The sequence below is a fragment of the Thioclava indica genome (genome assembly GCF_000714545.1).
Lineage (GTDB): Bacteria > Pseudomonadota > Alphaproteobacteria > Rhodobacterales > Rhodobacteraceae > Thioclava > Thioclava indica.
On sequence record NZ_AUNB01000018.1, the window covers coordinates 111,929 to 224,823 of the forward strand.

Genomic DNA, 112,895 nt, shown 5'->3' on the forward strand with positions numbered 1-112,895 from the left:
TCTGACGCCGCCATATCCCCCGCCATCGCCGGAACGGCCATGACCCGCGCGGCCGCCTCTTCTAGCGGTGACACATCGAAGGTCGGCATTGGCCCTGATGGCGCATTCGGATCAGGCGGCGGCCCGACCGGTTCGCTTTGGGTTTCCCCGCTGGCAATATGCGCTGCGGCAATGCCGCGAAACAGCCGCGCGGTTTGCGCATGATCTTGCGCCGTTTGCGTATCCGTTCCCGCACTTTTCCCGCCATTCGTGTCGGCGGATGTCGCCGCCGGTTCCACCGTTGTTGCAGGCGCATTTTTAGGTGTCGCCGGGCTTAACAGCGGCGACCAACCCGTTTGAGGCATCAGCCCCGATATCCGGTCCATCCCCATTTCCTCGCATAAACATCCCCACAGGGTGAGTCTGCGCGCAAGAAGTTTCGCAAAGGTAAAAACGCGGCCGCAGTTTCGCCATAGGGTTAACTGCGCAGGCAGAGGGGGCGATCAGGGGGCGAGCAAGCGCCCGAATAGCATGTCCAGAAACTGCCCTGCGCCCTCAAACGGGTCGGTGTCGGGGCCAAGAACCGCGCGCACCTGCACCTCGAAATCGGCGTAATGCTGCGTCAGTGCCCAGATCGAGAAAATCAGGTGATGGGGATCAACCGGGGCCAGCTTACCGGCGTCGATCCAGCCGCGAATAACCTGCGCGTTGGCATCCACCAACGTCTTGAGGTCGTGGCCCAGCTCATCTTCCATCCGGGGCGCGCCTTGCAGCATCTCATTCGCGAAAAGCCTGCTTTCGCGGGGCATTTCGCGGCTCATCTCAAGCTTGCGGCGCATATAGGACATGATTTCAGCGCGCGGTTCTCCGTCAGGTTTCATCGCGCGCAGCGGTGCCAGCCAAATGTCAAGAAGCCCTGCCATCAACTCGGCATGGATCGCCTCTTTGGAGGGAAAATAATACAGCAGATTGGGTTTGCTCAAACCAGCTTCGGACGCGATCTGATCCAGCGTCGAGCCGCGAAACCCATGCGCGGAAAACACCTCAAGCGCAGCCTCTAGGATCTTGCTCCGGTTCAGCTTCTGAATGCGTGTCAGCGGCTTATCTGCGTCTTGGCCTTGCGCAAAGCGCGCCTGATTTCCGGTATCATTCAATGCATTTCTCCCGATCACGCTAAAGTAACCGAAAAGCGGCGCGCGGATCAACGTAGCGTTGCCTTTACGCCAGGGCAAGTCGCGTCGCAATGCAGCGCTTAACTGACCTCTTGGCTGTGGTAGCGTTCACTCTGACCGACTGGTCAAATCGCTATTGTCGGCCCGTGGCGCGGCCCCCGGCCGCCCGACCGGAGAAATCTCATGGCCCTTGATCGCAAGCCCCCCAATGACCTGAACGCCTTTTGGATGCCCTTCACCGCGAACCGCCAGTTCAAGAAGACCCCGCGCATGTTCGAACGCGCTACAGACTTTGCACCCTATTGGCAGGAGGCGCTGCAATCGCTGCGAGGCACGCGCCATGTCATCGACATTCGCCCGCTCCGCCCCTTGTGCCATTGCCAGCGCTGCCTATTTTACGCGCAGCCCCGGAGGTTTCCCCATGCTGCGCCTCGCGTTTCTTTGCGCCCTTCTGTTGCCCGCCACGCCTGCGTTTGCCGAACTGGTTTCGTGCAAAACCTCGATTCGCGGCGAGACTTATGATTTCCGCTATGATCCCGACAATGCGGCGCTCAAAGACAGCCGCAGTCTGCGCGAAAAGGTGTTGGGGGAGAGGGGCGATGTGACCTGCCCGGCGCTCGTGACCCTGCGCGCGTTGACGCCTGAGTTGGATGATGCCGGGCGCGCACCGTTCTGTTTGCAATGGGATCGCAAGGCCAAGACCTATCTAGGCTATGACGAGGGCGCGCGCGATGCCTATGGGATGTGCCGCAAGCCCTCGAAAAGCTTCTGCCAGCGGTTGGTGGGCACGACACAGGCCGTGCAGGGCCTTGGGACCGGTGCCGAAGGTCTTGCGGCGGATGCGGCGGGCGCGGTTGTTGGCGATCAGCTGGGCACAAAGATCGTGCGCGATCAGTCGAGTCGCTTGCGCGATAAGCTGTTGCAAGCCGGGATTGGCGTTTTGGCGGCCTCATCGCCGCCTGCATTGGCCGCGACGGCGGTGATCGTTGGCGGCACGGTCTATGTTTGCTCGGATAGAGGCGCTGAGGGGGCCGCGATGCAGGCCGCGCCCGAGCCCGACCTCAAAAGCGGGGCCGAGATTGCAGAAGGGGCCGAGTTGTTGGGGGCAAAACTGCCCAAGACGCATTTGCCCGAAGGGGTCGAGGGGGCGCCCAATGCCCCCGTCGAAGTTGCGCCGCTGGGCCAGCCGGATGCCCCTGATGCCCCTGATGCGCCGGATACTCCGGCGGCGCAGTAGCCGCTCAGAGCACCCCGATCCCGCGCAGCACGATCCCCTTCACGCTGGCTTTCGTGGCCTCCCACTGTTCATCCGATAGCGGTTTGCCACCGTTCAGCGTCTCGATCTGATGACCGAAATCGGCGTAATGCTGGGTCGTCGCCCACAGCATATATAGAAGGTGATGCGGGTCGACATCGGCCATCTGGCCCTGCGCGATCCAGCGCCGGATGATCTTGGCGCGCCCCTCGGTCCAGTCTCGCAGCGTCGTTTCCAAGTAGTCCTGAATGACCGGCGCGCCGTGCATCACCTCGCTGGCCCAAACCTTGGAGCCATTGGGGTGACTGCGCGAAATCTCCATCTTGGCATCGATATAGGCACCGATCCCCTCGGCCGGGCCGACCGCCTCGTCGAACACGTCGGCCGCCTCCAGCCAGGTCGTGAAGATCCGTTCGACCACGCGGCGATATAGCGCCTCTTTGGTGGCGAAATAGTAATGCAGGTTCGCCTTGGGTAAGCCTGCCATATCCGCGATCAACTGCATCGTGGCGCCGCCGAAGCCGGCCTCGGCAAAGACGGTTTCGGCGGCTTTGAGGATGGCTTCCTCGGTGGCGCGGCGCGCTTCTGCCCGGCTTCCCGACCCGCTGCGCCCATTTTTTGAGCGTTTGCCGCTCTCGTCATCTCTCATCCGCGATCCGTCCGATTTTTTGTTGACCGAATAGTCAGAACATGGCCCACTCAACTTGACCATACGGTCAGAACAAGATTCGTCGCAAGAGGGCAAAGCCCCACCAGCCGACAGGGAGTTTCAAAATGTCTGCACCCGGAGAGAACCTTCGTATCAACCCCGACCGCCTTTGGGACAGCCTGATGGAGATGGCCAAGATCGGCCCCGGCGTCGCGGGTGGCAATAATCGCCAGACCCTGACCGATGCCGACGCCGAGGGCCGCGCGCTGTTCCAGTCATGGTGCGAAGCGGCGGGCATGAGCATGGGCGTCGATAGCATGGGCAATATGTTTGCCACGCGCCCCGGTGAAGATCCCGACGCGTTGCCGGTTTATATGGGCAGCCACCTTGATACCCAACCCACCGGCGGGAAATATGACGGCGTTCTGGGCGTGCTTGGCGCGCTCGAGGCCGTGCGCTCGATGAATGATTTGGGGATCAAGACCAAGCACCCGATCGTGGTGACCAACTGGACCAACGAGGAGGGAACGCGGTTTGCGCCTGCGATGCTGGCCTCGGGGGTGTTTGCGGGGCTGCACACGCAAGACTGGGCCTATGATCAGGTCGACGCAGAGGGCAAAAGCTTTGGCGATGAGTTGAAACGCATCGGCTGGGTCGGTGACGAAGAGGTCGGCGCGCGCAAGATGCATGCGATGTTCGAATTGCATATCGAGCAGGGCCCGATCCTTGAGGCCGAGGGCAAAGATATCGGCGTTGTCACCCACGGGCAGGGGCTTAGCTGGACGCAGGTGACGATCACCGGCAAGGACAGCCATACCGGTTCCACCCCGATGCCGATGCGCAAGAACGCAGGGCTTGGCATGGCGCGTGTGCTGGAACTGGTCGATGAGATCGCCTGGTCGCATGCCCCCGATGCGGTCGGGGCGGCAGGCCATATCGACGTCTATCCCAATTCGCGCAACGTGATCCCCGGCAAGGTGGTGTTCACCGTCGATTTCCGCTCGCCCGATCTGGCGGTGATCGAGGATATGGAAAAGCGCCTGCGCGAAGGGGCGCAGAAGATTTGCGACGATATGGGGTTGGGCGTCGAATTCGAAAAATCCGGCGGCTTTGATCCGGTGACCTTTGATCCGACCTGCGTGTCAGCTGTGCGCAGCGCCGCCGAGCGTCTAGGCTATAGCCACCGCGATATCATCTCGGGGGCAGGCCATGATGCCTGCTGGATCAACAAGGTCGCGCCCACGGCGATGATCATGTGTCCCTGCGTGGATGGCCTTAGCCATAACGAGGCCGAGGAGATTTCCAAGGAATGGGCGGGCGCGGGCGCGGATGTGCTGTTGCATGCGGTGCTCGAAACAGCCGAAATCGTAAGCTGAGACGGGCGCGTGCCGGGGGCTCTGCCCCCGGACCCCCGGGATACTTGGATCAAGAGGAAGGCAGCGCCCTTCCGAGGAGGACCCCAATGACCACAGTCATCAAGAACGGAACCATCGTCACCGCAGATCTGACCTATAAGGCAGATGTGCTGATTGAGGGCGGGCAGATCATTGAGATCGGGCCGGACCTGAAGGGCGACGAAAGTCTCGACGCGACCGGCTGCTATGTGATGCCGGGCGGCATCGACCCGCATACCCATCTGGAAATGCCCTTCATGGGCACCTATTCCACCGATGATTTCGAATCCGGCACGCGGGCGGCCTTGGCGGGCGGCACCACCATGGTGGTCGATTTCGCGCTGCCGGCTCCGGGGGAGGGGCTGCTGGATGCGCTCAAGAAATGGGACAACAAATCGACCCGCGCGCATTGCGATTACTCGTTTCACATGGCGATCACATGGTGGGACAAGCAGGTCTTTGACGAGATGAAGGCCGTGACCGAGCGCGGCATCAACACCTTCAAGCATTTCATGGCCTATAAGGGCGCTTTGATGGTCAATGATGACGAGTTGTATTCAAGCTTCAAGCGCTGTGCAGAATTGGGCGCGATCCCGCTGGTGCATGCCGAGAATGGCGATGTGGTGGCGGAATTATCGGCGAAATTGCTCGCTGAGGGCAATAACGGCCCCGAAGGTCACGCTTATTCGCGCCCGCCCCAGGTCGAGGGTGAGGCCACCAACCGCGCCATTATGATCGCCGATATGGCGGGGGTGCCGCTGTATGTCGTGCATACCTCGTGCGAGGAAAGCCACGAGGCGATCCGACGTGCGAAGATGAATGGCAAGCGCGTCTGGGGCGAGCCGCTGATCCAGCACCTGACGCTCGATGAATCTGAGTATTTCGACAAGGATTGGGATCACGCCGCGCGTCGCGTGATGAGCCCGCCGTTCCGCAACAAGCAGCATCAGGACAGCCTGTGGGCGGGCTTGCAATCGGGCACGCTGTCATGTGTGGCGACCGACCACTGTGCCTTTTCGACCGAGCAGAAACGCTATGGCGTCGGCGATTTCACCAAGATCCCCAATGGCACGGGCGGGTTGGAAGACCGCTTGCCGATGCTGTGGACCTATGGCGTTGGCACCGGGCGGCTGACGCCCAATGAGTTCGTCGCCGTGACCTCGACCAATATCGCCAAGATCCTCAACGTCTATCCCAAAAAGGGCGCGGTGCTGGTGGGCTCGGATGCTGATCTGGTGGTCTGGGACCCCAAGGCGAGCAAGACGATTTCGGCCAAGACGCAGCAATCTGCTATTGATTACAATGTGTTCGAGGGCAAAGAGGTGACCGGTCTGCCGCGCTATACGTTGTCGCGCGGCGTGGTCGCTTGGGCCGATGGTGAGATCAAGACCAAGGAGGGCCACGGCCAGTTCGTCGCGCGCGATCCCGGCATGCCGGTGACCAAGGCGCTGTCGACCTGGAAAGACCTCACCGCGCCGCGCCCCGTGCAGCGCAGTGGTATTCCGGCGAGCGGCGTGTAGAGTCGCCATGGGAGCTCCGGGCCATAGCGGCGTTTTAGAAGCGGCGGTCTATGTCAGCGATCTTGACACGACCGAACGTTTTTACAGCGGCGTGCTTGGCCTAGAGCGCATCGCGCGCGTCGAGGGGCGGCATGTGTTCTTTCGCTGCGGGCCAAGCGTGATCCTGGCTTTTATCGCCAAGGCCACACGCCAGCCCCCCGCCGCTGACGCAAAACTGCCAGTGCCCCCGCATGGCGCGACCGGGGCAGGGCATGTCTGCATAGGCAGCACGGGAGAGCTGCTAGATGAATGGGAAAAGCACTTGAAAGACAATAATGTAGTGATCGAGGCTGACTTTCGTTGGCCAAACGGAGCGCGCTCGATCTACCTGCGCGATCCAGCGGGAAACAGCGTCGAGATTGCCGATCAAACCCTGTGGAGGCGCACATGACGGCAGCCCCGGTTATTTCCGCCCGCGGGCTGGACCTGACATTTGAAACCAATGACGGGCCGGTCCATGCGCTCAAGGATATCAACCTTGATATCGAGCGCGGCGAGTTCGTCAGCTTCATCGGCCCTTCGGGCTGTGGCAAGACCACGTTCCTGCGCTGTATCGCGGCGCTCGAGACGCCCACGGGCGGCACCTTGCGCGTCAATGGCATGAGCGCCGAGGACGCGCGCAAGGAGCGATCTTACGGCTATGTGTTTCAGGCCGCGGGACTGTATCCTTGGCGCACAATTGCAGGAAATGTGAAGCTTCCGCTGGAAATTATGGGCTATCCCAAGGCAGATCAGGCCAAGCGCGTTGAAAAAGTGCTATCGCTGGTTGATCTTGAGGGCTTTGGCAAGAAGTTCCCTTGGCAGTTGTCGGGCGGGATGCAGCAACGCGCCAGCATCGCGCGCGCGCTGGCCTTTGACGCCGATATCCTGCTGATGGACGAGCCCTTTGGCGCGCTCGATGAGATCGTGCGCGACAAGCTGAATGAAGAGCTGCTCAAGCTGTGGGAGCGCACGCAGAAGACCATCGGTTTCGTCACCCACTCGATCCCCGAGGCGGTCTATCTGAGCACCAAGATCGTCGTGATGTCGCCCCGTCCGGGTCAGATTTACGAGGTGATCGACAGCCCGTTGCCGCGCTCTGCGCGCCCGCTGGATATTCGCGACAGCGAGGAATTCCTGCAAGTCGCGCATCGGGTGCGCGAAGGTTTGCGTGCGGGGCATGCGTATGATGAGTGAGCTCTGCGACATCCGCGCCGGGGCGGGGGGGCTGTCTGCCCCCCTCTGGCTGCGCCATTCACCCCCCGAGGATATTTCGGTCAAGAGGAAGGGAGGCAGGGCATGAAGATGATTGCGCCAATCCTTACCGTTCTCGCCGCGATTGTGCTGCTTTGGTATGCAGGCTCGGTCGCGTTGAATGCGAAATGGACCTATGATCAAGCCGCGCGGGCGGGCGAGGACGTGACGATCTCGCAGCTTCTCAGCGATACGATGAGCCAGAAACGTCCCGTTTTGCCTGCGCCCCATCAGGTGGCGCAAGGGCTGTGGCAGGGGCTTGCGGGGCAAGCGATTACCTCCAAGCGCAGTCTTGTTTATCACGGCTGGATCACGCTTTCCGCGACGTTGCTGGGCTTTGCGCTGGGCACGGGGCTTGGGATCGTGCTTGCGGTGGGGATCACGCATAGCCGCGCGATGGATCTGTCGGTGATGCCTTGGGCGATTGCCAGCCAGACCGTGCCGATTTTGGCGATTGCGCCGATGGTGATCGTGGTGCTGGCGAGCCTTGGCGTGACCGGATTGCTGCCAAAGGCGCTGATCGCGGCTTATCTGAGCTTTTTCCCAGTGCTTGTGGGCATGGTGAAGGGGCTGCGCGCGCCTGACAGTATGCAACTGGATCTGCTCAAGACGTATAATGCCAGTCAGGGCGAGACGCTGGCAAAGCTGCGGATGCCCTCGTCGATGCCCTATCTCTTTGCCTCGCTCAAGGTCGGGGTCGCGGCCAGTCTTGTGGGTACGATCGTGGCCGAACTGCCCGCAGGGGCCACGCGCGGCCTTGGCGCGCGGCTGCTTTCGGGCAGCTATTACGGGCAGACGGTGCAAATCTGGTCGGCGCTGTTTACGGCGGCCGCACTGGCGGCGATCCTTGTCGGGATCGTAGGCGTGATCGAACGGATCACCCTCAAACGGATGGGGATGGCGTGATGGGTTGGGCGATTTTCGCGATAGTTTTCTGGCTGTGTGCGTGGGGCGCAAATGCGTGGATGGCGCGGCGATACGGGCATCAGCGCTGGGCGCAATTTGCCATCCCCGCCTTGTTTGGCATCACGGTGCTGCTGCTTTGGGAGGGCTTGGTGCTGGGCTTTGGTATCAGCCCGGTGATCCTGCCCGCGCCGAGCCAGATCGCGCAGACCTTTGCGCAATCCGGCCCGATCCTGCGTGAGGATTTCGTGCAGACGATCCTTAAGGGCGCGCTGTCGGGCTATGTGATAGGCTGTGGCGCGGCGATTGTTGTGGCTGTGCTGATCGACCGCTCGCCCTTTTTGCAACGCGGGTTGTTGCCGATCGGTAATTTCGTGGCCGCCTTGCCGATCGTGGGCGTCGCGCCGATCCTTGTGATGTGGTTCGGGTTTGACTGGCAATCCAAGGCGGCGGTCGTGGTGGTGATGGTGTTCTTTCCGGTGCTGGTGAACATGGTCGCCGGGCTGGCCGCGACCGATCATTTGCAACGCGATCTGATGGCGACCTATTCGGCAAGCTATTGGCAGGGGCTGATCAAACTGCGCCTGCCTGCCGCAATGCCGTTCCTGTTCAACGGTCTGAAAATCGCGACCACGTTGGCGCTGATCGGGGCGATTGTTGCTGAATTTTTCGGCAGTCCAACCCGCGGGATGGGCTTTCGGATATCTACCGCCGTGGGGCAGCTTGATTTGCCGCTCGTGTGGTCGGAGATTACCGTTGCAGCGCTTGCGGGCTCGGGCTTTTATGGGGCGGTGGCGCTTCTCGAAAAGCTGGTGACGTTCTGGCATCCGTCGCAGCGGGCCCGAGCTTAGGCAAAGCGCCTGAGAATTATAAAAATCCCGGACGCAAGATCCGGGGGCAACAGTGGAGAGATATGATGAAAAAACTGATCGCGGGGGTAAGTGCAAGCCTTATCATGGCAAGCGCGGCCTATGCCAATGAGGACGTGACGCTGCAACTCAAATGGGTGACGCAAGCGCAGTTCGCGGGCTATTATGTGGCTCAGGATAAAGGGTTTTACAAAGACGCGGGGCTTGATGTCACGATCAAGGCGGGGGGGCCGGACATCGGCCCCGAGCAGGTAATCGCAGGCGGTGGTGCCGATGTGATCGTTGACTGGATGCCTGCTGCCTTGGCGGCGCGCGAAAAGGGTTTGCCGCTGGTCAATATTGCCCAGCCTTACAAGAAATCGGGCATGATGCTGACCTGCCTGAAGGAAAGCGGCATCAAGACGCCCGCCGATTTCCCCGGCCATACTTTGGGCGTTTGGTTCTTTGGCAATGAATACCCGTTCCTGAGCTGGATGTCGCATCTGGGCATCCCGACCGATGGCGGCGACAAAGGCGTGACGGTGCTCAAGCAGGGCTTTAACGTCGACCCGCTGCTGCAAAAACAGGCGGCGTGTATCTCGACGATGACCTATAACGAGTATCTTCAGGTGCTTGATGCGGGGATCGCGCCCGATCAGCTCGTAACCTTCAAATACGAGGATGAAGGCGTCGCAACGCTCGAAGACGGGCTGTATGTGATGGAAGACAGCCTCAAGGATCCGGCCTTTGTCGAGAGGATGGCGAAATTCGTCAAAGCCTCGATGGAGGGCTGGAAATACGCCGAAGAGCACCCCGACGAAGCTGCGCAGATCGTGCTGGATAACGACGAAACCGGCGCGCAGACGCTTCATCATCAGGAAGGCATGATGAAAGAGGTCGCCAAGCTGACTGAAGGCACCGATGGCATGCTGGACCCGGCGGATTATGAGCGCACAGTGAAAGTGCTGCTTGAAGGTGGCTCTGATCCGGTGATCACCAAGCAGCCCGAAGGCGCTTGGACCCATGCGGTGACGGATGCTGCCGGTCTTAAATAAGCTATCGCCACGCTTTTGTGCGGCGAATTCGCCCTCCGGAGTAATCCGGGGGGCTTTTTGCTGCGCGATTGCACGGGTTGTTAAGGCTTGTGTGCTGTAACGGGGCGTGGAGTGGAACAAGGCGCTGGCAGATGGTGGTTCAGGCACGAACTCAGGCGAAGGCACGGGCACGCGTGAAAACACAGGCGAAGGCACAGGCAACGGCACGGGCAAGGCGACACGGCAGGCCCCGGCTGTCTCATCTGTTCCTGGGCGTTCTGGGATGTGGCATGCTTGCTGTGCTGTTCTGGCTGACGTGGAAAAGCGACATTGCAGCTCCGCCCTCGCATACCTTTGAAACCCCCTCGCAAGAGGTCGAGGCGGCCTATTGTCTTGCCGTAGTGCGCCAGATCGCGCCCGGTGGTCGATTTGGTGGCTATTTGGGAGAGGCGCAGGATTTCTGGCTAAAACAGCTGATGACCTATGGCGGCGATATGGCGGGAAATCTCACGCAGGGTGAGACACTTTTGGGCCGCCACCTCGCCACGTTTCCGGGGCCGGATCGGGTGTGGCTGATGGATGCGATGGACGTCTGTTCCAATCGCGCGCTGGCCTATGGGTTTCGCTTTCGCGCGTTTCAATGAGGCTGGATCACGCCTGTTCCCCCTTGCCGTTGCAAAAACGTAAGGTCACACTCATCTTTGGCGTCGATATTTATTGATCGAAGTCAAAGCTTGACGCACAATATTGAACTACATAGTTCACTTGACGGGCCAAGAGACATTCGCCCGACTGACAGGAGACAGATGATGCAAAAGACGTTCAAAACGACACCGGTTCTGGCACTGCTCGCAGTAATGACGCTTGGCGCGCTGGCCGGCTGCGCTGAAACCAAGGTCGCGAAGGATTGCAAGCAAACGCAAGGCACCACAGGCGATGAATTCTCGTGTGACGTGCCCAACATGCGCGCGACCATCGAAAACCCGATGTAAAGACGCGGCGTGTAAACGCCTTGTAAAATGCTTTGTATCTCCTGCGTCTAGCTGTAAATCTGGACGCAGGAGGACGATATGGCCAAATCTGCACTCACCGGCACGCGCATCCGCGAACGCCGGACATCGCTTGGCATGAAACAAGCAGATTTGGCGCGCGCTGCGGGTATCTCTGCGGCCTATCTCAATCTTATCGAACATAACCGCCGCCGGGTCAGCGACGCCTTGGTCTTGCGGATCTCACGCGCGATGGGGGTTGATCCCGTGGCGCTGTCAGAGGGCGCAGATAGCGCGTTGTTTGATGGTCTGCGCGAGGCTGCGGCGGGGTTTGAGGCCGAAGGTGCAGGCCCGTTTTCCGCCCCCGATCTTGAGCGTATCGAAGAATTCGTTGGCCGTTTCCCCGGTTGGGCGGCGCTGCTGGCGCGTTCGCAGGCGCGTGTGACAAGTCTGGAGCGCCTGCTGGAAGGCTACGCCGAACGCATGGCGCAAGATCCGTTTCTGGCGACCTCGCTGCATGAGGTGTTGTCGGCGGTGACGGGGCTGCGTTCAAGCGCTGCGATTTTGGTTGAAACTGAGGATATCGAACCCGAATGGCAGGCGCGTTTTCTGGCAACGATCCAGACCGAAAGCCTGCGCTTGTCGGGCGCGGCCGAGGCCTTGGTTGGCTATCTTGACGAGATGGAAGATTCCGAAACCGGGCTATCCTCACCCCAGGAACAGTTCGAGGCTTGGCTCGAGGCACGCGACTGGCATTTTCCTGAAATCGAGGCGGGCGAGCGCAATCTCGCGGGGCTGATCGCGGGCGTTCCGGAACTCGCCTCGTCGGCGGCGCGCGCGCTGGCACTGGCGCATCTTGAGCGCGTAGCAAGCGATGCGCGCGCCCTGCCGCTGGATCTGATCACGCGCGATCTGGCCGAACTGGGCGCTGATCCCGGCGCGATTGCGCAGGCGCGCGCGGTCGCGATCAGTGTTGTGCTGCGCCGTCTTGCTTCCCTGCCTGCGGGGATGGCGGGGCTTGCGCCGCCGGGGCTGGTGATTTGCGATGGCTCTGGCACCCTGACCTTTCGCCGCTCGGCGCCCGGTTTTGCGCTGCCCCGTTTCGGCGCTGCCTGTCCGCTTTGGCCCCTTTATGAGGCGCTGGCCCAGCCGATGCACCCGATACGCACGCTGGTTGATGTGGCGGGGCGGGTGCCGCAACGCTTTGTCACCTACGCGATTTGCGAGACCCGCGCGGTGGGCTTTGACGCGCCGATGCTGCGTGAGGCGACGATGCTGATCCTGCCTGCGCCAGACGAGGCCGCGTCGCAGCCTGCGCGCGCCATCGGGGCGTCGTGCCGGATTTGCCCGCTGGCGCAATGTCCGGGGCGGCGCGAGCCCTCGATCGTGGCGCTTGGCTAAACGCTTGCCTCGGGTCCGCGCGCGCGGCACTCTCGTGATGATCCCAATCGGAGCCTTCCCATGTCCGCCACTCCCCCCCGCGTCAGCCTTTGGGCGGTCGAGGTTTTTACCGCCACCGCCGAGGAGGGCGCGATTACCGCCGCCGCACGTCGCCTTGGTGTTTCGGCCCCCACGGTCAGCCAGCAACTTGCCGCGCTTGAGGCTGCCTTGGGCGCGGAACTGGTGGATCGCTCGGCGCGCCCCTTTGCGCTGACCGTTGCAGGGCGCGGGTTTCTACCCCATGCCGAAGCGATGCTGGATGCGTTGGCGCGTGGTCGCGCGGGCGTGTCGCTGGCCGATCCTGCCGGTCTGACCAGTTTCCGTCTGGGCATGATCGAGGATTTCGAGGCCGAAGTGACGCCATTGTTGCTGGCAGGCATGGCCAGCGATCTGCGCCAGTGCCGCTTTGAGCTGGAAACCGGCCCAAGCCATCGCCTTTTAGCCAAGCTGGAGGCGCGCGGGCTGGATGTGGCAGTTGCGGCCCAACCCGAAGGCCCGCCGCCCGAGGCCAGCGAGGTGCATCCGCTGTTGCACGAGCCATTCATCGCGGTGCGCCCGGCAGGTGGGGGCACGGACCTGCCGCTGATCCATTATTCGCAGCGCACCTTGATGGGCCGTCAGATCGCGGCGCATCTGGCACGCGAAGGTCTGGGCGGCGGGCATCGGCTGGAACTTGACAGCTATCCGGCGATTTTGGCGCTGGTCGCGGCGGGGCAGGGCTGGACGATCCTGACGCCCTCGGCGGTGCGTCACGCGGGGCGTTCGGGGCTGGAACTGGCCCCGTTGCCCGGCGCGCCGCTGTCGCGCTTGATCACCTTAACCGCGCGCGAGGGCGTTCTGGGCGAGTGGCCCGCGCAAGTCGCCGCTCGTCTGCGCGCGCTTTTGGCGGATCGCGTGGTTGCGCCTGCTCTACGAGAGGCACCGTGGCTGCAAGACGCGTTGCGCATCGAGCCGGGCTGACGCGCAGGCCTTTACGGCGCGCTCACCCCCAACGCCTGCAATACCGCGCCCAGATTTTCGCGCGGCAGCATCAATAGCGCGGCTCCCTCTAACGTGATCTCGACGCGCCCAAGTGCCTCATTCGAGGTGCCCACGCGGCTATCGGGCGCAAAGGCGATGCCATCCAGCGGCCAGCGCAGCCCCGTCGAGCGCGCCGTAACCGGCCCGAATGGAAACAATGACACCCGCGTTCCGGCGGGCAGATCCAGCGCGATGTGCGTCGGACAGCGGATGATCACCTCGCGCTCGGCCAGCATCATCACGAGGGCAGGGCTGCGGATCAAATCGGTCATCGCCGCCAAAGTATGATCGAGCCGCAACCCGGTGAACCCAAGCGCCATTACGAACGGAGCCTTGATTGCGCGCAAGCATTTGGCAAAATCCGTGCTGTCCTGCTCTGTGATTCGGTGCACACGCGCGCCCAATTGCTCGTGGGCAGACTTGGACAGGCTGTCGAGATCGCCAATCACCGCCTCGGGATGTAGTCCCAAGGCCAGCGCATGATCGCCCCCGCCATCCGCAGCCACAAGAAAGGGTGCGATTGTCAACGATTCGTCAACATCTTGCGGGTTTACTGTGCCTGCGCCCAGTAGGGTGACACCGCACGTTGAGTTTACAATCAGGTGGAACATGGCATGATTGATGACGAATAAGGCACGAGAACACAATCGAGACCTATAAAATTCCTTTCAAATGCCCTTTTTCGTCCATGGGAAAGCACCAGTTTGGGGGGATGGTGGCAACAATGAGGTCCAAATGAAAGCGAGTGGTCCATGATTGGTGCAAACAAGATCCTGACCGTCTCCTACGGCACGTTCTCGTGTACCCTTGAGGGGTTCGATGAACCGTTCAACACGATGAAGGCGATTGCAGAGTATTTCCGCGATCTGGCCGCAGATGATCGGTATTTCGGCGCAGAACCCCCGCAACCCGACGCAGAGATGCTGCACCGGATTGCTGAACGCGAAATCAATCGTCGGGTTGAGGCAAAGATCCACGAAAACGGCGTTGTTTTGCGTCAGCAAGACGATGAAACCGCCTCGCAAGATGATGCAGCTGCGCAGGCTGAACCCAGTGAGGGGACGCAGGAAGCTGCGCCCGCGCAGGTTCATGTTGCGCCGCTGGTGTTGGAGGATAGCTCGAAAGACGCACCCGCGCCCGAGGTTCAACCCGAGCCCAAGCCTGAACTTGAAGCCGCGCCCGAACCAGAAGTGGCGTTTGAGGAACCCGAATCGGTGGCCGCCAAGCTGCAACGTATTCGTGCCGCCGTGGCGCGTGCGCGTTCCGTTGGTCCCGGCGCCTATGAAGAGGACGAGCAGGCCGATGTCGTCCCGCAGGCCCTGCTTGCGGATGCCGACATCGCGCCCAGTGCCGATGCGGATGATTTCGGCTTTGATCTCGATATTTCCGGCCCGCTCGCGGCAGAAGATATCGACAGCGATGATGCGATTGTCGCCCCCGCTGAGCAGGCATCCCTCGAAGACGCCGCGGCTGAACCCGCCGAAGCGATCATCGAAGATCGCGCGCCCGAAGAGGACGTGAGCGTTGAAGATAGCGTCACCGCCGCGCTGGCCGAAGCGCTGCAACCCGAGCAAGATATGCCCGCCGAGCTTGAGGCGCTCGACGCTGCCGCTGACCCGATTGAAGAAGACTCGGTCGCGGTGAGTGCTGAGACTGACGATGTTGCGGTGCAGGATAGCCTTGAGGACGAAGCGGCCCCGCAAGAAGAGACGCAAGATGCGGCTTTGGATGCCGAAGATGACGCGGCAGAGACTGCAAACGACTCTGTCGATACCGACCAAGACGTAATGGACCGTCGTGCCGCCCGCCGTGCGCGCCGCGCCGCCAAACGCGCGCGCCGCGCGCAAGCCTTGCAAGCCACCGTCGCGGCACAGCTCGCAACGCCCGACGCGCCTGAGCAGAGTGAGGCCGAGCAAGTTGAGGCCGAGCAAGAGACGCCGCAACAAGACGTTGAGGGTGATATTGCGGTCGCCGAGGCGACGCCGGTTGAGGAAATCGCGCAAGTCGAAGAGGACGCAACGCCCCAAGAGGTCGCTCAAGACGATGATGCGGTTGCGCAGGAAGATGTCGTTCAGGACGAGGCTGGCGTTGAAGACGACGCTTCGCCCGAGGAGGCAGCTGATACTGCTCCTGCTTCGATGGTTCAGCGCGTGCGGGCTCGTGTGATCAAGGTGCGCCGCCCCGATCACAATGCACCCCCGATCATCACGCGTGAGGACAGCGATGCGCCCCTCGCACAAAATGAGGTGGCGCAGGCCGAGCAGTCGCTGGCCGATGCGCAAGACAACGATGTGTCCGAAAATGACGATCTGGCCGCGCGGATTGCTGCAGAGCTGGGTGAAAGCGCGCCTGAAACGGCTGCTGAAACGCCCGCTGAGACGCCCAGCAGCGCGTTGTCGGAAGACGATGAAGCCGATCTGATGCGCGAATTGGCGATGCTGAGTGGCGATGATGAGGGCGATGCCGAGCAAATCGCGCAGCAAGACATTGCCGAGGAAGACGCAGCCGAGGACATCGTGCAAGAGGACGCGCCTGAAGTGCACGTATCCGAAGATGCGGTGGCCGAAGATGCAGAGATCGTCGCTGAGCGTGACGAAGATGCGCCCGTCGCCGAATTGGCTGAACCTGAAACGGTCGCCGAGGATGACGATGCCGCATTTGAGGCCGCTCTGAGCGCGCTCTACGAGGCTCCCGAAGCCGAAGCCGAAGCCGAGCCGGAGATGGCTGAAGTCGAGGCGCTCGAAATCGAAGCCGATGACGTTGAAACGGTAGATGTCGAAGCTGACGCCGCTGAAATCGACGATGTTGAGACGGTTGAGCAAGACGCCGAACAGGCAGAGATCGCCGAAGACGACGCCCAGATCCAAGATGCTGCCGAGAGCAACGAGCAGGACGCTGCAGAGGCTGAGGCCGACGACGCGGAACTGGCCGAGGCGGATGACGCCGAAGCGGATGATGCCGAGGCAGAGGCCCCGGCAGAACCGCCCGTTGCCGCCGCCGCTTTTGATAGCCGCGAAGAAGAAATGGCGCGCCTGATGCAAGAGGCTGACAAACAGTCGGAGGTTGTGGAAACGCGCCGTCGCTTCTCGGCGATTGCCCATCTCAAAGCCGCAGTGGCTGCGACCGTGGCCGATCGTATCACGAAGGGGCAGGACACCGCGCGCGGCAGCATTGAGGATCCGCAGGCCGCCGAAGCTTACCGCGAGGATCTGACGCAGGCCGTGCGCCCGCGTCGCCCCGTCGGCGGTGGCAATGAGCGCGCGATGCGACGCCCCGAGACGCTGCGCCCGGCTCCGCTGATGCTGGTGTCAGAACAGCGCATCGACACGCTTGATCCCGCCACGCAAGACCCTGCCGCCGCGGCGCGCACGCCCACGACGCATGTGATCCGCCCGCGCCGCATTTCTAGCGCGCAACTGGCGGAGGCGTTTGACGACGAGGCCGAAGCAATGGCCCCCAATCAAGCCACGAGCTTTGCCGAGTTCGCCGAAACACTTGGCACGCAGGGTCTGTCGGATCTGCTTGAGGCGGCTGCGGCCTATACCTCGGCTGTTGAGGGACGTCCGCATTTCTCGCCGCCCCAAATCATGCGCAAGCTGACCGCAATGAGCGAGACCGCGGAAGTGCCGCGCGAAGAGCGGATGCGCGTCTTTGGGCGCCTGTTGCGTCAGGGCAAAATCGCCAAGGTCAAGCGCGGCCAATATGCGATCACCACCGCATCGCGCTATTACGACGAAGCAAAAGTGGCGTCGGGTCAATAAGTTAGACCTAAACGCGGGGACGTTAAGATTGCGAATGAAACGGGCGGTCCTGAGGGGCGGCCCGTTTTCTATTTCGCCTTACACGCGTCGAAAAACCTGGCGCGCCGCCTCACCCAAAATCACGCCACCCGCAGTCGCGATAATGCCAGCGGCCAGGCGGTTGAGGCGCACAAGTGCTGCGGGGCGAGCCATCATTGCGCGCGCGCGATTGGCCAAGACGGCGTAAGGGGTAAGCACCGCGAACAAGATTAGCACCGTCAGGATCGAAAGTGCGGCCCATTCCGCAGCATCGACACGCCCCAAGTCTAACACGCTTGGCAGCAATGCCAGATAGAACACGATGGTTTTGGGATTGCTGAGTGTGATCGCATATCCGGACGCGAAGGCGCGAAACCTGCTGCGCTCGCGCGTGCTTTGCACCTTGGCCAAACCTGCGCGGCTCGTCCCGAAACTATAGGCGATATAAAGCAGATAGAGGCCCGACAGGCATTTGATGACGATAAACACGCTCGCAAACAGCTTTGCAATCACGGCCAATCCGGCCACTGCGACGCAGAGGTAGGAGACATCGCCCAAGGCAAGCCCGGTCAAAAAGGCAAATGCGCTGCGCGAATTGCCGCCCAGCGACTAGCCCACCAGCGTCGCAACACCGGGGCCGGGAATGACGGCGGCAATCGCGAGGGCCGCACTATAAGTTAAAAGCGGGGCGAGCATGTCCATCGCGCGGCCAAATCACGGGATTTGGTGTGATTTCGGGGCAAAGCGATGTGCAAGCGCTATTACTATGGCGCGTCGGGATCTTCTTTGCCCACGCCGCGAAAGATCGGTTTAAGCGGCACAACCCAGATCACACCCAGCACGATATAGACCAGCACCGCCCCCCACCACGGCATCATGCCCCAGCGCCCTTCGACCCAGTTCACGATGCTGACCGCCACCACGATATAGGCGGGCAGCCCGATCACGAGGGCCAGCATCGAGAGGCGGCGGCGGGCTTTGTAGCTAAGCGCCATCCGCTCAATCCGCGAAAGGATCGGTGACGAGGATCGTGTCGTCGCGCTCGGGGCTGGTCGAGAGCATCGCAACCGGACAGTCGATCAGCTCTTCGATGCGGCGGACATATTTAATCGCGGCAGCAGGCAGATCGGCCCAGCTACGCGCGCCCTCAGACGAGGCATTCCAGCCCTCGATCTCCTCATAAACGGGCACGCAACGCGCCTGCTGATCCGCCGCCGTGGGCAGGTAGTCCAGCGTCTTGCCGTCCAACTCATAGCCCACGCAGATTTTCAGCGTCTCAAACCCGTCCAGCACATCCAGCTTGGTCAGAGCGATGCCCGACACGCCTGAAACCGCGCAGGTCTGACGCACCAGCGCCGCATCGAACCAGCCACAACGCCGCTTGCGCCCGGTCACGGTGCCGAACTCGCGGCCCCGCTCGCCCAGCCGTTGACCGTCTGCATCATCAAGCTCGGTCGGGAAGGGGCCTTCGCCGACGCGGGTGGTATAGGCTTTGACAATGCCAAGGACGAAATCGATCGCGCCCGGCCCCATGCCCGTGCCCGCCGCCGCCTGACCCGCCACCACGTTGGATGAGGTCACAAACGGATAGGTGCCAAAGTCGATATCGAGAAGCGAGCCCTGCGCACCCTCAAACAAGATGCGCTTGCCAGCCTTGCGGTTCTCGGAGAGCACTTTCCAGACGGGGGCGGCATATTTCAGGATTTCCGGAGCGATCTCTAGAAGTTGCGCGATCAGCGCGTCGCGATCCACGGCCTCGATGCCCAGACCTTTGCGCAGCGGATCATGGTGCTGCAACGCGCGATCAACACGCGCGATCAGCGTCGCCTCATCGGCCAGATCGGCCACCCGCACCGAGCGCCGTCCGACCTTGTCCTCGTAAGCCGGGCCAATGCCGCGCCCGGTCGTGCCGATCTTGGTGCCTTTCGAGGCCGCCTCTTCGCGCGCGCGATCCAGCTCACCATGAATGGGCAGGATCAGCGGCGTGTTTTCCGCAACCATCAGCGTTTCAGGGGTAATCGTGACGCCTTGCTCGCGAATTTTCGCGATCTCGGTAACCAGATGCCAAGGATCCAGCACCACACCATTGCCGATCACCGAAAGCTTATTGCCCCGCACCACGCCCGAAGGCAGCGCGTTCAGCTTATAAACCTTGCCATCGATCACCAGCGTATGGCCTGCGTTATGACCGCCCTGAAAGCGCGCGATAATATCGGCACGCTCGCTTAGCCAGTCCACGATCTTGCCTTTCCCCTCGTCACCCCATTGGGCACCGACGACGACGACATTGGCCATTGCTCTCTCCTTGGCAGGTATGAAACCGCGCGAGATATAGCGGTTGAACGGGCGTAGTGAAAGACCGGATTTGGGGTTTGCGTAAGGCGGGCGCGCAACTTTTGGCGGCGCGCGCGGGGGGATGTCAGAGCTTCCGGCGCGGATATTTGGCGAATTTGGACGCGGGCAGGCGGGGGGCAAACGCCCGCGCGGGTATATTTGACCACGTCAGAGGCACAAAATGATCACGGTGGCCTTGCGACTTTTGCCGCATCCGCCTAGATAGGCGCGTCGAACTAGGAAGGCCCGGACCCGTTCAATGGAAAACGTCGTTCTCTCAATCCACTTGATCCTTGCACTGCTGCTGATTGGCGTGGTGTTGCTGCAACGCTCTGAGGGCGGTGGGCTTGGAATGGGTAGCTCCAGTTCCAGCGGTGTCGGCGGTGTCATGACAGGGCGTCAGGCCGCCAATGCGCTGACCCGGCTGACGTGGCTGCTGGCCGCCGGTTTCCTTGTGACCTCGGTGACGCTGACAGTTCTGGCCGCGCAAAAGGCCAAAGACGAATCGGTGCTGGATCGCGCGCCGACGGAACAAACGGCACCTGCTGCGGATACCACAGCACCGGCTGCGCCTGCCGATGATGGCTCGTTGGGTGTGGTCATGCCCCCCGCGCCAAGCGATTCCGCAGTCTCGACGGGCGGTACATCTGGCGAAAGCACGACCGATAGCTCGACGGGCCCGGTCACGCCACCGCCTGCGAATTAATTCTATCCTTGCGCCACTACCTCTTGGGGGGTGGCGGGATTTCAACCCAATAAGTTGCGGTTCGGTTGCGGGCGGATTGCGAATCGTGTAAGCATCAAATCCCGTGATCCTGTGCCCTTTGGGGGCCGGGAAACAGCTTTGAATTTTGCAGATCACGGGGGTCTCCATGGCACGTTATGTCTTCATCACCGGCGGCGTTGTTTCGTCGCTCGGCAAGGGGTTGGCATCGGCCGCTTTGGGGGCACTGCTGCAAGCGCGCGGCTTCTCGGTGCGCCTGCGCAAGCTCGACCCCTATCTCAACGTCGATCCCGGCACGATGAGCCCATTCGAGCACGGTGAAGTGTTCGTCACCGATGACGGGGCCGAGACCGATCTGGATCTGGGCCATTACGAGCGTTTCACCGGCGTCAGCGCGCGCAACACCGATTCCGTGTCGTCGGGGCGGATCTATTCCAACGTGTTGGAGAAGGAACGGCGCGGCGAATATCTGGGTAAGACGATTCAGGTGATCCCGCATGTCACCAACGAAATCAAAGACTTCTTGGATGTCGGCGATGATGAGGTCGACTTCATGCTGTGCGAGATCGGCGGCACGGTCGGCGATATCGAAGGCTTGCCGTTTTTCGAGGCGATCCGCCAGTTTTCCCAAGATCGCCCGCGCGGCCAGTGTATTTTCATGCACCTGACCTTGCTGCCCTATCTTGCGGCCTCAGGCGAGTTGAAAACCAAGCCGACGCAGCACTCGGTCAAGGAATTGCGCTCGATCGGCTTGCAGCCCGACGTGCTGGTGTGTCGCTCGGAGCATCCGATCCCGGAAAAGGAACGCGCCAAGATTGCGCTGTTCTGTAACGTGCGCCCCGATTCCGTCATTCCCGCCTATGATCTGAAATCCATCTACGAGGCGCCGCTGGCCTATCACCGGATGGGGCTGGATCAGGCCGTGCTGGATGCGTTTGGCATCTCGCCCGCGCCCAAGCCCGACCTGACGCGTTGGGAAGACGTGATGGACCGTCTCAACAATGCCGAGGGCGAAGTGCGCGTAGCCATCGTGGGCAAATATGTCCAGCTTGAGGATGCGTATAAATCCATCGCCGAGGCGCTGACCCATGGCGGCATGGCCAACCGGGTGCGCGTCAAAGCCGAATGGATCGACGCCGAGATTTTCGAGACCGAAGACCCGGCGCCCTATCTGGAAGATTACGACGCGATCCTGGTGCCCGGCGGCTTTGGCGAGCGCGGCACCGAAGGCAAAATCCGCGCCGCACAATTCGCGCGTGAGAAAGGCGTGCCCTATCTGGGCATCTGTCTGGGCATGCAGATGGCGGTGATCGAAGCCGCGCGCAATCTGGCCGGAGTTGCCGATGCCGGGTCCGAGGAGTTCGATCACGAAGCAGGCAAAAAGCGTTTCACGCCCGTGGTTTATCACCTCAAGGAATGGGTGCAGGGCAACCACCGGGTCGAGCGCAAGCTTGATGATGATAAGGGCGGCACGATGCGTCTGGGTGCCTATACGGCGGCCTTGCATGCTGGCTCGAAAGTGGCCGAAGTTTACGGCGCGACCGAGATCGAAGAGCGTCACCGCCACCGCTACGAGGTCGATATCAAATATCGCGAACCGCTGGAAAGCTGCGGGTTGGAATTTTCCGGCATGTCGCCTGATGGTCGCCTGCCCGAGATCGTCGAGCACAAGGATCACCCGTGGTTTATCGGCGTGCAGTTCCACCCCGAACTGAAATCCAAACCCTTCGCGCCCCATCCGCTGTTCGCTGGGTTTATCAAGGCGGCGCTGGAGCAAAGCCGCCTCGTGTGATCAATGCTTTGCGGGGCCTTGCGGCCCCGCCCGTTTTGGGGGCGCTGCCCCCCTTCGCCTGCGGCGAATTCCCCCCGGGATATTTCAAACACTTGGAAGGCCGGTAAGGGAATCTTAACCGGAATCGGTCCAACCTTGGAGCGCGGGACAGGCGGGGACGCCGATGGCCGTACACTTGGAAGCGCCCGGCTTGCCCGCCCCTCTGCGGATCGAGTCGGGCGTTATTGCATCCAAGTGTTTGAAATATCCCGGGGGGCGGGCGTAGCCAGCGGGGGCAGCGCCCCCTCAGACCTTTCAGATCACAGCGCGCGCCAGCCGATATCACGGCGCACAAAGCCTTCGGGCCAGTCAATCGCATCAACCATTGCGTAAGCGCGGTCGCGGGCCTCTTGCAAGGTTGCGCCGCGTGCGGTGACGTTGAGAACCCGCCCGCCATTGGCCAGAATCTGCCCGTCTTTGCTGTTGGTGCCAGCATGGAAGATCATGTGATGGCTGTCGCCGGGCAAGGCGTCGAGACCGCCGATTTCCGAGCCCTTCTGATACGCGCCAGGATAACCTTTTGCTGCCATCACCACCGTGATCGCGTGATCGGGGGCCCATTGCGCACGCATCTCGCTCAAGCGCCCTTCGGCGCAGGCCAGCAGCAGATCAAGCGCCTGCGCGCCAAGGCGCAGCATCAGCACCTGACATTCCGGATCGCCAAAGCGCACGTTATATTCCACGAGCCGGGGCTGACCGTCCTTGATCATTAGCCCGGCATAAAGCACACCCTGAAACGGCGTGCCGCGCCGCGCCATTTCGGCCACGGTGGGGAGCACGATTTCGGCCAGTGCCTTTTCCTCGATCTCGGGCGTCAACACGGGGGCGGGGGAGTAGGCGCCCATACCGCCGGTATTGGGGCCGGTATCACCTTCTCCGACGCGTTTGTGGTCTTGCGCGCCGCCAACAGGCAGGATGTTGGTGCCATCGCAGAGGATGAACAGCGAGGCCTCCTCGCCCTCCATGAATTCTTCGATCACGACCTCGGTGCCTGCATCCCCGAACGCGCCGCCGAATATCTCGTCGATACCGTCCAGCGCCTCCGTCAGCGTCATGCCCATGATCACGCCTTTGCCAGCGGCCAGACCATCGGCCTTGATCACAATCGGCGCGCCTTGCTGGCGTACATAATCCTTGGCGGCCTGCGCATCGCTAAAGCGGGCATACCCCGCCGTGGGTGCGTTGCAGGCATCGCAGATTTCCTTGGTGAAGGCCTTGGATGTCTCAAGTCGGGCGGCGTCTGCCGAGGGACCAAAGGTTAGATAGCCCTGATCGCGTAATGCATCGGCCACGCCAGCGGCCAGCGGGGCTTCGGGGCCGATCACGACGAAGTCGACTGCATTGGCCTCACACAGTTCTAGAACAGCCGCCGCGTCACTTGGATCAATCGCCGCGCAGTCGGCGATCTGCGCGATGCCCGCATTGCCCGGCGCGACGATCAGCCGGTCGCATTTCGGGTTTTGTTTGATCGCCCAAGCCAGCGCATGTTCGCGCCCGCCGCCGCCCAGAACCAAAATGTTCATCACACGCCCCCTTGGCCTTGCCGTTTGGGCCTTCTAAGCTGGGCGCAACACTGAGGCAAGGCAGGCTGATGGACCTTTTGGACGACGAGAGCGGCTCGAACGCGCATGATTACACCGTTTCCGAGATTTCGGGGGCGGTCAAACGCGTGATTGAGGGCGAGTTTGGCCGTGTGCGGGTGCGCGGTGAAGTCGGGCGCGTCTCGACGCCGCGCTCGGGGCATATGTATTTCGACCTCAAGGATGATCGCTCGGTGATGGCGGCCGTGTCGTGGAAAGGTCAGGTCGCCAAGATGGAGGTCCGCCCCGAAGAGGGGATGGAGGTGATCGCGACCGGCAAGTTGACCACATTTCCGGGCCAGTCGAAATATCAGCTGATCGTGGACACGGTCGAACCCGCAGGCGCGGGCGCGCTGATGGCGATGCTGGAGGCGCGGCGCAAGCAACTGGCAGGCGAGGGGCTGTTTGATACTGCCCACAAGCGCGCGATCCCGTGGTTGCCCAATGTGATTGGCGTGGTGACCTCGCCCTCGGGTGCGGTGATCCGCGATATTTTGCACCGGTTGCGCGACCGCTTTCCGCGCCATGTGCTGATCTGGCCAGTGGCGGTGCAGGGGCAGGCCTGTGCGCCCGAAGTGGCCCGCGCGATCCGGGGGTTCAACGCGATGACACCCGGCGGTGCGATCCCGCGACCCGATCTGATTATCGTGGCGCGCGGGGGCGGCTCGATTGAGGATCTTTGGGGCTTTAACGAAGAGGCGGTGGTGCGCGCGGCCTTTGACAGTGAGATCCCGCTGATTTCGGCGGTGGGCCATGAGACGGACACGACGCTGATTGATTACGCCTCGGATCGCCGTGCTCCCACGCCCACGGCTGCGGCGGAAATGGCGGTGCCGGTGCGCGCTGAACTCGCCAGTTGGCTGGCCGAGGCGCAGGCACGCATGGGACGCGCGACGCGCGGGCGGCTTGAGCAGCGCGATCAGCGGTTGCGTGATCTGTCGCGCGGTTTGGGTCGCCCCGAGACGCTGACACAATCGGCGCGCCAGCGGTTCGATATGTGGGCTGACCGGCTGGGGCCTGCGCTGCACACGCTTGTGCTGCGAAAGGGCACGCGGTTTGCTCCGCTGTCGGCACGCATTGAGCCGCGCCTTTTGCGTCAGTTCATGGGTAATGAGGCGCGCCGCTTGCAAGGGTTTGCGGGCCGCTTGCAGCCCGCCCCGGGGGCTAGGCTGCGCCGCGCGCAAAGTGATCTGGATATGCTGACGCGGCGATTGGAGGCCTCGAAAGTGCGCATGATCGGCGATGCGCAGCGCCGCATCCGTGACGATCACACCCGCCTTGACGGGCTGACCTTGCGGCTGTCGCGTCTACCCGAAGCGCGTATAGAGTCGCTGCGCGAACGGTTGGACCGGCTGGATCGGATGCGCCAGACGCTGGGCTATCGCGAGACGCTCAAGCGCGGCTATGCCGTGGTGCGCGGGCCGGATGGGGTCGTGACCAGCGCCGCCTTAGCAGCCAAGCAGCCCGGTCTGGAAATCGAGTTCGCCGATGATCGTCTGGCGGTCATTCCCGGTGGTGGTGGCGCATCAACGTCGCCCGCCAAACCTAAGCCAACCAAGAAAAAATCCGAACCGCCCCCCAATCAGGGCAGCCTGTTTTAAACGCCCAGATCCGGCCCCTGACAACTTAGCGGGTCTTGGCTTTCGCTCAGGCTGACCAGCGGCTCACTGGCCGGATCGCCGCGAAATTTCGCCACCAACCCTTGCGGGCTGTCATAAAATGTCCAGCATTGCAGTGGTGCATAATCGCCGTAGTCAAAGCAGATATACTGATTGCTTTGAAACCAGTCGCCTTCCTTGCATTCGCTATCCGTGAAGGCCCAGATGACCTTGTGACCGGGTTTATATTGTTCGGTGCCGTAGGGCTGGCCCTGCGCGGAATAGGTGATCGTGCGGCCCTGCGTGCGGGCATCAAACTGCTCGGCGGTAAGCGGTTTGCCCAGATCAGCGGCCAGATCGGCGGGTTGGGCAAACGCAGGCATCGCTGTCAGCGTGGCAAGGCAAGTCAGGACAAGAAATTGGCGCATCGGGCCTCCGGGGTCAAATTATGCCCAGACTGTCAGATCGCGCAGCCTTTGCCTAGCCTTGCACGCGTGACTTGGTGCCCTGCAGGGCGGCCACGCGCTTATCCATGACGCGCCGCCACAGAGGCGGGATCAACGCCAGCGCCGCCATCGCGGGTAGGCTGCGCGGCAAGACGGGGCGCTCTGCCTCGCTCAAATCGCCCAAACGCAATGCGGGATATTCGCGCGAGGGATGGGCATGATGATCGGAATGGCGCGGCGCGTTCAGCATCCACAGTGCCGAGATCGGATGGGGCGCATCCCAGCTATGGCGCAGATCAACCGGTTCATAACTGCCATCGCCACGCCGCGCGCGTTGCAACCCGTAATGCTGCACATAATCGGATAGCAAAAGCTGCAACTGCGCGTAGGCACACAGTAGCAGATAGGCAAGCACCCCACGCAGCCCGAAGATCAGTCCGAACAGCAGCACGAACCACAGCCCGCCCAGCACATAGGACGGGTAGGGGCCAAGCGCGGCGATGCGTGCGCGCAGTCGCGCGATCCGGTCGCCCCCCTCGGGAAGCTTGCGCCGCTCGATCAGATGGCGCTCCATCTCAAGGCCCGCCACGAAGCCGCCAATCCAGGCGCGCGGCACGAAAGACCAAAACCCTTCCCCCGGCTGGGCGGAATTCGGGTCGTCAGGCGTGGCGACAAAGCGGTGATGCACGTGGCGATGGGCCGAACTGTGATGGCCATAAAGCAACGAGATATAAACCCATTTCCCAAGCAGAAACAGGCGCTTGTCGCGGCGGTGGATCAGCTCATGAGCGTTGGAATTGGACACCTGCCCGAAGAACAACCCATAGGCCAGCAGCACCGCGACCCAGGATGGCCCCTCCAGCAGCGTATGGCCCGAGAGCGCCGCAACCCCAAGAATCAGCAGCGCAAAATGCGCCACGGCCAAGGCAATCGACAGCGTATCCGCAGCGGGAAACTCCGACCCTTCGGGCGCATCCGGCGCGGCGCGCGCGATGATCTCATCCAGCGCAAAAATGAACAGTGCGATCCAGATCAGCGCCAGCCACGCTGGCCAACCGCCAAAAATGCCCGCCAAAATCAACAACGGCACCGGCGCGAATGTGACGATGGCAAAGGTATCGACCTCGGGGATGTCATTCGTAAGACCAAACAACGTCGCCAGCGGACCGGGCAGCCGGTCGCTCCAGCGCGAACGCTCTTCGGGAATCGCATCGCGAATCTTTTGAAAATCAGGCTCTTGCGTCATCTCTGCCTCTAAGTTTTGCCCCATCTTAACGCCAATTTCGGCCATTTTACGGCAAGACTTGCGGGGGCGCGAAAAATCTGTCCCTGTGGCGCAATGACCATAATCCTTCTTTTGCCGTTTATCGCGGCCCTGCTGCTGGCCGTGATCTACCTCATCTCTTTCGCGGGGGCGACGCCAAGCTGGCGCAAAACCGCGATCAAGACCGGCGCGATCGCCTGTTTGGTGCCGCTGGCGCTGATGTTCCATATGCCGGGCTGGATCGTGATCGGGCTGGCGCTGGGGGCGGTGGGGGATTTCGCTCTGTCGCGCCCCGGACAAGGCGCGTTTCTGGCGGGGATGATTGCCTTTGCGGCGGGGCATCTGGCCTATTTGGTGGCATTTGTGGCTTTGGGGGCCACGTGGCCAAGCTGGCCTGCAATTGCGGTGATGGTCGCGCTGGCCGCCGCGGTCGAGATCTGGGTCGTGCCCCATACCGGATCGCTGCGCTGGCCGGTGCGCGGCTATATTCTGGTGATCGTTGCGATGGCGATTGCGGGGATGGGATTGCCATTAGAGGCGACGGCGCTGATTTGGGGCGTGGCGTTTTTCGTGACGTCGGATGCGATCCTGTCGGTCGAGACATTTGTGATGCGCGAGGGCGCGCGTAAGCGTCTGGCCTCGCGCGCGCTTTGGCTGTTTTACTGGTCGGGACAGGCGCTGATTGCAATCGGGCTGGCGCTGGCCCCTCTTTTCACCGCGCCCGCGATGAACTAGGTGGAACGCAACGAAAGGCCTGTCGAGATGTCGTTTTTCAAAAAGCTCAAAACCCGACTGACGCGATCCTCCTCCAAGCTTGAAGAGGGGCTTGAAGATATCGTGGCGGAAAATGCCGTTGAAGACGAGATCGCGCCCCCGCCGCCAGAGCCCGATGACCTGCGCCCGGATGAGGGTGAAACGGTCAACCTTCCCGATCCGACTTTTCCTGCGCCGGGCTATGTGCCCGCGCCCGTAACCGAACCAGTTCACGAGAAAGACGCGCAGATCGCCAAAGCCCCGCTTGATGTGGAGCCCGCCCCCCCGCGCCCCGACCCCAGCCCGAAAAAACCGGGCCTTCTGGGGCGCATTTTCGGTGGCGATGCCAAAGAGGCAGAACCGCGCCGCGTGCTTGACGATGCGATGTTGGAAAGCCTTGAAGAGCTGTTGATCAGCTCGGATATGGGCGTTGATACCGCGCTGCGCGTCACCGCCAACCTTGCCGAGGGGCGGATGGGGCGCAAGCTGTCCGTGTCGGAAATCAAAAGCCTGCTCGCCGCCGAAATCGCGCGCATCATGGAGCCGGTGGCCAAACCGCTGCCGATCTATCCCAAAAAACCGCAAGTCGTGCTGGTGGTGGGGGTCAACGGCTCGGGTAAGACCACGACAATTGGCAAGCTGGCCTCGCAATTTCGCGCCGCTGGCAAACAGGTGGTGATTGCAGCGGGCGATACGTTCCGCGCCGCCGCCGTCGAGCAGTTGCAAGTCTGGGGCGAACGCGCAGGCGTGCCGGTTCTGACCGCGCCCGAGGGATCGGACCCGGCCTCGCTGGCGTTCGATGCGATGAAAAAGGCCGAGGAAGACGGCGCCGATCTGCTGATGATCGACACCGCCGGGCGGTTGCAAAACCGCGCCGATCTGATGGAGGAACTGGCCAAAATCGTGCGCGTGATCCGCAAACGTGACGATACGGCACCGCATAATACGCTGCTCGTTCTGGATGCGACGACGGGGCAGAATGCGCTGCAACAGGTCGATGTGTTTCGCAAGATTTCCGACGTGTCCGGCCTTGTCATGACCAAGCTCGACGGCACCGCGAAGGGCGGCGTCCTGGTGGCTTTGGCCGACCGCTTTGGCCTGCCGATCCATGCGATTGGCGTGGGTGAGCAAATCGATGATCTCGCCCCCTTCGATCCCGAGGAATTTGCCCAAGCCCTCGTCGGACTGGAAAGCTGAGACCGGGTAGGGGGCGCTGCCCCCCGGGCTACGCCCTCCCCCCGGGATATTTTGATCAAGAGGAAGGCAGGACGCCTCTCTTCCTCTTGACAGAAATATCCCGGGGGTGAATGGCCGTGAGGCCAGAGGGGGCAGCGCCCCCTGGCGCGATCACAATAGGGATTCCGCTTTGAGCGATTGGATTATTTCAATTTCCGGCACCGAGACGGGTCATCATCTGGCGCTGGGCTTGGCATTGCTGGCGGCGTTTTTACACGCGCTTTTCGGCGCGCTGCAGAAGGGGCGGCATGATCCCTGGCTGAGCCGCGCCGCGATTGATGCAAGCTACGGGATCATGGCCGCGCCGATTGCGCTCTTTGTGGTGCCCTGGCCCGAGCCCTTCATGTGGCCGATCTTCGCCACCGTTTTTGTGATCCATGTCTGTTACAAGCTGTTGCAGGCGATGACCTACACGCGCGGCGCTTACACGGTGGTTTATCCCGTGGTGCGCGGCACCGCCCCGCTTTTTGCGGTGATCGGGGCGGGAATCGTCTTTGGCGAGCATTTCACTTGGGGCCAATGGGCCGGGGTCGGTGTGTTGCTCGCGGGAATTTACGGCTTGGCGCTTTATAATCTGCGCACCATCACGGTTAATCGCGAGACGATGGTGCCTGCGCTGGCGCTTGCAGTGGCGACGGGGGCGTTCGTCGCGCTTTACACCACCTATGACGCTTATGGCATTCGCGCGACCGCCGATCCGTTTACCTTTCTGGCGTGGTTTTTCTTCATCGATGGGTGGTTCATGCCCATCGTGACGGCGCGGCGCTGGGTGCGGTTGCCCGGTAGCGAAATCGTGCCTTTGCTGAAAAGGGGTGTTATCGGCGCGATTGTTGCCTATTTCTCCTTTGGCGCGATCATGCTGGCGACGCGGCTGGACAAGGTGGGCGAGGCGGCGGTGCTGCGTGAGACCTCGACGGTCTTTGCCGCCCTGATCGGCTGGCTGGTGCTGGGCGAAAAGGTTGGGCCTCGGCGCACGGCATTGATGGCGCTGATCGCGGTGGGTGCGGTGATTGTGGAAATGGCAGGACGGTAGAGGCAGATGGCAGGCAAAAAGATATCCCCTTGGGTGAAAGGCGCGCTTGATTGGGGGCCGCTGGTGATTTTCTTCATCGCGTTTAATCGCTTGAAGGATGGCCATTACGAAATTCTGGGCCGCGATTATTCCGGTTTCATCGTGGCGACCGCGCTGTTCGTGCCGTTGATCGCGATTTCAACGCTGATCCTGTGGCGCCTCACGGGCAAGCTGTCACCGATGCAGATCGCAACGCTGGTCTTGGTGCTGATCTTTGGAGGCTTGTCGGTCTGGCTCAACGATCCGGTGTTTTTCAAGATGAAGCCGACGATCATCTATCTGCTGTTTGCGGGCATCCTTGGCGCGGGATTGCTGCGCGGCAAGGCGTGGTTGCAGCTGGTGATGGAAGAGGCCCTGCCAATGGAGCACGAGGGCTGGATGATCCTGACCAAGCGCTTTGTCGGGCTGTTTGTGGCGCTGGCGGTGGCAAATGAAATCGTCTGGCGCTCGATGTCTGACAGCATCTGGGTTGATTTTAAAACCTTTGGCCTTCCGATCATTCTGATCGGATTTATCATGGCGCAGGCCAAGCTGTTTGAGCGCTATGGCATAGAAAAAACCAGCGAGGACAGTGCGCCCCCGGAATAGGGACGCACCGCAATATTCAGCGTTTGAAGAGCACTTTCTGCGCGTCGCGGTTGCTATTGTCGCCGCGGTTTTCTGCCCCCAGCGCGCGACCGGCCTGCACTGCGGGGCGGGACGATAGCTCATCCAGCCAGCGCTTCAGATGCGGCTTGTCATCAAGCACCTGTTGCTGCCCCTCCCAAAGCGAGGCCCAGCCCCACGCCGCCATATCCGCGATTGAATAGAAATCGCCCGCCAAGTAGCGGTTCTCGGCCAAGCGGCGATCCATCACGCCGTACAGCCGACCCGTCTCGGCGCGGTAGCGATCCTTGGCATAGGGCAGGTCTTGCGGCGGTTCCAGATTGGGGGCGTATTTCAGGAAATGATGCGCCTGACCGGCCATCGGCCCCAGTCCGCCGACCTGCCAGAACAGCCATTCATCCACCGCGATGCGCTGACGCTCGCCCGCGCCATAGAATTGCCCCGTCTTGCGCGCGAGATATTGCAGGATCGCGCCGGATTCAAAGATCGAGATCGGCGCGCCATCGGGGCCATCAGGATCAATGATTGCGGGCATCCGGTTATTGGGGGAAATCTTAAGAAACTCGGGTTTGAACTGATCGCCCGCGCCGATGTCGATCAGGTGGGTTTCGTACTCCAGCCCCATCTCTTCCAGCGCGATAGAGATTTTCCAGCCGTTGGGCGTAGGCCAATAGTATAGCTCGATCATGTCTGTCCCTTTCGCAAGAAGCGTTGGGGATCAATCTGCGCTATGATGCACGAAAGGCAAGCGCAGAGGTGCTGTGCGCGGGCGCGCAAACAGGCGCGACCAGCGCGGGGTCTGCGCCTGCGGCAGCGCTTGGGCCAGATAGGGCAGGGGCAGGCGGTCGGGCGTGCGCAACGCTGCGCGATACAGATCAAACAGCCCCGCGCGCATGTAGCACGAGAAATGGCTGACCCGCCTATCCGCCACCCCAACCGGATAGCCGATATTGCACAGCGTCGCGATCACCTCGGGGGCGTCGATTTGCAGATCGAGCCAGTTGCGCAAAGGGCGCGTCAGCCCGTTGCCAATGCAGCGCTCGCGGCCGCGCCCTACGCCCAGTTCCATCAGGAAATCGAACAGATCGTTCTCGCGGGTCGTGACGTTCAGGATCTCGCAGCTGCGTCCGGCGGGGCTGGCCATTGCCTCCTCGGCGCGGCTTTGAAATTCCGCCGCCGCCAGCAGCACCATGCGCGAAACTCGACCCTCATGCAGATGACGCAGCGCGCGCAGCGCCACCCGACACCCCATCGAATGCGCGATGATCCCGACCGGGCGGCCAGAGACCAGCGCCAGTCGCGTCGCGAGGCGCGCCAGTCGTTGCGCCGCAATCTCGGCCATGTCGTAAATGCGCGCCAGCCGCCCCGTGGATTCCCAGCCAAAGCCGACCGCAATCCCCTCGCCGGGGTTTTGTCCACCAAGCCCCAAAGCGCGCGGCCAACTCACGGCGGTGTTCAGATCATAGCTGGGCTCTAGCGCGAAAATATGGGCGTGCGGGTCGCGTTTGGGATCGGTGGGCGAATAGCCATAGCCATGCACCATCACAATAATCGGTGCGCCCTCGGGTAGGGTTTCGGCCTGCGCGATCAGGGCGGCGGGGATGGTTTCGCAGGCATTAATGTTGAACAGCGGCATGGCGGGAGGTCCGAAATTATGTGCATTTTTGTAAAGTCCAAACGCAGCATTTCGCGGCGCGGTTCCCGTGGGGGCGGTGCGTAACGGCCCGCAACCCTGTGCAAGCGGGCAAGCTGACGGGGGCGAAAGCGTTGACCCCGCGCAGTTGGGGCGCTATCGCAAACCAAACGCGACCAACCGTCGCAGGAGCGCGCCATGACCGATCGTAAATTTCGCACCAGACTTGTCCATGACGGCATCCGCCGCAGCCAATATGGCGAGATGGCCGAGGCGATGTTTCTGACCCAAGGCTTTGCCTACCCCTCGGCCGAGGCCGCCGAGGCGCGCTTTCTCGATCAGGGCGCGGATGAGTTCATCTATGCCCGCTACGGCAACCCCACGACGCGGATGTTTGAAGACCGCATGGCCTCGATCGAGGGCTGCGAAGATGCGTTTGCCTGTGCCAGCGGAATGGCGGCGGTCAATGGGGCGCTGTCCTCGTTGGTGAAAGCGGGCGATCATATAGTGGCCGCGCGCCAGATGTTTGGATCGTGCCTGCATGTTCTCAAGATTCTGCAAGGGTTCGGCGTGGCGGTGACGCTGGTCGATGGCACGAAGCTGGATGCGTGGCGCGCGGCGATGCGCCCGGAAACCAAGATCTGTTTCTTCGAGAGCGTGTCCAATCCCGGCCTTGAGGTGGTCGACATCGCGGGCGTGGCCCAGATTGCCCATGAAGGCGGCGCGGTGGTGGTGTTAGACAACGTCTTTGCCTCGCCGGTGTTTTCCAACGCGGTCGCCTTAGGCGCTGATATCATTGTCTATTCCGCGACCAAGCATATTGACGGCAGTGGGCGCGTGCTGGGCGGTGTGGTGCTGGGAACGCGCGACTTCATCCGCGGCCCGCTGGAAAGCTATGTCAAACATACCGGCGGTGCGATGAGCCCGTTTCACGCGTGGCTGTTGCTGTCGGGCTTGCAGACGCTGGACTTGCGGGTGCGCGCACAGGCGGCCAATGCGGCGGCGGTGGCCACGGCTGTGGCAGGGCATGCTGCCCTTGCGCGCACGATCTATCCCGGCCTGATCGATCACCCCCAGCATGCGCTGGCGATGGATCAGATGGGCTCGGGCGGCACGATGATCGCGCTTGATTTTGCGGGCGGAAAAGAGGCGGCGTTCCGCTTTCTCAACGCGTTGGAAATTGTCAGCCTATCCAACAACCTGGGCGATGCGAAATCCATCGCGACCCATCCGGCCACGACCACGCATAAAAACCTTAGCGAGGAAGAACGCGCCACCATCAATATCACGCCGGGGCTTGTGCGGATTTCGCTGGGCATCGAGGATGGGCGAGATCTTGTTGCCGATATCGTGAGTGCGCTTTCGGCTGTCTAAGCGGTGATCCAGCGGAAGGTCCAGGGCGTAACACCTTGGACAATCTGCACTCGCCCCCCATATTATGCGGGACCGGGGCTACCGGAGGATAGGATATGAACGTGCACGGTAAGATCGATACGCCTGATGCGAATGAGGCCAAGACTGCGCTGGAAACCCTGCGTGCATGGGCTGCCCTTGCAGATCCGGTTGAGGTCGCGCGTCTGGACCCCGCGATTGCGCGCCTGCTGCCGGGTCATGCCGTCGCGAATTACCCCGATCTGAGCCGCCAGTTTGACCCTGATTTCAAGGTGGATGAGGCCTATAAGGCCAGCCTTCCCGATCTGCAGAACGGCCCCGCCTCGTTGATCGTGGGGGCCAAAACCCGCATCGAGCATGTCGGGATTTCGAATTTCCGCCTGCCCGTGCGCTTTCGCACCCGCGACAATGGCGATCTGACGCTTGAGGCCTCAATCACCGGCACGGTCAGCCTTGAGGCTGAGAAAAAAGGCATCAACATGAGCCGCGTGATGCGCAGCTTTTACAGCCATGCCGAAGAGAGTTTCTCCTTCGAGGTGATGGAAGCGGCGCTGGATGATTATCTCGACGATCTCGAGAGCTTTGATGCGCGGTTGATGATGCGGTTTTCCTTCCCGGTCAAACGCCCGTCGCTGCGCTCGGGCCTTGAGGGCTGGCAGTATTACGACATCGCGCTGGAGCTGATCGACATGGGCGGTGCGCGCACCAAGGTGATCCATCTCGACTACGTCTATTCTTCGACCTGCCCGTGCTCGCTGGAACTTTCTGAGCATGCCCGCGCAACCCGAGGCCAGCTTGCTACGCCGCATTCGCAACGCTCTGTGGCGCGGATTTCGGCAGTGGTGGAGCCGGGCGAATGCCTGTGGTTCGAAGACCTGATCGAGCTGGCGCGCGCCGCCGTTCCCACCGAAACGCAGGTGATGGTCAAACGCGAGGACGAGCAAGCCTTTGCCGAGTTGAACGCCGCCAACCCGATCTTTGTCGAAGACGCAGTGCGTGTCTTTGCGCAACGCCTGCTGGCCGAGCCGCGGATCGGTGATTTTCGCGTGCTCGCCAGCCATCAGGAAAGTCTGCACAGCCATGATGCGGTGGCGGTGCTGACCGAGGGGCAGACATTCGGCTCGGCCAGCCTTGACCCGCAGCTATTCGCCAGCTTGGTACATCGCGGCTAAGGCGACGGGACGGGCGTTTGCGCGCCCGTTTCGCGGCTCAGATTTGACGCCCGGCATCCCCACGAAGAAGGCGACGAATTCGGCCTTGTTGGTGGCGCCGGTTTTCTCGAAAAGTCGGGCGCGATATGGCGAGGGTTTCAAACTCCATAGCCCGTCATGCCCGGCGCGCGCACAGGCTGGCGAGCCATGCGTAATTCTAGGGTATGGCGCGACAGGTTTTGTGCAAGCATGCTGATCCTCAAAGAGGAGGAGAAGATGGTCGCCATCATTGGGTGCGGGCACAGCCGCGTTGGGCGGAGCCCGATACGTTGAAGGACGCCACCGTTCTGCGCGGCGCGGCCTTGCCGGAGAACCTGCCGGGTGCGCGCCATAGGCTAGTGCTCAGTATGGGGGGCGCGGCGGTTGCTAATTATGCCTCGGTTCTGGAGGGCACGGCACGAATATGGCGCAATGGTTAGAGCGCACAGCGCGAATAAATGCCACGGCCCCGATGATCTCGCATGGTTGTTTTACACCTCGGGCACCACCGGGCGGCCCAAGGGCGTGCAGATCACCCATGGGATGCTGGCGGCAACCTCGCTGTGCTACCCGCTTGATGTCGATCCTGTCGCCCACGAGGATGGCGCGTTTCGGCCCGCGTTTCGTGCAAATCTATGGTCAGGGAGAATGCCCGATGGCGATCTCGGCCCTTTCACGCGATGAGGTGGCTGATCGCGCTCACCCGCGCTGGCGTGAGCGGCTGGTCTCGGTCGGTCGCGTCCCAGCGGATCGACGCCAATTTGGCGCGATAGGCCTCGTAAGCCGCAAGGCTCGTGACCTGCCCGCCGTTGGTCCCTCGTTCATAACGAGAGGCTACAGGTTGGATTTTGGTAGCGGGGGTCTTCGCCCCGGGCACGCGCACCGGGCCGAAAGATGCAGCGCTGCGTCGGGGCGCGCGTTTGCTACAATCATCTGGCCGGAAACTCAAAAAAGAGTGCGCGACGGGCTGGCGGGAAACCGGTGGCGAAAATGTCGGTGCGCCCCATCTATAGGGAATGCCCGGCCATTTTGCCGGATCTGATACGCAAATAAGGACAGTTTCATGCGTTATAAACGTCTTGGCCCAAGCGGGCTGTTTGTCTCTGAGCTTTGCCTTGGCACGATGACTTTTGGGGGCCGTGACGGTATCTGGAGCCAGATCGGTCAACTGGATCAGACAGAGGCCGACGCGCTGGTGAAAACTGCGCTGGACGCGGGCATTAACTTTATCGACACGGCGAATGTCTATGCTGGCGGCGATAGCGAGCGCATCCTTGGCCAGTCGCTGAGAAACCTTGGCGTGGCGCGCGCGGATGTCGTGATCGCCACCAAGGTGCTCGGGCCGATGGGCGAGGGGGTGAATGCGCGCGGTGCCTCGCGCTATCACATCATGGATCAGTGCAAGGCCAGCCTAGAACGGTTGCAGCTTGATCATATCGACCTGTATCAGATTCACGGGTTTGATGCCCACACGCCGATTGAAGAAACGCTGGAGGCGCTGGATACGCTCGTGCGGCACGGGCATGTGCGCTATATCGGGCTGTCCAATTGGGCGGCGTGGCAGATCGTGAAAGCGGTCGGCATCGCGCAGGCGCGCCAACTGGCCCCGATCCTGTCCTTGCAGGCTTATTACACGCTGGCCGGGCGCGATCTGGAGCGTGAGATCGTACCGATGTTGAAAGATACCGGGATCGGCCTGATGGTCTGGAGCCCGCTGGCCGGGGGCTTCCTGTCGGGCAAATATGACCGTGAGGGCAAAGGCAGCGACGGGCGGCGCGCCAATTTCGACTTCCCGCCGGTCAACAAGGATCGCGCCTATGATGTGATCGAGGCGATGCGCCCGATTGCCGAGGCCAAAGGCGTGTCGGTAGCCCAGATCGCGCTGGCGTGGCTGTTACATCAAGACGCGGTGACGAGCGTGATCGTGGGGGCCAAGCGTGTCGATCAGCTCGCCGACAATATCGCGGCGAGCAAGGTCAAACTGAGTGACGCCGAGCTGAAAACCCTGGACGATGTCAGCGCTTTGCCTGCGGAATATCCGGGTTGGATGCTAAAGCGTCAGAGCGCCTATCGCGCGTAACGAATTGCTTGGGCAGGCCGCTTTTCCGGCCCGCCCGCACGGCTTACAGCCGGATCGGGTCGTCCTTGGCCAGACGGTCGAATTGCATCAGCACCTGAACCAGTCTCTCCATCTGATCGAGCGGGATCATATTCGGCCCGTCCGAGGGCGCGGTGTCGGGGGCCTCGTGGGTTTCGATAAACACGCCCGCGATGCCAAGGCTGACCGCGGCGCGCGCCATCACCGGAGCAAATTCGCGCTGCCCGCCGCTCGATCCACCTTGCCCGCCGGGCTGTTGCACCGAATGGGTGGCGTCCATGATCACCGGATAGCCGGTGCGCGCCATCTCGGGCAGGGCGCGCATATCGGCCACCAAAGTGTTATAGCCAAAGGACGTGCCGCGCTCGGTGAGCAGGATTTTGTCATTGCCGGTCGAGGCCACTTTCGCGGCCACATTGGGCATGTCCCAAGGCGCAAGGAACTGCCCCTTCTTGATGTTCACCACGCAGCCGGTCTCGCCGGCCGCCAGCAGCAGGTCGGTCTGACGGCATAGGAAGGCAGGGATCTGGATCACATCGACCACCTGCGCGGCGGTGCGGGCCTGCTCGGCGTCGTGGATGTCGGTGAGAACCGGGCAGCCCAGCTCGTCGCGCACATCCGACAGGATCTTGAGCCCCTCGTCGATGCCAAGACCGCGCACGCCCTTTAGCGAGGTCCGGTTGGCCTTGTCATAGCTGGCCTTAAAGATGAATTGCGCGCCCGCCTCGTCGCAGGCCCGCGCCATTGCTTGGGCGATCATCAGCGCGTGATCGCGACTTTCCAACTGGCACGGTCCCGCAATCACCGTCAGCGGGCGATCGTTGGAGACGGTCAAACCGCCGATTTTCACGTCTTTCATGGGCCTTCTCCGCAGCTTTGGGGCGGCTCAGCTTGAAACCTGCTCGCGCAGGATCGAGGCAGTGAGCGACAGCATCAGATAGATGCCCGAGAAGATCAGGAAAGCCAACAGTGTGTTCTCAAATGCGCGCGGATAAGTCGGCTCATCAGGCGCAATCGGGCGCACGCCCATCTCAAGGTAGCGCACCTGTTTGTTGGCCTCGATCCGGGCGGTCTCCATCTGCTGCGCGGCAGCCGATAGCAGCATCTGACGGGTCTGCAATTCTCCCTGTGCGATCTGCAACTGCCCCGTCACGGCGGCGAGGGATTCGCCCGTTCCCTTAGCTTGCGTCAACTGGTTGCGCAGTTTTTCGATAGTCGCCTTAAGGCGTGCAATGTCGCCTTTGACGCCGTCAACGCGGGCTTGGTTGGGGCGTGGGTTATCAAGCAACTGACCGAGTTCAAGATTCTTCTTTTGCAGGTCGGTTTCAAAGCCCGAAACCTGCGTCATCACCATTGTATTTTCACTGACCGGGTCAAGAATGCCGACCTTTTCTTGCAGCTTTTGCACCTTGGCCTGAGCGGCGAAAACCTTGGCTTCTGCATCCTCGTAGCTTTCGCGCGCGCCTTTCATCTGGTCGCCGCGCAAACGTGAAGTAAGCTGGTCAACCTGCTGTTCTGCATACGAAATCAGGGCTTCCGAAAATTTCTGCGAAATTTGCGGATTGGGGGCGACGACTTCCATTTTGACGATGCCCTCAGACGGGTCGTAGCCTATCTTGACGTTCTTTTGATACAGCCGATAGGCTTGCTCATCCGACGCATTCGGAGGCAGGCGTTGCAGCGTGTCGATATCGGGGTTTTCAAACACTTTCTTGAAGCCGAGATCCTTGTTCAGCCGCAACATCGCATCGCGCGATTGCATATAAGATTGCACCGTCACCGAGTCTTGGTTGGTCGCAAGCTGCGTGCCCGAAAACAGGCTGCCCAGCCCCGATTGGCCCATGCCCTCGGCCTTTTGGATCACAAAAGCGGATTTGGTCGCATACATCGGCGTTGCCATCGCGTAGTAGTAATAACCCGCAACAATCGTCGGCAAGAACACGAAAAACATCAGCCGGGCGGCCAAAAGCCCCAGCTTGCTGCGACGCCGTTTGGCGATGTCGCGTTGAATTTTCAGGATCTGCGCGGCGCGATGATCAGAGGCGTTCACCTCTGTCGAGGGAACCTGTCCGGGCTTGGTCGTTTGGGGCAGTTGCACGCGCGTATCCGCGCCCGCGCCATCGGTGCGCGCCAAGGCGCGTGAAGTGGTATCCGCGCCATCATGGGGCTTGACCAGCGCCACGATATTAGAGCGATCAAACGGGTCGATGCCACGCCGACGCAGCAGCAGAACGGCCTCAAAATCAGAGGTCGCCTGAATGCCGTGCTTTTGCGCCATGCGACGCGCCAGTCGGAGTTGACGCCCTGTCAGCCCCTCAGCGCGCACCCGCGCGATTTCTTCCTCAAGCGTCAGCTCTCCGGCACCGATCACATCGCCGCCACCCGCTGCCGTGGGGTATTTCTCATTGCCAAAGCCGTCGTCTTGGGGCTCAAAAATCGCGGCCGGATCATCGGCTTTGGCACTTTCCGAGGCGCCTGTGATCGCAGCCTTGGGCGGTTTCGCCGCGCCGGGGGCGGGGGCCTTGGGCGGCGTTTGACCATCCGCGAGCACGGGGGCCTCACGACGGATGCGGTATTTCTGAGCCTTAGGAGTGGTAGTCATACATCCGCTTCGCTTCTTCTAAAGTGTCAAACATATATAGCTGGCCATCGCGCAGCACCGCCGCCGAGCGGCAGAATTTCTCCAGCGTCGCAGGCTGGTGTGAGACCACGATAACGGTGGTGTCACGCAGCCGTTCGCGCAAGATCGCGCCCGCCTTGCGATTGAACTCGACATCGGTGGTCGAGGGCATCCCCTCGTCGATCAGGTAGATATCAAACTCCAGCGCCAAAAGCAGAGAAAACGTAAACCGCGAGCGCATTCCCGAACTATAGGTGCCCACCGGCATGTCGAAATACTCGTCGATTCCCGTCAGCCAGCGACAGAATGCCTCGACATAATCGGGATCAAGCCCGTAAAGCCGCGCGATGAAACGCGCATTTTCGCGCGCGCTGTGTTTAGAGACGACACCGCCCATAAACCCCAGCGGAAACGAGACGCGGCAGGATTTGCGAATCTCGCCCTCATCCGGTTTTTCCAAGCCCGCCATCATGTTGATAAGCGTGGTCTTGCCGGTGCCGTTGGGGGCCAGAATCCCAAGTGAATTGCCCAGTTCCACGCGAAAGCTGGCGCGATCAAGGATCACCTTGCGCTGTTTGCCCGTCCAGAAGGACTTGGAGACATTTTCGAATTCGAGCATAGTTGTTGCGGGCCCCGCACTTTCTGTGCGCTAGAACATCATGAGAGCACTCGGTTAATAAAGTAACCTATGCGTCGATTTAGGCATCATTATGTCCGTTTACGACTAGGTAAAGCAATGAGGAACGGTTTGTTTCTGGATCGAAGACGATGAGCGCCACACTTCAAGAGCAAATCCGCGCCTGCCGGATCTGCGCACAGCGATTCCGCGCCACCGCGACGCGCCATGAACCGCGCCCGGTGGTGTGGTTTGAACGCGGGGCAAAGGTTTTGGTGGTGGGACAGGCGCCGGGGGTGCGGGTGCATGAGACGGGGCGGCCCTTTACGGATCGCTCGGGGGATCGGCTGCGCGACTGGATGGGGCTGGACGAGGCCACGTTTTACGACCGCGCGCGCATCGCGATCGTGCCGATGGCGTTTTGCTTTCCCGGCTATGACGCCAAGGGCAGCGATTTGCCGCCGCCCGCGATTTGCGCGAAAACTTGGCGTGAAAAGGTGATGGCCGAGCTTGGCCCGCCCGATCTGACGCTGGTAATCGGTGGGGCCGCGCAACGTTGGCACTTGGGCACGCGCAATGTCAGCGACACCGTGGCGAGTTGGCGCGATCATGCGCCGCGCCTCTTTCCCTTGCCTCATCCGTCCTGGCGCAATACGGGATGGCTCAAACGCAACCCGTGGTTTGAGGCTGATCTGATCCCCGCGTTGCGCGCCCGTGTGAAGGAGCTGACATGACCCCCTATGACCGCGCCCATGCCGCGATGCTGGCCGAGCCTGACAATGAGTCCAAACGTTTGGCAATTTATGACCGGCTGGCGGATGCCGAGCTGTTCCTGCTGCTGGAATCCGAGCCCGAGGATGAAAACATCACGCCGCAGGTTTTTGCCGCCGATGAGGGCGATTTCGTGCTGGTCTTTGATACCGAAGAGCGCATGGCCGAGTTTGCCGATGCCGCCCAGCCCTACGCCGCGCTGCCCGGTCGCGTGATTGCGCAGCATCTGGTGGGCGAGGGGATCGGCCTTGGCGTCAACCTTGGTGTGGCGGAGTCTGCGATGCTGCTGCCGCCCGAGGCGCTCGACTGGCTCACCGAGACGCTGGCCAACACCCCGACGCAGGCGCAGGGCCGCCCGGTCGCCTTCAGTGCGCCCGCGCTGTCGCCTGCCGTGCTGGCGCTGCTGATGCCCGCCTATCAAGCCAAGCTCGATCAACTGGCGGGTCTCGCGCAGGCGGCGGTGCTGGGCGGTGTGACATACGAGGACGGCCATCGCGGCCATGTGCTGGCCGTGATCGGCGCGCACGACCATTTCCGCCCCGGTATCGCCAAGGCGATGGGCGAGGCGCTGACCTTCTCGGGCCTCGATGCGGGGGAACTGGACGTAACCTTCCTGGAGCCTGACGACCCGGCCGCGCAACTGCTGCTCGATCAAGGTCTGGTGCTGCACATCCCCGAGCCGGTCGAGGAAGAGGTGCAAGAAATCACCCCCGGAGCCGCCCCCGGCATGGACCCCAGCAAGCCGCCGATTTTGCGGTGAGGGGGGGGAATTGACCTGTGTTGGGTTTTGTATCACGGGTAGTTAAGCGCAGGGAGCGACCTTTGTAAGTCTCGCCATCGGCCCATAGCAGGCCCCGTAGCAATAGAAGACAGACGGCGCCGATAGATGCTTGATCAAATGTTCCCATCAGACGAGCATGACCGAAGAAGGCCTACTACTTGGGGTGTGTCAGAGGAGAGCAATCAAGTGTTTCTACGAGAACCTCGCGCCGTATTTGTCGGAACAACAGGTAATTCTCTTGAAGCACCTGGTGCTGACTTACAGCCTTTTATCAAGCTAAGTGATCAGTTTCGCAGCAAGATAGCCCCTGATGCGGCTTTTACAGTACGAGCTCTATCTACCGACGATAGACATTTGGCTTACGCTAGGAGGAAATCCGTGGGAACTGTCTGCGGCCTTGAGTTTTCAGTGAATCTGCGTGGCGGCGTTTCGCAGCAGTACAAAGCTCATACTTTGGACTGTCTTGCGGAAGACGGTATCTCCAAAGAAATGGCTTCACGCCGAAGTGGCGTCGGTTCGGAATACAACAGCCTAATGGACATAGTCTTTAAACGAACTCTGTTCGACGATCTTACGCTATTCTCTCACATTTGCGTTGTTTCTGGCATTCTTGCTCAACAGGGAAACTTCTTCTCGCGATCCTATGTCGCCGAAATTTCTACTTGCGAAACCCCGCATTATACAAATTTTCCAATCTATATAAGCATGAAGCACCTTCATCCGGAGCGCTTCTTTCTAGAGCAACTCGATCTAGCTGAGACAATTTCTTTCATCCTCGGGGCCTCCGAAAACGGCGACCTCGGAGAGCTCAATCCTTTCATAAGGGGCCTAAATTACCTTATTAAGGCACTCTCGCATAATTACCACTCTGCCTCGACGTTGTTGTGGGCCGTATCGGCTATTGAATGCTTTCTTACAGATCCCTCTGAACGATCAACAACAGGGCTGCTAACTGGGCGGCTTCAGGCACTATTAAAAGGTGAAAATGAAGACAATGCCGTTGGTGAGTTCCGCAAATTGTATCGATTTCGAAGTGAGTTTCTGCATGGAGCGCAAGATATACCGATCTGGCTTGGTGAAGCGCTAACTTTTCCTAAAGGCCTTCGAAAGCCAGAGCAAACTCTTGGCACCTTGGAAGAGAGCTCGACTGCTATCGCAATCGCCTTAAAGGTCGCTCAAAAGATGATCCAGCGTCGTATGGTAAAATTAGAATGGGAAATTCGACTGCGGACTTAGTTGGACTAGAGCTGTCTTGATCGCCTCTGCATTCAATACAATGACCCAGTCCGTAAATTGATCGGATAGGCATCGGGTCTCGGTGCGGAAGCGGACATACGTCAAAGGTGCAGCGAATGTCCGCTCTCCGCCCGCACTTTGGAATGCCTCTGGTGCTGCGACTGCAAAGGTCATGTCCGCTTCGGGCTGTGAGCAGATATTCCTACAGCAAAGCTGTAGAAAAAATCGTCTAAGCGGCCGACTATCAACTCCCCCTACACCCCAACAAAAAAACCGCCGCCCCCAATCGGGAGCGGCGGTAAAACTCGTTACGCAAACAAGCAATCCCTTACGCAGGCACGCTCATGCCTTTATCGCGCGCCAGTTCGGTCATGCGCTTTTGCAGTTTTTCAAAGGCGCGGACTTCGATTTGACGGATGCGTTCGCGTGAGACGTCGTATTGGCCCGACAGCTCTTCAAGCGTCAGGGGATCGTCGCGCAAACGGCGTTGTGTCAGGATGTCTTTTTCGCGCTCGTTGAGTACATCCATCGACGCCATAAGCATCTCGCGCCGGGTTTCCAGCTCTTCGCTTTCGGCATAAGCCTCGGCCTGATTGGCGTCTTCATCCTCAAGCCAGTCCTGCCATTGCGCGGTGCCGCCATCATCGCCCGCCCCGACCTGCGCGTTCAGCGAGGGGTCCGCGCCCGCCATGCGACGGTTCATCGAGATCACCTCGGCCTCGGTCACGTTCAGGTCATGCGCAATCTGGGCGACATTTTCGGGGCGCAGATCGCCCTCTTCATAGGCGCCGATTTTCGACTTCGCCTTGCGCAGGTTGAAAAACAGCTTTTTCTGCGCGCTGGTCGTGCCCAGTTTCACAAGGCTCCACGAGCGCAGGATATATTCCTGAATCGCGGCGCGGATCCACCACATTGCATAGGTCGCCAGACGGAACCCTTTTTCAGGATCGAACCGCTTGACGGCCTGCATCAGACCGACATTGGCCTCGGAGATCACCTCAGCCTGGGGCAGGCCATAGCCGCGATAGCCCATCGCGATTTTGGCAGCCAGCCGCAGGTGGCTTGTGACCATCTGGTGCGCGGCCTCGGTATCCTGATGGTCGACCCAGCGTTTGGCCAACATATATTCCTGCTCAGGCTCCAGAAGGGGAAATTTCCGGATCTCTTGAAGGTAACGGTTAAGCCCCTGCTCGGGGCTGGGGGCGGGAAGGTTGGTGTAACTGGTCATCTCTGTCCCATGTCTCCCTGTGGCGGCCACCCCATATGGAGGCCTTAAACACGCATTTCAAGGTCAACGCAGCGCGGGGCGTTTTGGTTCAATCATGCCGCCGCGACGCGGTGTCGCATGAAAGAGTAAACGTTGAGTGAAGCCGTTTCCGTCGCGATTTGTGCGTCCTCACGCGCTTGTGAGGTCTGTTACAAGACCGGCGCGAGGATCGAGATCAGATTGTTCATCAGGCGGCGCAAGACTGACCAGCCCGCAAGGCTTTGGCGGTCCACGTGAATGGATTGGCCGATCCATGTCTCTTGCGCGGCGGCTAGATCGCGTGCCAGCTCCGGGTCGCTCATCAGGATGCAGGCCTCGTAATTAAGTTCATAGCTGCGCCGGTCCAGATTGGCCGAGCCAAGGATCAGCGCGTGATCATCCGCCAGCAGCGTTTTGGCGTGCAGGATGCCGGGGCCATGTTCAAAAATCTCGACCCCGGCAGCGATCAGGGCGGGGTAATAGCTGCGCGAGGCAAAGCCGACAAAGCGGCTGTCATTGCGGCGCGGCACGATCAGACGCACATGCACACCGCGACGTGCGGCGGCGCGCAAGGCTGCATCCAGCCCCTCGCCGGGCACGAAATAGGGTGTCGAAAGGGTAAGGCTGGTGTTTGCAGCGCCAATCGCTGCGCCAAACACATCGGGGATCGCACGGGTGTCCAGCATCGGCCCGCTGGCAAAGCAGATCGCGGGCGCGCCGGGCGGATCGGGGGGCGCGGGCGCGGTCTCGGGGGGCAGCGCGTGGCCGGTATGGGTCATCCAGTCGCTGGCAAAGATATGGGCGTGTTGTGCCACGACCGGGCCTTCAAGGCGTAGCATGGTATCGGTCCACGGGGCAAAGCGCGCTTTGATCTCAAACTCGGGGGCGGCGATGTTGCGCGAGCCGATATAGGCCACGCGCGCGTCTATCACCGCCAGTTTGCGGTGGTTGCGCAGATCGATCCGGCTGGTCGCCAGTTTGAACAGCGGCCAGTGGAACGGAAAGGCGACGCCGGTTTGCACGCCTGCCGCGCGCATTGCGGCCCAAACCGGCGTGCGGATGAATTTGCGCGCGCCAAGCCCGTCGACCAACACGCAGACCTTGATGCCGCGCTTGGCGGCGCGGGTAAGTGCCTGCGCCAAGGCGCGCCCGACGGGATCATCCAGCCAGATATAGCTAATGATATGAACCGAGTCGCGCGCGGCCTCGATATCGGCCAGAAGGGCGTCGATCTGCGTCTCGGCAGGCACCAGCAGGCGCGGCTGTGTGGCGCGGCTGATCGCGTAGCCGTTGACACTGGCAGCGCGCGCGAAGGCTGGGCGCCACGCCTCGGGGACCACTTCAAACGGGATTTCGCGCGGCGGGGGCAGGGCATCCAGCGTTTTGCGCTGGCGTCGTGCGATACGAAAATTGAGCCGCGTTTCGCCCACCAAAAGATACAGGATCACCCCTGCGACGGGCACGGAAAAGATCAGCACCAGCCAACCTGCGCGCACCGCCGGGGGCTTGTCGGGGCGCGCGAGCACACGGATCGCCGCCCCGAGCTGCGCCAGTAAATGCAGCGCGACCGCAAGGTTGAGCGTGCCGATCGCCTCTAGCATCAGCTTTCCCCGCGCAGGGTCTCGATCAGGGTGGTCATGTCGGCGGGCAAGGGGGCTTCGAACGACAACTCTTCCTCGGTGACCGGGTGGATAAAGCCCAATGTCGCGGCATGCAGCGCCTGGCGCGGGAAGCTGCGCGCGGCCTCGGCCCCATCCACGCCCACGGCCTTTTCGCTCAGCTTGCGCTTGCCGCCATAGGTCGGATCGCCCAGCAAGCCGTGACCCGCATAAGACATATGCACGCGGATCTGATGCGTACGCCCGGTTTCCAGCCAGCAATCAATCAGCGCGGCCGCCCCGTGAAAGCCCTCAACCACGCGCGCCCGTGTCACCGCATGCCGCCCGCCATTGGCGACCACCGCCTGTTTCTGACGGTCGGTCTTGTGGCGCGCCAGTTGCGTCGCGATCTTCAAGATCCCGCCCTGTTCGAAACTGACGCCCCGCGTGCCGTGCAGGCGCGGATCGGCGGCGTCGGGGATGCCGTGACACACGGCAAGGTAGTGGCGATGCACAGTGTGGGCCTCAAACTGCGCGGCCAGCCCGTGATGGGCGCGATCGGATTTCGCCACGACCAGCAGCCCAGAGGTGTCCTTGTCGATCCGGTGCACGATGCCGGGGCGCGCCTGCCCACCCACGCCCGACAGGTTGCCGCCGAAGTGATGCAGCAGAGCGTTGACCAGCGTGCCCTCGGGCGTGCCGGGGGCGGGATGGGTGACCATGCCTGCGGGCTTGTTGACCACGATCAGATCGGCGTCTTCCCACAGCACCTCAAGCGGGATGTCTTGGGCCAGCGTCTCCACCGCCTTGGGCGGCTCAAGCGCGATGGCATAGATCTCGCCCGCGCTGACCTTGGCTTTTTGATCGGTGATTGGCGTGCCCTCACGGCTCACGGCCCCTTCTGCGATCAACCGCGCAAGGCGCGAACGCGACAGCGCCGCTTCCTCTGGCACAGCGGCGGCCAGTGCCTTATCAAGGCGCGGACCCATGTCCGGCCCGATCTCGACGTTGAGGATGTCTTTTACCATGTCCGACCTGCCTGAAGATGATGTCCCGCTCACGCTGCCCCCCGATCTGCGCTTTTTGAAGTTGCTGGTCACGGTGCTGGCGGGCGTGATGATTTTGGGGCTTGTAGCGATTGTAACGCTGCTTGTCATCCGTCTGCAAACACCCAGCCCCTTGCCCGAACTGCCAAGCCAGATCACGCTGCCTGCGGGCGCGCATCCCGAGGCTGTGACATTCGCGCGCGGCTATACGGTGGTGGTGAGCGATCAGGGCGATGTGCTGGTCTATGACGCTGCCGGTAAAGAGCGCGCGAAACTGGCAATTACGGGGCTGCCGGATGGACATTGACCTTGAGATCGAGGCTGCGGGCTGGGAGACGCTGGATTTGCCCTCGCTGGCCGAGCGCGCGGCCAAGCTGGTGCTAAAGGATCGTGGGTTGGACCCCGATATTTGCACGCTGTCGATTCTGGCCTGTGATGATGCGCGCATTGCCGAGCTAAACAGCGATTTTCGCGACAAGCCGCAAGCCACAAACGTGCTAAGCTGGCCCGCCGAAGAGCGCGGTTCCGAACACCCCGGCACCGCGCCGGATCTGCCCCAACCCGATATTTTCGGCGAAATCGCGCTGGGTGACATTGCGATTGCCTATGAAACGACTGCGCGCGAGGCCGCCGATCAGGGCAAGACCCTTGAAAATCATGTGACGCATCTGATTATTCACGCTATTCTGCATTTGCTCGGTTATGACCATATTCGTGAGCAAGATGCGCAACTGATGGAAGAAATCGAAATCCGACTTCTTGAAAGCCAAGGGATTGTTAACCCATATGGGCAAGACTAAGGCCGCAAAGGTCGCGATTTTGGAAAGGGACGATGGAACAGGTCACTGACGCGGGGCACCGCGCCAATCCGCAAGACACTGCTGAGGGTTCGGATAACTCCGAACCGGGACAGTCTTGCGAGCCCGCTTCGCGCGGGCTGCTTAGCCGCTTGTTTGGGGGACGCTCCTCGGAGGGCGAACACCAGATGGAACAGTCGCAACCGCCTGCGCCTGCGCCGCCGCCGGGGCTTGGCAACCTGCGCCGCATGCGCGTGGGCGATGTCGCGATCCCCAAGGTCGAGATAGAGGCTGTTCCCGTCTCGATCACGCGCGACGAGCTGGTGCAGAAATTCCGCGAGCATGGCTATTCGCGCCTTCCGGTATTTAAGGAAACCCTGGATACGCCTTTGGGGCTTGTGCACCTTAAGGATCTGGCACTGGAATACGGCTTTGGCTCGGGCAATGGGCGGTTTAACCTGCGCAAACTGATCCGGCCGCTGATTTTCGTGCCCCCCTCGATGCCGATTGGTGTGCTGCTGCAAAAGATGCAGGTGCAACGCATCCACATGGCCTTGGTAATCGACGAATATGGTGGCGTTGACGGGCTGCTCACGCTTGAGGATCTGATCGAACAGGTGATCGGTGAGATCGAGGATGAGCATGACGAGACCGAAGACGGCTATTGGCGTGAGGAAAAGCCCGGCCAATGGATCGTGCTTGCGCGCGCCCCAGTGCATGAATTCGAGAGTGTGACAGGGGTGCGTCTGGCCGATGCCGAGGCCGATGACGAGATCGATTCCATGGGTGGACTGGTGTTTATGCATCTGGGTCGAGTGCCTGCGCGCGGTGAGGTCGTCGTGACCGAGAACGGTGTCGAATACGAGGTGATCGACGCCGATCCGCGCCGGATTAAGCGGCTTCGGGTGCGTTTGCCCGGCGTGGCTGCTGCCGAATGATCTTGGGGCTGCGGGCTGGATTTCGCGCGCCGCTGCGCCCACGCTGGCAAGCCTTGCTTGGTGCGCTGGTGCTGGGAGTGCTGGTCGCGGCTGGGCAAGCGCCGCTGGGCCTGTGGTGGATCGCGCTGCCTGCGTTGGCGGGTGTGATCTGGCTGGGCTCGGGGCAGCGCTGGGCGGCCTCGGTTGCGTGGATCGGCTTTGCGGCGGGCTTTGGCTATGCGCTTGCGGGCATGTTCTGGATCGTCGAGCCGTTCATGGTCGAGGCCAAGGTTTACGGCTGGATGGCCCCCTTCGCGCTAATCCTGATGTCGGCGGGAATGGGCGTGTTTTGGGCGCTGGGCTTTGGCCTTGGTGCGCAGCTTGGGCCGGGGTCGGGGCGGCGTGCCTTGGGCATTGCACTGGGCATGGCGGCGTCGGATGCGCTGCGCTCCTATGTGTTTACCGGGTTTCCGTGGATCTTGATCGGTCATATCTGGATCGGCACACCGTTCGCGCAGGCAGCGGCCTTTGTCGGGCCGCTTGGGCTAAGCCTGATAACAATGCTGATTGCCGCGAGTCCCGCGATGGCGGCGACGATGCGCGGGGGGCGCGGGGCGCTGTTGCTTGGCGTGGCACTGATTTCTCTGGGGGCGATCTGGTTTGGCGGGGTGGCACGGCTGGCCGCGCCAGTGCCTGCGCGCGCCAAGCCGATCCATCTGCGGCTGGTGCAGCCCAACGCGGCGCAAAATCTTAAGTGGTTGCCGCAATACCGGATGAAGTTTTTTGATCGGTTGCTGCGCCTCACAAGCAGCGCGCCCAAGCCCGGCACACCCAAGCCCGACCTGATCATCTGGCCCGAAACCGCGGTGCCGTTCTTGCTGGATCGCCCCGGTCAGGGGCTGGAACTATCGGCGCAGGCGGCGGGCGGTGTGCCGATAGCGATGGGCATTCAGCGCAGCCAGGGCACGCGCTATTACAACTCGCTTGCGGTGATCGGGCCGGACGCTGCGGTGCGCGATATTTACGACAAATCCCACCTCGTGCCGTTTGGCGAATATATGCCGTTTGGTGACTTTCTGGCACGCTTTGGGATCACGGCTTTCGCGTCGCAGGTGGGTAATGGCTACTCGGCAGGCGCGGGAGAGAAGCTGCTCAATCTTGGCGCTTTGGGCAAGGTCGCGCCGCTGATCTGCTATGAGGCGATTTTCCCGCAGGATTTGATGCATTTCCCCTCGCGCCCCGACTGGATTTTGCAGGTCACAAATGATGCGTGGTTTGGCACGCTGAGCGGCCCGTATCAGCATCTCGCCCAAGCCCGGCTGCGCACGATCGAACAGGGGCTGCCGATGGCACGCGACGCCAATACCGGGGTCAGTGCACTGATCGACGCCAAGGGGCGCATTGTGGCCAGTCTGGGCATGGATCAAGCGGGTGTGCTGGATGTAACCCTGCCGCCCTCGCTGCCCAAAACGCTTTATGCCAAGCTGGGCGATGGGCCGTTTATCGCGCTAATTGCCGCACTCTTTATCGTTTCCTTACTGTTTTCACGCATTGTCATTGACCGCAGGGTCAAGCGGCACTAGCTAAAACGCGACCCGCTCCAACGGCTTCCTGACGGTGCGGGGGTATTCACAACGGAGCACGTCCCATGACACGCGATAGCTATATTTTCACTTCCGAGTCCGTCTCGGAAGGGCATCCTGACAAGGTCTGTGACCGGATCTCGGATGCAATTCTCGATGCGTTTTTGAACGAAGAACCCAATGCCCGCGTGGCATGTGAGACCTTTGCCACAACCAATCAGGTCGTTGTTGGCGGCGAGGTCGGGCTGAGCGACAAGACCAAGCTCGCCGAATATCTTGAAGGGATTGACAAGATCGTGCGCGATTGCGTCAAGGATATCGGCTATGAGCAAGATGAATTCCACTGGGCCACATTGAAGGTTGCAAACTTCCTGCATCCGCAATCGGCGCATATTTCTCAAGGCGTGGACAAGGACGGGGCAGGCGATCAGGGGATCATGTTTGGCTATGCCACTGATGAGACGCCCGACCTCATGCCCGCGCCGCTTCATTACAGTCACGCGATTTTGCACCGTTTGGCGCAGGCGCGCAAATCGGGGGCCGAGCCGACGCTGCGCCCCGATGCGAAATCGCAGCTTTCGGTGCGCTATGAGGGCGGCAAGCCTGTCGGGGTCAGCTCGATCGTGCTGTCGACCCAGCATTCCGATGCCGACCAGACCTCGGATGATATTCGTGCCATCGTCGAACCTTATATTCGCGAAGTGCTGCCCGAGGGATGGATCTCGGCTGAGACGGAATGGTGGGTGAACCCGACGGGCACGTTTGTCATCGGCGGCCCCGATGGCGATGCGGGCCTCACGGGGCGCAAGATCATTGTCGATACCTATGGCGGTGCCGCGCCCCATGGCGGCGGTGCGTTTTCGGGCAAAGACCCGACCAAGGTGGACCGCTCGGCCGCCTATGCCGCGCGCTATCTGGCGAAAAATGTGGTCGCGGCAGGTCTTGCGAAAAAATGCGTTATTCAGGTGTCTTACGCGATTGGCGTGGCCAAGCCGCTATCGATTTATGCCGATACGTTTGGCACCGGCCAAGTGCCTGACGAGGAAATCGAACGCGCGGTCAGCGCAATCATGGACCTCACGCCCAAGGGCATCCGTGACACGCTTGATCTGTGCAAACCGATCTATGAGCGCACGGCAGCCTACGGTCATTTCGGACGCGCGCCCGAGGCCGATGGCGGCTTTAGCTGGGAAAAGACCGATCTAATCGAGGCGCTGAAAAAGGCGATTTGATCGGACCAACGGGCTGAAAAAGAGCCGGGGCGATTGTCGGTTATGGCTGATGGAACGGACATGCGTCGTGGTGCGAAATTTGGATTAGCAGCGATGGACGTCGCTGCTAATTTTTTGCCCAATCCTCAGGGAAATCTCCAAAAGAGTTTGCCAATCGTTGGTTTGCATCTCGATTGCTCCCGTGACGTCGCTTGGTATGGCTTGCTGTGCAGACTGTCTGGAACGCGCACGGGGATCGGGGCATCGCAACGCCTGCGCGAATGCGATGACGGATGCACAACTTAAGCGGTGTGCGTCCCCTGAGACGGACACCAAATGGCGCATCGTGAATGAACAATTTCGTGACAGATCAAAATTTTACACGAATGTCATCTGATTGACAGATGGCTGTTTTGTTGGAAGGTTCCACGGAACCGACAAGAATGGTATCTGGGAGGAGCCGCAATGCAAAAGAGAACTTTCGTCACGGGTCTGGCGGGTGTGATAACCCTCGCACTGGGAGGCGTCGCACCGGCGTTCGCAGCCGATTATCCGTCACAACCGATCACCATCATCGTGCCGTCAAAGGCCGGGGGCTCGACCGATACCACGGCGCGTATCTTTGCAGAAACGGCAGAAGCCAAATATCCGGGCTTTGAGTTCGTGATCGACAATATCGGCGGTTCGGGCGGGCAGAAAGGCTTTGAAACCATCGCGCGCGCCAAGCCCGACGGATACACCATTGGCATGGATTTCACGCCGCAACTCGTGGCGCATATCGTGTCCAAACGCGGGAAATACACGCTCGACAGCTTTCATGTGATGGGCAATGTCGCGGAAGATCCCGGCATTGTGGCCGTGCCAAAGGACAGCAAGATCAAGACGATGGCCGATCTGGCTGCGGCTGCCAAGGGTGGCGATCTGACGGTGGCGGTGAACGGTATCGGCTCGGATGACTTCCTTGCTGCCAAGACGTTTGAGAAAGAGGCGGGGGTTACGTTCAACCTGTTGCCGACCAATGGCTCGACCGAGCAGAAGGCCGCAATCCTGGGCGGGCATGTCGATGCCTCGTTCATGAACCTGTCGCAGATGATTGCGCAGCATAAAGCGGGCGATGCCCATATCATCGCGATTCTGACCGACAAGCGCGCCGCCTCCGCCGAGGATATTCCCACGGCCAAGGAAGAGGGCTTTAACGTCACGATGACAGCGACGCGCGGTTTTGTGGCCCCGGCAGGGATCGACCCGGCCATTCAGAGCAAGCTGGATGACATGCTGGCGGCGGTTATGGCCGATCCGGAGTTCCAGAAGAAATGCGCGGCCAGCAAGATTGACCTGCTGCCAATGAGCGGGCCGGATTACACGAGATATCTCGAAAATCTGGAGACCTCGGTCAAGGCCGTTTACGACGCGGCGCCGTGGTAATGAGCCGGACGACCGTTGATCGGATCGTCCTTGCGGGTTTCGTGGTTCTGGCGGTGCTGCTTTATATCAGCACCGCCAGCTATCCCGGCATCGCGCAAAAGACATCCGCGAAATATGTGCGCTTTCTTGCGGTCTGCCTTGGCGGGCTGGGCGCGGTTCAACTGGGCCTGAGCCTGTGGAAAGAGCGACGCACCATGCCGCTTGCGCTGACCGGGCATGTCGGGCGGTTTGTCGGGCTGATCGTAGGGCTGATCGCCTTTGCTGTCGCGTTCAACACGCTTGGTTTCTTCATTCCGGCGGCGATCTTTGTTCCGGTGATCTCGGTGATGCTGGGCCAGCGCAACCCGATTGTGATTGCGGGCACGACCTTGGGTCTGCTGGCTGCGGTCTACCTGATTTTCGTCGTGGTCCTGGGTATCAGGCTTCCCGGCCCTCAATTCTAAGAATGCGACCTTGATGGAATACCTATCGGAAGTTTTCACGCTGCCCGCGATCCTGACCATCGTTCTGGGCACATTTGCGGGCGTCGTCGTGGGCGGTATGCCGGGCTTGACCGCGACGATGGCGGTGGGGCTTTTGGTGCCGTTCACCTACACGATGGACCCGACTTTGGGGCTGATGTTGCTGGGCGGCATCTATTGCGGCGCGATGTATGGCGGCTCTATCCCCGCGATCCTGCTGAATACGCCGGGCACGCCCGCCGCCGTGGCCACCGCGCTTGAGGGCTACCCGATGGCGCGCCGTGGCGAGGGCAGCGTCGCGCTGAAAACCTCGGTCATCGCGTCGTTCATGGGCGGGACGTTTTCGATTGTCATTCTGCTGATGTTTGCCCCTTTGCTGGCACGTCAAGCGCTAGAATTCGGGCCAGCCGAGACGTTCTTGCTGGCGCTGTTGGGGCTGGCGGGGATCGTCTCGATTGTTGACGAGAACACATCGCTGCTCAAGGCGCTGCTTTCGGGGTTCTTGGGCATGATCATTGCGGTGGTTGGCACCGACAACATGTCGGGCGGATTGCGCTACACGTTCGGGCTGACCGATCTGATCGACGGGATCAACTTCATGCCCGCGCTGATCGGTCTTTTCTCGATGCTTCAGATGCTGGAACTGGCCGGTCAACGCGAACATGCCCCGATTGACACCTCGGCGATTAACGGCTCGCAAAAGCGCGCGAAACTGCCCAAAGGGCTTGGCAAATACATGGCGCTTGGCTCAGGCACGGGCACGGTGATCGGGATTTTGCCGGGCGAGGGTGCCACGATTGCGGCCTTTATCTCGTATAATTTCGCCAAGCAAATCTCGAAGGCCAAGCATATGTTTGGCAAGGGAAACCCCGAGGGCGTGGCGGCGGCCGAGGCGGGCAATAACGGCTGTGTCGGTGGCTCGCTTGTGCCCACGCTCACGCTGGGGATTCCGGGCAATTCGGTTGCGGCAGCGCTGATGGGGGCGTTCATCATTCACGGCATGATTCCGGGGCCGGAGTTGTTCACCGTGCACGCTGATCGCACCTATCCGTTCATCCTGTCGATGTTCGTGGCCAATTTCACCTTCCTGATCATCGGGCTGGCCTTTGCACCCTATCTTGCGCGTATCGCGCTGATCCCGCCCTCGGTGATGGTGCCGATTGTCTCGGCTTTTGCGGTGCTGGGCTGCTACGCGCTGAATTCATCGGTGTTTGATATCTATCTGATGATTGCGTTCGCGACGTTCGGTTTGCTGCTCAAGAAGCTGGGCTATTCGCTTGAGGGGTTGATCCTTGGGCTTATCTTGGGCCCCATCGCAGAGAACGGATTTTCGCAAGGCATGATCATTGGCAGAGGCTCGCCGACGATCTTTTTCCACAGCGAGATCGCCAAGGTGATGTGGGTGATCATCATTGCGCTGCTGGTCCCGCCACTGCTGAGCATTGCGCGCAAATGGCGTGCGAGTTTGCGCGCGTCGTAGTGACGAGGATCGGTTGGTCGCTGCCGTGCCTAGTCGGGCAGGGCTGCGACCAATTCGGCGAAATGATCGCCGCGTTTTTCGAAATTGGGGTATTGGTCGAAACTGGCGGCGGCGGGGGCCAGCAGCACGGTGTCGCCAGTTTGCGCGTCGCGCGCGGCTGCGGCCACGGCGGCTTCCATCGTTTCGCAGATCTCATGGTCCAGCGGGGCGAGTTCCAGCGCGAAATCGCGTGCGGAATGACCTATGAAATAGGCTTTTTTCACCGTCCCCAGATGCGGTTTCACGCCTGCAACGCCGCCCTCTTTTCCCAAGCCCCCCGCGATCCAGAGGATATTTTTGAACGCTTGCAGCGCCTTAGACGCACTATCCACATTGGTCGCTTTGGAATCGTTGACGTAGCGCACACCGGCTTTTTCCGCCAAGGTCTGGCTGCGATGGGGCAGCCCGCCAAAGCTGTGAAATGCGGCCTCGATCTCGCGCGGGGCGATGCCAAGCGCGCGCACGGCCGCGTAGGCGGCGCAGGCGTTTTGGTGGTTATGCGCGCCCGGCAAGCCCGTCACCTCGCGCAGATCAATCGAGGCAATCTGGCGACCCTTGCGCCATTCGCTGAGAAACCCTTTGCGCGCGAAAACCGACCAGCCCCAGTCGCCCAGCTTGCGCGCAGCCGACACCCGGATCACGCGATCATCGCTGCGCGACACGGCCAACTGGTTGGCCAGATAGGTGCCCTCAGGTTCATCCACGCCAATCACAGCGCGGTCCGGTCCGCCCTCGGAAAACAGGCGGCGTTTGGCGGCAAAATAGCCCCCCAAGCCGCCGTGACGATCCAGATGATCGGGCGAGAGATTGGTGAAAACGGCGATATCTGGGGTCAGCGCGCGCGCCAGATCGGTTTGATAACTTGAGAGTTCCAGCACGACGACCTCACCCGCTTCGGGCGGGTCAAGATCAAGCACACCGCGCCCGATATTGCCCGCCATTTGCGACGACCGACCGGCATGGGTCAGGATGTGGTGGATCAGCGCGGTGGTGGTCGATTTCCCGTTCGATCCGGTGACGCAGATCGTGCGCGGGGCAATGTCGAAATTCTGCCACTCGGGCGTGGCCCAAGAGGCAAAAAACAGCCCGATGTCGTTATCGACCGGAACGCCCGCCGCCATCGCTGCCGCGATCACCGGATTGGGCGCGGGATAGAGATGCGGGATGCCGGGCGAGGTGATCAGCGCGGCGATATCGTCAAACGCGCCCTGTTTGGTCAGATCGGTGCAGGTGAAGCCTGCTGCCTCGGCACGGGCGCGCCCCTCGGGGCTGTCGTCCCAGCAGATCGGCTCGGCCCCGCCCGCGCGCAAGGCCGCCGCACTTGCCAGCCCCGAGCGGCCCAAACCCAGCACCGCCACTTTTTGCCCGTTATAGACCTGAACCGGTATCATGCCTGTCTCCTGCGCCAAGCGGGGGCCAGCCCCCGCACCCCCGAGATATTTGAACCAAGGGGAAGGGGAAAGGGATTTCCGTGCAAAGGGGGCGCATTCAGGCGCAAAGGCGATCCCGTCTTCTCGCCCATCCCCCTGTGCGCGCTTCCTTTTTCCTAGCCAGCCCGCGCAAATTCAGCTATTCTTTCCTCTAGACCCGGCAAACGGGCGATTTGAGGCAGCGACGGCGGTATTACCCATGACAGAGATGGCCTTTGGCACTGTGCCTGTGCGCGCAGGTGAACCGGTTCTTCCGAAATGGTGGCGCACCATTGATAAATGGGCGCTTTCGGCGGTGCTGATCCTGTTTGGGGTGGGCATGTTGCTGGGGCTGGCGGCCTCGGTTCCGTTGGCCGAACGCAACGGGCTGGAGCAGTTTTACTATGTGAAGCGTCAAGCGGTGTTTGGCGTGGTTGCGTTGGTCATCATGCTGGGGATTTCGATGCTGGACCCGCGCCAGATCCGCCGTCTGGGTGTGATCGGTTTTGCGGGCGCGTTCGTCGCGGTGATGTTGCTGCCGCTGTTGGGGACGGATTTCGGCAAGGGGGCGGTGCGTTGGTATAGTCTTGGGTTTGCGTCGGTGCAGCCCTCGGAATTTCTCAAGCCCGGTTTCGTGATCATCTCGGCGTGGTTCATGGCCGCCGCGCATGAGGTGGGCGGCCCGCCCGGTCGTGCCTATTCGTTTTTGCTGACCTGCGTGATTGTCGTCGCGCTGGCGCTGCAACCTGACTTTGGCCAAGCCTCGCTGGTGTTGTTTGCGTGGTCGGTGATGTATTTCGTCTCGGGCGCGCCGATTGCGTTGCTGACGGGCATCGGCGGTCTGGCGATCACGGGGGGCTTTTTCGCCTATAACTTCTCGGATCACTTCGCGCGCCGCATTGACGGGTTTCTATCGACCGATGTCGATCCGCGCACGCAGATTGGTTATGCGACGAACGCCATCCAAGAGGGCGGGTTCTTTGGCGTCGGCGTGGGGCAGGGCTCGGTGAAATGGTCGCTGCCCGATGCGCATACCGACTTTATCATCGCGGTCGCGGCGGAAGAATACGGGCTGATCCTTGTGCTGTGCATCATCGCGCTTTACGCGACGGTGGTGATCCGCTCGATGTTGCGCCTGACGCGCGAGCGCGATCCCTTCACGCGCATTGCCGGCACCGGGCTGGCCTGTGCGTTCGGGATACAGGCGATCATCAATATGGGCGTAGCTGTGCGGCTTTTGCCCGCGAAAGGCATGACTTTGCCGTTCGTGAGCTATGGCGGGTCATCGGTCATTGCGTCGGGCATCGCGGTGGGTATGTTGCTTGCGCTGACGCGCACGCGCCCGCAGGGCCAGATTTCGGATATTCTGGCACGGCGCGGTCGCTAACCCCGGAGGGTGACATGGCCAAGGATAAAACGCCGTTATTGTTAATCGCCGCAGGCGGCACGGGCGGGCATATGTTTCCCGCGCAAGCATTGGCCGAGGCGATGGTGCGCCGGGGTTGGCGCGTCAAGCTGTCAACAGATGCGCGCGGGGCGCGCTATGCAGGCGGCTTTCCCCATGTGGTTGCGGTTGAGCAGGTGAGTTCAGCAACCTTCGCGCGGGGCGGTGTGTTGGCGAAACTCGCCACCCCGTTCAAGATTTTTGGCGGCATTATTTCGGCTATTTTGCGCAATGTTGCAGATCGCCCGAGCGTCGTCGTGGGCTTTGGCGGCTATCCGACGATCCCTGCGCTGGCGTCGGCGACGTTTCTGGGTTTGCCGCGCGCTATTCATGAACAAAACGGCATCATGGGGCGGGTAAACCGGGTGTTTGCCAAGCGCGTCAACCGCTTTGCCTGCGGCACTTGGCCGACCGATGTGCCAGATGGCGTGCAGGCTGAATATACCGGCAACCCGGTGCGCGCCTCGGTGCTGGAACGCGCGGGCGCGGCCTATATCTCGCCCGGCGATTATCCGATGTCGATTTTGGTGATTGGCGGCTCGCAGGGCGCGCGGATCCTGTCAGATACCGTCCCCGAGGCGCTGGCGCGCCTGCCTGAACCCCAGCGTGCCAATCTGCGCATCGCCCATCAGGCGCGCGCCGAGGATCTGGAGCGCGTCATCGCAGCCTATGACGCGGCCGGCATCACCGCCGAGGTCGAGACGTTTTTTAACGATGTGCCGCGCCGTCTTAGCGAATGCCAGTTGGTGATTTCGCGCGCTGGCGCCAGTTCGATCGCCGATATTTCCGTGATCGGGCGACCCGCCATTTTAATACCCTACGCGGCCGCGGCGGGCGATCATCAAAGCGCCAATGCCAAGGGGCTGGCCAAGGCGGGCGGTGCGATCACCATTCCCGAAAGTAAACTCGACGCCGACACGCTGCGCGACCAGATCGCGCTGGTGCTGGACAATCCCGACGGCGCGCTGCAAATGACGCTCGCTGCCGTTTCCTACGGCGTTCCCGACGCGACCGAGCGGCTTGTGGCGCTCGTGCAAGACCTAGCAGGATACAAATAATGAACGCGACCAAACTGCCCGGAGAACTCGGCCCCATTCATTTCGTCGGCATCGGCGGCATTGGCATGTCCGGTATTGCCGAGGTGCTGATGACGCAGGGCTTCACCGTGCAGGGCTCGGATGCGAAAGCATCGAAAATCACGCAGCGGCTGGAGAGTTTGGGCGCGACCTTCTTTGAAGGCCAGCGCGCGGAAAATCTGGGCGAGGCAGGGGTCGTCGTGATCTCGACTGCGATCAAACGTGGCAATCCCGAACTGGAAGAGGCGCGCCGTCGCGGTCTGCCCGTGGTGCGCCGCGCCGAGATGCTGGCCGAGCTGATGCGGCTCAAATCCAACATCGCGATTGGCGGCACGCATGGCAAGACGACCACCACGACGATGGTGGCCACGCTGCTGGACAAGGGCAATTTCGACCCCACCGTGATTAATGGCGGCATCATTCACGCCTATGGTTCAAACGCGCGCGCGGGTGAGGGCGAATGGATGGTGGTTGAGGCCGACGAGAGCGATGGCAGCTTTAACCGCTTGCCCGCGACCATTGCCATCGTAACCAATATCGACCCCGAGCACATGGAGCATTGGGGCGATTTCGATGCTCTGCGCAAAGGGTTTTACGATTTCGTCTCCAATATTCCGTTTTACGGGCTGGCGGTGTGCTGCACCGATCACCCCGAAGTGCAAACGCTGGTGGGCAAGCTCAACGACCGCCGCGTCGTGACATTCGGGTTTAACGCGCAGGCTGATGTGCGCGCGGTGGGTCTGCATTACGACGCAGGCGTGGCGCATTTCGACATCGCATTGCAGGGCGAAGAGGGCAAGCCGGTGATCGAGGGCTGCACCTTGCCGATGCCGGGCGATCACAACGTCTCGAACGCTTTGGCGGCTGTGGCGGTTGCGCGCCATCTGGGCATGAAAATGACCGAAATCCGCGAGGCATTGGCGGGTTTCGGCGGTGTTAATCGGCGCTTTACCAAAGTCGGCGAGGTGCTGGGTGGTGTCGCGATCATCGACGATTACGGCCACCACCCCGTTGAAATCGCAGCCGTTCTGAAAGCCGCGCGGCAATCGGTGAAACCCGGTGCGCGCGTGATCGCGGTGCATCAACCGCATCGCTATTCGCGTCTGCATTCGCTGTTTGATGATTTCTGTACCTGTTTTAACGAGGCCGATGTGGTCGCCATCGCCGAGGTCTACGCCGCTGGCGAAGAGCCGATTGAGGGCGCAAGCCGCGATGATCTGGTCGCCGGACTAATCGCGCATGGCCACCGCCATGCCCGCGCGATCTTGTCCGAGGATGACCTTTCGCGACTGGTGCGTGAACAAGCGCGCCCCGGCGATATCGTGGTCTGCCTTGGCGCGGGCACGATCTCGACCTGGGCCACCAATCTGCCTGAAAAACTAAAGGCATAGCATGACGACACCGCTCGTTCTGGCCTGTCTCTGGGGGCTTTGCGCCACGCTGATTGCGCTGGGGCCGAGGCGGTTTCACTGGCCGGCGGCGGTGATCTTGATCGTGCTCGCGGTGCCGCTGCTGATCTGGGTGGGGGCGGTGCATGGCGTAATCGTGGCGCTTTTGCTGCTGGCGGGCGCGATGTCGGTGCTGCGCTGGCCGCTGATCTATTTGATGCGTGGGCTGCGCAGAACTTTCGGGTCTCGCAAGAGCTAGGCACGACTGCGCTCTTGTCTGATGCGCGCGGCACCGCTAACACAGCCGCCATGACCAACCCGTCCAGCTATACTCCGCGCGGCGCGCTGACGCCGCATCGCCCCTTGGCCGATCTGACGTGGCTACGTGTGGGCGGGCCTGCGGATTTCCTGTTCCAGCCCGCAGACGAGGCCGATCTGGCCGATTTCCTGCGCGGGTTGCCAGGTGATGTTGCCGTTTTTCCGATGGGGGTGGGGTCCAACCTGATCGTGCGCGATGGCGGTTTGCGCGCGGTGGTGATCCGGCTGGGACGCGGCTTTAACGCGATTGAGATTGACGGCGAGACCGTCACCGCCGGGGCGGCAGCGCTGGATGCGCATGTCGCGCGCCGCGCTGCGCAAGCCGGGCGCGATCTGACATTTCTGCGCACCATTCCAGGTAGCATTGGCGGCGCGGTGGTGATGAATGCGGGCTGCTACGGCTCTTATGTCGCCGATCATCTGATTTCGGCGCGCGCGATCACGCGCGGCGGCGAGGTGGTGACCCTAGCGCCGGATGATCTGAATTTTTCCTATCGTCACAGTGACTTGCCCGAAGGGTCCGTGCTGATCGACGCGACATTTCACACTGAACCGGGCGATCCCGAGGCGCTAGAGGCGCGCATGGCCGAGCAGATCGCCAAACGCGATGCGAGCCAGCCCACCAAGGAACGCTCGGCGGGCTCGACCTTTCGCAATCCGGCCGGGTTTTCCTCGACCGGGCGCGCGGATGACGTGCATGACCTTAAGGCGTGGAGCCTGATTGACGCGGCAGGCTTGCGCGGTGCGCGCCTTGGCGGGGCGCAAATGTCTCAGAAACATAGCAATTTCTTGATCAACGCAGATCAGGCGAGCGCAGCCGATCTTGAAAATCTTGGCGAAGAGGTGCGTAAAAAGGTTTTGCACAACAGCGGAATTTCGTTAGAGTGGGAAATTAAGCGCGTGGGCGAATTCGGGACGTAAGATCACCGGCCTGCGACGTGGTTACTAAATAAGGTTGACGGGGGATAACCCCCGCAAATGGCGAAAGTGGCGGGTATGTCGAGCAGGGCATCCCAACGTGTGGCGGTACTGATGGGCGGCCCTTCTGCTGAGCGGGAGGTCTCTTTGTCTTCTGGGCGCGAATGCGTCAAGGCACTGCGCGCGGCGGGATTTGAAACAATCGAAATCGACGCGGGGGCGGACCTCGTTGATCGTCTTTTGGACGCCAAACCAGCGTGTATTTTCAATGCCTTGCACGGGCGTTGGGGCGAAGATGGCTGCGTTCAGGGCATTCTTGAATGGCTGCGCATCCCCTATACCCATTCGGGCGTTCTGGCCTCGGCGCTGGCGATGGACAAGGCGCGCACCAAGCAGATTTATGCGCAGGCCGGTTTGCCGGTTGTGCCCTCGGTGATTGCCGCCAAAAGCGATGTGATGGCGCGCCATATGATGCCCGCGCCCTATGTCGTCAAACCCAATAACGAAGGCTCGTCGGTCGGCGTTTATCTGGTGATGGACGGTGCCAACGCGCCGCCGCAACTGTCTGATGAGATGCCCGCGCAGGTGATGGTCGAAGCCTATGTGCAGGGGCGCGAGCTGACCGTTTCCGTGCTGGGCGATCGCGCGCTGTGTGTGACCGAGATTATCACCGAGGGCTGGTATGACTACGCCGCGAAATACCAGGCGGGCGGGTCGCGCCATGTCTGCCCCGCCGAACTGCCCGCTGAAATCACCGAGGCTTGCCTCGATTACGCCTTGCGCGCTCATGACGCTTTGGGCTGCCGTGGTCTGTCGCGCACCGATTACCGCTGGGATGACACGCGCGGGTTAGATGGCCTTGTGCTGCTGGAAACCAACACCCAGCCGGGCATGACGCCGACCTCGCTATCGCCCGAACACGCCGCCACATGCGGCATGGATTTCCCCGCGCTCTGCGCTTGGTTGGTGGAGGACGCCTCATGCGATCGTTGATGCGTGATCCGGTTTCTGTGGCGGCGGATCACCGTGGCGGTGCGCCCGCCCGTGTCTATCAACGCGGTCGCCGCCCGGGCACGCGCGATCCCGCGCCCTCGCGGCTGTCGTTCCGCCTGCAGCGGCTGTGGCTGACGCCGGCAGTGCGCGCGCTGACGCGGATTGGCCTGCCGGTGTTTGTCGTCGTTTTGGGGCTTGGCATTTGGCTGGGCGATCAGGGGCGGCGCGCCGATCTGATCGCGCATGTGCAAGATATACGCGAAAAGATCGAACATCGCCCCGAATTCATGGTGTCGCTGCTTAAGATTGAGGGCGCAGGCCCCGAAGTGTCGCGTGCGATCCGCGCAATGCTGCCCACGCAACTGCCCGCGTCCAGCTTTGATCTTGATCTTGACGCCTATCGGGACACGATTGCGCGTCTGGATGCGGTGGCCGATGTCAGTCTTGTGATCCGCCCCGGTGGCGTGCTTGAGGCCGATGTCACGCAACGCGTGCCCGCGATTTTGTGGCGCAAACCGCAAGGAATTGAGATGCTCGATACGACCGGGCATCGCGTCGCCACGCTGCTTTCGCGTGAGGCGCGCCCCGGCTTGCCGCTGATCGTGGGGCAGGGCGCGGATAAAGCTGTGCCCGAGGCGCTGCGTTTGATTGCGGATGCCGGGCCGATCCTGCCGCGTCTGCGCGGGTTGGAGCGGATGGGCGAGCGGCGCTGGGATATGGTGCTGGATCACGGACAGCGCATCATGCTGCCCGAGACCGATCCGCAGGCCGCCCTTGATCGCATCCTTGCGCTCAACACCGCCGAGGATCTGCTCGCGCGCGATTTCACCGTAATTGATTTTCGCAACAAAGACCGCCCGACCATCCGCCTGAGCGATCCTGCGCTCGCCGCCTTCCGTCAGGTGCAATCCGACAGTCTCAAAGTAAGGGCCAGCCAATGACCGATCTGTATGAGTCCCAGCGCGCGATGCGCAACATGCGCAAGGCCGCGATGCAGCGCGGGGTGATCGCGCTGCTTGATATCGGCACCTCTAAGATTGCCTGTCTCGTGCTGCGGTTCGACACCCCCGGTGGCACCGAGGGCGAAGGATCTTTGGCGGGACATGCGGCCGCGCGTGTGATCGGTGCGGCGACGACGCGTTCGCGGGGCGTGCGCTTTGGCGAGATCGACGCGATGGCGGAAACCGAGCGTGCCATTCGCACCGCCGTTCAGGCCGCGCAAAAGATGGCCAATACGCGTGTGGATCATGTGATTGCCTGTTTCTCGGGCGCCCAGCCGCGGTCCTACGGAATCGAGGGCGCGATTGATCTGCAAGGCGAGACGGTTTCAGAGACCGATGTCGGGCGGGTGCTGGCAGCCTGCGAAATGCCCCCGATCGGGCATGGCCGCGAGGTGCTGCATGCCCAGCCAGTGAACTTTGCGCTTGATCATCGCACGGGCTTGGGCGATCCGCGCGGTCATGCGGGGTCGCGTCTGGCGGTCGATATGCATCTGCTGACGGTCGAAGATACCGCGATCCAGAACCTGATTTACTGTATCCGGCGCTGCGATCTGGAACTCGCCGGAATTGCCAGCTCGGCCTATGTGTCGGGCGTGTCCAGCCTTGTCGAGGACGAGCAGGAACTGGGCGCGGCCTGTGTCGATATGGGCGGCGGCGCGACGGGCGTGTCGATTTTCATGAAAAAGCACATGATCTATGGCGATGCGGTGCGGCTCGGGGGCGATCACGTCACTCGCGATATCGCCGCCGGGCTGCAAGTGCCGATGGCGGTGGCCGAGCGGATCAAGACGTTCCACGGCGGCGTGCATGCAACGGGCATGGATGATCGCGAGATGATCGAGTTGGGCGGAGAGTCCGGCGATTGGGAAAAAGACCGCCGCCAGATCAGCCGCGCCGAGTTGATCGGTATCATGCGCCCGCGCGTTGAGGAGATCCTTGAGGATGTGCGCGCGATCCTTGATGCCGCTGGCTTCGAACATTTGCCCAGCCAACAGATCGTGCTGACAGGCGGGGCAAGCCAGATTCCGGGTCTTGACGGGTTGGCAGCGCGGATATTGGGCCAGAATGTGCGTCTTGGCCGCCCGATGCGGGTGCAGGGCTTGCCACAGGCCGCGACGGGATCGGGATTTTCCTCGGTGGTGGGCTTGGCGCTGTTTGCGGCCCATCCCCAAGATGAATGGTGGGATTTCGAATTGCCCCCCGAAACGATGGGCGGGCGCTCGATTCGTCGGGCGATCCGTTGGTTCCGTGATAATTGGTGAAATGTTGAAAAAGTGATAGTTTAGGAGAAGCGCGCGCGAGCATCATTTATCTGATGTTACGCAGGGGCAGCAGAGTGCCTGCAAGAATCCACTATATTCAGCGCAATACGCGAAATACCGCTTGTCACGCAAAAGAGAACTCCAGATTTTGTGTCTCGGAGTAAGTTTTTGCGTGACGTTTAGGTGATTCATAGCTAAATTCAGTCTAATTTCTATTCATTACGGTCTGGGACAGGGCCGGGCAGCAGCAACAGGCGGATAAACCACATGACGTTGAATCTCATGATGTCAGAGCATCAGGACCTCAAGCCTCGGATCACTGTTTTCGGTGTTGGCGGCGCAGGCGGCAACGCGGTCAATAATATGATCGAACAGCAGTTGGAGGGCGTGGAGTTCGTGGTCGCGAATACCGACGCACAAGCGCTTCAACAGTCGAAGTCGGAAGCCCGCGTGCAGATGGGCGTCAAGGCCACCGAAGGTTTGGGTGCAGGCGCACGCCCCTCGGTTGGCGCTGCCGCTGCGGAAGAAAGCATCGAGACAATCGTCGATCATCTCGCAGGCGCGCACATGTGCTTTATCACCGCCGGAATGGGTGGTGGCACGGGCACCGGGGCCGCTCCGATCATCGCGCAAGCTGCGCGCGAATTGGGTGTGCTGACCGTGGGCGTCGTGACCAAGCCGTTCCAGTTTGAGGGCTCCAAGCGGATGCGTCAGGCCGAAGAGGGCCTTGAGGCGCTGCAAAAGGTCGTCGACACGCTGATCATCATTCCCAACCAGAACCTGTTCCGTCTGGCGAATGAAAAGACCACCTTTACCGAAGCCTTCGCGCTGGCCGATGACGTTCTGTATCAGGGCGTTAAAGGTGTGACCGACCTGATGGTGCGTCCCGGCCTGATCAACCTTGATTTTGCCGATGTGCGCGCCGTGATGGACGAGATGGGCAAAGCCATGATGGGCACGGGCGAGGCGGATGGCGATGATCGCGCTGTTCAGGCCGCGGAAAAGGCCATCGCGAACCCGCTGCTCGACGAGATTTCGCTCGCTGGCGCGAAAGGCGTGCTGATCAACATCACCGGCGGCTACGATCTGACCCTGTTCGAACTGGACGAGGCGGCAAACCGGATCCGCGAAGAGGTCGATCCCGAAGCCAATATCATTGTCGGCTCGACGCTGGACCCGGATATGGCTGGCTCGATGCGCGTGTCGGTGGTTGCCACCGGTATTGATGCTGTCGTTGCGACCAATGACATCCCGGTGCCGCGCCGTTCGATGGCTGAGCCGCTGAAACCGGCTGCAGAAGCCGTCGAAGCTGCGACCCATCACACCGAAGATTACGCGCCCCAGCCCGCATCCCAGCCGCAAGCGCAGCAAGCTGCAGCTTCGCTTTCGGTGACCTCGGCTCAGCCCGCGCAGCGCACCGCGCCGCAACCGGCACCGCAAGCACATCAGGCGGCACCGCAACCCGCTCCGCAAGCGCGTCAACCCGCGCCGCAGCCGCAGCAGGCGAATGATCGCACGCTGTTTGATGCCCCTGCTGCGCGTGCTCCGGCCCCCCAACAGGCTGCGGACGATCTGCCGCCCCCCGCCTATAGCGCCCCGCGTGAACCCCAGCCCGACCTTTACGTCGAGGATGAGGCTCAGGGCTATGTCGCCCCGCGTCCGCGCCAGCCCGGCACGCCGTCCCCCGAGGCGCTGCGTCGTCTTGAAGCGGCTGTTGGCAAAGCGCCCGCAGCACAGCGCCCGATGGCAGCAACGCGTCCCGCGCACGCCCAAGAGGCCCCCCAACCGCAGGCCGAAAAGCCGCGTTTCGGGATCAACTCGCTGATCAACCGGATGACCGGTCACAGCGGTGAGGGTCAAGGCGCGCATCCCCAGCACGCCCAGCCTCAGCACGCCCAGCCGCAGGCCGCGCCGCGCGCACAAGCGCCGGTACAACAACCCCGCGCTGAGGTCTATGACGACGAGCAAACCGACGAACAGGATCGCGTTGAGATCCCCGCTTTCCTGCGTCGCCAGGCAAACTAAGAAAAAAACGTTATCACAAAACTGTAATGGGGGCCGGAGTTTTCCGGCCCTTTTTCTATTCATATCAGGGCCTTATGCCGCGTTAGGCGGTGTTTTGCCCGACGTGTGCGCCATTGTTTCACTCCGTTACAAAGAGTGAGTTGAGATGCGCTGACCATCTGACTAACTGAGACTGCGGTACAGAGAGTTGATATTCCGTTACCGCCAAAGATAAAAGTCGTGAGGTCACACCGTGCAAACCACTCTTGCCAGAACCGTTAGCTTTTCGGGCGTTGGGCTCCATTCCGGGGCGCCGGTAGAAATGCGTGTGCATCCCGCGCCTGCGGGCAATGGCATTGTGTTTCGCCGCACCGATGTAACCGGTGTGAACCCGCGTATCGCTGCGCTGTGGAGCAATGTTCCCGCCGCACAGCTTTGCACGAAAATCGAAAATGCCGATGGCGTTCAGGTTTCCACGATCGAACATGTGATGGCCGCGCTGGTCGGCTCGGGCGTGCATAATGCGCTGGTCGAAATCGACGGTCCCGAAGTGCCGATCCTTGATGGTTCCGCGGCCCCTTTCGTCGCGGCGTTCTGCGAGGCGGGCTTGCGCAACCTGAATGGCGCGATGCGCGCGATCCGCGTTCTCAAGCGTATCGAAGTGCGCGAGGGCGCTGCGGTGGCGCGTCTTGACCCTGCCGCTGCGCTTGAAATCGACTTTCACATTGATTTCAGCGACGCCGCGATTGGCATTCAGCATAAGACATTGAAGATGTCGAACGGGGCGTTCGTGCGCGAGCTGATGGATAGCCGCACGTTCTGCCGTCGCTCTGATGTCGAAATGATGCAGGCCAATGGTCTGGCCCTTGGCGGCACCTATGAAAACGCGGTCGTGATCGAAGGCGATCAAGTCCTTAGCCCCGGTGGTTTGCGCCATGCCGACGAGGCCGTGCGTCACAAGATGCTGGATGCGCTGGGGGATCTTGCGCTGGCGGGCGCGCCGATTCTGGGGCGTTACACCGGCACGCGTTCGGGCCATGCGCTGACGAACAAATTGCTGCGCGCCTTGTTCGCCGATCCCACCGCTTGGACGTGGGAGGAGTGTTCGGACGCGCAGTCCTACGCTTTGCCCGGCGCGGGTGTTTGCCCTGCAAAAGCACTGGTTTCGGCCTAATTTGCGCAGCTCCGGGTGAACAGGTTTGTCACGTAACGCAAGCTTGGGCAAAAAGGCAGCAAAGGCATTTTGCGCCCCGGATTTTTCTGTGCTAGGACAACCCAAACCCCCCGCGCGAAGCGGGTGTCAGGATACGGGTCCGGGGCCTTTCCCCCGGTAGTTAAGAGGATTGGGGCAGGGCATGGGGCGCGGCAAAACAGCGGCAGCGAAACTCGGGGCTCTTGGTCTTGTGACCGTTTTGGCCGCGTGCGGTGCAAATCAAAAGGAAATACCCAACCTTGAGAATTTCACGGCGCAACAAATTTACGAGCGCGGCGAATATGAGTTGGAGGTCGGCAATCCGCGCCGCCCCGCCGATGCGCTGAAATATTTCTCTGAGGTCGAGCGTCTTTACCCTTATTCGCAATGGGCCAAGCGCGCGCTGATCATGGAGGCCTACGCCCAGCACCGTGCCAAGAAATACGAAGAGGCGCGCGCCTCGGCGCAGCGTTTCCTTGATACCTACCCGGGCGATGAAGATGCGGCCTATGCGCAATATCTTCTGGCGCTGTCTTATTACGACCAAATCGACGAGGTGGGCCGCGATCAGGGTCTGACCTATCAGGCGCTGCAGGCGCTGCGCGATGTGATCGAGAAATATCCGGACTCGGAATATGCGCAGCCCGCGATTTTGAAATTCGATCTCGCGTTCGACCATCTGGCCGGAAAAGAGATGGAGATCGGGCGTTATTACCTCAAGCGGGGCAATTACACCGCCGCGATCAACCGCTTCCGCGTTGTCGTTGAGCAGTTCCAGACCACCGCGCACACGCCCGAGGCGCTGGAGCGTCTGGTCGAAGCCTATCTTGCCCTTGGCATCAACGACCAAGCCCAGACTGCGGGCGCGATCTTGGGGCACAATTTCCAATCCTCGCCTTTCTACCAAGACGCTTATAACCTATTGGCGAAAAAGGGCCTCAAGCCCGAAGCCAAGGGTGATGGCTGGCTGGCAAAGGTGTATCGTCAGGTGATCAAGGGCGAATGGCTCTGATCGCATGCGGGGCTGGCTGACATGCTGCGTTCGCTGGATATCCACAACATCTTGATTATAGACCGGCTCGAACTCAGTTTCGGGGCCGGTCTTAACGTGCTGACGGGGGAAACCGGCGCTGGCAAGTCGATTTTGCTCGACTGTCTGGGCTTTGTGCTGGGCTGGCGCGGGCGGGCGGAACTGGTGCGTCAAGGGGCCGATCAGGGTGAGGTGACGGCGGTGTTCGAAGTGCCGCCCTCCCATCCGGTGCGCGCAATCCTGACCGAGGCCGGTCTGCCCTGCGAGGATGAGCTGATCTTGCGCCGCGTCAACGCGCGCGATGGCCGCAAGACTGCCTGGGTCAATGACCGGCGTGCCAGTGGCGATGTGTTGCGCCAGATTTCGGCCTCGCTGGTGGAATTGCACGGGCAGCAAGATGATGGTGGTTTGCTCAATGAGCGCGGCCACCGCGCGTTGCTCGATCTGTTCGCCGATCACCCCAAACGTCTTGCCGCGACCCGCGAGGCGTGGAAAGCGCGCTCATCCGCCCAGCGCAAGCTGGACGCCGCGCGCGCCGATCTCGAGGCCGTGCGCCTTGAGGAAGATTTCCTGCGCCACGCGGTCAAGGAACTGGACGCGCTTGACCCGCAACCCGGCGAAGAGGGCGCGTTGGACACCCAGCGCCGCCTGATGCAGGGCGCTGCGAAAATTCGTGAGGATGTGTCCAAGGCCGCGCAGGCTTTGGGCCCCGAGGGGGCAGAGGGCGCGATGCGCGATGCCGATCGCTGGCTGCAAGGGGCCGCCGCGCGGGCCGAGGGGCGTCTGGATGGCCCGCTGGAAACGCTGGAACGCGCGTTGCTGGAATTGGGCGATGCGTTGCAGGGCGTCGAGGGCGCGCTGGATGCGCTTGATTTTGATCCCCGCGCGTTAGAGGCCTGTGAGGAACGCCTGTTTGAAATCCGCGCTCAGGCGCGCAAGCATGGCGTTTTGGCCGATGACTTGGGCGAGTTTGCCAGCGGTTTGCGTGACAAGCTGGCCGCGCTGGATGCGGGGGCCGAGGGGATCGAGGATCTTGAGGTCGAGCTTGCACGCGCAGGTGCCGAGTTTGAACGCGCCTCAAGTGAGCTGAGCAAAGCGCGCGTGGCAGCAGCGACCCGGCTTGATGCGGCAATGGCGGGCGAACTGGCGCCGCTCAAAATGGAGCGCGCGGTCTTTGAAACTCATATCACGCCGGGCGATCCCGGTCCTGACGGGCGCGATTGGGTGGCCTTTACGGTCGCCACGAACCCCGGCGCGCCTGCGGGGCCACTGAACAAAATCGCCTCGGGTGGCGAACTGTCGCGGTTCCTGCTGGCGCTCAAGGTGGTGCTATCGCGCGGGGCCGATGCGCTGACGTTGATTTTCGACGAAATTGATCGCGGTGTTGGCGGCGCGACAGCGGATGCGGTGGGCCGCAGGCTGGCGAAACTGGCCGAGGGTGCGCAGGTTCTTGTCGTCACCCATTCGCCGCAAGTCGCTGCGCGCGGGGCCACCCATTTCCGCGTTGCGAAATCGGTAAGCGACGGGATGACCACGTCGCAAGTGCTGGCGCTGCCGGAATCCGAGCGCATCGACGAAATCGCGCGCATGATCGCGGGGGCCGAAGTTACCGACGCTGCGCGCGAGGCCGCAAAATCGCTGCTCGCGGGTTAGCGGTTTCTCAGGCTGCGGGTTCCACCACGAACTGCGCCGAGACGATCTCCCAGCCAGCCTCCGAACGCTCCATCGTCGCGGCAAAAACCGCGCCAACGCGCCCCGCATCCGAGCCATCGGGATGCACAATTCCCGACAGCACAAAGCGTTGCAGCACGACGCAAGCCCGCTCTCCGACAGGGCGCAGCTTGCTCCGCCCCGTCACAAGGCGCGCACGCGCAAACGCGCCGCTCAGTTCGCCTGCAAGCAGTTCGGTGATTTCCTCACGTCCGGTCGCCGCGCCGCCCGTCAGCGATAGGAAATCAGCGTCTTTGGCGAAATACCCCGCCAGCGTAAGCGCATCGCGTGCGCCCCATGCGCGGGCAAAGGCGCGCGGAAAATCCTCTGGCGTCTCAAAGCTCATGGTTTTTGCTCCACCAGTTTGCCGGGGTTGAGAATGTTTTGCGGATCAAGCGCAGCCTTAAGCGTGCCCATCACATCCCAGCCCGCCCCGTGCTCGTCGCGCATGTAGCCGATCTTGCCCATGCCGATGCCATGCTCGCCCGTCACGGTGCCGCCCATCTCCAGCGAGCGCTTGGCCATCTTGCCCGCCACGGATTTGGCGCGTTTGAACTCGTCCTTGTCGTCGGGGTCCAGCAGCATCACCGAGTGGAAATTGCCATCCCCGACATGGCCGACAATCGGCCCGATCAGCTTTGCCGCTGCGATTTCTGCGGTCATTTCCGCCACGGCCTCGGCCAGACGCGAGATCGGCACGCAAATATCGGTCACCAGCCCCATGCAGCCGGGGCGATGCGCGATCGAGGCCGGATAGGCACCGTGCCGCATCCGCCAAAGCTTGTTGCGATCTTCCGTCGTGGTGGCCCATTGAAAGTCGGCGCCGCCCATATCCGCCACGACCTCGCCAAAGCGTTCTGACGCCTCGGCCACCGCCGCGTCCGAGCCGTGAAACTCGATCATCAGATGCGGCTTGTGCGGGAAATCCGTGCCATTCGCCTCGTTGAAAATCTCGGCCGTCAGCGCGTCGACAAATTCGATCCGCGCCATCGGGATGCCCATCTGGATCGTCAGTTGTACGGTTTCGACCGCCGCCTCCAGCGTATCGAACGCACAGACGGCAGATGAGATCGCCTCGGGCTGGCCATGCAGGCGCAGCGTCAGTTCAGTGATGATCCCGAGCGTGCCCTCAGAGCCCACCATCAGCGCGGTCAGATCATAGCCCGCAGCCGATTTCTTGGCGCGTGATCCCGTGCGAATGATGCGCCCATCCGCCAGTACGACCTCTAGCGCGGCCACATTATCGCGCATTGACCCGTAGCGCACGGTCGTGGTGCCGCTTGCGCGCGTCGCCGCCATCCCGCCCAGCGAGGCATTCGCGCCCGGATCAACGGGGAAAAACAGCCCCGTCGCGCGCAGATCCTCGTTCAGCGCCTCGCGCGTCACGCCGGGCTGCACGCGCACCTGCATATCCGAATCCAGTACCTCAAGGACGCGGTTCATCCGGCTCAAATCCAGACTGATCCCGCCCTGCAGCGGCACCGCATGCCCTTCAAGCGAGGTGCCCGTGCCCCAAGGCGTGATCGCGACGCCATGCGCGGCGCAGATTTTCACCAGATCGGAAACCTCTTGCGTGGTTTCAGGATAGGCCACGGCATCGGGCGGGCTAAAGGGAAACCATGTTTCATTGCGCCCATGCTGATCGCAATCGCCCGGCGCGCGGCTCAACCTGTCGCCGAGCAGCGATTCGAGTGCGCTTAAAGCTTCGTTGAGTGCCATCCCCGACCTCCTTCGTGCATCGTGCCTAGGTCTTAGGCGTCTGGGCCTTTGCAGGGAAGGGGGGACGCGAAATGTCGGCGGTTTTTGTCTCGGATCAAGGATTTGTCATCTGTTACGCGTTAGATGAAACCGATAGGCACAATAAAGATGCGCGCGCAGTAGATAGGCAGGAGACCTCGATGATTTTGGAAAGCCGGAACTGGGATGAAATGGAGGTCGGCCAAAGCGCAGAGCTGAAACGGCTGTGCACGGCGGATGATTTCTATGTCTTTGCCGCGGCGTCGGGCAATCACAACCCGGTCCATCTTGAGGCCGAGGATGGCGATGGCGACGGGGTGCGTGAGGCCTATGCGCCGGGCATGTTCGTCGCCTCGCTGATTACAGCGGTGCTGGGGAACTTTTTGCCGGGGCCGGGCACGCTTTATCGCTCGCAAAGCCTGAATTTTCACGATCATGCCTTGGCGGGAGACGAATTATGCGCGCGCGTCGAGGTGGTGGAAAAGCTGGCCGATGGCGCGGTGCGTTTTGCTACGCAGGTCACACGGATCAGCGATGGCGCGCTGATCGTGGATGGTATGGCCGATGTGTTTGCCCCCAAGAAACATCTGAAATTCGACGCGCTCGAAGTGCCCGGCCTGATAAGCCAGCGCCATCGCCATTTCGAGAAACTGCTCGAACGCGCCGAGCCGCTGCCCGATCTTGTCACGGCAGTGGTCTGTCCCGAGGAACCGGCCTCGCTGGAAGGCGCGATTTTGGCTGCCGAACATCGCATCATCGAGCCGCTCTTGATTGGTAATCCCGAAAAGATCATGCGGGCGGCTGACGAGTGCGGTCACGATGCCACCCGCTTTGAAATCCTGCCCGCCGAGAGCGCGCGCGACGCTGCCCGCCTGGCCGTGCAACTGGTCAATGACGGGCGTGCGGGCGCGATTATGAAAGGGCATCTGCACACCGATACGCTGCTCAAACCGATGCTGGATAAGGTTACGGGGCTGCGCATGGGGCGTCGTTTCACCCATGTTTTCGTGATGGATGTGCCCGGCGTGCCCCATCCGCTGATCGTCACCGATGCCGCGATCAACATCGCGCCAGATCTGGTGACCAAGGTGGATATCGTGCAAAACGCGATCGACGTGGCGATCTCGATTGGCATTGCGGTGCCCAAGGTCGGCGTGCTGAGCGCGGTCGAAACCGTGACGCCCTCGATCCCGTCCTCGCTGGATGCCGCGCTTCTGTCGAAAATGGCCGAGCGCGGACAGATCACCGGGGGCGAGGTCGACGGGCCGCTGGCGATGGATAACGCGGTCGATCTGGGGGCCGCGCGCACCAAGGGCTTGCGCGGGCAGGTGGCAGGGCGCGCCGAGGTGCTGGTCGCGCCGGGCATCGACTCCGCCAATATGCTGGCCAAGCAACTGGCCTATATCTCGCATGCCGAAGGGGCTGGACTGATGCTGGGGGCGAAAGTTCCGGTAATCCTCAATTCGCGCTCCGATAGCTCGATGGCGCGGCTGGCCTCGGCGGCGGTGGCCTCAATCCACTATTTCCGACTGCGGGGGAATGTAGAATGACACGCGCGATTTTAACTGTGAATTCAGGGTCTTCTTCGCTAAAGCTCGGGTTGTTTAGCGAAAATCTGGATATGCTGGCGATGGGCCATGTTGACCGGATCGGGCGTCGCGAAGCGGCGATGAAACTGACCGGAGCGGATGGCGCGTCGCTGCCGCTTTCCGAAACCGCGCCCGAAGCCTTCGCCACCAACGCTGCCGCGTTGGAAACCGCGCTAGACGCCTTTCGCGCCGATTTCGACGCACTCGAAATTGTCGCGGTCGGGCATCGCATCGTGCATGGCGGGCTTAAGCACGCCGCGCCCGAAAAGGTGACAGCGGCGCTGATCAAAGACCTCGCGCGGCTCGCCCCCTACGCGCCATTGCACCAGCCCCACAATCTCGCCGGTATTCGTGCCGCGATTGACGCCTTTCCCGGCGTTCCGCAAATTGCGTGTTATGACACGGCCTTCCATCGCGGCCATCCGTTCGTGTCCGATGTTTACGCCCTGCCGCGCGCCTATTACGAGAAGGGCGTGCGCCGCTACGGCTTTCACGGGCTAAGCTATGACTACATCGAAAGTGAACTGGCGCGCAGCGAACCCGATCTGCATGCCGGGCGCGTCGTGGTAGCCCATCTTGGGTCGGGCGCCTCGATGTGCGCGCTTAAGGGCGGTAAATCCATTGCCTCAAGTCTTGGGTTTTCGGCGCTCGACGGGCTGCCGATGGGCACCCGCTCGGGCGAGTTGGACCCGGGCGTTGTTCTCTATCTGATGGATCAAGAGGGGATGGGTGCGGCCGAGATTTCCGATCTGCTTTACAAGAAATCCGGCCTTCTTGGCCTGTCGGGCATCTCTAATGACATGCGCACGCTTGAGGACAGCGACGATCCCCATGCCGCGCAGGCCATCGCCTATTTCGCCTTCCGCATCAAACGTGAGATCGGCGCGATGGCGGCCGCGCTTGGCGGGCTCGACGGGATCGTGTTTTGCGGCGGGATCGGTGAAAATTCTGCGCGCCTGCGCGCCGAGGTCTGCGCCGATATGGGCTGGCTCGGCATTGATCTTGACGCGGAGGCAAACGCGCAAAGCGCGCGCGATATCGGCGCGGATCGGGTGCGCGTAATGGTGATTCCGACCAATGAGGAAATTATCATCGCCCGTGCCGCGCGCAAGGTTCTCAGCCTTTAAGCGCGGCGCGCGGAACCATTGCGGGACGCTCCGCGGGGAGTATTTGAGGCTAGATGAAAGCAGACCGCCTTTTCATCTAGCTCGAAATACTCCTGCCGGAGGCATCCGAGGTTTGACAAAACCGCACGATCAGAGAGGGGCGCAGGCGCTCTCCAGCCAGGTCTTTGCATCCGCGCTGACATGCGCGGCGATGCGGGACTGCACCTGCGCGTGATAGGCGTTCAACCAGTCGCGTTCGTCGGGCGATAGCAGGCTTGTGTCGATCAGGCGGCGATCAATTGGCACGAAGGTCAGCGTGTCAAAGCTGAGCTGGTCGCGATTGTCGCCCTTGGCGGGGGCAGTTTGCGTGACGATCAGGTTTTCTATGCGGATACCAAACGCGCCTTCGCGGTAATAACCCGGCTCGTTGGACAGGATCATGCCGGGTTCCAGCGCGATGTCAGAGACGCGCGAAATCCGCGCCGGGCCTTCATGCACGCAAAGCGCGGCCCCCACGCCATGACCCGTGCCGTGATCATAATCCCAGCCTTCGGCCCAAAGCGGCGCGCGTGCCAGCGCATCAAGATGCGCCCCCGCAACGCCGCGCGGGAAGCGTGCGCGCGAGAGGGCGATCATGCCTTGCAGGACGCGGGTAAAGGGGGCGCGGGCCTCAGGCGGCACATCGCCCACCGCGACCGTGCGGGTGATATCGGTCGTGCCATCGACATATTGCCCGCCCGAATCCACCAACAGCAACTCGCCGGGTTTGACGGGGCGGTTTGTGACCTCGTTGACGCGGTAATGCACGATTGCGCCGTTACCCCCCGCGCCACAGATCGTATCAAAGCTGATATCCAGCAACGCATTGGTTTCTCGGCGGAAACCTTCCAGCGCGGTGACGACGTCGATTTCGCTCAGCTTGCCTCTCGGGGCCTCGCGATCCAGCCAGGCGAGGAACTCGACCATCGCGCAGGCGTCGCGGTGATGGGCAGCCTGCATACCCGCGATTTCGGCGGCGTTCTTGCGCGCCTTGGGCAGGATGCAGGGATCGCGCGCCCAGAGGGTCTTGGTGTCGTGATCATTCAGCGTGAGGCCAACCGCCATCGGCGCAGAGTCGGGATCGACCAGCACCGGACCCTCAATGGCCTCAAGTGCGGCGGTAAAGGACGCCATCGGGAGGATCGCGACCTGATCACTCAGATGCGCGCGCAGATCGGCGTCGAATTTGGCGGCTTCGGCAAAAAGTTTCACCGCGCCATCATCAAACAGGACGGCAAAAGCCTGCACAATCGGGTTGCGGGGGATGTCGCTGCCGCGAATGTTAAGAAGCCAGCAGATAGAATCCGGCAGGGTCAACACCGCCGCTGCAGCGCCTTGCGCGCGCAGATCATCGCCCAGTCGCGCGCGTTTTTCGCCCGCGCTTTCGCCTGCAAATTCCGGCGGATGGACGCGCGCCGGGGCCATTGGCGGGGCAGGGCGGTCGGCCCAGATCGCGTCGATCAGATTGGCACTTTCGATCAGGGCGATGCCGCTGCCGTCCAGATCCGCGCGGATATTGGTGATCTCGGAGCGCGTGTGCAACCAAGGATCAAAGCCCACCTTTGCGCCCTCGGGCAGGTGATCGCGCAGCCAAGCGCCGGGTTTGATCTCGGGCCAGTTGACGGGGGTGAAATGCGCCAGATCGACCTCGGCGCGCACCTGCACGCGGTAGCGGCCATCGACGAACACACCCGCCTCATCACCCGTCGCGATGCAGAACCCCGCCGATCCGGTAAAACCCGTCAGCCACGCCAAACGCGCATCACACGCCGCGACATATTCGCCCTGATGGGCATCCGCGCGCGGCACGATAAACCCGTCCAGCCCGGATTTCGCCATTTCTGCACGCAGTTCGGCCAGACGGGGCGGGCCGAATTCGGGGCGCGATTGCACCGAAAAATCCTGAAACATCACATTGCCTTTTTGATACCCAGCAGACGCGCGCGCGCCCGCGGATCGCTGTCAAACAGACCGGCGAGTTGCTCGGTCATGGCGCCTGCCAGTTGTTCTACATCGGTGATCGTGACGGCGTGCTGATAATAGCGCGTCACGTCATGGCCGATCCCGATGGCGATCAATTCCACGGCGCGGCGTTTTTCCACCATTGCGATCACGTCGCGCAGGTGTTTTTCCAGATAAATCGCGGGGTTGACGGACAAAGTTGAGTCATCCACCGGCGCGCCATCCGAAATTACCATCAGGATTTTACGCGCCTCGGAACGTGCCATCATCCGCCGATGCGCCCATTCCAGCGCCTCGCCGTCGATGTTCTCCTTGAGCAACCCTTCTTTCATCATCAGACCCAGATTGGTCCGCGTGCGGCGCATCGGGGCATCGGCACGTTTATAGATGATGTGGCGCAGATCGTTCAGGCGTCCGGGGTTTTGCGGACGGCCGTCAGCCAGCCATTTCTCGCGCGATTGCCCGCCTTTCCACGCCCGCGTGGTAAAGCCGAGGATCTCGACCTTCACATCGCAGCGCTCAAGCGTGCGCGCCAGAACATCGGCACAGATCGCCGCGATTGAGATCGGACGCCCGCGCATCGAGCCGGAATTATCCAGCAGCAGCGTCACCACGGTGTCGCGAAACTCGGTGTCTTTTTCGACCTTGAACGACAGCGGCATCGTCGGATTTGCCACGACCCGCGCCAGACGGCCTGCGTCCAGCATGCCTTCCTCGCGGTCAAATTCCCACGCGCGGCTTTGTTGGGCTTGCAGGCGGCGTTGCAACTTGTTGGCAAGGCGCGACACGGCCCCTTTGAGCGGTTCCAGTTGCTGATCAAGATAAAGTCGCAGGCGTTCCAACTCGGCAGGTTCGGCCAAGTCTTCGGCGGCGATTTCCTCGTCAAATTCTGTCGTGAAGACCACGTAATTCGGATCAGCGGCGGAATGGGGCTGTGGCGGGGGCGGCTCCAGCGGCGCATCGGCTTGGGGCATATCCACCTCTTCGCCCATGTCCTGATCGGCCAGATCGTCAGAGCTGACGGTGGTCTGGCTTTGATCTTGCTGGGTTTCCTGGCTGGATTCCGGCGAGGCGTCGGCGTCATCTTCCTCGGATTGCTCGGAGTCCTGATCTTCGCCCTGATCCTCTTCCTGGCGGGCTTGCGGGTCGTCCTCGCCCTCGTCGCCCATATCCTCATCAGGATCGTCGCCAAGCTGGTCGCCATAGCCGAGATCGGCAATGACCTTGCGCGCCATGCGGGCAAATGCGGCCTGATCGCCCAGAACGTGATCCACGCCCTCTAATTCATCTCCTGCCGATTGCTCGATAAAGGGACGCCACAGATCCAGCACGTTGGACGCACCGGGGGGCAATTTGCGCCCCGTGGCAAGTTCGCGCACGAAATAACCTGCCGCCACCGGAAGCGGGGCGTCTTGCGCAGACCGAATCTGGGCATAGCCCTTACGCTCGGCCTCATGGGCGATTTTGGCGTCGATATTGGTCAGCGTGCCGGGCATGTCGCGCGCGCCCAAAGCCTCGCAGCGCGCGGTTTCCATTGCCTCGTAGATCGAGGCCGCCAGATCGCCCGAGGGCGCATAGCGGGCGTCGATTTTCGCATCATGGTGACGCCTGCGCATCGCCAGCGCATCAGCCGTGCCACGCGCTAGCAGCACCTCGTCGCGCGTCATGCGGCGCGACACCTGCGGCAGGCGCATCGTGTCAGAGGTCATTCCCGAAGGATCGACCGAATAGCTCACCGTCATCTCAGGCGCATCGGCCATCGTTTTGGTGGCCTCGGCCAGCGCCTTCTTGAACGGATCAGCGGGGTTATCGGAGGGCTTGCTCATGCCCCAGATAAAGCACCGCGCGGGCGCGCCCGCAAGAGGGGGCGAGGCGAGAGTGCAATTCTGCGCCGACCCGGTTCGGCAACGCACAGCGGGCGCGGTTGCCTTGGCGCAGCACCGCCCCATAATCAAAGGGAAATCACCGCGCCGGCCGCAAAGCCATGCGCATTGCAGGAGATCACTATGACGGACAAGCTCAAGATCGGAATCATCGTTGGCACGACGCGCGACGGGCGCTTTGCCGACCGGGCGCTGGAATGGTTTGAGGGCAAGATCGCGGCGCGCGACGATTTGACTTATGAGGTGCTTGATCTGCGCGAGGTCGCGTTGCCGTTTTATGATGAGATCGCTCCGCCCGCCGCCAAGCCCGTGACGGACGCCGCCGCGCAGGAATGGGAGAAAAAACTGGGCGAATGCGATGGGTTCATCGTGCTGACAGCGGAATATAACCACTCGATCCCGGCGACGATCAAGAACGCGTTTGATTATGCGTTCAAGGGTTGGCATCGCAAACCGATTGGCACGGTGGGCTATGGCGGCGTGGGCGCGGCCCGCGCGGTTGAACACCTGCGTATGATCGCGGTCAATTTCGGCATGGTTCCGGTGCGCGGCGCGGTCACGATTGGCGGCGCGGATTTCGTGAAGGCTAGCAAAGGCACGCCGATTGCCGAACTGGGCGATCACCTGGACGCGCCGACTAAGGAGTTGCTGGATGACATGGTGTTCTGGGGCAGGGCGGCGAAATGGGCCAAGGCTAACGTGTAAGCCTGCTCGCAGCTTCAGACTGCAACGCCCGGTCGAAAGGCCGGGCGTTTGAGCCTCTGATTACTCAAGCAGTCGCTTACTCAAACAGTGACGTGCAGATCTTGGGCATGTAATCGGCTGCGAGCTTGGAGATCGGGAAGGCACGGGCATCCTGCCGGCCCTTTTGCGTCTTCTCGCCAAGTGTCAGCTCGTAATCTCCGGTCAAGAGATTCACGTCACAATGGCCATTATGGTCAGGATCAATGCGGTCGTAGAACTGATAGCTATATCCGGCGAGCACGAATTGCCCCCCGCGCCAGGCAATCGAGAGCGTCGATTCCCACGGCGTGCGGCCAATGCCGATCTGTTCCTGATGCAGTTTGAAGCTGCTGGATGAGTTGGGTTCGAGCGCGGGCAGTTGCCCGCCCATCGGGCCCGAAAAGACCACGCGGGGGCGATCAACCACGCGCTTTAACCCGAAGACCGGATCACCAAGATACAGGCTCAAATCGGCATCGCCGCCCTCGGCCTGGGTAATCAGTGCGGCATCCGGCTGGCCGTCACCGTTCCAGTCGCCGCTAAGCGCGGCCACCAGATCGCCGGGTGCGGGCGGTTCCTGCGCGCTCGCCAGCGCAGGTGCCAGCCCCAGCGCCAAAACTGCCAGCGCCCGGATCATTTCGCGACGGCCGCCGCAGATTCAGGCAGTTCCTCGTCAAACAGGCGCTGGTAGAACTCGGCCACGGTCTGACGCTCCAGCTCGTCGCATTTGTTCAGGAAGGACAGGCGGAACGCATAGCCGATATTGTTGAAGATGCGCGCATTTTGCGCCCATGCGATCACGGTGCGCGGGCTCATGACGGTGGACAGGTCGCCATTCATGAACGCCGTGCGCGTCAGATCGGCCACGGTCACCATCTGGCTGATCGTCTTGCGGCCCGACTCGGTATTGTATTGCGGGTTTTTCGACAAAACGATCGCGACCTCGGCGTCGTGAGACAGATAGTTCAGCGTCGATACGAGGCTCCAGCGGTCCATCTGGCCTTGGTTGATCTGCTGCGTGCCGTGATAAAGGCCGGTCGTGTCGCCCAGACCCACGGTGTTCGAGGTTGCAAACAGGCGGAAGAACGGATTGGGCGTAATCACCTCGTTTTGATCGAGCAGCGTCAGCTTGCCATCGGCTTCCAGCACGCGCTGGATCACGAACATCACATCCGCGCGCCCCGCGTCGTATTCATCAAACACAATCGCAGTCGGGTTGCGCAGCGCCCAAGGCAGAATGCCCTCGTGGAACACCGTGACCTGCTTGCCGTCGACCAGCTTGATCGCATCCTTGCCGATCAGGTCGATCCGGCTGACATGGCTATCAAGGTTGACGCGCACGCAGGGCCAGTTCAGCCGCGCGGCGACTTGTTCGATATGGGTGGATTTCCCTGTGCCGTGATAGCCTTGGATCATCACCCGGCGGTTATAGGCAAAGCCCGCCAAGATCGCCAAAGTGGTGTCGGGATCGAACTTATAGGTGGAATCGATGGCAGGCACGCGCTCGCTGGTTTGGGCGAATGCCTTGACCTTCATATCGGACTCGACGCCGAAAACTTCGCGGATATCAACCTCTTCGGTGGGTTTGGCGTTCTGATCGAGCATCACGGGCGTCCTTTCCTTGCTTGACGCGATTTGTGGACCATCAGCGAGAGGGGTTCAAGAGCCGCAATTGTCTCAGTTACACGCGGCTCGGCCCGTTCTCGCTACCTCACAGGTGTTTCGGTTGACCGGGATCGCGCATACGCTAGATAGGGGCAAAGCTTGAGGTAGCCAGATGCAGCATTTCGAATACAAAGTGATCCCCGCACCATCACGGGGGGAAAAAGAGCGTGGGCTGAAGGCCGGGGTAGACCGCTTCGCCCATACCTTGTCGGGCGTAATGAACGACATGGCCGTGCAGGGCTGGGAGTATCTGCGCGCCGAGACGCTGCCTTCCGAGGAGCGCACCGGCCTGACGGGCAAGACCACGGTTTATCACAACCTGCTGGTGTTTCGCCGCGCGATGTCGCTGGAACCCGCCCAAGGGATCGGCGCGCATCTAAGTGCGCATGAGCCGGCGGCCAATGTCGAAGATGCGCCCAAGCTTGCGGCGAAATCTGTTGAAATCGGTGAGGGGGCCAAACCGATTGAGCGTAGCCTCAAGGCCGAGACCCCTTCCGGGCGCGCGCCAAGCCTGCGCGCCAGTCGTTCGGGCGATGACGATTAAGCAGGGCGACGCGGGCGAGAAAGCGGGTTGCCCGTCTCATGCTTTGAAATGACGGCACAAAAAACATTCTAAGTTGCGCGCTCAGACCTGCAACGGGCCTGTGCGCGCAAGCATTTATGTATCGACCCAAGCTGGGGGACACCAAAGGTTAGCGCTGCTGCGATAAGGTCCACGATTGGCGTTTTTTATGCGCTTCATCGGCCTCGCCCCCTTTCCTCAAGCGCTATTTCGACTAAACTGCGTGGCCCGACTCGGCGAAGTGGGTCACACCATCACCGACGTCAGGCATCGGGCAGAACAAGAGGCAAGCATGAGCAAGAGCGATCCTTTCGGGTTCAACATCTCGGCCGCCGCCGACAAGAAGCGCCGCTCAAAAGGGCGCCGCGGCATGTCGGGTGCGTTTGAATCCTCGACCAGACGGTGCGATCACGCGGGCTGCGAAGAACCCGGCAAATATCGCGCGCCCAAAAGTCCAAAAGTGTTGGATGACTACTATTGGTTCTGCAAAGACCATGTGCGCGATTACAATTTGAACTGGAACTATTTTCAGGGTCAGTCCGAAGAGGAATTCCAGAACTTCCTTGATAATGCGACCGTTTGGGAACGTCCGACCAAGCCGTTTTCCAAGGCGAAAGAGGCGCAGGGCTGGGCGCGTCACGGCATTTCCGACCCTCATGAGATGCTGGGCGTGAATGCCACGCTTAATCCGGGGCGCTCGCTGGGGCGCAAATTGCCGCCCACGGAAAAGCGCGCGCTCGATATTCTGGATCTGCGCGATTCCACCACCAAGGCCGATATCAAAAAGACCTACAAGGCGCTGATCAAGGTGCTGCATCCCGATATGAACGGCGGTGACCGCTCGCAAGAAGATATGCTGCAAGAGGTGCTTTGGGCGTGGGAACAGCTCAAGGAAAGCCGGAATTTCAAATAGGGTTGAAGGCTGGTTTTATCATGACAAAGGGCGCCCTGCGAGGTGCCCTTTTTGCTGTCAAATCAAAGGCAACCGCACCGTTCTTAAGGTTCGCGATACGGCTTTGGGTGTTTTGAAGATTTCTTTTTCTTCTTCTTGGCCGTGCTGGGGCGCGCGACCGGTTCTGCGGGGCCGCGGGCGGGGTCAATCTCGCTTGCCAAGGCTGGTGCCTCAAGTCGCGACAGCGCGCCCATATGGCCCGCCACGGCATCGAGCACTTCGCACAGGGCTGCCGCGCGCGGATCATTGCTGCGGGATTCCAGCGCGGCTAGTTGATCGCGCGCAGGCCCGATGACGCGGCGCGCGCGTTCCGCCAGAACCAGCCGAGCCAGTTCCCAAGGATCGGCGGGGGCGACGAAAAACTCTTTGCGCGATCCCGGCGTGCGCGCGCTTTGGATCAGCCCGGCCTCGCGCAGCTCTTTCAGCGCAACCGAGATGTTTGAACGCGACAGCCCGAGTTGATCGACCAAATCTTCGGCGCAGGGCGCTTGTGCCGCGCGCCAGATCGCCCCGAAACACCGCCCCGCCGGACGGCTTAGCCCAAAGCGCGGCGCAATTTCGCCAAAGGTGTCGGACAGATCGGGATCGGTCATGTCACACGCGCTCCTTTGGGTTGCGGGCTTGGGCAAGGCCTGCGATCAGCGCGGCCTCTCCATCGCCCAAGGTGACCTGTGCGCCCTGGCTTTGCAAGGCGCGCAGGCAGGTCTCGCCCCAGCCCGGCGCAGTCGGTGAACTTAGCGCAAGAACCATTTGCCCCAGCCACCACGGGCGCGTCGCGGCCAGCTCCAACCCCAACACCGCCCCCGCCGCACGGCGCGATTGTCCGGTTAACGCAAGCCCCGCCAGATCACGGCTTGCGCGTTCCGGGCGCGACAGCGCGTCGCTTAAGGCGTCATCGAAATCATCGCCAGCCTGCAAAGGCGCGCCAAGGGCGGCTAGCATCGCCGCCGATCCCGCGCGCGTGGCACTCACGACCTCACCCGCCGAGACATGCGCCCAAAGCGCCGTCGCGCCGCAAATCCAGATCACGCCGTCAAATTGCGGCGCGCTTGCCAGAATTCCGGCGATCCGCGCAGCTTCGGGCGGGGTGATTGGTTCTGCGGGGCGTTTTTGCATCAGGCCGGGCAGGGCGGGCAGCGCGCGATCTGATATCTCGGCCACGGGCCAAGCCGTTTCGGGCAGCGGCGTGCAGGGCAGCGCGCGCGGTTCAAGCCCGACAGAGGCGGCGGCCAGCACCACCTCTGTTTCGGTATCGGGTAAAAGCGGGCGCGGCGCGGGGCCAGAGCGCTGCGCGGTAATCGCGCCCGTTTCACTCACGCCAAGCGCCCGCCAGCGCCCGGCCTCTTCGATCAATGCGGTCCAATCTGTCATCAGATGCAGATGGCACGCATGCGCGTCCAGATCAATCCTGCGAGGACAGGCAGGCGGTGATCGTATCGGCGGTGTTTTGCATCAGCGCCTCATACAGCCCCGGCCCGTAGGTCAGCGTGGTGCCGGAAGGATCCAGCCCCCCGCCGAGTTTCACCGGCGTTCCGTCGACCAGAATTTCGACCATTTTCGGGTCATGCTGGACCTCGGGGAAGGCGCAGTAGATCTTGTCGGAATTGGCCTCGTCACGCAGGCTGACCAGATGGGCCGCGCCGGGCGTCGTGGCGTCGCTGGGCGATAGCGAACCCGCGATATGTAGCCCGTAGTGATCGGCGAGATAACCATAGGCGGCGTGATAGACGAGGAACGGCCTGTCTTGCACGGGCGCAAACTGGGCCTTGAGACGCTCATCCATTTCGATGACGCGTGCCTGTGCCGCCTTGGCGTTGCTTTCGTAGGTTTTGGCGTTTTCGGGATCTAGCTTGCCCAGATCCTGCGCGATCAACCCAAGCCAGACCTTGGCATTGTCGGGGTCGAGCCAGGCGTGCGGGTCGATGTTGCTTGCTGCGTCTTCGCTTTCATGAGCGTCGTGATCCTCTGCGTCGTGATCCTCTGCGGCGTGATCTTCTGCCGCGTGATCATGCGCGTCGTGATCCTCATCATCGTCCATATCGGCGCTGTGATCATGGGGATCAGCGCCGCTGAACTGGCGCACATGCGCGCCCGGCGCACTCAAAAGACCAAGCGCGTGATCTTGCGCCCCAAGCCCGTCAATCGCGCGCTCCAGCCACGGCGTCAGACGTGGACCGATCCAAACAACAAGGTTCGCGTCTTGCAGCTCTCCGGCTTGGCTGGGCTTAAGCTGATAGTGATGCGCGTCGGCGTTTTGTCCCAGCAAAACCGTCGGTTGCCCCAAATCCCCCATTACCTGCGCAACCAGCGATTGCACGGCGGGGATGTCGGTCACCACCTTGGGCACCTCGGCTTGGGCAACGCTTGAAAGGGTGCCAAACGTGGCCACCGTTAACGGAATTATGAAACGCATCTGTCTCTCCTGAGCTTGATCTCTGCGCCGATAAATGTATGTTATAAAGTCACACGTCAAGAGAAAATGTGATAAGGTAACATTGCTGTGGTCAAACAACGCGACACCAAGCCCTCTGCCAAGACCGCTTTCGTGACCCATGATCACGAGGGTTGTGCGGCGGGCACGCTGCACCGCGCCCAAGAGGCAGCCCGCGAAAAAGGTGTGCGCATGACCCCGGTGCGCCAGCGCGCGTTGGAAATCTTGCTAGAGGAACATCGCGCGATGGGGGCCTATGAGGTTCTGGACCGTCTCGCTGCGGATGGCTTTGGCAATCAACCGCCCGTGGCCTATCGCGCGCTGGAATTTCTGGTGGAGAACGGTTTGGCGCATCGGGTGCGGCGACTGAATGCCTTTGCCGCCTGCATGCGTCCGGGCGAAGATCACGCGCCCGTCTTTTTGATTTGCCGCGCTTGTGGCGAGGTCGCCGAGGCGGGCGCGGATGAGGTGCGCTCTGCGTTGCTCGACGCCGCCGCGCGCCACAATTTCACCGTCGAACGCGCCACGGTCGAGGCTTTGGGCCTGTGCCCGCGCTGTGTCGATGGCGCAGAGGTCGTCGCATGAAGGACCTGATTACCGCGCAAAATCTCTCGGTGCGCCACGGCCCAACCGAGGTGCTCTCAAACGTCGATTTCGCCATCGCCAAGGGTGAGATCGTGACCGTTATCGGCCCCAACGGCTCGGGTAAATCCACGCTGATCCGTGCGCTGATCGGGCTCGAGCCCGCCGCGACAGGGCGGGTCGCCCGCGCGCCGGGGCTCGCGATTGGCTATGTCCCGCAAAAGCTGCATATCGACGCCAGCCTGCCGCTTACGGTGCGCCGGTTCCTGTCGCTGCCCAAACGCGTTTCCAATGCGCTTGCCGAAGCGGCGCTGGAGCGCACCGGCGTGGCGGGGCTTGGCGCGCGCCCGATTGCGCGGCTGTCTGGCGGGCAGTTCCAACGCGTTCTGCTGGCGCGTGCCTTGCTGGTGAATCCCGACATTCTGATTCTGGATGAGCCGACGCAGGGGCTGGATCAGCCCGGAACAGCGGCGTTTTACAAGCTGATCGAAGAGGTGCGCGCGCAAACCGGGGCGGCGGTGTTGATGGTCAGTCACGATCTGCATGTTGTGATGTCGGCCTCGGATCGGGTGCTGTGTCTCAACGGGCATGTCTGCTGTCAGGGAACGCCCAAGCTGGTGGCGGCAGCGCCCGAATATCGCGCGCTGTTTGGCATGGGCACGCAAGGGGCCTTTGCGCTCTATCAGCATGATCACGATCACGGGCATGAGGGGGGCGATGACGGCGCCGCTTGCAGCCATGAAGGACATAAGCACGAACATGTTTGACGATTTTCTGGCCCGCGCAGCGATCGCGGGGATTGGCCTGACGCTGGCGACTGGCCCGCTGGGCGCGTTTGTGGTGTGGCGGCGCATGGCCTATTTTGGCGATGCGACCGCGCATGCCGCGATCCTTGGCGTGGCGCTAAGTTTCGCCTTTGGCACCTCGGTTTATCTGGGCACGTTGGGCGTCGCGCTGGCGATGGCGCTGACGGTGGCGCGGCTGTCGGGGCGCGGCCATGCGATGGATACGATGCTGGGCGTGCTGGCCCATTCGGCGCTGGCCTTTGGCTTGCTTGCGGCCTCGTTTCAAACCGGGTTGCGGGTTGATCTGAGCGCGTGGCTGTTTGGCGATATTCTGGCGGTGTCGAGAACCGATCTGGCGATTGTCTGGGGGGGCGCGGCGGTGGTTCTGGCGCTGCTGGCGTGGCGCTGGCAAGGGCTGCTGACATCGACCATCAATGACGAGTTGGCGATGGCCTCGGGGATCAATCCCAAGCGCGAGCAACTGGTGCTGACGGTGGCGCTGGCGCTGACGGTGGCAGTGTCGATCAAGATCGTCGGGGCGTTGCTGATTGCGGCGCTGCTCATCGTCCCGGCCGCCAGCGCGCGCCAGTTTGCGCGCAGTCCGGAGGTGATGGCGATTGGCGCAACGGGGGTGGGGGGTGCCTCGGTTCTGCTGGGGCTTTGGGCCTCGTTGCAGTTTGACACGCCCGCTGGCCCCTCGATCGTATCGGCGGCGACGGTGATTTTCGTGATGTCGCTGGGCTTGCGGCGGCGTTAAAGGGCGCGCGCAGGTATCGCGCGCGCCCGAATTTTAGTGATCCGAGACCGCTTTGCCGCCATTGGACAGCCGGTCGATCAGGGTTTCGGTCGCGTGGTTCATGCCCACGACCTTCACATCTGTGCCCTGCATGCGGAACTTACCAACCGCGCGATCCAGTGCCGCAACGGATGAAATATCCCAGATATGGGCATGGGTCAGGTCAATCACCACGCGATCCAGCTTTTCGCGGAAATCGAACGCGCGGTTGAATTCCTCGACGGTGGCGAAGAAAATCTGGCCCTTGATGTAATAGGTGCGCAGGCGGTGTTCCTCGTTCAGGCGCGAGGAAATGTCGGTCATCTTCGCGATCTTGCCGGCAAAGAAAATCCCCGACAGCAGCACGCCCACCAGCACACCGATCGCCAAGTTATGCGTGACCACGACAAAGCCCACCGTTGCCAGCATCACCACATTGGACGACAGCGGCATCGTGCGCAGCTGCCCCAGCGAGGCCCAGCTGAACGTGCCAATCGACACCATGATCATGATCGCGACCAGCGCAGGCATCGGGATGCGCCCGACCCATTCACCCAGCACAACGCAAAAGATCAGCAGCGAGACGCCCGCGACCAGCGTCGACAAACGCTGCCGCCCGCCAGAGGTCACGTTGATCACCGACTGCCCGATCATCGCACAGCCCGCCATGCCACCGATAAACCCGGTCGCGAAATTGGCGATGCCCTGTCCGTAGCATTCCTGACGACGATCCGAGAGCGTGTCGGTCATCTCATCCACGATATTCTGTGTCATCAGGCTTTCCAGCAGCCCGACCACCGCCACCGCGAAGGAATAGGGCAGGATGATTTGCAGCGTTTGCAGATTGAACGGCACGTTGGGGATCAGGAAGGAGGGCAGCTCATCGGGCAGCGCGCCCATATCCGAAACCGTGTGCACATCGCCAAGGCCAAAGCCGATTGTGATTGCCGACAGTACGACAATCGACACCAACGGCGAGGGGATGGCGCGAAATACGCGCGGCAGCAGGTAGATGATCGCCAGCCCCCCCGCGACCAGCAGATAAGTAATCGGGGGCACTTTCGAGGGGTCGAGTTCGGGCCATTGCGCCAAGAAAATCATGATTGCCAGCGCGTTCACAAACCCCGTCATCACCGATTTTGACACAAAGCGCATCACATGGCCCAAGTTCAGCAGGCCCGCTATCATCTGGATCACGCCCGCCAAAATCGTTGCCGCCAGCAGGTAATCCAGCCCGTGCTCGCGCACCAAAGTGCCCATCAGCACCGCCGTGGCCGCCGTCGCCGCCGAGATCATCCCCGGACGCCCGCCGAAAAACGCGGTGATCGTGGCGATCATGAACGACGCGTAAAGCCCCACCTTCGGGTCCACCCCGGCGATGATCGAGAACGCGATCGCCTCGGGGATCAGCGCCAGCGCGACGACAAGGCCGGACAGGATATCGGTGCGAACATTGCCGAACCATTGGGTTCGCCACGTTGAAAAGGTCATACGACTCTCCGGGAATACAAAGGCCCGCAGCGGGGAGGCGCGGGCTTAACGACGTCAATTTGAGGCAGGACATATCGCCGCAATCCGAAAAAGCCAAGCAAACCTTGACTCTTTTCAGAGAAACTTAAGGCCGATTAAGCTGATGTGACCGGTTTTTGCGCAAAATCCGCAAGGCTTGTGGCCAAATCGCCATAGCCGGTAAAGCGGCGTTCATAGCGTAGACCAAGTCGTGCGGCGGCCTCGGCAGCTTTGGCATCAAGCGCGGGATCATTGGTTTGCGCCTGATAGATCAGCCGCTCGTAATTGCCAAACATCATGTTGATCAACTCGGGATGGCGGTCAAATCCCATCGGGCGCCACACGAAGGCATCGAACTGGCGCACCAGAAAATCGGTCAGGTAATAGGCGGTGATTTCATCCTCGGCAGTTTTTGCGAAGGCCTCATTTCCTTCAAAAAAGGAATAGCAATGGGGGCCCGCGATCATCTCGACGCCCAATTCCTTGCACTTTTGCGCCAATTGCCCGCCCGTGCCGCAATCGGCATAGACAACAAAAATATCGTCGTAATCGGCGCGATGTTTGGCCACGGCATCTGCCACGGCCTGAGTAATTTTTCCGGGGTAATTGTGCAAAATCGCGGGCAGGCAGGTCAGATCAAGATGATCCCAGCCATTCAGCCGCTTGAGTTCAAGTATCTCACGCGCAAGGGCACCACAGGCGATCAACAACAGCCGTCCCGAGCCTTGCGGCGCAAGCCCGTCCTTGGACAAGACCGAATCCCCGGGAAGCCGGGTCATTCCACCCGCGCCATCAACCGCATCACGCCCGCCGCAATCAACGCCATCAATCCCAGCATCGCAATCGGCATGCCTGAACTGGCAAACGCCCAGATCGTCACCCCGGCCATCACGATGACAAACACGATTAACAGCAAGAAATGTGGTAGCGGCATGCGCAGTCCCTCCATGTCTTTAAGTATGGGGCGCGCGGAGCCAAAGGAAAAGGCCCCGATGAAAAAAATCGAGGCCTTCTGCGTGCGAAATCGTCGCAGTCATACCCGTCAGGGCGTTGTTATCACGCCGACATCTGGTTGTGCTTGCGCGCGATGAACTCTTTGGCCGTTTCCACCGCAACTGCCGCATCACGGCAATAGGCATCTGCGCCAATCGCGCGCCCGAACTCCTCGTTCAACGGCGCGCCACCCACCAGCACGATGTAATCGTCGCGAATACCCTGTTCTTTCATCGTGTCGATCACGACTTTCATATAGGGCATCGTAGTCGTCAGCAGGGCCGACATGCCAATGATATCAGCCCCTTCTGCGGCGGCTGTCTCAAGATATTTCTCGACCGGGTTGTTGATGCCAAGGTCGATGATCTCAAAGCCCGCGCCTTCCATCATCATCGCGACAAGGTTCTTGCCGATGTCATGGATGTCGCCCTTGACCGTGCCGATCACCATCTTGCCCATGCGTGGGGCGCCGGTTTCGATCAGCAGCGGCTTGAGGATCGCCATACCGCCTTTCATCGCATTCGCCGCCAGCAACACCTCGGGAACGAACAAGATGCCATCGCGGAAATCATGCCCCACGATGGTCATGCCCGCGACCAGCGCCTTGGTCAGAATGTCATAAGGGGTCCATCCGCGATCCAGCAGAATATGGGTGGCCTCTTCGATCTCTTCCTTGAGACCGTCATAAAGGTCGTCCATCATCTGCATGGTCAGCTCGTCATCGTCGAGCTCGGAGAGGATGATTTCATTGTCGTCTTCGGCCATGTGCCTGGTCTCCTGATAGCCGCCTTAACCTTTTGGTGGGACGCGTGGCCCGTCAAGTCTTGGCGAATTGCGACATGCGCGGTGTTTCGTGCGACCTCACACGCTGTTATGCGGTGGCGTCTTGGCAAGTGTTCCTATTTCGTTCTAGATTAAGGGCATGAGTCTGCCATTTGATCTGCCGCCCTCTGATCCCAACCTGCGCCTGCGTGCGCGTGGTGCCGCCGCGCAGCCTGCGGGCCGGTTTGAACCCTATGCCCGCGCGCGCGAGCATGACGGCTGGGACATCCCCGAGGACGAGCGTCTTGCGCGCACCGAGGTCAGTGTCGAGCGCCCGCGCAGCGTGATCACCCGCAACACTTCGCCCGATCTGCCCTTTGATCGCTCGCTCAACCCCTATCGCGGCTGCGAACATGGCTGCATTTACTGTTTTGCCCGCCCCAGCCACGGCTATCTGGGTTTGTCGCCGGGGCTGGATTTCGAAACGCGGCTGGTGGCACGCCCCGACGCCCCGCGCGTGCTCGAATCGGAACTGCGCAAGCCCGGCTACAGCGTGCGTCCGATCGCGATTGGCACCAATACCGACCCCTATCAGCCGATTGAGCAGAAATGGGGCGTGATGCGCGGCGTGCTGGAGGTGCTGGCCGCCCATCGCCATCCCGTCGCTATCGTGACGCGCGGCTCGCTGATCTTGCGCGATCTGGATGTGCTGGGCGACATGGCGGGCGCGGGGCTGGTGCAGGTCGGCATCTCGATCACGACGCTCGATGCCAGTCTTGCGCGCGCGATGGAGCCGCGAGCCCCCAGCCCGCCGACGCGCATCCGCATGATCCGCGAACTCACGCGCGCAGGCGTGCCCGTGCGCGTGATGGCCGCGCCGATGATCCCCGGCCTCACCGATCACGAACTTGAGGCGATCCTGACCGAGGCGCGCCGGGCCGGGGCCAAAGCCGCCTCGATGATGCCGGTGCGCTTGCCCCATGAGGTCGCGCCGCTGTTTGCCGATTGGCTGGAACGCCACCGCCCCGGTCAGGCCGAAAAAGTGCTGGGGCGCATCCGTGACATGCGCGGCGGCAAGCTGAATGATCCGCGCTTTGGCGCGCGCATGAAGGGCGAGGGCGAGATGGCCGAACTGTTGCGCCAGCGTTTCGCGCTGTCGTGCAAGCGGCTGGGGCTGGCGCGCGCCTTGCCCGATCTGGATTGCACGCAGTTCCACCTGCCCCCGCGCAGGGGCGATCAGCTTGAACTGTTCTGACACTGATTTCATCACACACTCTGCGCCGCACCGAAGATCGAAATCTTCGGTGGCCCTTTTCATCTAGCTAAAAACACTCCCGCCGGAGGCATCCTGCCCCCGCAACAGGCGCGCCGCTTAGCTGCGCCGCCGCCCGCGCCGCTCGCGCTTTGCGCCGCCTTCGCCCAGCCCGTCATCTTCCGAGGAAAACCCGCCGAGCCGCGCCGAAATCGCCTCAAGTGTCGGGCGCTCTCCGCGCGGGGTGTTTTCCAGCGCGGCCCGCATCGCGCGCAGGTGATCTGGCATCGTGCCACAGCACCCGCCAATGATCGTCGCCCCGCAATCACGCGCCATCACCGCATATTCCCCCATCAACTCGGGCGTGCCGTCGTAATGGATATGGCCATCGACATATTTCGGAATGCCCGCATTGCCCTTGGCGATAATCGCGCGTTCAGTACCGGTGGCGGCAAAGCCCAGAATCGTGCGCAGCAGATCCGCCGCGCCGACACCGCAATTGGCCCCAAACGCCATCGGCGGATGCGCCAGCTTATCGACCATCCCTACCATCGCGGATGAGGTCAGCCCCATCATCGTGCGCCCGGCGGTGTCAAAGCTCATCGTGCCACACCACGGCATGCCTGCCAGATGGCAGGCCTCGGCAGCAGCTTTATATTCCTCGGGCGCGCTAATCGTTTCGACCCAAAGCACATCTGCGCCGCCCTCTTTCAGGCCCTCGGCCTGTTCGTGAAACATTTCCACTGCCAACTCATGGGTCAGCGTGCCCATCGGCGCGAAAATATCGCCCGTCGGCCCGATCGAGCCCGCCACAATCACCGGACGGCCCGCCGCATCGGCGACATCGCGGCCAATTTCAGCCGCCAACCGGTTCAATTCACGCACGCGGCTTTGCGCATCGTGCAGCTTTAGCCGCGAAGCATTGCCGCCAAAGCTGTTGGTCAGAAAAATATCCGAGCCCGCATCAACGGCCAGCGAATACAGTTTCTTGATCTTGGCAGGTTCATCAGCGTTCCACATCTCGGGCGCATCCCCCGAGGAGAGGCCCATGTTGAACAGGTTGGTGCCCGTCGCGCCATCGGCCATCAGCCAATCGCGGGTTTCCAGAAGGCGGCTTAGCGCGTCGGTCATCGGGGCCTCGTTTCCATAGCGTTACGGGCGCGCAAGCGCGGCCCTTTTCTCTTCCCTGCCATGTAGGCGCAGAATTGGCAAATTCCTTTCCTTCATGATGAATGTGAGCCGGATTTGAATGGGGCGCGCGCGGGCGGATGAATTTGCCCCTCGCTTGGCGCGCGGGTTGGTGTCTGCGAGGCGGCGTGTAGGGCAGGTGGGGCATGGATCGCGCGCGCGATATCTGCCGCGCCCAGCATCAACGCGCCGCGGTTGGGCGCGGCGATGTAGCGCGGGCTGAGGCGGGGGGCGAAGCCCATCTTGAACTGACGTAGCCCGGCCGCCCCTGCGCCCTTTTCGGCGCGATCCCAGATTTTGCGCGCAGGTCCGTCGATATCAGCCGCGCGTGGCGGTAAGGCCGCAAGCGACAGGCGCGCGGCGCCGTTTGCGCGTGCAACGTCAATGGCGGCGACGATCAAAGCCTGCATCGTCCCATCGGGCGCATCCGGGGCAGGGCGCATCAGATCGAGCACCCAAGCGCTGTGACCGGTGTGAAAGCTGGCAAAACCGATGATCGCACCGTTTAGACGCGCGACAATCACGGGTTGTTCTGAGATATAGTCCGCGCTGTAACGGCCCATGGAAAAGCCGCGCTCTCCGCCCCGCGCCTGCGCCCAGTGCGCCGCGATTTGGGATAACTCATGAAGGTTTGGATTTTCCTCAAGCGCGCAGGTCACGCCCGCCTTACTGGCCTTTCGCAGCTTGCGCCGCAGGCCGGAACGCGCGGGCGACTCAAGTGTGAAGCCCGCGAGATCAAGCCAACATTCCATAGCCACAGGCGTCACATGCCAGCCTGACCTGCGGGCAATGGCAGCTGCTCGGGGGGCAAGTTTATAGGCACATGCCATGCGCCCTTCGTCGTGTGCCTGCATCCGCAACTGCGCTAGAAACTGCGCAATGTCGCCAGATCCGAAAGGATCAAGCAGGCCGACCAGCGCCTGCGATGTGCGCCCGACCATCCAGCCGCCCTGCGTATCGGGGCTGAGCAGAACCATGTGTTCGCCCTGGTGCAGCAGGCCCAATTCCGGCTGGTTGGATTGCGCCACAAGCCGCGCCAAATGCGGTGTCAGCGCAGGCGCGGGGGGCACCAGTAAGGGGCGCGCGCGATCAGGCCGGGCAAGATCTGACAGTACCAAGGCTCCCATCGCCAGCAGGGTTGGTGCCGCGTAATAGACCAGCCGCCACGCAAGGATAGCAGCCATCAGCGAGGCGGTTTCGCCTTGGGGAAGCAGAGCGAACAGCGCGACTTCGAACGGGCCGACGCCGCCGGGCGAGCCCGACACAAACCCGACCCCAAGCGCGATCAGGAAGGCCGGATAGAGCGCCAGCGCCCCGATCCCGCTACCTGTAGGCAATAAAACCCATAAGGCGAGCGCAGCAAAGGCCGTATCGAGCAAACATAGCCAGATGATTCGTCCCATCACGGGCAGGGTGGGCAAACGCAGATGCCAGCGGGCGAGTTTTATCCCCGGCTGCCACAGCGCCAAAGCGCAAAGCCCGCCGCCTGCCAGCAACACCACGCCTGCCAAGGCGCGCACCGCCCAGACGCCATGCCCCGCCAAGGGCAGCGGCAGGGCGATCAGCACCAGCGCGCTTAGCAGCGTCCACGCCGCCAGAAAGCTGGCCGCGACCGCTGCGGTCAGATGCGACGCCTCGCGCAGGGACAACCCCGGCAACATTCGCCAGCGCACCAACGCGCCCGAAATCAGGCCAAAGCCGACGGTCTGTGAAATCGCAATCGCGACCCAACCTGCGCGGCGCGCGCGTGCGGGGGGCTGGGCAGTGCCAAGGGCGCGATGCAACAGCGCGTCATAATTGGCCAGAGCCGCGAAAGAGCCGGCGCTTGCCAGCGCGGCAAAGGACCATTGCAGCCACGAGACCTGCGCAAAGGCCGCGCCAATCGCGACCCAGTCAAGCGCTGCGATCCGTTCGCGCAGCAGCAGCGCAAAGCCCAGCAATAGCGCGATGACCATGCTTTGACGCCGCAGCGCCGCGCCCCAACCGGGCAGGCGCAGAGGCGCGACTTGCGGCGTCCCGGTCGCCGCGCTGCCGGGTTTGATATGCGCCATTCGTGTTGCTCCCGCCGATCCCATCTTGGCAAGGAGCCTAGTGCAGATCCGTTCACAGGCGCTTAACAACCGCATAAGAAAACGCCGGACGCATTGGGGCGCGTCCGGCGTCAATGTCGTGCATTAGAAAACGGCGATCAGTTTTCTTCGAGAACCTGACGGCGCGCCTCAAGCATACATTCCGCCATCTTGGCGCGGATCGTGGGTTCATCGGCCTTGCCATCCAGATCGGCGGACAGCTTGCGGTAGACATCCTCGTGCCCGGCCTCTTCGAAATCGGACGTTACCACTTCGCCGATATAGGCGGCAGCCTCGGGGCCGGATTTGCCCAAAAGGCCAGCGGCCCATTCGCCCAGCATCTTGTTGCAACGCGCATCCGCCTTGAATTGCAATTCCGCATCATGGGCGAATTTGTTCTCATAGGCGTTTTCGCGATCATCAAAAGTGGTCATCGGCTGTCTCCCCCAAAGGATTTTTGTTACCTCCTGATATGCACACCCGAGGGCTGCATCGCAAGAGGGCTGGCGCGAAACCTGTGATGATAGCGCTCGCAGGCGCGCGTGGTTTGCCTTGCCCCAGCGGCGGGCTTGTCCTATAGGGCAAATAAGGGTTCCGCGCATCGCCCAAAACCGGGCAGACAGGAACCGCACAGAGAACGGAGACGCCATGGCACCCCGGCGCAAGAAAATCTATGAAGGCAAGGCGAAGACGCTGTATGAGGGGCCCGAACCGGGAACGCTCGTGCAGTATTTCAAAGATGACGCCACCGCGTTCAATGCCCAGAAAAAGGCAGTCATTGAGGGTAAGGGCGTGCTCAACAACCGCCTGTCGGAATATTTTATGACCGGGCTGACCAATATCGGCGTGCCCAATCACTTCATCAAACGCCTCAATATGCGCGAGCAGTTGATCCGTCAGGTGGAAATCGTGCCGCTTGAGGTGATCGTGCGTAATTTCGCCGCTGGCTCGATTGCTAAGCGCCTTGGTCTGGAAGAGGGCACGCCGCTGCCGCGTCCGATCGTGGAATATAGCTATAAGAACGATGATCTGGGCGACCCGCTGGTGCCCGAAGAATATATCATCGCGTTCGGCTGGGCCTCTCAGCAAGATCTGGATGATATCGTGGCGCTGGCGCTACGGGTGAATGATTTCCTGACCGGTGTATTCTACGCCGTTGGCATCAAGCTGATCGATTTCAAGATCGAGATTGGCCGCGTTTGGGAAGGTGATTTCATGCGTCTTCTGGTGGCCGATGAGATCAGCCCCGATAGCTGTCGCCTGTGGGACATCAAAACCGGCGAGAAGCTGGATAAAGACGTGTTCCGGCGCGATCTGGGCAATCTGACGGATGCCTATACCGAAGTTGCGCGGCGGCTGGGCGTGATGCCCACCAATACCGCGCAGATCAAACCGACCCTGATTAACTAAAAGGAGCCCCGGCGATGAAAGCGCGCGTGCATGTGATGCTGAAAGATGGGGTGCTTGACCCGCAAGGTGAGGCGGTGCGTCACGCGCTGGGCCATCTGGGGTTTTCGGGCGTTGAGGGCGTGCGTCAGGGCAAGGTGATCGAGCTGGATCTGGCCGCAACCGATAAAGCGGCTGCCGAGGTAGAAGTGGCGCAGATGTGCGACAAGCTGCTCGCCAATACGGTGATCGAGAAATACACCGTCGAGATCGTCTGAACCCGCCGGGGCGCTGCCCCGGCCCCCGGGATATTTCAAACACTTGGAAGCAGGAGTCGCCGCGATGAAAGCCGCTGTCATCACCTTTCCCGGGTCCAATTGCGACCGCGATCTGGCCGTGGGCTTTGAGAAGGCCGGGGCGCAGGTGGTCAAGGTTTGGCACAAGGAAACCGAGCTGCCCGCCGGGATTGATCTGATCGCGGTGCCGGGCGGGTTTTCCTATGGCGACTATCTGCGCTGCGGGGCGATTGCGTCGCGCTCGCCCGTGGGGCAGGCGATTGCCGATTTCGCGGGTCGGGGCGGTTATGTTCTGGGCATTTGCAACGGCTTTCAGATCTTGACAGAGATGGGGTTGTTGCCGGGCGCGCTGATGCGCAATGCGACGTTGAAATATATCTGCAAGCCGGTCGCTTTAAGCGTCGCCAGTGCCGATAGCGCCTATACAGAAAGCTACGGCGTGGGCACACAGGTGACCTTTCCGATTGCACATCACGATGGCAATTATCAGATTGATCCCAATGGCTTGGCCGCGTTGCAAGGCGAAGATCGCGTTGCGTTTCGCTATGTTGAAAACCCGAATGGATCAGTCGATGATATTGCCGGCGTTCTGAGTGAAAACCGTCGTGTGTTGGGAATGATGCCCCATCCCGAGCGCGCGATTGAGCCTGCGCAGGGTGGCGCCGACGGGGCGGCGCTTTTCCGCGCGTTGTCGGGGATCATGGCAAGCGCCTGAGTGCGCATGCTTGCCCGCGCTTGTCGCACTGGCGTAAGTTGGCGCTATGTCTGATGAAGCATCGCAAGATCTGATATTACCCGAGGCCGATGAATCCTCGACGGGTGCGCGCCGCGTGCGTGGCCGTTGGCTGATGCGGCTTACGGTGGCGTCGGTGCTGGTGCTGGCCGTGGCGGTGATGTGGGTCAGCAATGTCTGGCTGATGCAGCGGTTCACCGAAACCACGCGTGTGCGCGCCGAGCTGCGGCTGGCGCTGTATACCGGCAATATCATGTCCGAGTTGCAGCGCACGAACGTCGTGCCACTGCTGCTTGCGCGCGACCCGCAACTCATTCAAGCTCTTGATAGCAATGATTATTCTACGGCCTCAGCGCAGCTCATTTCGGCGCGCAAAGAGGTTGCGGTGGCCTCTATCCGCTTGCTGGATATGCAGGGGCGGGTTGTGGCCTCGACCAATCGCATGCAGATCGGGATGAGCTTTCCGACACAGGCGTTTTTTGTCGATGCGACGCGTTCGCGCGATACGATCTTTTCGCTCAACACCAATCCGTCGGGCGGGGCCGAGTTTGATTATTCCCGCGTCGTGCTGGAGGATAACCGCCCCGTCGGTGTGATTGTGGTTGAGGCGGATTTGTCGAAATTTGAGCGCTCATGGGCTGGCATTTCGGATGCGGTGGCAGTGACGGATAGTTCCGGCACGATCATTTTGACGACCGAGCCGCGCTGGCGGGGCGTGACGATGGCGCAGGCCTTGGCGGCGCGCTCGGCGCCCTCTGCGATCGAGCGCGCATTGCAGGCCACCGCCGATTGGGCCAATGAGGCCCCTGACGCCTACCTTCAGGGGCAGGCGGTGATGCGCACCGAGGCGCGTGTGCCGTTCCGCGGCTGGAAGATGATCGCCTTCACCAGCTATGATTCGATCCGCGAGCGGGTGAATGCCGTTCTGGCGCTGGAGATCATGGGATTCGCGATCCTGCTGGCGCTGGTGTTTTACGCGCTGTCGCGGCGTGCGCGGCGCCAAAGTCAGGCCCTGCGCGCCGAATCGGCAGAGCTGCGCACCCTCAACGTGCGTCTGTCGCGCGAGATTGCTGAGCGTGAGAAAGCGCAGATGGATCTGGCCGTGGCCGAGCAAACCTTGGCGCAAAGTTCCAAACTCGCCGCTTTGGGCGAGATGTCGGCGGCGGTCAGCCACGAGTTGAACCAGCCCTTGGCCGCGATGAAAACCTATCTGGCGGGGGCGAAACTACTGCTCCAGCGCGGGCGCACCGAAGAGGCGCTGTCCTCGTTCCAGCGCATCGACGATCTGATCGGGCGGATGGGGGCGATCACGCGCCAGCTCAAATCTTATGCCCGCAAGGGGGGCGAGGCGTTCGAACCGGTCGATCTGCGCGCCGCACTTTCTGAGGCGCTTGCGATGATGGAGCCACAGCTCAAAACGCGCAAACTGCATATCATTCGCACGATGCCGCGCGGATCTGTTATGGTGATGGCAGATCGCATCCGTTTGGAGCAAGTTATCATTAACCTGTTGCGCAATGCGCTGGACGCCACCAAGTCAGTAGCCGAACCCCAGGTCGAGCTGATGCTGACAGCGGGTGAGACCGCCGTTCTGAGCGTGCGCGACAACGGCCCCGGGATCAGCGATCTCGACAAGCTGTTCGAGCCGTTCTGGACGACGAAGAAACCGGGCGAGGGGACAGGGCTTGGCCTTGCGATTTCCTCGTCCATTGTGACTGATTTTGGCGGTCGCATGACCGCGCACAATTCTGAGGATGGGGGCGCTGTGTTCGAAGTGCAGTTGCCGCTTTTGTCAGACAAGAACAGGTCCATTAGGGCCGCGGAGTAAAATATGGCTAGAATGATGAAGGTCGCGATCGTTGATGACGAAGAGGACATGCGCCAATCGGTCAGCCAATGGCTGGCGCTGTCGGGCTTTGACACCGAGACCTATCCCACTGCCGAGGATGCGCTGAAGGAAATCGGGGCGGATTGGCCGGGCGTTGTGATTTCCGACATCCGGATGCCGGGGATGGACGGAATGGCGTTTCTCAAGCGCTTGATGGGCCTTGATAGCGGTCTGCCGGTGATCATGATCACGGGGCATGGCGATGTGCCTATGGCGGTCGAGGCGATGCGCCTTGGCGCGATGGATTTCATGGAAAAACCCTTTAGTCCCGATCGGATGACCGAACTGGCCAAACGCGCCACGCAAGCCCGGCGCACGACGTTGGACAACCGCGCCCTGCGCCGCGATCTGGCCAAGGGCGAAAAGGTGATCGGCAAGCTGATCGGCACTTCGGAGCCGATGGAGCGGCTGCGCGAGGATGTGCTTGATCTGAGCCAGGCCGACGGTCATGTGCTGATTGATGGCGAAACCGGATCGGGTAAAACGCTTGTGGCGCATGCGCTGCATGCCACAGGCCCGCGCGCGGGCAAGAAATTTGTCATGGTGTCCTGTGCCGCTTTCACCGAAGAGGCGCTGGCGGCCAAGCTGTTCGGCCCTGTCGAAGAGGGCGGTTTGCCACTTGTGGAAGAGGCGCGCGGCGGCACCCTTTGTCTTGAGGATGTCGAGGCGCTGAGCCAGCCCTTGCAGGCGCGCTTGCTGCAATTCATCAACGATCAGGGCACACCTGCCGAGACGCGGATTGTCGCGATCTGCAATACCCATGGTGAGGGCAAGACGGTTGAAGATGCGCTGCGCCCTGACCTCTATTACCGCCTTGCCGCGTTGAAAATCACCCTGCCGCCGTTGCGTGCGCGGGGCGAAGACGTGCTAACGCTGTTCAACCGGATGTCGGAACAATTCGCCGATGAATATGGCTGCGACGTCCCCGAGGTCACCGCGCAAGAGGCCGCGCAACTGCTGCAAGCGCCGTGGCCGGGCAATGTGCGCCAGCTTATCAACGTAGCAGAGCGTGCGGTGCTGCAATCGCGCCGTGGGTCTGGCTCGATTGCCTCGCTACTGATGGCCGATGACGAAGACACCGGCCCGGCAGCGATCACCACCGAAGGCAAGCCGCTGAAAGAATATGTCGAGAGCTTTGAGAAAATGCTGATCGACAACACGATGCGTCGTCACAAGGGATCTATCGCGGCGGTCATGGAGGAACTTTGCCTGCCGCGCCGTACCTTGAACGAGAAAATGGCGAAATACGGGCTGCAGCGCTCCGATTATTTGTGATCGGGGCGCGGCGTGTCGGGTAGAAACTCGGCGCGCGCTGCCCCCACCTGATCGGCAATGAAACGCATCGTGGTGCGCACCCGCGCGCTGTCGCGCAAATCCTGATGCGCCACCAGCCAGAACGAGCGCCGGATCTCTATCTGTTCGGGCAGAACGGGGATCAGCTCGGGGCTGTGATGGGCCATGAAATCGGGCAAAATCCCCAGCCCCTTGCCCGCCGCCACCGCGCGCATCTGCGCAAACAGGTTGGTCGAGGACAGCTGGGGCACGTGATCGCCCATCACCAGCGACAGGTAATCCAGCTCGGGCGTGTAGATCAACTCGGGGATATAGCCGATCAGTAGATGCTGGTCCAAGGTTTCGGTATCGGTGACGGGATGGGCGTTCAGATATTCAGGCGCGCCGTAAAGATGCAGCGTGTAGTCGGTCAGCTTGCGCGAAATCAGCCGCCCCTTTTCGGGCCGCGACAGGGTGATGGCGATATCGGCCTCGCGTTTGGAGAGGCTGAAAATGCGCGGCGTGGCAACCAGTTGCACTTCTAGATCGGGATTGTCGCGAGCATAATCGGCCAGACGCGGGGCCAGGAAAAACGCCCCAAACCCGTCTGGCGCGCCGATCCGAACCGAGCCTGACAGCGCATAAAGCTCGCCTGCGATGTCGTCATGCACCTTGGCCGCGACGCTTTCGATCTGCTCACTGTGGCGTAGCAGCCTCTCGCCGGCGCCGGTCAACGCATAGCCGCGCGGGCTGCGTTCGAACAGTTGCGCGCCAAGCTGTTTTTCCAACGCCCCGACCCGGCGCGAAACGGTCGCATGATCCGATCCGATCACCTTTGCCGCCGCAGTCAGACGCCCCGCGCGCGCGACAGCCAGAAAATAGCGAAGGTCGTTCCAATCGAAGGTCATTCTGTCTCCCTGACCGCGTATGGGTATTTGCGCACATCAACTTCGCAACACGTGGCATGGTCGCGCGCCAAATCACAGCTACACTTTTGGGCACGTAGCCAGAATCGCCCAATGTGAAGGCTTTGACAAAAATTTGAGCCGGAAAGAGGGCGAATATGGCGCTAAGGGGTTGATCTGGAAGGTGCCAGTCGGGCTTTTTGAAAGAACCGCGCGTGACTGCTGGAGACGGGACGCATTCGTGCTGGAGGAAAAGCAATCATAAAATGTCGCGCAGGTCTTCGGCCTCGACGGCATCACAAAACGGCTTGATGTAAAACCAGATCTGGTCCATCGTCACGCTCGATCATGAAATGGGAGGAAAATTCATGAAATCAAAGATTTACGCAGGTGTAAGTGCTGCGGCGCTGATGCTGGCTGCACAGGGTGCGCTGGCGCAGGATGCGGTTTCGGACGGGGTCGTTAAAATCGGCGTGCTCGGCGATATGTCGGGCGTGTATTCGACCGGCTTCTCGGGCAAGGGCGCTGTGGATGCCGTGAAAATGGCTGTGCGTGACTTCGGCGGCACCGTGCTTGGCAAGCCGATCGAAGTGATCTCGGCGGACCACCAGAACAAGGCTGACGTCGGTTCGGCGACAGCACGTCAGTGGATCGACGAAGATCATGTCGATATGATTACCGACCTGACCAACTCGGCGGTCGGTCTTGCGGTGCAGAAACTGGCCTCTGACAAGAAAGTCATCACGATGAATGTCGGCGCGGCTTCAAGCGCGCTAACCGGTGCGGATTGCACGAAATATGGCATTCACTACGGTTATGACACCCATGCACTGCCCGTTGGCACTGCAACGGCCGTCGTCAAGGAAGGCGGCGATAGCTGGTATTTCATCACCGCTGATTATGCTTTTGGTCATGCGCTGCAAAAGAACACCAGCGAAGTGATCGATAGTCTCGGTGGCACAGTCGTGGGTAGCTCGGACGTGCCGCTTGGCACGAGTGACTTCTCGTCCTACCTGCTGCAAGCGCAAAGCTCGGGCGCAAAGGTGATCGGTCTGGCCAATGCCGGCCAGGATACCGTGAACGCGATCAAGCAAGCGCATGAGTTCGGCATCGTCGAGGGCGGTCAGCAGCTTGCGGGCATGCTGGTGCTGATCTCGGATGTGAAATCGCTGGGCACTGATGTTGCCAAGGGGCTGCAATTCACCTCGGCCTGGTACTGGAATGGCGACGATGCCTCGCGCAAATGGACCGCGGAATATGAGAAATTCTCGGGCGGCGAGGCTCCGACCTTCCCGCATGCCGCGGATTACTCGCTCACCATGGCCTATCTGAACGCGATCAAGGCGGTTGGCACGGATGATCCCGACAAAGTGCGCGAGCAGCTTGGCAAACAACCGATCGACGACTTCTTTGCCAAGGGCGGCGAGATCCGCGAAGATGGCCTGCTGGTGCATGATATGTATCTGCTCAAGGTCAAAGAAGGCGGCACCGACCCGTGGGATGTGGCCGATGTGGTCCGCACGATCCCGGGCAATGAAGCCTATGCTTCGCTCGCCAAGGGCGGTTGCCCGCTGGTCAACAAGTAAGCCAATTAAAAACCGGACGGGGGCGCGCCGATGGGGGCGCCCCCGCACGCGTATCAGTGCGAAGGCCAGTCTATGAACGACACGATCCTTGAGGCGCGCAACCTGACCAAAAATTTTGGCGGGTTCGTGGCCGTAAACGGGGTTGATCTGCGCATCAAGCGCGGCTCGATCCATGCCATCATCGGCCCCAACGGGGCGGGCAAAACCACGATGTTCAACCTGTTGACCAAGTTCATCACGCCCAGTTCGGGCAAGATCTTGTTCAATGATACCGATATTACCAACAAGAAACCCGCTGAAATCGCGAATATGGGCGTCGTGCGCTCGTTCCAGATTTCGGCCGTGTTTCCCCACCTCACCGTGCTGGAAAACGTGCGCCTTGCGCTACAGCGCGGGCTAGGGGTGAGCTATCATTTCTGGCGCTCCAAGGCGATGCTGCACAATCTTGATGCGCAGGCGATGGCGCAGCTGGAACGGGTGGGGCTGGCGGACTATGCCGAACTGCGCGCCGTTGAGCTGCCCTACGGGCGCAAACGCGCGCTGGAAATCGCCACCACGCTGGGGCTGGAGCCCGAGTTGATGTTGCTCGATGAGCCGACGCAGGGCATGGGCACTGAAGATGTCGGCACCGTCACCGATCTGATCGGGCGCGTGCGCGAGGGGCGCACGATTGTCATGGTCGAACACAACCTTGGCGTTGTCGCGCATCTGGCCGATACGATCACCGTGCTCGCGCGCGGCGAGGTTCTGGCCGAAGGCCCTTACGAGGTCGTGTCGAAAAATCCGCAAGTCATGGAGGCCTATATGGGCGTCTCTGCCGATGAGCAGGAGGAGACCGTATGAGCACGACAACCCTGACTAAACCGATGCTGAAAATCGAGAACCTGCACGCGTGGTATGGCGAATCCCATGTGCTGCACGGGATCAATCTGGAACTGGCCGAGGGGCAGCTGATCACGCTGCTCGGGCGTAACGGGGCAGGGCGCTCGACGACCCTGCGCTCGATCATGGGCATGGTGGATCGCCGCACCGGATCAATCGCGATCAACGGCGAGGAATTCATCACCAAGCCCGCCCATCGCATTACGCCCGATGGCCGGATCGGGTTTTGTCCCGAGGAACGCGGCATCTTTGGCTCGCTTACCGTGGAAGAAAACCTGATGCTGCCGCCCGCCGTGGGCCCCGATGGCATGCCGATTGAGGAACTCTTCGAGATGTTCCCCAACCTTGCCAATGTGCGCAAACGGATGGGCACGCGCCTGTCGGGCGGCGAGCAGCAAATGCTGGCGATTGCACGTATCCTGCGCACCGGCGCGCGGCTGTTGCTGCTGGATGAGATCACCGAGGGGCTGGCCCCCGTGATCGTCAAAACGCTGGGCCGGGTCATTCGCGATCTGAAATCGCGTGGCTATACGATTGTGCTGGTGGAGCAGAACTTCCGCTTTGCCGCACCGCTGGCTGATCGTCATTACGTCATCGAACATGGCGAGGTGGTCGACACCATCGAATCCGGCGACGTCGAGTCCAGCATGGACCGTCTCAACCATTACCTGAGCGTGTAAGGAGGGAAACCGAACATGGACCCTATGATCCGACTGATCCTCGCCCAGGGTATGCTGGGCCTCAATAACGGCGTGTTCTACGCCATGCTAAGCCTTGGTTTGGCGGTCATCTTCGGCCTGCTGAACGTGGTCAATTTCGCCCATGGCGCGCTTTATATGCTGGGCGCGTTTCTGGCGCTTATCCTGTATTCCTATGCCGGGGCATGGGTGGGGCTGGATGCGCTGCATATCGGCTTCTGGCCTGCGCTGATCATTGCGCCGCTGCTGGTGGCCTGTTTCGGCATGCTGATCGAGCGCTTCATGCTGCGACGTCTGTATAAGCTGGACCCGATCTATTCGCTGCTGCTGACGTTCGGCGTCACGCTGGTGCTGCAAGGGCTGTTCATCAACTTCTTCAACGCCTCGGGGACGCCCTATCCGGGGATGCCCGAAAGCCTGCGCGGGGTGGTGAACCTCGGCTTTATGATGTTCCCGAAATACCGCCTGTTCGTGATTATCTTCTCGATCGTCGTGTGTTTCGTCGTTTGGTACATGATCGAGCGCACGCGGATCGGCTCGCGTCTGCGCGCGGGCACGGAAAACCCCGAACTGGTGAAAGCCTTTGGCATCAACGTGCCTTTGATGGTCATGCTGACCTTTGGCTTTGGCACCGGTCTTGCGGGGCTTGCGGGTGTGCTGGCTGCGCCGATTTACTCGGTCAGCCCCTTGATGGGGGCCAACCTGATCATCGTGATCTTTGCGGTGGTGGTGATCGGCGGGATGGGCTCGATTGCTGGGGCGGTCGTGACCGGGTTCTCGCTGGGTCTGGTCGAGGGCATCACCAAGGTGTTTTACGCCCCCGCCGCCAATACCGTGATCTTCCTGCTGATGGTGATCATCTTGCTGGTGCGGCCCAACGGGCTGTTCGGGCGTCAGGGGTAAAGGATGAGTAACATGAGCAATACCACCACCGATATCGGCGAGTTCGAGGAAAACACCGGAGAACCCGAACACCGCACGCGCTCGCGCATCTGGCAGGGGATTTTCTGGGTCGCACTGATCGGCTTTTTGCTGATCGCTCCGGCGCTGCTGTATCCTGTGTTCGTGATGCAACTGCTGTGTTTCGCGCTGTTTGCCGCCGCCTTCAACCTGTTGATCGGCTTCACGGGGCTGCTGTCCTTTGGTCATGCCGCCTTCTTTGGCGGCGCGGCCTATATTGCGGGCCATGCGCTTAAGGTCTGGGGCTTTCCGCCGCTTCTGGGGATCGCCACGGGCACGCTGTTTGCGGCCGCTTTGGGCTGGGCCGTGGGGTCGCTGGCGATCCGCCGTCAGGGGATCTACTTTGCGATGATCACGCTGGCACTGGCGCAGATCGTGTATTTCCTTGTGCTGCAACTGCCCTTCACGGGTGGCGAGGACGGCTTGCAAGGCATTCCGCGCGGCCATCTGCTGGGCTTTATCGACCTCAACCAACCGCTGGCGATGTATTACACGGTAGCGGCGATCTTCCTGATCGGGTTCTTGGTGATCTACCGGATCATCCATTCGCCCTTTGGTCAGGTCTTGCAGGCGATCCGCGAAAACGAGCCGCGCGCGCTGTCGCTGGGCTATAACGTGGACCGTTTCAAGCTGCTGGCGTTCGTGTTGTCGGCGGCGCTGGCGGGGCTTGCGGGCTCGACCAAGGCGCTGGTGTTCCAGTTCGCCTCTCTGACGGATGCGCATTGGCAGATGTCGGGCGAGGTGATCCTGATGACGCTGCTGGGCGGTATGGGCACGATCTTTGGCCCCGTAGTCGGCTCGTTCATCGTCGTGGCGCTGCAACATGCCCTAAGCGGGATCGGGTCATGGGTGCAGGTTGTGATCGGGGGCACGTTCATCGCCTGCGTGCTGCTGTTCCGCCGTGGCATCGTGGGAGAGCTGGCGCGCCTGCTCAAGATCAACTCGCTTTAAAAGCAACCGCACCGCTAAGTTGCGGCTGATTTATGCGCCCCTTCGGAGCTTCTCCGAGGGGGCGTTTTGCTGTCTGGGCGACGTGATTCACACTTACGCAACGAAAATTCGATTGTGTTTCGGGGGCACGTGCCGCTATGGTCGCAGTTAGTTGGCTGCGCAACGGCATCGCCCGTGCTCGGCCCACCGGAATTCGCTGATCTCCAGGCAGCCCCGATGCGCGACGCTCGCGCAGGTGGCGCGCATTTTGGATCAACCGATTGGCCGCAAGGCCGCTAGTTTGCCTCCCTCTGCCACTTACCGGGCATGGAGGTTTTGAATGGGGCGCCGGATTAACCGCGCGTCTGGGAAAGAACCGCGATGATGCGTGTCGAGCTGAGGCAAATGATCAAGGGTGGGCCAGCAATGGCCGCGCCCGCTTGCCTGTGCCGCCCGCCCGTCGCCTTATGGACAGATCATGCAACTTGTGCGCTAGGCCCTCCGGGTTTGGCGGTAAGGGCATGGGCAATGGAATTACATGGCAAAGAAGATGCTTATCGATGCAACCCACGCGGAAGAAACCCGCGTCGTGGTGGCAGACGGCAACAAGGTCGAGGAATTTGACTTTGAAACCATCAACAGACGGCAACTCGCCGGCAATATCTATCTGGCAAAAATAACGCGGGTGGAGCCTTCGCTCCAGGCCGCTTTTGTCGATTACGGCGGCAACCGTCACGGGTTTCTGGCCTTCGCCGAAATCCACCCCGATTATTACCAGATCCCGGTCGCGGATCGTGAGGCACTGATCGAGGAAGAGCGCCAGCTTGCCGAGGCCGCCGAGGCCGAGGAAGACAAGCCCAAACCCGCGCGCCGCCGCCGCTCGCGCCGTCCGGCCAAGGCCGAAAAGGCCACGCCCGATGACGCCGTTGTCAGCTCGGACGAAATTCCGGGCATGGCGATTGTCGATCATGAAAGTGATGATGGTGAGGCTGGTGAAAATGCTTCGGTTGAAACCGCTGACGCGACGCAAGCTGTTGTAGCAGACGCGCCCGCTGAGGTCGCACCCGCTGCGGAGGCCGCTGAAGAGGCCCCCGCAGATGAGACATCCACTGGGGAAGCACCCGAGGCCGATGCTCCGGTTGCTGATGTCTCTAACGACGACGAGTCCAGCGACGCCTCCGACGATGACTCGGAAGACGACGACGACAGCGACACCGCTGGACGCGCTGCCGCATCGGGGATCGAATCCATCGCCGAAGAAGACGTTCAGGAAGAAATTCGCCCGCCCCGCAAGGCCCGTGCGCGCCGCTACAAGATCCAGGAAGTGATCAAAGTGCGCCAGATCATGCTGGTGCAGGTCGTCAAGGAAGAGCGCGGCAACAAAGGCGCGGCGCTGACAACCTATCTGTCGCTGGCCGGTCGCTATTGCGTCTTGATGCCCAACACCGCTCGTGGCGGTGGCATTTCGCGCAAGATCACCAATGCTGCAGACCGCAAGAAGCTTAAGGAAATCGCTGGTGAGTTCGACGTGCCCAAGGGTGCGGGCCTGATCGTGCGCACTGCCGGCGCGCAACGCACCAAGACGGAAATCAAGCGCGATTACGAATATCTCATGCGCCTGTGGGAGCAGATCCGCGATCTGACGATGAAATCCATCGCCCCCGCGCCGATCTACGAGGAAGGCGATCTGATCAAACGCTCGATCCGGGATCTGTATTCCAAAGAGATCGACGAAGTTCTGGTCGAGGGCGAGCGCGGCTATCGCGTCGCCAAAGACTTCATGCGCATGATCATGCCGAGCCACGCCAAAAACGTAAAACACTATCAGGAATCGCTGCCGCTTTTCGCCCGCTATCAGGTCGAAAGCTACCTCACGGGCATGTTCAATCCGACCGTGCAGCTCAAATCGGGCGGCTATATCGTGATCGGCATCACCGAGGCGCTCGTGGCGATCGACGTGAACTCGGGCCGGGCCACCAAAGAGGGCTCGATTGAGGAAACCGCGACCAAGACCAACCTTGAGGCCGCCGAAGAGGTGGCCCGCCAGTTGCGCCTGCGCGATCTGGCCGGTCTGATCGTGATCGACTTCATCGACATGGACGAGCGGCGCAATAACAACGCGGTCGAGAAACGCCTGAAAGACAAGCTGAAAACCGACCGTGCGCGCATTCAGGTGGGCCGTATCTCTGGCTTTGGCCTGCTGGAAATGTCGCGCCAACGTCTGCGTCCGGGGATGCTGGAAAGCACCACGCAGCCGTGCTCGCATTGCCATGGCACGGGGATCATTCGCTCGGATGACAGCCTTGCGCTGTCGGTGCTGCGCGCCATTGAAGAAGAGGGCACGCGCAAACGCTCACGCGAGGTTCTGGTGCGTGCGCCGGTGGCCGTGGCCAACTATCTGATCAACGCCAAGCGCGAACATATCGGCTCGATTGAGGCGCGCTATGGCATGTCTGTGCGCATCGAGGCCGCGCCCGAGTTGATCTCGCCCGACTTCACGATGGAAAAGTTGAAAACCGCGACCCGTCTGGTGCCGGAGGTGACAAGCGGTGTGGTTTCTGCCACGGCAAGCCTGATGGCCGAGATTGATCTGGATGAAGATGACGAGGCCGTTGAAGAGGCGGAAATCGTAGAGGCAGAGGCCGAAACGCCAGAGGTGAGCGAAGACGATCAGCCCAAGAAAAAACGCCGCCGTCGTCGTCGCAAGAAGCGGACCAATGACGATGAGGCAACGCAGAACGGCGAAGAGGGCAACGCTCAGGACGCCTCAGACACTCCGGCTTCCGAGGGCGAACAGCCCGCTGCTGCCCCGGCTGAGGCTGGCGAAGCTGCCCCCGCGGTGAGCGAAGTGGCGGTCGAAGAGGCCCCCAAGCCCAAACGCCGCACGCGCTCGCGCAAGAAAGTGCAAGAGCCTGCTGAGGAAGAGGCCGCGCAAGCCGAGACGACTGAAGCCGCAGAACCAGCGGCCGAGGAAGAGGCGCCCAAGCCGAAACGGCGCACCCGTTCGCGCAAGAAAGTCGAACCTGACGCCGAGGCGCAAGCCGCGGTTGAGGGCGAGGCAGAGGCTCCGGCGGCGGAAGAACCCGCCAAGCCGAAACGCCGTTCGCGCGCGCGCAAGAAACCCGAGCCGGTCGCTGCGGAAGCGGTAGAAACGCCGGATGTGCCTGAAACGCCGCAGCCGGACGCGCCGCAGCCCGATGCGCCCGTCGAAACCCCGCCCGCGCCCAGCGAAGCGCCGGTTCAGGTGCCCGACGAGACGCCGGTAACCCCGCCAAGCGAAGCGCCGGTGGAAATGCCCCCCGAGGCACCGCCCGAAGCCCCCGTCGAGATGCCCCAAGGCGACACGATGGTTGAAGCAAAAGCCGAGCCTGCCAAATCCCGCCGTCGCGGTTGGTGGAGCCGGGGCTAATATCGCGGTGTGAGACATGCAAAAGGCCGGGCACAGCGCCCGGCCTTTTTGCTATTGGTCGCGGAAATATCAGCATTGGCCGGCGCGGCGCTAGCCCTTGCGCACCAGATAGACTTTTACGCCTTCCCAATCCTCGGCGGATACTAGATCATGCCCGTCCTGGGCGCAAAAATGGGGCACGTCGATCCAGCTTGCGCCATCGGTCGCCTCAAGACGCACCAGCGCGCCGGGGGCCAGCCCCGCAAGCGCCTTGCGTAGGCGCAAAACGGGCAGCGGGCATAGCAAGCCGCGCGCGTCGATCTGTAGGGTATCGCTCATGAAAATCGCAGTATTCCCCCCGCGCGGATTTGTCCACGAGGTTGTTATCTCACGGACAGGTGACCGCGCCTGCGTGATAGGATAAGCGTGGGGCATGTTTGGAATCGATCTTGCCAGTGCCGCCTTCCTGCCCGCCGCGTTTGTCGCGCTCTCTGCAGGTCTTTTGTCATTCCTGTCGCCCTGCGTGCTGCCCATTGTGCCGCCCTATCTGGCCTATATGGGCGGGGTCAGCATGGGCGAGCTGCGCGAGGGGAAACGCTCGGCTGTGGTGCCTGCGATCTTTTTCGTGCTGGGCCTGTCGACGGTGTTTCTGTTCCTCGGCTTTACGGCGTCAGCGTTCGGGCGGTTCTTTCTGACCAACCAAGTGCTGTTCGGGCGCATCGCGGGGGGCGTGATTGTCGTGCTGGGCCTGCATTTCCTTGGCCTATTCCGGATCGGGTTTCTGGATCGTGAGGCGCGGCTGGACGCAGGCGATCGCGGTGGTTCCAGCCTTGGCGCTTATGTGCTGGGGCTGGCATTCGCGTTTGGCTGGACGCCCTGCATCGGCCCGCAACTGGGCGCGATCCTCTCGATTGCCGCACAAGGCGGGGATATGGCGCGCGGCACCGGATTGCTGGCGGTCTACGCGCTGGGGCTGGGGATTCCGTTCCTGCTGGCGGCGCTGTTCATCCAACGCGCGATTGGCGTGATGAACCGGATCAAGCCCTATATGGGCATCATCGAAAAGACGATGGGCGCGATGTTGGTGATTGTCGGGATTTTGCTGCTGACCAATGCGTTCTCGAACATCAGCTTCTGGCTGCTTGATACGTTCCCGGGTCTGGCAAAGCTGGGGTGAGGGGCGTCTCGCAGACGCTCCGGTGAGCGTCTGAGGCCCGAACGCGTGCGCCTTGCGCCGCCGGACACCCCGACAGGTACACGACAATGAAAAAGGCCGCGCTGGATTGCGCGGCCTTTTCGTTTGTATTGGGGAAGCGATCAGTCGAGCGCTTTGAAGTTCAGGCTCGCGCCATCCTTGATCCCCGAGAACCAGCGCGCCGTGACGGTTTTGGTCTTGGTGTAGAAGCGGAACGCATCGGGGCCATATTGGTTAAGATCGCCAAAGCCCGACTTCTTCCAGCCGCCAAAGGTGTAATAGCTCAGCGGGACCGGGATCGGGAAGTTGATGCCAACCATGCCCACATTGACCTTCGCCGCATAATCGCGCGCGGTGTCGCCATCGGCGGTGAAGATCGAGGTGCCGTTGCCATAGGGGTTGTCGATCACCAGATCGAGCGCCTCTTCGTAGGTTTTCGCACGCACCATCGACAGGACCGGACCAAAGACTTCCTGCTGGTAGATGTCCATCTCGGGGGTGACGTTGTCAAACAGCGACGGGCCGATGAAATAGCCGTCTTCATAGCCTTGTAGGCTGAAATCGCGACCGTCACAAACCAGACTTGCGCCTTGCTCGACACCGGAATTGATCAGGCCAAGGATGCGCTCTTTGGCGGCTGCGGTGATGACGGGGCCGTAATCGACATCGTCGCCACCCGTGTAGGGGCCAACTTTGAGTTTCTCGATCTTCGGCACGAGACGTTCGATCAGCGCGTTTGCCGCCTCTTCGCCCACCGGCACTGCGACCGAGATCGCCATGCAGCGTTCGCCTGCCGCGCCAAAGCCTGCGCCGATCAGCGCGTCAGCCGCCTTGTCCATATCGGCATCGGGCATGATCAGCATGTGGTTCTTCGCACCGCCGAAACATTGCGCGCGCTTGCCGTTATTGGCGGCGCGGCCGTAGATATATTGCGCAATCGGGGTCGAGCCGACAAAGCCGACCGCCTGAACCGTTTCATGATCAAGGATCGTATCGACGGCCTCTTTATCGCCGTTGATCACCTGCAACACGCCATCGGGCAGACCTGCTTCTTGTGCCAGCTCGGCCAGCATCAGGGCGGTCGTCGGCGTGCGCTCGGACGGTTTGAGGATCATCGCGTTGCCCGAGGACAGGGCAGGGCCCATTTTCCACAGCGGGATCATCGCAGGGAAGTTGAACGGCGTGATGCCGGCCACAACGCCCAGCGGCTGACGCATCGAGTAAAGGTCAATGCCGGGGCCTGCATCGCCGGTATATTCGCCCTTCAGGAACGCCGGGGCGCCCATGCACACCTCGATCACCTCAAGGCCGCGCTGCACATCGCCGCGCGCATCGGGGATCGTTTTGCCATGCTCTTTCGACAGCGCTTCGGCAAGCTTGTCCATGTCGCGTTCAATCAGCGCGCCGAATTTCATCATCACACGGGCGCGGCGCTGCGGATTGACTTTCATCCACTGCAATTGTGCCGCGGCGGCATCCGCGACAGCGGCGTCGATTTCTGCCGGAGAGGCCAGCGACACACGCGCCTGCACTTCGCCGGTGGCGGGGTTGTAGACATCGCTAAAGCGGCCCGACGTGCCTGCAACGCGCTTGCCGTTGATCCAGTGACCGATCTCTTCCATAGGGTTC

105 protein-coding genes, 1 pseudogene and 1 riboswitch (1 of these 107 cut by a window edge) are annotated in these 112,895 nt (G+C 61.5%); of the genes and pseudogenes, 68 read left to right on the plus strand and 38 right to left on the minus strand.

Going from position 1 to position 112,895, the window contains the following annotated elements:
- On the minus strand, positions 1-365 hold the 5' portion of the coding sequence (locus DT23_RS06650; protein WP_038129658.1) for a flagellar biosynthesis protein FlhF. Its footprint begins 214 nt before the window's first position; the window shows 365 of its 579 coding nt (coding positions 1-365); its start codon is at positions 363-365; its stop codon lies off the left edge, out of view.
- Between the two features lie 117 nt (positions 366-482).
- The gene (locus tag DT23_RS06655) at positions 483-1,133 is read right to left on the minus strand and encodes a TetR family transcriptional regulator C-terminal domain-containing protein (protein WP_051697093.1); all 651 of its coding nucleotides are present in this window, start codon (positions 1,131-1,133) and stop codon (positions 483-485) included.
- 439 nt (positions 1,134-1,572) lie between these two features.
- Here DT23_RS06655 and DT23_RS18450 point away from each other — a divergent pair, with 439 nt between their 5' ends.
- Positions 1,573-2,388: a hypothetical protein gene (locus DT23_RS18450; RefSeq protein ID WP_051697094.1), complete on the plus strand. Its 816-nt coding sequence runs from the start codon at positions 1,573-1,575 to the stop codon at positions 2,386-2,388.
- A gap of 4 nt (positions 2,389-2,392) precedes the next feature.
- Here DT23_RS18450 and DT23_RS06670 read toward each other — a convergent pair whose 3' ends face one another.
- A complete protein-coding gene (locus tag DT23_RS06670) occupies positions 2,393-3,055 on the minus strand; it encodes a TetR family transcriptional regulator C-terminal domain-containing protein (protein WP_038129966.1) in 663 nt (220 codons plus the stop codon).
- Positions 3,056-3,180: 125 nt separating this feature from the next.
- On the opposite strand from DT23_RS06670, the gene DT23_RS06675 reads away from it, so the two are divergent.
- From DT23_RS06675 to DT23_RS06725, 11 genes are all read left to right on the plus strand, one after another.
- Positions 3,181-4,431 carry a Zn-dependent hydrolase gene (locus DT23_RS06675; protein WP_038129662.1) on the plus strand — a complete coding sequence of 417 codons (1,251 nt, stop codon included), beginning with the start codon at positions 3,181-3,183 and terminating at the stop codon, positions 4,429-4,431.
- 86 nt (positions 4,432-4,517) lie between these two features.
- Positions 4,518-5,969 carry a dihydropyrimidinase gene (hydA, locus tag DT23_RS06680; protein WP_038129664.1) on the plus strand — a complete coding sequence of 484 codons (1,452 nt, stop codon included), beginning with the start codon at positions 4,518-4,520 and terminating at the stop codon, positions 5,967-5,969.
- Between the two features lie 7 nt (positions 5,970-5,976).
- Positions 5,977-6,399, plus strand: coding sequence for a VOC family protein (locus DT23_RS06685; RefSeq protein ID WP_038129665.1), 423 nt, complete (start codon positions 5,977-5,979; stop codon positions 6,397-6,399).
- Positions 6,396-7,184 carry an ABC transporter ATP-binding protein gene (locus DT23_RS06690; RefSeq protein ID WP_038129668.1) on the plus strand — a complete coding sequence of 263 codons (789 nt, stop codon included), beginning with the start codon at positions 6,396-6,398 and terminating at the stop codon, positions 7,182-7,184. Before DT23_RS06685 ends, DT23_RS06690 begins: the two co-directional genes overlap by 4 nt.
- A gap of 102 nt (positions 7,185-7,286) precedes the next feature.
- The gene (locus DT23_RS06695; RefSeq protein ID WP_038129671.1) at positions 7,287-8,147 is read left to right on the plus strand and encodes an ABC transporter permease; all 861 of its coding nucleotides are present in this window, start codon (positions 7,287-7,289) and stop codon (positions 8,145-8,147) included.
- Positions 8,147-8,995: an ABC transporter permease gene (locus DT23_RS06700; protein WP_038129672.1), complete on the plus strand. Its 849-nt coding sequence runs from the start codon at positions 8,147-8,149 to the stop codon at positions 8,993-8,995. Before DT23_RS06695 ends, DT23_RS06700 begins: the two co-directional genes overlap by 1 nt.
- 65 nt (positions 8,996-9,060) lie before the next feature.
- Entirely contained in the window at positions 9,061-10,047 is a 987-nt protein-coding gene (locus DT23_RS06705; RefSeq protein ID WP_038129970.1) for an ABC transporter substrate-binding protein, read from the plus strand.
- 269 nt (positions 10,048-10,316) lie between these two features.
- The gene (locus tag DT23_RS06710) at positions 10,317-10,670 is read left to right on the plus strand and encodes a hypothetical protein (protein WP_038129674.1); all 354 of its coding nucleotides are present in this window, start codon (positions 10,317-10,319) and stop codon (positions 10,668-10,670) included.
- 165 nt (positions 10,671-10,835) lie between these two features.
- Complete coding sequence (locus tag DT23_RS06715) at positions 10,836-11,018, plus strand: hypothetical protein (protein ID WP_156023874.1); 183 nt, start codon at positions 10,836-10,838, stop codon at positions 11,016-11,018.
- A gap of 78 nt (positions 11,019-11,096) precedes the next feature.
- Positions 11,097-12,416, plus strand: a complete 1,320-nt coding sequence (locus DT23_RS06720) for a short-chain fatty acyl-CoA regulator family protein (protein ID WP_038129678.1) — start codon at positions 11,097-11,099, stop codon at positions 12,414-12,416.
- Between the two features lie 60 nt (positions 12,417-12,476).
- Entirely contained in the window at positions 12,477-13,415 is a 939-nt protein-coding gene (locus DT23_RS06725; protein ID WP_038129680.1) for a LysR family transcriptional regulator, read from the plus strand.
- An 11-nt stretch (positions 13,416-13,426) separates the two neighbouring features.
- On the opposite strand, the gene DT23_RS06730 is transcribed toward DT23_RS06725, so the two are convergent.
- Positions 13,427-14,086 (minus strand): thiamine diphosphokinase, encoded by a 660-nt coding sequence (locus tag DT23_RS06730; RefSeq protein ID WP_038129683.1) that lies wholly within the window; start codon positions 14,084-14,086, stop codon positions 13,427-13,429.
- Positions 14,087-14,227: 141 nt separating this feature from the next.
- Between DT23_RS06730 and DT23_RS06735 the strand changes: the two genes are divergently transcribed.
- Positions 14,228-17,236: a midas domain-containing protein gene (locus DT23_RS06735; RefSeq protein WP_038129685.1), complete on the plus strand. Its 3,009-nt coding sequence runs from the start codon at positions 14,228-14,230 to the stop codon at positions 17,234-17,236.
- A 78-nt stretch (positions 17,237-17,314) separates the two neighbouring features.
- Here the strand turns inward: DT23_RS06735 and DT23_RS06740 are convergent, their stop codons facing one another.
- The 3 genes from DT23_RS06740 to DT23_RS06750 all read right to left on the minus strand — a co-directional run bounded on the left by DT23_RS06740 (position 17,315) and on the right by DT23_RS06750 (position 19,549).
- Positions 17,315-17,860: a LysE family translocator gene (locus DT23_RS06740; protein ID WP_081846968.1), complete on the minus strand. Its 546-nt coding sequence runs from the start codon at positions 17,858-17,860 to the stop codon at positions 17,315-17,317.
- A 158-nt stretch (positions 17,861-18,018) separates the two neighbouring features.
- On the minus strand, positions 18,019-18,249 hold the full coding sequence (locus tag DT23_RS06745) for a DUF2842 domain-containing protein (protein ID WP_038129687.1): 231 nt from the start codon (positions 18,247-18,249) through the stop codon (positions 18,019-18,021).
- A gap of 4 nt (positions 18,250-18,253) precedes the next feature.
- Positions 18,254-19,549, minus strand: a complete 1,296-nt coding sequence (locus DT23_RS06750; protein WP_038129690.1) for an adenylosuccinate synthase — start codon at positions 19,547-19,549, stop codon at positions 18,254-18,256.
- Between the two features lie 298 nt (positions 19,550-19,847).
- On the opposite strand from DT23_RS06750, the gene secG reads away from it, so the two are divergent.
- Together secG and DT23_RS06760 are read left to right on the plus strand one after the other, a co-directional pair.
- A complete protein-coding gene (gene secG, locus DT23_RS06755) occupies positions 19,848-20,294 on the plus strand; it encodes a preprotein translocase subunit SecG (RefSeq protein ID WP_081846970.1) in 447 nt (148 codons plus the stop codon).
- 166 nt (positions 20,295-20,460) lie between these two features.
- Positions 20,461-22,104 carry a CTP synthase gene (locus tag DT23_RS06760; RefSeq protein ID WP_038129693.1) on the plus strand — a complete coding sequence of 548 codons (1,644 nt, stop codon included), beginning with the start codon at positions 20,461-20,463 and terminating at the stop codon, positions 22,102-22,104.
- 299 nt (positions 22,105-22,403) lie between these two features.
- On the opposite strand, the gene purD is transcribed toward DT23_RS06760, so the two are convergent.
- Positions 22,404-23,666, minus strand: coding sequence for a phosphoribosylamine--glycine ligase (gene purD, locus DT23_RS06765; RefSeq protein WP_038129695.1), 1,263 nt, complete (start codon positions 23,664-23,666; stop codon positions 22,404-22,406).
- A gap of 65 nt (positions 23,667-23,731) precedes the next feature.
- On the opposite strand from purD, the gene xseA reads away from it, so the two are divergent.
- Positions 23,732-25,324, plus strand: coding sequence for an exodeoxyribonuclease VII large subunit (xseA, locus tag DT23_RS06770; protein WP_038129977.1), 1,593 nt, complete (start codon positions 23,732-23,734; stop codon positions 25,322-25,324).
- Here the strand turns inward: xseA and DT23_RS06775 are convergent.
- Together DT23_RS06775 and DT23_RS06780 are read right to left on the minus strand one after the other, a co-directional pair.
- Positions 25,321-25,749, minus strand: coding sequence for a hypothetical protein (locus DT23_RS06775; RefSeq protein WP_038129697.1), 429 nt, complete (start codon positions 25,747-25,749; stop codon positions 25,321-25,323). The two genes, xseA and DT23_RS06775, sit on opposite strands and share 4 nt — an antisense overlap.
- 52 nt (positions 25,750-25,801) lie before the next feature.
- On the minus strand, positions 25,802-27,013 hold the full coding sequence (locus DT23_RS06780; RefSeq protein ID WP_081846983.1) for an alkane 1-monooxygenase: 1,212 nt from the start codon (positions 27,011-27,013) through the stop codon (positions 25,802-25,804).
- 93 nt (positions 27,014-27,106) lie between these two features.
- Here DT23_RS06780 and DT23_RS06785 point away from each other — a divergent pair, with 93 nt between their 5' ends.
- The 4 genes from DT23_RS06785 to DT23_RS06800 all read left to right on the plus strand — a co-directional run bounded on the left by DT23_RS06785 (position 27,107) and on the right by DT23_RS06800 (position 30,680).
- Positions 27,107-27,766, plus strand: a complete 660-nt coding sequence (locus tag DT23_RS06785; RefSeq protein WP_051697096.1) for a lysoplasmalogenase family protein — start codon at positions 27,107-27,109, stop codon at positions 27,764-27,766.
- Between the two features lie 27 nt (positions 27,767-27,793).
- Positions 27,794-28,981 (plus strand): signal recognition particle-docking protein FtsY, encoded by a 1,188-nt coding sequence (gene ftsY / locus DT23_RS06790; RefSeq protein ID WP_038129699.1) that lies wholly within the window; start codon positions 27,794-27,796, stop codon positions 28,979-28,981.
- A gap of 169 nt (positions 28,982-29,150) precedes the next feature.
- Positions 29,151-30,053, plus strand: a complete 903-nt coding sequence (locus tag DT23_RS06795; RefSeq protein ID WP_038129701.1) for an EamA family transporter — start codon at positions 29,151-29,153, stop codon at positions 30,051-30,053.
- Between the two features lie 6 nt (positions 30,054-30,059).
- Positions 30,060-30,680, plus strand: coding sequence for an inner membrane-spanning protein YciB (locus tag DT23_RS06800; protein WP_038129702.1), 621 nt, complete (start codon positions 30,060-30,062; stop codon positions 30,678-30,680).
- A gap of 16 nt (positions 30,681-30,696) precedes the next feature.
- Here DT23_RS06800 and DT23_RS06805 read toward each other — a convergent pair whose 3' ends face one another.
- Both DT23_RS06805 and DT23_RS06810 read right to left on the minus strand, forming a co-directional pair.
- Positions 30,697-31,386, minus strand: a complete 690-nt coding sequence (locus DT23_RS06805; RefSeq protein ID WP_038129703.1) for a glutathione S-transferase N-terminal domain-containing protein — start codon at positions 31,384-31,386, stop codon at positions 30,697-30,699.
- A 30-nt stretch (positions 31,387-31,416) separates the two neighbouring features.
- Positions 31,417-32,334, minus strand: a complete 918-nt coding sequence (locus DT23_RS06810; protein WP_038129705.1) for an alpha/beta hydrolase — start codon at positions 32,332-32,334, stop codon at positions 31,417-31,419.
- Between the two features lie 195 nt (positions 32,335-32,529).
- Between DT23_RS06810 and DT23_RS06815 the strand changes: the two genes are divergently transcribed.
- The 4 genes and pseudogenes from DT23_RS06815 to DT23_RS06835 all read left to right on the plus strand — a co-directional run bounded on the left by DT23_RS06815 (position 32,530) and on the right by DT23_RS06835 (position 36,993).
- A complete protein-coding gene (locus DT23_RS06815) occupies positions 32,530-33,705 on the plus strand; it encodes an aminotransferase class V-fold PLP-dependent enzyme (RefSeq protein ID WP_038129706.1) in 1,176 nt (391 codons plus the stop codon).
- Between the two features lie 95 nt (positions 33,706-33,800).
- On the plus strand, positions 33,801-34,895 hold the full coding sequence (gene folE2 / locus DT23_RS06820; protein WP_038129709.1) for a GTP cyclohydrolase FolE2: 1,095 nt from the start codon (positions 33,801-33,803) through the stop codon (positions 34,893-34,895).
- A 486-nt stretch (positions 34,896-35,381) separates the two neighbouring features.
- Positions 35,382-35,652, plus strand: a pseudogene (locus tag DT23_RS19960) (AMP-binding protein); the annotation flags it as partial.
- Between the two features lie 324 nt (positions 35,653-35,976).
- Complete coding sequence (locus DT23_RS06835) at positions 35,977-36,993, plus strand: aldo/keto reductase (RefSeq protein ID WP_038129713.1); 1,017 nt, start codon at positions 35,977-35,979, stop codon at positions 36,991-36,993.
- Positions 36,994-37,036: 43 nt separating this feature from the next.
- On the opposite strand, the gene kdsA is transcribed toward DT23_RS06835, so the two are convergent.
- From kdsA to DT23_RS06850, 3 genes are read right to left on the minus strand one after another with little or no spacing between them, the layout of a single operon-like run.
- Positions 37,037-37,870, minus strand: a complete 834-nt coding sequence (kdsA, locus tag DT23_RS06840; protein ID WP_038129715.1) for a 3-deoxy-8-phosphooctulonate synthase — start codon at positions 37,868-37,870, stop codon at positions 37,037-37,039.
- 27 nt (positions 37,871-37,897) lie between these two features.
- A complete protein-coding gene (locus DT23_RS06845; protein WP_038129716.1) occupies positions 37,898-39,613 on the minus strand; it encodes a KpsE/RkpR family capsule polysaccharide export protein in 1,716 nt (571 codons plus the stop codon).
- Positions 39,597-40,250, minus strand: a complete 654-nt coding sequence (locus tag DT23_RS06850; protein ID WP_038129719.1) for an ABC transporter ATP-binding protein — start codon at positions 40,248-40,250, stop codon at positions 39,597-39,599. The genes DT23_RS06845 and DT23_RS06850 overlap by 17 nt, the downstream gene beginning before the upstream one ends.
- A 149-nt stretch (positions 40,251-40,399) precedes the next feature.
- Here DT23_RS06850 and DT23_RS06855 point away from each other — a divergent pair, with 149 nt between their 5' ends.
- The 3 genes from DT23_RS06855 (at position 40,400) to DT23_RS19395 (ending at position 43,035) form a co-directional block, all read left to right on the plus strand.
- Positions 40,400-40,981, plus strand: coding sequence for a uracil-DNA glycosylase family protein (locus DT23_RS06855; protein WP_038129721.1), 582 nt, complete (start codon positions 40,400-40,402; stop codon positions 40,979-40,981).
- The gene (locus DT23_RS06860) at positions 40,978-41,778 is read left to right on the plus strand and encodes an SseB family protein (RefSeq protein WP_038129723.1); all 801 of its coding nucleotides are present in this window, start codon (positions 40,978-40,980) and stop codon (positions 41,776-41,778) included. The genes DT23_RS06855 and DT23_RS06860 overlap by 4 nt, the downstream gene beginning before the upstream one ends.
- 126 nt (positions 41,779-41,904) lie before the next feature.
- Complete coding sequence (locus DT23_RS19395; protein ID WP_156023876.1) at positions 41,905-43,035, plus strand: hypothetical protein; 1,131 nt, start codon at positions 41,905-41,907, stop codon at positions 43,033-43,035.
- Positions 43,036-43,363: 328 nt separating this feature from the next.
- Here the strand turns inward: DT23_RS19395 and rpoH are convergent, their stop codons facing one another.
- The 3 genes from rpoH to DT23_RS06880 form a co-directional block, all read right to left on the minus strand.
- A complete protein-coding gene (rpoH, locus tag DT23_RS06870; RefSeq protein WP_038129728.1) occupies positions 43,364-44,263 on the minus strand; it encodes an RNA polymerase sigma factor RpoH in 900 nt (299 codons plus the stop codon).
- Positions 44,264-44,451: 188 nt separating this feature from the next.
- On the minus strand, positions 44,452-45,882 hold the full coding sequence (gene cls, locus DT23_RS06875) for a cardiolipin synthase (RefSeq protein WP_038129729.1): 1,431 nt from the start codon (positions 45,880-45,882) through the stop codon (positions 44,452-44,454).
- Entirely contained in the window at positions 45,882-46,907 is a 1,026-nt protein-coding gene (locus tag DT23_RS06880) for an RluA family pseudouridine synthase (RefSeq protein ID WP_038129731.1), read from the minus strand. The genes cls and DT23_RS06880 overlap by 1 nt, the downstream gene beginning before the upstream one ends.
- Here DT23_RS06880 and DT23_RS06885 point away from each other — a divergent pair.
- The 8 genes from DT23_RS06885 to DT23_RS06920 all read left to right on the plus strand — a co-directional run bounded on the left by DT23_RS06885 (position 46,906) and on the right by DT23_RS06920 (position 54,799).
- Positions 46,906-47,232: a DUF6476 family protein gene (locus DT23_RS06885; protein ID WP_038129734.1), complete on the plus strand. Its 327-nt coding sequence runs from the start codon at positions 46,906-46,908 to the stop codon at positions 47,230-47,232. The two genes, DT23_RS06880 and DT23_RS06885, sit on opposite strands and share 2 nt — an antisense overlap.
- The gene (gene ybeY / locus DT23_RS06890; RefSeq protein WP_038129736.1) at positions 47,222-47,725 is read left to right on the plus strand and encodes an rRNA maturation RNase YbeY; all 504 of its coding nucleotides are present in this window, start codon (positions 47,222-47,224) and stop codon (positions 47,723-47,725) included. Before DT23_RS06885 ends, ybeY begins: the two co-directional genes overlap by 11 nt.
- Positions 47,726-47,757: 32 nt before the next feature.
- On the plus strand, positions 47,758-48,660 hold the full coding sequence (locus tag DT23_RS06895) for a hemolysin family protein (protein ID WP_038129739.1): 903 nt from the start codon (positions 47,758-47,760) through the stop codon (positions 48,658-48,660).
- Entirely contained in the window at positions 48,657-50,222 is a 1,566-nt protein-coding gene (lnt, locus tag DT23_RS06900; RefSeq protein ID WP_051697097.1) for an apolipoprotein N-acyltransferase, read from the plus strand. The genes DT23_RS06895 and lnt overlap by 4 nt, the downstream gene beginning before the upstream one ends.
- A 9-nt stretch (positions 50,223-50,231) precedes the next feature.
- Positions 50,232-50,281: riboswitch (SAM-SAH riboswitch) on the plus strand.
- A 6-nt stretch (positions 50,282-50,287) separates the two neighbouring features.
- Positions 50,288-51,454: a methionine adenosyltransferase gene (gene metK, locus DT23_RS06905; RefSeq protein WP_038129741.1), complete on the plus strand. Its 1,167-nt coding sequence runs from the start codon at positions 50,288-50,290 to the stop codon at positions 51,452-51,454.
- Between the two features lie 444 nt (positions 51,455-51,898).
- On the plus strand, positions 51,899-52,858 hold the full coding sequence (locus DT23_RS06910; protein WP_038129742.1) for a Bug family tripartite tricarboxylate transporter substrate binding protein: 960 nt from the start codon (positions 51,899-51,901) through the stop codon (positions 52,856-52,858).
- Positions 52,858-53,301 carry a tripartite tricarboxylate transporter TctB family protein gene (locus tag DT23_RS06915; RefSeq protein ID WP_038129744.1) on the plus strand — a complete coding sequence of 148 codons (444 nt, stop codon included), beginning with the start codon at positions 52,858-52,860 and terminating at the stop codon, positions 53,299-53,301. The genes DT23_RS06910 and DT23_RS06915 overlap by 1 nt, the downstream gene beginning before the upstream one ends.
- 13 nt (positions 53,302-53,314) lie before the next feature.
- Entirely contained in the window at positions 53,315-54,799 is a 1,485-nt protein-coding gene (locus DT23_RS06920) for a tripartite tricarboxylate transporter permease (RefSeq protein WP_156023877.1), read from the plus strand.
- Between the two features lie 29 nt (positions 54,800-54,828).
- On the opposite strand, the gene murD is transcribed toward DT23_RS06920, so the two are convergent.
- A complete protein-coding gene (murD, locus tag DT23_RS06925; RefSeq protein ID WP_038129747.1) occupies positions 54,829-56,229 on the minus strand; it encodes a UDP-N-acetylmuramoyl-L-alanine--D-glutamate ligase in 1,401 nt (466 codons plus the stop codon).
- A 238-nt stretch (positions 56,230-56,467) separates the two neighbouring features.
- Between murD and DT23_RS06930 the strand changes: the two genes are divergently transcribed.
- The 12 genes from DT23_RS06930 to recN all read left to right on the plus strand — a co-directional run bounded on the left by DT23_RS06930 (position 56,468) and on the right by recN (position 70,526).
- Entirely contained in the window at positions 56,468-57,634 is a 1,167-nt protein-coding gene (locus DT23_RS06930) for a peptidoglycan glycosyltransferase FtsW (RefSeq protein ID WP_038129749.1), read from the plus strand.
- Between the two features lie 14 nt (positions 57,635-57,648).
- Positions 57,649-58,749 (plus strand): UDP-N-acetylglucosamine--N-acetylmuramyl-(pentapeptide) pyrophosphoryl-undecaprenol N-acetylglucosamine transferase, encoded by a 1,101-nt coding sequence (locus DT23_RS06935; protein WP_038129750.1) that lies wholly within the window; start codon positions 57,649-57,651, stop codon positions 58,747-58,749.
- Positions 58,749-60,158, plus strand: a complete 1,410-nt coding sequence (murC, locus tag DT23_RS06940; RefSeq protein WP_038129752.1) for a UDP-N-acetylmuramate--L-alanine ligase — start codon at positions 58,749-58,751, stop codon at positions 60,156-60,158. The genes DT23_RS06935 and murC overlap by 1 nt, the downstream gene beginning before the upstream one ends.
- Before the next feature lies 1 nt (position 60,159).
- Positions 60,160-60,414, plus strand: a complete 255-nt coding sequence (locus DT23_RS06945; protein ID WP_038129756.1) for a DUF2484 family protein — start codon at positions 60,160-60,162, stop codon at positions 60,412-60,414.
- A 50-nt stretch (positions 60,415-60,464) separates the two neighbouring features.
- Entirely contained in the window at positions 60,465-61,394 is a 930-nt protein-coding gene (gene murB, locus DT23_RS06950) for a UDP-N-acetylmuramate dehydrogenase (protein ID WP_038129758.1), read from the plus strand.
- Between the two features lie 75 nt (positions 61,395-61,469).
- Positions 61,470-62,384 (plus strand): D-alanine--D-alanine ligase, encoded by a 915-nt coding sequence (locus tag DT23_RS06955; RefSeq protein ID WP_038129984.1) that lies wholly within the window; start codon positions 61,470-61,472, stop codon positions 62,382-62,384.
- Positions 62,372-63,325 carry a cell division protein FtsQ/DivIB gene (locus DT23_RS06960; RefSeq protein ID WP_038129760.1) on the plus strand — a complete coding sequence of 318 codons (954 nt, stop codon included), beginning with the start codon at positions 62,372-62,374 and terminating at the stop codon, positions 63,323-63,325. The genes DT23_RS06955 and DT23_RS06960 overlap by 13 nt, the downstream gene beginning before the upstream one ends.
- Entirely contained in the window at positions 63,322-64,647 is a 1,326-nt protein-coding gene (gene ftsA, locus DT23_RS06965) for a cell division protein FtsA (protein ID WP_038129765.1), read from the plus strand. Before DT23_RS06960 ends, ftsA begins: the two co-directional genes overlap by 4 nt.
- Positions 64,648-64,914: 267 nt before the next feature.
- Positions 64,915-66,672, plus strand: coding sequence for a cell division protein FtsZ (gene ftsZ, locus DT23_RS06970; protein WP_038129767.1), 1,758 nt, complete (start codon positions 64,915-64,917; stop codon positions 66,670-66,672).
- 232 nt (positions 66,673-66,904) lie between these two features.
- Positions 66,905-67,825: a UDP-3-O-acyl-N-acetylglucosamine deacetylase gene (gene lpxC, locus DT23_RS06975; protein WP_038129769.1), complete on the plus strand. Its 921-nt coding sequence runs from the start codon at positions 66,905-66,907 to the stop codon at positions 67,823-67,825.
- A 181-nt stretch (positions 67,826-68,006) separates the two neighbouring features.
- A complete protein-coding gene (locus DT23_RS06980; protein ID WP_038129771.1) occupies positions 68,007-68,855 on the plus strand; it encodes an outer membrane protein assembly factor BamD in 849 nt (282 codons plus the stop codon).
- Between the two features lie 21 nt (positions 68,856-68,876).
- A complete protein-coding gene (recN, locus tag DT23_RS06985) occupies positions 68,877-70,526 on the plus strand; it encodes a DNA repair protein RecN (RefSeq protein ID WP_038129773.1) in 1,650 nt (549 codons plus the stop codon).
- 7 nt (positions 70,527-70,533) lie between these two features.
- Here recN and DT23_RS06990 read toward each other — a convergent pair whose 3' ends face one another.
- Together DT23_RS06990 and DT23_RS06995 are read right to left on the minus strand one after the other, a co-directional pair.
- Complete coding sequence (locus DT23_RS06990) at positions 70,534-70,929, minus strand: DUF4440 domain-containing protein (protein ID WP_038129774.1); 396 nt, start codon at positions 70,927-70,929, stop codon at positions 70,534-70,536.
- Entirely contained in the window at positions 70,926-72,302 is a 1,377-nt protein-coding gene (locus tag DT23_RS06995; RefSeq protein ID WP_038129776.1) for an FAD-binding oxidoreductase, read from the minus strand. Before DT23_RS06995 ends, DT23_RS06990 begins: the two co-directional genes overlap by 4 nt.
- 179 nt (positions 72,303-72,481) lie before the next feature.
- Between DT23_RS06995 and DT23_RS07000 the strand changes: the two genes are divergently transcribed.
- Together DT23_RS07000 and DT23_RS07005 are read left to right on the plus strand one after the other, a co-directional pair.
- Entirely contained in the window at positions 72,482-73,870 is a 1,389-nt protein-coding gene (locus tag DT23_RS07000; RefSeq protein WP_038129986.1) for a bifunctional enoyl-CoA hydratase/phosphate acetyltransferase, read from the plus strand.
- Complete coding sequence (locus DT23_RS07005) at positions 73,867-75,036, plus strand: acetate/propionate family kinase (RefSeq protein ID WP_038129778.1); 1,170 nt, start codon at positions 73,867-73,869, stop codon at positions 75,034-75,036. Before DT23_RS07000 ends, DT23_RS07005 begins: the two co-directional genes overlap by 4 nt.
- Before the next feature lie 129 nt (positions 75,037-75,165).
- Here DT23_RS07005 and DT23_RS07010 read toward each other — a convergent pair whose 3' ends face one another.
- On the minus strand, positions 75,166-76,965 hold the full coding sequence (locus DT23_RS07010; RefSeq protein WP_038129781.1) for an aminopeptidase P family protein: 1,800 nt from the start codon (positions 76,963-76,965) through the stop codon (positions 75,166-75,168).
- Positions 76,965-78,842 carry a cobaltochelatase subunit CobT gene (cobT, locus tag DT23_RS07015; RefSeq protein ID WP_038129784.1) on the minus strand — a complete coding sequence of 626 codons (1,878 nt, stop codon included), beginning with the start codon at positions 78,840-78,842 and terminating at the stop codon, positions 76,965-76,967. The genes DT23_RS07010 and cobT overlap by 1 nt, the downstream gene beginning before the upstream one ends.
- Positions 78,843-79,022: 180 nt before the next feature.
- On the opposite strand from cobT, the gene DT23_RS07020 reads away from it, so the two are divergent.
- A complete protein-coding gene (locus tag DT23_RS07020) occupies positions 79,023-79,604 on the plus strand; it encodes an NADPH-dependent FMN reductase (protein ID WP_038129786.1) in 582 nt (193 codons plus the stop codon).
- 76 nt (positions 79,605-79,680) lie between these two features.
- On the opposite strand, the gene DT23_RS18455 is transcribed toward DT23_RS07020, so the two are convergent.
- Both DT23_RS18455 and cobS read right to left on the minus strand, forming a co-directional pair.
- Positions 79,681-80,259, minus strand: a complete 579-nt coding sequence (locus tag DT23_RS18455) for a hypothetical protein (RefSeq protein WP_051697099.1) — start codon at positions 80,257-80,259, stop codon at positions 79,681-79,683.
- Positions 80,256-81,227, minus strand: a complete 972-nt coding sequence (gene cobS / locus DT23_RS07030) for a cobaltochelatase subunit CobS (protein ID WP_038129789.1) — start codon at positions 81,225-81,227, stop codon at positions 80,256-80,258. The genes DT23_RS18455 and cobS overlap by 4 nt, the downstream gene beginning before the upstream one ends.
- Positions 81,228-81,399: 172 nt before the next feature.
- Here cobS and DT23_RS07035 point away from each other — a divergent pair, with 172 nt between their 5' ends.
- Positions 81,400-81,831: a DUF4177 domain-containing protein gene (locus DT23_RS07035; protein ID WP_038129792.1), complete on the plus strand. Its 432-nt coding sequence runs from the start codon at positions 81,400-81,402 to the stop codon at positions 81,829-81,831.
- 310 nt (positions 81,832-82,141) lie between these two features.
- Positions 82,142-82,762, plus strand: a complete 621-nt coding sequence (locus DT23_RS07040; protein ID WP_038129794.1) for a J domain-containing protein — start codon at positions 82,142-82,144, stop codon at positions 82,760-82,762.
- Positions 82,763-82,845: 83 nt separating this feature from the next.
- On the opposite strand, the gene DT23_RS18460 is transcribed toward DT23_RS07040, so the two are convergent.
- The 3 genes from DT23_RS18460 to DT23_RS07055 are packed head-to-tail and all read right to left on the minus strand — an operon-like array spanning position 82,846 to position 85,214.
- On the minus strand, positions 82,846-83,394 hold the full coding sequence (locus tag DT23_RS18460) for a GbsR/MarR family transcriptional regulator (protein ID WP_051697100.1): 549 nt from the start codon (positions 83,392-83,394) through the stop codon (positions 82,846-82,848).
- Between the two features lies 1 nt (position 83,395).
- A complete protein-coding gene (locus tag DT23_RS07050) occupies positions 83,396-84,172 on the minus strand; it encodes a 2-dehydro-3-deoxygalactonokinase (RefSeq protein ID WP_038129797.1) in 777 nt (258 codons plus the stop codon).
- Between the two features lie 31 nt (positions 84,173-84,203).
- Positions 84,204-85,214, minus strand: a complete 1,011-nt coding sequence (locus tag DT23_RS07055; protein ID WP_038129798.1) for a zinc ABC transporter substrate-binding protein — start codon at positions 85,212-85,214, stop codon at positions 84,204-84,206.
- Positions 85,215-85,301: 87 nt separating this feature from the next.
- Between DT23_RS07055 and DT23_RS07060 the strand changes: the two genes are divergently transcribed.
- Genes DT23_RS07060 through DT23_RS07070 form a run of 3 tightly spaced genes read left to right on the plus strand, consistent with a single transcriptional unit; the run spans position 85,302 to position 87,356 of the window.
- Positions 85,302-85,817 carry a Fur family transcriptional regulator gene (locus tag DT23_RS07060; RefSeq protein WP_038129800.1) on the plus strand — a complete coding sequence of 172 codons (516 nt, stop codon included), beginning with the start codon at positions 85,302-85,304 and terminating at the stop codon, positions 85,815-85,817.
- On the plus strand, positions 85,814-86,581 hold the full coding sequence (locus DT23_RS07065) for a metal ABC transporter ATP-binding protein (protein WP_038129801.1): 768 nt from the start codon (positions 85,814-85,816) through the stop codon (positions 86,579-86,581). Before DT23_RS07060 ends, DT23_RS07065 begins: the two co-directional genes overlap by 4 nt.
- Positions 86,574-87,356 (plus strand): iron chelate uptake ABC transporter family permease subunit, encoded by a 783-nt coding sequence (locus DT23_RS07070; protein WP_038129803.1) that lies wholly within the window; start codon positions 86,574-86,576, stop codon positions 87,354-87,356. The genes DT23_RS07065 and DT23_RS07070 overlap by 8 nt, the downstream gene beginning before the upstream one ends.
- A 33-nt stretch (positions 87,357-87,389) precedes the next feature.
- On the opposite strand, the gene DT23_RS07075 is transcribed toward DT23_RS07070, so the two are convergent.
- The 4 genes from DT23_RS07075 to DT23_RS07085 form a co-directional block, all read right to left on the minus strand.
- Positions 87,390-88,865 (minus strand): SulP family inorganic anion transporter, encoded by a 1,476-nt coding sequence (locus tag DT23_RS07075; RefSeq protein WP_038129804.1) that lies wholly within the window; start codon positions 88,863-88,865, stop codon positions 87,390-87,392.
- Positions 88,866-88,999: 134 nt separating this feature from the next.
- Positions 89,000-89,662 (minus strand): DUF1638 domain-containing protein, encoded by a 663-nt coding sequence (locus tag DT23_RS07080; RefSeq protein ID WP_038129806.1) that lies wholly within the window; start codon positions 89,660-89,662, stop codon positions 89,000-89,002.
- Positions 89,659-89,817, minus strand: a complete 159-nt coding sequence (locus tag DT23_RS19795; RefSeq protein ID WP_164492073.1) for a hypothetical protein — start codon at positions 89,815-89,817, stop codon at positions 89,659-89,661. The genes DT23_RS07080 and DT23_RS19795 overlap by 4 nt, the downstream gene beginning before the upstream one ends.
- Before the next feature lie 122 nt (positions 89,818-89,939).
- Positions 89,940-90,641, minus strand: a complete 702-nt coding sequence (locus DT23_RS07085) for a corrinoid protein (protein WP_038129809.1) — start codon at positions 90,639-90,641, stop codon at positions 89,940-89,942.
- A 157-nt stretch (positions 90,642-90,798) separates the two neighbouring features.
- On the opposite strand from DT23_RS07085, the gene DT23_RS07090 reads away from it, so the two are divergent.
- On the plus strand, positions 90,799-91,893 hold the full coding sequence (locus DT23_RS07090) for a PA0069 family radical SAM protein (protein ID WP_038129811.1): 1,095 nt from the start codon (positions 90,799-90,801) through the stop codon (positions 91,891-91,893).
- A 117-nt stretch (positions 91,894-92,010) separates the two neighbouring features.
- Here the strand turns inward: DT23_RS07090 and bmt are convergent, their stop codons facing one another.
- From bmt to DT23_RS07105, 3 genes are all read right to left on the minus strand, one after another.
- On the minus strand, positions 92,011-93,021 hold the full coding sequence (bmt, locus tag DT23_RS07095) for a betaine--homocysteine S-methyltransferase (protein ID WP_038129813.1): 1,011 nt from the start codon (positions 93,019-93,021) through the stop codon (positions 92,011-92,013).
- A gap of 92 nt (positions 93,022-93,113) precedes the next feature.
- Positions 93,114-95,129: a phosphatidylglycerol lysyltransferase domain-containing protein gene (locus DT23_RS07100; RefSeq protein WP_051697101.1), complete on the minus strand. Its 2,016-nt coding sequence runs from the start codon at positions 95,127-95,129 to the stop codon at positions 93,114-93,116.
- Positions 95,130-95,266: 137 nt separating this feature from the next.
- Positions 95,267-95,581: a DUF1476 domain-containing protein gene (locus tag DT23_RS07105; protein ID WP_038129815.1), complete on the minus strand. Its 315-nt coding sequence runs from the start codon at positions 95,579-95,581 to the stop codon at positions 95,267-95,269.
- A 214-nt stretch (positions 95,582-95,795) separates the two neighbouring features.
- Between DT23_RS07105 and purC the strand changes: the two genes are divergently transcribed.
- From purC to DT23_RS07130, 5 genes are all read left to right on the plus strand, one after another.
- Positions 95,796-96,557: a phosphoribosylaminoimidazolesuccinocarboxamide synthase gene (purC, locus tag DT23_RS07110; protein WP_038129817.1), complete on the plus strand. Its 762-nt coding sequence runs from the start codon at positions 95,796-95,798 to the stop codon at positions 96,555-96,557.
- Positions 96,558-96,571: 14 nt separating this feature from the next.
- The gene (gene purS, locus DT23_RS07115; protein WP_038129820.1) at positions 96,572-96,811 is read left to right on the plus strand and encodes a phosphoribosylformylglycinamidine synthase subunit PurS; all 240 of its coding nucleotides are present in this window, start codon (positions 96,572-96,574) and stop codon (positions 96,809-96,811) included.
- Between the two features lie 64 nt (positions 96,812-96,875).
- Positions 96,876-97,544 carry a phosphoribosylformylglycinamidine synthase subunit PurQ gene (gene purQ, locus DT23_RS07120; RefSeq protein WP_038129822.1) on the plus strand — a complete coding sequence of 223 codons (669 nt, stop codon included), beginning with the start codon at positions 96,876-96,878 and terminating at the stop codon, positions 97,542-97,544.
- A 133-nt stretch (positions 97,545-97,677) separates the two neighbouring features.
- The gene (locus DT23_RS07125) at positions 97,678-99,390 is read left to right on the plus strand and encodes a sensor histidine kinase (protein WP_038129996.1); all 1,713 of its coding nucleotides are present in this window, start codon (positions 97,678-97,680) and stop codon (positions 99,388-99,390) included.
- 3 nt (positions 99,391-99,393) lie between these two features.
- Positions 99,394-100,725: a sigma-54-dependent transcriptional regulator gene (locus tag DT23_RS07130; protein ID WP_038129824.1), complete on the plus strand. Its 1,332-nt coding sequence runs from the start codon at positions 99,394-99,396 to the stop codon at positions 100,723-100,725.
- Here DT23_RS07130 and DT23_RS07135 read toward each other — a convergent pair.
- Complete coding sequence (locus tag DT23_RS07135; protein WP_038129827.1) at positions 100,716-101,630, minus strand: LysR family transcriptional regulator; 915 nt, start codon at positions 101,628-101,630, stop codon at positions 100,716-100,718. The two genes, DT23_RS07130 and DT23_RS07135, sit on opposite strands and share 10 nt — an antisense overlap.
- Positions 101,631-101,995: 365 nt before the next feature.
- On the opposite strand from DT23_RS07135, the gene DT23_RS07140 reads away from it, so the two are divergent.
- From DT23_RS07140 to DT23_RS07165, 6 genes are all read left to right on the plus strand, one after another.
- On the plus strand, positions 101,996-103,213 hold the full coding sequence (locus DT23_RS07140; RefSeq protein WP_038129829.1) for an ABC transporter substrate-binding protein: 1,218 nt from the start codon (positions 101,996-101,998) through the stop codon (positions 103,211-103,213).
- Between the two features lie 72 nt (positions 103,214-103,285).
- Positions 103,286-104,056: an ABC transporter ATP-binding protein gene (locus DT23_RS07145; protein WP_038129832.1), complete on the plus strand. Its 771-nt coding sequence runs from the start codon at positions 103,286-103,288 to the stop codon at positions 104,054-104,056.
- Positions 104,053-104,775, plus strand: coding sequence for an ABC transporter ATP-binding protein (locus DT23_RS07150; RefSeq protein WP_038129834.1), 723 nt, complete (start codon positions 104,053-104,055; stop codon positions 104,773-104,775). The genes DT23_RS07145 and DT23_RS07150 overlap by 4 nt, the downstream gene beginning before the upstream one ends.
- A gap of 15 nt (positions 104,776-104,790) precedes the next feature.
- A complete protein-coding gene (locus DT23_RS07155) occupies positions 104,791-105,696 on the plus strand; it encodes a branched-chain amino acid ABC transporter permease (protein ID WP_038129836.1) in 906 nt (301 codons plus the stop codon).
- 12 nt (positions 105,697-105,708) lie between these two features.
- Complete coding sequence (locus tag DT23_RS07160; RefSeq protein WP_081846974.1) at positions 105,709-106,704, plus strand: branched-chain amino acid ABC transporter permease; 996 nt, start codon at positions 105,709-105,711, stop codon at positions 106,702-106,704.
- A 517-nt stretch (positions 106,705-107,221) separates the two neighbouring features.
- Entirely contained in the window at positions 107,222-110,092 is a 2,871-nt protein-coding gene (locus DT23_RS07165; RefSeq protein ID WP_038129840.1) for an Rne/Rng family ribonuclease, read from the plus strand.
- Between the two features lie 90 nt (positions 110,093-110,182).
- On the opposite strand, the gene DT23_RS07170 is transcribed toward DT23_RS07165, so the two are convergent.
- Entirely contained in the window at positions 110,183-110,410 is a 228-nt protein-coding gene (locus tag DT23_RS07170) for a sulfurtransferase TusA family protein (protein WP_038129841.1), read from the minus strand.
- A gap of 94 nt (positions 110,411-110,504) precedes the next feature.
- Here DT23_RS07170 and DT23_RS07175 point away from each other — a divergent pair, with 94 nt between their 5' ends.
- Entirely contained in the window at positions 110,505-111,248 is a 744-nt protein-coding gene (locus tag DT23_RS07175; RefSeq protein WP_038129843.1) for a cytochrome c biogenesis CcdA family protein, read from the plus strand.
- 140 nt (positions 111,249-111,388) lie between these two features.
- Here DT23_RS07175 and DT23_RS07180 read toward each other — a convergent pair whose 3' ends face one another.
- Positions 111,389-112,888 (minus strand): CoA-acylating methylmalonate-semialdehyde dehydrogenase, encoded by a 1,500-nt coding sequence (locus DT23_RS07180; protein WP_038129845.1) that lies wholly within the window; start codon positions 112,886-112,888, stop codon positions 111,389-111,391.
- Positions 112,889-112,895 lie beyond the last annotated feature (7 nt).

Excerpts from the sequence above, each read along its gene's own strand:
- DT23_RS06860 (WP_038129723.1), top strand. The coding sequence starts at position 40,978 with ATGACCCCCTATGACCGCGCCCATGCCGCGATGCTGGCCGAGCCTGAC.
- DT23_RS06730 (WP_038129683.1), bottom strand. The coding sequence starts at position 14,086 with ATGTTCCACCTGATTGTAAACTCAACGTGCGGTGTCACCCTACTGGGC.
- DT23_RS06915 (WP_038129744.1), top strand. The coding sequence starts at position 52,858 with ATGAGCCGGACGACCGTTGATCGGATCGTCCTTGCGGGTTTCGTGGTT.
- DT23_RS06960 (WP_038129760.1), top strand. The coding sequence starts at position 62,372 with ATGCGATCGTTGATGCGTGATCCGGTTTCTGTGGCGGCGGATCACCGT.
- DT23_RS06880 (WP_038129731.1), bottom strand. The coding sequence starts at position 46,907 with ATGGTAAAAGACATCCTCAACGTCGAGATCGGGCCGGACATGGGTCCG.
- DT23_RS06780 (WP_081846983.1), bottom strand. The coding sequence starts at position 27,013 with ATGACGCAAGAGCCTGATTTTCAAAAGATTCGCGATGCGATTCCCGAA.
- ftsA (WP_038129765.1), top strand. The coding sequence starts at position 63,322 with ATGACCGATCTGTATGAGTCCCAGCGCGCGATGCGCAACATGCGCAAG.
- murD (WP_038129747.1), bottom strand. The coding sequence starts at position 56,229 with ATGATACCGGTTCAGGTCTATAACGGGCAAAAAGTGGCGGTGCTGGGT.
- DT23_RS06805 (WP_038129703.1), bottom strand. The coding sequence starts at position 31,386 with ATGATCGAGCTATACTATTGGCCTACGCCCAACGGCTGGAAAATCTCT.
- folE2 (WP_038129709.1), top strand. The coding sequence starts at position 33,801 with ATGAACGTGCACGGTAAGATCGATACGCCTGATGCGAATGAGGCCAAG.
- DT23_RS06710 (WP_038129674.1), top strand. The coding sequence starts at position 10,317 with ATGCTTGCTGTGCTGTTCTGGCTGACGTGGAAAAGCGACATTGCAGCT.
- DT23_RS06990 (WP_038129774.1), bottom strand. The coding sequence starts at position 70,929 with ATGAGCTTTGAGACGCCAGAGGATTTTCCGCGCGCCTTTGCCCGCGCA.
- DT23_RS07130 (WP_038129824.1), top strand. The coding sequence starts at position 99,394 with ATGGCTAGAATGATGAAGGTCGCGATCGTTGATGACGAAGAGGACATG.
- DT23_RS06850 (WP_038129719.1), bottom strand. The coding sequence starts at position 40,250 with ATGCTCGAATTCGAAAATGTCTCCAAGTCCTTCTGGACGGGCAAACAG.
- DT23_RS07175 (WP_038129843.1), top strand. The coding sequence starts at position 110,505 with ATGTTTGGAATCGATCTTGCCAGTGCCGCCTTCCTGCCCGCCGCGTTT.
- DT23_RS07160 (WP_081846974.1), top strand. The coding sequence starts at position 105,709 with ATGAGCAATACCACCACCGATATCGGCGAGTTCGAGGAAAACACCGGA.
- DT23_RS06705 (WP_038129970.1), top strand. The coding sequence starts at position 9,061 with ATGAAAAAACTGATCGCGGGGGTAAGTGCAAGCCTTATCATGGCAAGC.
- DT23_RS06885 (WP_038129734.1), top strand. The coding sequence starts at position 46,906 with ATGTCCGACCTGCCTGAAGATGATGTCCCGCTCACGCTGCCCCCCGAT.
- recN (WP_038129773.1), top strand. The coding sequence starts at position 68,877 with ATGCTGCGTTCGCTGGATATCCACAACATCTTGATTATAGACCGGCTC.
- DT23_RS07065 (WP_038129801.1), top strand. The coding sequence starts at position 85,814 with ATGAAGGACCTGATTACCGCGCAAAATCTCTCGGTGCGCCACGGCCCA.
- DT23_RS06685 (WP_038129665.1), top strand. The coding sequence starts at position 5,977 with ATGGGAGCTCCGGGCCATAGCGGCGTTTTAGAAGCGGCGGTCTATGTC.
- DT23_RS06695 (WP_038129671.1), top strand. The coding sequence starts at position 7,287 with ATGAAGATGATTGCGCCAATCCTTACCGTTCTCGCCGCGATTGTGCTG.
- DT23_RS18455 (WP_051697099.1), bottom strand. The coding sequence starts at position 80,259 with ATGATCCGGGCGCTGGCAGTTTTGGCGCTGGGGCTGGCACCTGCGCTG.
- DT23_RS07180 (WP_038129845.1), bottom strand. The coding sequence starts at position 112,888 with ATGGAAGAGATCGGTCACTGGATCAACGGCAAGCGCGTTGCAGGCACG.
- DT23_RS06855 (WP_038129721.1), top strand. The coding sequence starts at position 40,400 with ATGAGCGCCACACTTCAAGAGCAAATCCGCGCCTGCCGGATCTGCGCA.
- DT23_RS18450 (WP_051697094.1), top strand. The coding sequence starts at position 1,573 with ATGCTGCGCCTCGCGTTTCTTTGCGCCCTTCTGTTGCCCGCCACGCCT.
- DT23_RS06735 (WP_038129685.1), top strand. The coding sequence starts at position 14,228 with ATGATTGGTGCAAACAAGATCCTGACCGTCTCCTACGGCACGTTCTCG.
- DT23_RS07090 (WP_038129811.1), top strand. The coding sequence starts at position 90,799 with ATGAGTCTGCCATTTGATCTGCCGCCCTCTGATCCCAACCTGCGCCTG.
- cls (WP_038129729.1), bottom strand. The coding sequence starts at position 45,882 with ATGCTAGAGGCGATCGGCACGCTCAACCTTGCGGTCGCGCTGCATTTA.
- DT23_RS06670 (WP_038129966.1), bottom strand. The coding sequence starts at position 3,055 with ATGAGAGATGACGAGAGCGGCAAACGCTCAAAAAATGGGCGCAGCGGG.
- DT23_RS06955 (WP_038129984.1), top strand. The coding sequence starts at position 61,470 with ATGTCGAGCAGGGCATCCCAACGTGTGGCGGTACTGATGGGCGGCCCT.
- DT23_RS19395 (WP_156023876.1), top strand. The coding sequence starts at position 41,905 with ATGCTTGATCAAATGTTCCCATCAGACGAGCATGACCGAAGAAGGCCT.
- DT23_RS07035 (WP_038129792.1), top strand. The coding sequence starts at position 81,400 with ATGCAGCATTTCGAATACAAAGTGATCCCCGCACCATCACGGGGGGAA.
- purD (WP_038129695.1), bottom strand. The coding sequence starts at position 23,666 with ATGAACATTTTGGTTCTGGGCGGCGGCGGGCGCGAACATGCGCTGGCT.
- DT23_RS06930 (WP_038129749.1), top strand. The coding sequence starts at position 56,468 with ATGACAGAGATGGCCTTTGGCACTGTGCCTGTGCGCGCAGGTGAACCG.
- DT23_RS06800 (WP_038129702.1), top strand. The coding sequence starts at position 30,060 with ATGGCAGGCAAAAAGATATCCCCTTGGGTGAAAGGCGCGCTTGATTGG.
- DT23_RS07010 (WP_038129781.1), bottom strand. The coding sequence starts at position 76,965 with ATGTTTCAGGATTTTTCGGTGCAATCGCGCCCCGAATTCGGCCCGCCC.
- DT23_RS06945 (WP_038129756.1), top strand. The coding sequence starts at position 60,160 with ATGACGACACCGCTCGTTCTGGCCTGTCTCTGGGGGCTTTGCGCCACG.
- DT23_RS06785 (WP_051697096.1), top strand. The coding sequence starts at position 27,107 with ATGACCATAATCCTTCTTTTGCCGTTTATCGCGGCCCTGCTGCTGGCC.
- DT23_RS06910 (WP_038129742.1), top strand. The coding sequence starts at position 51,899 with ATGCAAAAGAGAACTTTCGTCACGGGTCTGGCGGGTGTGATAACCCTC.
- DT23_RS07150 (WP_038129834.1), top strand. The coding sequence starts at position 104,053 with ATGAGCACGACAACCCTGACTAAACCGATGCTGAAAATCGAGAACCTG.
- purS (WP_038129820.1), top strand. The coding sequence starts at position 96,572 with ATGAAAGCGCGCGTGCATGTGATGCTGAAAGATGGGGTGCTTGACCCG.
- DT23_RS07135 (WP_038129827.1), bottom strand. The coding sequence starts at position 101,630 with ATGACCTTCGATTGGAACGACCTTCGCTATTTTCTGGCTGTCGCGCGC.
- metK (WP_038129741.1), top strand. The coding sequence starts at position 50,288 with ATGACACGCGATAGCTATATTTTCACTTCCGAGTCCGTCTCGGAAGGG.
- cobS (WP_038129789.1), bottom strand. The coding sequence starts at position 81,227 with ATGCTCGATCAGAACGCCAAACCCACCGAAGAGGTTGATATCCGCGAA.
- purC (WP_038129817.1), top strand. The coding sequence starts at position 95,796 with ATGGCACCCCGGCGCAAGAAAATCTATGAAGGCAAGGCGAAGACGCTG.
- DT23_RS07070 (WP_038129803.1), top strand. The coding sequence starts at position 86,574 with ATGTTTGACGATTTTCTGGCCCGCGCAGCGATCGCGGGGATTGGCCTG.
- DT23_RS07170 (WP_038129841.1), bottom strand. The coding sequence starts at position 110,410 with ATGAGCGATACCCTACAGATCGACGCGCGCGGCTTGCTATGCCCGCTG.
- murC (WP_038129752.1), top strand. The coding sequence starts at position 58,749 with ATGAACGCGACCAAACTGCCCGGAGAACTCGGCCCCATTCATTTCGTC.
- DT23_RS06835 (WP_038129713.1), top strand. The coding sequence starts at position 35,977 with ATGCGTTATAAACGTCTTGGCCCAAGCGGGCTGTTTGTCTCTGAGCTT.
- DT23_RS07055 (WP_038129798.1), bottom strand. The coding sequence starts at position 85,214 with ATGCGTTTCATAATTCCGTTAACGGTGGCCACGTTTGGCACCCTTTCA.
- DT23_RS06715 (WP_156023874.1), top strand. The coding sequence starts at position 10,836 with ATGCAAAAGACGTTCAAAACGACACCGGTTCTGGCACTGCTCGCAGTA.
- purQ (WP_038129822.1), top strand. The coding sequence starts at position 96,876 with ATGAAAGCCGCTGTCATCACCTTTCCCGGGTCCAATTGCGACCGCGAT.
- DT23_RS06690 (WP_038129668.1), top strand. The coding sequence starts at position 6,396 with ATGACGGCAGCCCCGGTTATTTCCGCCCGCGGGCTGGACCTGACATTT.
- DT23_RS06995 (WP_038129776.1), bottom strand. The coding sequence starts at position 72,302 with ATGGCACTCAACGAAGCTTTAAGCGCACTCGAATCGCTGCTCGGCGAC.
- DT23_RS06935 (WP_038129750.1), top strand. The coding sequence starts at position 57,649 with ATGGCCAAGGATAAAACGCCGTTATTGTTAATCGCCGCAGGCGGCACG.
- DT23_RS06920 (WP_156023877.1), top strand. The coding sequence starts at position 53,315 with ATGGAATACCTATCGGAAGTTTTCACGCTGCCCGCGATCCTGACCATC.
- DT23_RS06775 (WP_038129697.1), bottom strand. The coding sequence starts at position 25,749 with ATGCGCCAATTTCTTGTCCTGACTTGCCTTGCCACGCTGACAGCGATG.
- DT23_RS07165 (WP_038129840.1), top strand. The coding sequence starts at position 107,222 with ATGGCAAAGAAGATGCTTATCGATGCAACCCACGCGGAAGAAACCCGC.
- DT23_RS06675 (WP_038129662.1), top strand. The coding sequence starts at position 3,181 with ATGTCTGCACCCGGAGAGAACCTTCGTATCAACCCCGACCGCCTTTGG.
- DT23_RS06750 (WP_038129690.1), bottom strand. The coding sequence starts at position 19,549 with ATGGCCAATGTCGTCGTCGTCGGTGCCCAATGGGGTGACGAGGGGAAA.
- DT23_RS06720 (WP_038129678.1), top strand. The coding sequence starts at position 11,097 with ATGGCCAAATCTGCACTCACCGGCACGCGCATCCGCGAACGCCGGACA.
- kdsA (WP_038129715.1), bottom strand. The coding sequence starts at position 37,870 with ATGAAAGACGTGAAAATCGGCGGTTTGACCGTCTCCAACGATCGCCCG.
- DT23_RS06760 (WP_038129693.1), top strand. The coding sequence starts at position 20,461 with ATGGCACGTTATGTCTTCATCACCGGCGGCGTTGTTTCGTCGCTCGGC.
- DT23_RS19795 (WP_164492073.1), bottom strand. The coding sequence starts at position 89,817 with ATGCCGCTACCACATTTCTTGCTGTTAATCGTGTTTGTCATCGTGATG.
- murB (WP_038129758.1), top strand. The coding sequence starts at position 60,465 with ATGACCAACCCGTCCAGCTATACTCCGCGCGGCGCGCTGACGCCGCAT.
- ftsY (WP_038129699.1), top strand. The coding sequence starts at position 27,794 with ATGTCGTTTTTCAAAAAGCTCAAAACCCGACTGACGCGATCCTCCTCC.
- DT23_RS07085 (WP_038129809.1), bottom strand. The coding sequence starts at position 90,641 with ATGGCCGAAGACGACAATGAAATCATCCTCTCCGAGCTCGACGATGAC.
- DT23_RS07155 (WP_038129836.1), top strand. The coding sequence starts at position 104,791 with ATGGACCCTATGATCCGACTGATCCTCGCCCAGGGTATGCTGGGCCTC.
- DT23_RS07005 (WP_038129778.1), top strand. The coding sequence starts at position 73,867 with ATGACACGCGCGATTTTAACTGTGAATTCAGGGTCTTCTTCGCTAAAG.
- DT23_RS06700 (WP_038129672.1), top strand. The coding sequence starts at position 8,147 with ATGGGTTGGGCGATTTTCGCGATAGTTTTCTGGCTGTGTGCGTGGGGC.
- DT23_RS07100 (WP_051697101.1), bottom strand. The coding sequence starts at position 95,129 with ATGGCGCATATCAAACCCGGCAGCGCGGCGACCGGGACGCCGCAAGTC.
- DT23_RS07020 (WP_038129786.1), top strand. The coding sequence starts at position 79,023 with ATGACGGACAAGCTCAAGATCGGAATCATCGTTGGCACGACGCGCGAC.
- DT23_RS07105 (WP_038129815.1), bottom strand. The coding sequence starts at position 95,581 with ATGACCACTTTTGATGATCGCGAAAACGCCTATGAGAACAAATTCGCC.
- secG (WP_081846970.1), top strand. The coding sequence starts at position 19,848 with ATGGAAAACGTCGTTCTCTCAATCCACTTGATCCTTGCACTGCTGCTG.
- DT23_RS06895 (WP_038129739.1), top strand. The coding sequence starts at position 47,758 with ATGGAACAGGTCACTGACGCGGGGCACCGCGCCAATCCGCAAGACACT.
- bmt (WP_038129813.1), bottom strand. The coding sequence starts at position 93,021 with ATGACCGACGCGCTAAGCCGCCTTCTGGAAACCCGCGATTGGCTGATG.
- DT23_RS18460 (WP_051697100.1), bottom strand. The coding sequence starts at position 83,394 with ATGACCGATCCCGATCTGTCCGACACCTTTGGCGAAATTGCGCCGCGC.
- DT23_RS06810 (WP_038129705.1), bottom strand. The coding sequence starts at position 32,334 with ATGCCGCTGTTCAACATTAATGCCTGCGAAACCATCCCCGCCGCCCTG.
- cobT (WP_038129784.1), bottom strand. The coding sequence starts at position 78,842 with ATGAGCAAGCCCTCCGATAACCCCGCTGATCCGTTCAAGAAGGCGCTG.
- DT23_RS06725 (WP_038129680.1), top strand. The coding sequence starts at position 12,477 with ATGTCCGCCACTCCCCCCCGCGTCAGCCTTTGGGCGGTCGAGGTTTTT.
- DT23_RS06980 (WP_038129771.1), top strand. The coding sequence starts at position 68,007 with ATGGGGCGCGGCAAAACAGCGGCAGCGAAACTCGGGGCTCTTGGTCTT.
- DT23_RS07000 (WP_038129986.1), top strand. The coding sequence starts at position 72,482 with ATGATTTTGGAAAGCCGGAACTGGGATGAAATGGAGGTCGGCCAAAGC.
- DT23_RS06845 (WP_038129716.1), bottom strand. The coding sequence starts at position 39,613 with ATGACTACCACTCCTAAGGCTCAGAAATACCGCATCCGTCGTGAGGCC.
- DT23_RS07075 (WP_038129804.1), bottom strand. The coding sequence starts at position 88,865 with ATGACCTTTTCAACGTGGCGAACCCAATGGTTCGGCAATGTTCGCACC.
- DT23_RS07050 (WP_038129797.1), bottom strand. The coding sequence starts at position 84,172 with ATGACAGATTGGACCGCATTGATCGAAGAGGCCGGGCGCTGGCGGGCG.
- hydA (WP_038129664.1), top strand. The coding sequence starts at position 4,518 with ATGACCACAGTCATCAAGAACGGAACCATCGTCACCGCAGATCTGACC.
- DT23_RS07125 (WP_038129996.1), top strand. The coding sequence starts at position 97,678 with ATGCGGCTTACGGTGGCGTCGGTGCTGGTGCTGGCCGTGGCGGTGATG.
- ybeY (WP_038129736.1), top strand. The coding sequence starts at position 47,222 with ATGGACATTGACCTTGAGATCGAGGCTGCGGGCTGGGAGACGCTGGAT.
- DT23_RS07080 (WP_038129806.1), bottom strand. The coding sequence starts at position 89,662 with ATGACCCGGCTTCCCGGGGATTCGGTCTTGTCCAAGGACGGGCTTGCG.
- DT23_RS07040 (WP_038129794.1), top strand. The coding sequence starts at position 82,142 with ATGAGCAAGAGCGATCCTTTCGGGTTCAACATCTCGGCCGCCGCCGAC.
- lnt (WP_051697097.1), top strand. The coding sequence starts at position 48,657 with ATGATCTTGGGGCTGCGGGCTGGATTTCGCGCGCCGCTGCGCCCACGC.
- ftsZ (WP_038129767.1), top strand. The coding sequence starts at position 64,915 with ATGACGTTGAATCTCATGATGTCAGAGCATCAGGACCTCAAGCCTCGG.
- rpoH (WP_038129728.1), bottom strand. The coding sequence starts at position 44,263 with ATGACCAGTTACACCAACCTTCCCGCCCCCAGCCCCGAGCAGGGGCTT.
- DT23_RS07145 (WP_038129832.1), top strand. The coding sequence starts at position 103,286 with ATGAACGACACGATCCTTGAGGCGCGCAACCTGACCAAAAATTTTGGC.
- DT23_RS07140 (WP_038129829.1), top strand. The coding sequence starts at position 101,996 with ATGAAATCAAAGATTTACGCAGGTGTAAGTGCTGCGGCGCTGATGCTG.
- DT23_RS06745 (WP_038129687.1), bottom strand. The coding sequence starts at position 18,249 with ATGGCGCTTAGCTACAAAGCCCGCCGCCGCCTCTCGATGCTGGCCCTC.
- DT23_RS06815 (WP_038129706.1), top strand. The coding sequence starts at position 32,530 with ATGACCGATCGTAAATTTCGCACCAGACTTGTCCATGACGGCATCCGC.